Origin of the sequence: Blautia massiliensis (ex Liu et al. 2021) (genome assembly GCF_052064225.1) — a bacterium.
In the GTDB taxonomy this organism is placed as follows: Bacteria; Bacillota; Clostridia; order Lachnospirales; family Lachnospiraceae; genus Blautia_A; species Blautia_A fusiformis.
The window spans coordinates 1-115,343 of the sequence record NZ_JBQHWA010000001.1; the positions used below are offsets into that span (position 1 = coordinate 1).

Sequence of the window (115,343 nt, forward strand, 5' to 3'; positions counted from 1 at the left end):
TATCCCCCTGTATAAGGCAGGTTACCCACGCGTTACTCACCCGTCCGCCACTAGAAACAATCTAAATCTGCCGAAGCTTCAATAAAAGGTTTCCCGTTCGACTTGCATGTGTTAAGCACGCCGCCAGCGTTCATCCTGAGCCAGGATCAAACTCTCTGATAAAATGTTTGATTCATTTACTCAAGACAACCGTTTGGCTATCTCTCGTTTTTACTGCTTTTGGTTTGTTTAAACCGTTCTTTAAATGTAAAGAAATTTTCGAGAATCGTATGTGTTTCACTGTTTAGTTATCAAGGTTTGTTGCGTCTGTCTCTCAGACAGCTCGTTTATTTTATCTCATTCTCAACTGCTTGTCAAGAACTTTTTTTAATTTTTTTGAATCATTTAGTCTTCAAAAAAATTAAAGCGGAGAAGGAGGGATTTGAACCCTCGCGCCGCGTTAACGACCTACTCCCTTTCCAGGGGAGCCCCTTCGGCCAGCTTGGGTACTTCTCCAAATTGCCCTACTTATTAAGTAGTTCCGATATTTATCTCTGCCGTCCTCAGCGACAGGTGATATTATATCTCGTATCTTTTATGTTGTCAAGTACTTTTTTAACTTTTTTTAAAAAGTTTTTATTCTGTATTTGACAAACGGAGAGAGTGGGATTCGAACCCACGCGCCCTTGCGGACAAACGGTTTTCAAGACCGCCTCGTTATGACCACTTCGATATCTCTCCATATAATGTTTTTCAACATTTTTGTGCTGTTTTGTCAGCGCATGTTGTATTCTATCATCAAATATCTCCCCTGTCAATAACAAATTTGATATTTTTTTCAAAAAATTGGACATATAGCTTCAATTTCTGCTATATGTCCATATTTACCGGGATTTTCACCCTGTTCTGCTCTCTATTCTACTCTCTGTTTTCCTTCAAAAATGCCTCCGCAACCACCAGATCTTCCGGTGTTGTGATCTTGATATTACGATAAGAACCTTCTGAAAAGCGGATCTTCACCCCGGTCTCATGTTCTGCAACCATGGCATCATCTGTAATTCCGGTCATTTCCTTCTGCCGAATGCTGGTATATGCGCCATAGATCAGCGGGTACTGAAAGATCTGCGGAGTCTGGACGATCCATACACTGCTGCGATCCGGAGTTTCACTGACATTCCCATCCTCATCTGCGATCTTAACTGTATCCTTGGAAGGCATGCCTGTAACACTGGCACCTGTCTGTGCTGCTGCCATAAGTCCTCTTTCAATGATCCCATGATCAATAAATGGTCTGGCACCGTCATGGATCAGCACATACTCTGTGTCTTTACACGCACGAAGTCCTTCATAAACAGAATCGTACCGTTCTTTTCCGCCGGATACTACAGCAGAAACCTTTGTAAAACCATATTTTTCCACGATTTCTTCTTTGCACCAGAAAACATATTCCTCCCCTGTTACCAGGATCACATCCCTGATCAGCGGACTTTCCTGAAAACAGCGCAGAGAATAACAGAGCACCGGCATCCCGTCAAGCTCCATAAACTGCTTCTGTATTTTGCTGTGCATTCTCTTTCCCTGGCCTGCTGCCAGGACAATAGCTGTATTTCTGCACTCTCCCATGATCAATTACCCCGGATTCTTTTATCTTTCGCCAAGCTTCAGGTTCGGAACCGCATTCAGATCCCAGCTGTGGCGTGTTCCCCTGATATATTCATAGTAAGCTGCCACTCCGATCATCGCTGCGTTATCCGTACAGAAGATCGGTGACGGACGGTAAAATTTGTATCCACGTTCTGTACATGCTTTTTCCATAGCAGTGCGAAGTGCTCCGTTGGAAGCAACACCTCCTGCAATGGCAACCTTTTTCATGCCAAAATCAGCTGCTGCCTGCATGGTATGCTCTACCAGTACGTCAACAACCGCCTTCTGGAAGGATGCCGCGATATCTGCACGGTTTACTTCCTCACCTTTCATTTTTGCCCCGTTTAAATAATTAAGAACTGCGGACTTCACGCCGCTGAAGCTGAAATCATATGGATTTTCGCCGATTTTTGCACGTGGAAACTCGATAGCGTCCGGATTTCCTTCCTTTGCCAGCTTATCGATCTTCGGTCCTCCCGGATATCCCAGCCCAATGGCACGTGCAACCTTATCAAATGCCTCACCTGCCGCATCGTCTCTGGTTCGGCCCAGGATCTCAAACTGGCCGTAGTCATTCACAATAACAAGATGGGTGTGTCCACCGGATACAATGGCACAGAGAAACGGCGGTTCCAGATCCGGATGCTCAATATAATTGGCAGAAACATGTCCTTCTATATGATGCACGCCTACCAGTGGCAGGTTTCTTGCATAGGCAATAGCCTTGGCTTCTGCCACACCTACAAGAAGTGCACCGACAAGCCCCGGTCCATAGGTTACACCGATAGCATCAATATCATCCAGAGTGACATTTGCCTCGTCCAGCGCTTCCTGGATGACCTGGTTGATCCTTTCTATATGATTTCTGGAGGCGATCTCCGGTACAACACCTCCGTACAGTTTATGGATCTCAATCTGTGAGGAAATCACGTTTGATAAGACAGTCCTTCCATTTTTTACAACGGAAGCTGCCGTTTCATCACAGGAGCTCTCAATACCAAGAATTAATGTATCTTTCATTTTTTCAGTCCTCTTCAAAATTCAGTTCCACACTCTTCCCGTCTTTTCCCGGCCATGCCTTCGGAAAGATCTCACGTACTGTATCCATGTAATCATCCGGACGTACCAGAGAAGGGCTGTAATGGGTCAGCCACATTTCCCCCACTTCCGCTTCACGGGCAAGAGTGGCCGCTTCACGAAACGTCATGTGTTTGTAGCCTTTTGCCTTTTCGATCTTGTCATCTTCACCGTACATTCCCTCACAGATAAAAAGATCGGAACCTTTTGCATTACGTAAAATAGACTCTGTCGGTCTGGTATCTGTGGTATAGGTAAGCTTGATCCCTTTTCTTGGCGGACCAAGCACCATATCCGGTGTGTAGATCCTTCCCTCATCCTCCACAGTCTGTCCCTTCTGCAGCGGATTCCAGAATTTCAGCGGAATCTCATGTGCACTGGCACTGTCAGGAGAAAATTTTCCCTGGCGCAGGATCTCAAGGGTATATCCATAGCAGGTAACATTATGGTTCACCCGAAATGCAGTGATCCGGTAACCGTTCAGTTCCAGAACCTCCTCCGGTTTCGTGATCTCGATAAATTTAATTTCAAAGGGCAGCTCCGGTGCGATCACACGAAGTGCGCTTACCACACGTTCCAGTCCTCTTGGGCCTACCAGAGTCAGCGGTTCTGTGCGGTCTGCATTTCCCATAGTCAAAAGGAGTCCCGGAAGTCCGCTGATATGATCCCCATGATAATGGGTAAAACAGATCACATCAATAGGCTTGAAGCTCCAGCCCTTTTCTTTAATGGCCACCTGAGTGCCTTCCCCGCAATCGATCATCAGACTGCTGCCGTTATAACGGGTCATCAGTGCGGTAAGCCATCTGCGTGGCAGCGGCATCATTCCTCCGCAGCCAAGTAAACAAACATCTAACATATTTTTCCTCTTTTCCTGTTCTGTGGCAAAGTTTAGCATACTTATCCCGTACAGACAAGTACCTCTCCCGGGTAAGCCTATTCAGAAACTGCGGTGCGTGTCATAAGAACAGCATCCTCTGTGGGATCTGTATAGTATCCCTTTCGCAGGCCATCCCGCACAAATCCCTGACGTTCATAAAGCCGGATCGCAGTCTCATTTCCTGCCCGAACCTCCAGATGGATCATGGTGATCCCACGCTCTTCTGCCAGACGGATCATACTTTCCATAAGGAAATTTCCGATTCCCTCTCTCTGACGGTCTCTGCGGACAGCCACATTGGTCACATCCCCCTCATCCAGCACCGTAAGAAGACCACAATATCCCAGGATCCGGCCCTTTTCTTCCACAACAAGAAACATCCCGTTCTCTTTCATAAGAAATGTCAGAAATCCCTCTTTTGTCCAGGGGACTGAAAAAAGTTCCTCTTCGATCTCCATAACCTGATCCAGATCATCCACAAGCATTTCTCTTAAGATCATGCGTTTTCCCCTTCTGATCCTTTTTTCAGTTTCTGGGCACGCTCCCGCTCAGCCTGTGAAACACGGAGATAATCCGGTTTGTGCTCAGCCGCTGTCTCGGTTCTGCCTTCTTTATAATAAAGGACACCAAGTGCACCTACAGCACCTGCTCTCTGTCTGGAAAGATGGGCCGGTGCAAAAGAAAACGGTACAGTAAGCTTATCTGCGATGATATCTTTAAATACCGGGACTCCGTCTCCGAGGAATGTTACGGCTTCTCCCATCTCATTCAGCATGGAAAGAAGCTCCTCAATTCCCACTGCCATCTGATCCTTTACCGTCATGAGCCTGTGATCCTCGTAACGATAGATTCCCGTATAAACCTGCTTTCTTCTGGCATCCATGATCGGACAGATCAGGCCGTTTACATCATAGAGATTATAGGCCAGTGCCTCCACAGTCGGAATCCCGACCAGTGGTTTGTCAAGGGCAAGTCCAAGTCCCTTGGCTGTGGCAGAGCCAATACGGAGTCCGGTAAAAGAGCCCGGTCCCTTGGCTACCGCAATAGCGTCAATCGTCTTCAGATCCAGCTCTGTCATCTTCACGATCTCATCCAGCATGGGAAGAAGAGTCTGGGAATGTGTTTTCTTATAATTAACTGTATATTCAGCTACCAGTGTATCGTCCTCCACAACGGCTACGGATGCCACGATTCCGGAACTGTCCAGTGCCAAAACTCTCATTCTGTCTTTTCTCCTCTCTCCTCAATGGTGATCTTTCTGTATTCAAAGCCCTTCTCAAGATCTTTTTCAATGGTAACTTCGATCCTTTTTTCCGGCAGGATCTCCTCAATGAGCTCCGCCCATTCGATCAGACAGATTCCCTGCCCGAAAAAATAATCATCGTATCCGATCTCTTCCATTTCTTCCAGATCCCCGATACGATATACATCAAAATGATAAAATGGCAGACGTCCGTCTTCATATTCCTGGATAATGGTAAACGTAGGGCTGTTTACAGGTTCTGTAATTCCAAGACCTGCTGCCACTCCCTGTGTAAACACGGTTTTTCCAACTCCCAGATCGCCTGTCAGTGTGTAGATCTGTCCCGGCTTCGCATTCATTCCGATCGTCCTTCCGACCTCGAATGTTTCCTCAGGATCATGCGTTTCTATGACCATATTTTCCACCTTTTTCTTGCACAATTATTCTTTGCATATTATAATAGAGCGAACAGCGAAATACAATACTTTTTGAAAAGGAGTGCGAAAACTATGGCAAATCCTATCGTTACCATCACAATGGATAATGGCGATGTAATGAAAGCGGAATTATATCCGGAAGTTGCCCCGAACACAGTAAATAACTTCATCAGCCTTGTAAAAAAAGGCTTTTATGACGGCCTGATCTTCCACCGTGTCATCAACGGCTTTATGATCCAGGGCGGATGCCCGGACGGAACCGGTATGGGTGGCCCGGGATACAGCATCAAGGGTGAGTTCTCCCAGAACCGTTTCAAAAACGACCTGAAGCATACACCAGGTGTTCTCTCCATGGCAAGAGCCATGAATCCGAACTCTGCCGGAAGCCAGTTCTTTATCATGCACAAGGCTGCTCCGCATCTTGACGGAAGCTATGCTGCATTCGGTCAGATCATTGAGGGCATGGATGTTGTAAATGCTATCGCAGAGACAGACACGGACTACAGTGACCGTCCTCTTGACGAGCAGAAGATCAGCTCCATGACTGTTGATACCTTTGGTGTGGATTATCCGGAACCGGAGAAATGCTGACAGGAATAATTTTCTAAAATAAAAAAGCCCCGCGAAGAGCAGACTGTAACGCAGATCATCTGCCCTCTTCCCGGGGTATTTTTATACTGACATTCTCTTTTCTTTTACTTTTCGAAGGTCTTCACTTCTCCGTTTACTTTCGCAAAATACAGTTCTGCATCCTTCTCAAGTCCGGCTCTTCCGTTTGTTCCTTCTGTGATCGCCTTCTTCACCTCTTCGACCTGATCATCCGGCACAAGAAGCTTCAGGACAACCTTGTCGGTATATTCGGAATCCAGGATTGGCAAACTTCTTTCTCCTGCGATATACTGGATCTTTCCGATCCCTGTATAATCCGTCGTCACCTGAAGAGAGATCCCATGATGCTTCTCAATGACGGTACTTGCCGCCAGTCCTGCCTGGACTGCACCGGAATATGCCCGCACAAGCCCTCCTGTCCCAAGAAGGACACCTCCAAAATATCTGGTCACCACAATGGCCGCATTATAGATCCCGACTCCCAGAAGCACATCCAGCATAGGCCTTCCGGCTGTTCCGGATGGTTCTCCGTCATCACTGCAGCGGGTGGCTTCCCGGTTCATCCCTACGGAATATACATAGCAGTTATGACGTGCATCCCAGTATTTTTTTTTCATTTCTTCGATAAAGGCAAGGGCCTCTTCTTCTGTTTCCACAGGACGGACGGTTGCGATGAAACGGGATTTTTTTTCCACAAGTTCGCCTTCGCCGCCTTCGTATATGGTTTTATAATGTTCCAGCATGGTTTACGCCTCCGTTATCTATATCCAACCCTCTGTTTCAGGCAGAGTTTTCTTTATTGTATAATAATTATCTTCATTGCACAATGTATAAGATATCATGAATTGTGAAATTTTTTTTAAGGCTTTATTTGGCTTTCCATATTTGTTATAATAAAACGGATTATAAAGGAGGAATATTATGAACTACGGAAAAAGATCCACTTCCAAGAAGCGGAATGCTCTGATCTCCCGTACTTCCATGCTGGAAAAAAGAGCACATGTTTCGTTTATCCGGGTTTTATTTACAGCTCTGATCGCAGTCTGCGTCATGGTTGTCTGCCTTGGTATCGGCTCCTTCCGGGGCGTGATCGCCGGAGCACCTGACGTCAACGATGTGGATATTTCACCTCTCGGATATGCAACCTTCCTGTATGATGACCAGGGAACACAGATCCGACAGCTTTCAGCCCCTACATCCAACCGTCTTCCGGTCTCCCTGGACCAGATCCCGGTCAGTCTGCAGCATGCAGTGGTAGCCATTGAGGATGAGCGTTTTTATGAACATAACGGTATTGATGTCCGCGGTATCGCACGTGCCGCAATGAAGGCGATCACCACCGGTAACTTTTCCGAGGGTGCCAGTACCATCACACAGCAGCTTCTGAAGAATAATGTTTTCACTGACTGGACCAACGAATCCACACAGCTGGAACGTTTCACACGTAAGTTCCAGGAGCAGTACCTTGCTGTACAGATTGAAAAAAAATATGACAAAAATGTGATTCTTGAGAATTACCTGAATACCATTAACCTGGGTGCAGGTTCCTACGGTGTACAGGCCGCTTCCAAAAAATACTTTAACAAAGACGTATGGGATCTGAATCTTTCTGAATGTGCCACCCTTGCCGGCATCACGCAAAACCCTACCAAATTCAATCCGATCACCAATCCAAAAGCAAACTCCAAGAGACGGAAGGAAGTCCTGGATCACATGCTGGATCAGAATTACATCTCACAGGATGAATATAATGCAGCACTGAATGATGACGTTTATTCCCGTATCCAGGCCGCACAGCTTGAGAACACCGAAGAAGAAAGTACTGTTTACACGTATTTCGAAGATGAGGTTACCAATCAGGTCATCAGCGACCTGATGAATATTAAAGGATATACCAAGACACAGGCTACCAATCTTCTTTACAGCGGTGGTCTGAAAATCATGACAACCCTGGATTCCAACATGCAGCAGATCCTTGATGAGGAATATGCAAACCCTGATAACTATCCGGCCAATGTTCAGTATGAACTGGATTATGCACTGACTGTACAAAGCCCGGATGGAAAACAGACAAACTACAGCAAAGAAATGCTGCAGCTGTATTTCCGTGATCAGGATCCGGAATTTGATCTTCTCTTTGATTCTCCTGAAGAAGGTCAGCAGTATGTGGATCAATACAAGGCTAACATCCTGGCAGACGGAAGCACCGTAGTATCTGAGCGTGTAAACTTTGCGCCACAGCCACAGTCTTCCATGACTGTCATTGACCAGCATACCGGTTACGTAAAAGCCCTGATCGGAGGCCGTGGCGAAAAAACAGCCAGCCTGACCCTGAACCGTGCCACGGATACCACCAGACAGCCCGGTTCTACCTTTAAGATTGTATCCACCTATGCTCCGGCTCTGAATGAAAAAGGTGATACACTGGCTACTACATTTATGGATGAGCCATATGAATATCCGGACGGTTCTCCGGTTAACAACGCAACACGAAGCTACGGCGGCGAAACCACCATCCGTAAGGCAATCCAGAATTCCATCAACGTTGTGGCAGTCAAATGCCTGGAACAGGTTACTCCGGCTCTTGGTCTTAAATATCTGGATGATTTCGGATTTACTACTCTGGCACATGGAACTGAGGCAGATAAAGATGCCAACGGAAATATCTGGAGTGACGCCAACCTGGCTACTGCTCTTGGCGGTATCACCAAAGGTGTCAAGAACGTGGAACTTTGTGCTGCATATGCAGCCATTGCTAATGGCGGGAACTATATCAAACCGATCTATTATACACAGATCCTTGATCATGACGGAAATGTTCTGATCGAGAACTCCTCCGTTTCCAGATCTGTGATCAAAGACAGTACCGCTTATCTTCTTACAAGCGCCATGGAAGACGTTGTAAAAAAAGGTACCGGTACCGCCTGCCAGCTGGACAATATGACTGTAGCCGGAAAAACAGGTACTACAGAGGACTACAATGACCTGTGGTTCGTAGGCTACACACCGTACTACACCTGTGCAGTATGGTCCGGCTATGACAACAACGAAAAAATTCCGGAAGATGCCCGTAACTTCCACAAAAACCTCTGGAAAAAGGTTATGACCCGTATCCACGAGGGCCTGGAGGACAGAGATTTCGATATGCCTTCCAGTGTGGAAAAAGCCAGTGTCTGCGCAGAAACCGGTCTTCTTCCCAGATCCGGATGCCCGACTATCACAGAGTATTTTGATATCTCCAGTCTTCCCACCGAATACTGTGATCAGCATTTCTACGGCAGCAGCGATTACGATGAAGAGGACTATTATTATAACGAAGATACGGACGCCGATACCGATGCAGCAGCTGAAGCGATTCCAAGCGCAGCTCCGGACAGTACTGACAGCACCGACACTGACAATACTGACAATTCCGATGACGGTTCCGATAATACCGGTGATGATACTGACAATTCCGGAACAGACGACAACACCGGTGGTGATGACGGCAGCTATGATAACAACAATGATACCGGTGGCGATGACGGCAGCTATGATAACAACAATGATACCGGTGGCGATGACGGCAGCTATGACACCGGCGAAGATCCGGTAGAATATTATGAATGATCTCCATTATAGGTATCTTTCATAAACAACATATAAAAAAAGTGGTTTCCTGAAATATGGAAACCACTTTTTTTACTTTTAATAACTTCTTACTGTCTCACAGTTTATCAGTTCAGGCAAGTCCCACCCACCGCTTATTACTTTTCGCAATTGAAGCAGGGGACTTCCCTGGTTCGGTTAAAGTACCATCTTGGCTGCACCGTAGATTCCTGCATCATTGCCAAGTGTCGCGATCACGATAGGAGTATCCTTGCAGGATTCAAAAGCATACTCTCTGTAATATTTCCGGATACAGTCAATAAGCGGCTGTCCGGCCTTGGAAACTCCTCCGCCGATAACAATGGTCTCCGGATCTGTCACACAGCAAATAATGGCAAGAGCACCACCCAACTGCTCTCCGACCTTTTCCATGGTTGCTACAGCTACCGGATCATTCTCCTTAAATGCGTCCAGAACTGCTTTTGCTGAAATCTCTCCGGCATCTCTGAGAACACTGTTCTCACCGGAAGCTGCAAGCTCTTTTTTTGCCATGCGGACAATTCCGGTCGCAGAAGCATACTGTTCCAGACAGCCCCTGTTTCCGCAGTTGCAGGATTCTGTTTCATGATGATCCACATTGGCATGTCCGATCTCACCGCCAGCTCCGTGATGTCCGGTCACGATCTTTCCATCAACAATGATACCACCGCCTACACCTGTTCCAAGTGTGACCATGATCACATCGGAGGAGCCTGCTGCAGCACCCTTCCATGCCTCTCCCAATGCCGCTACATTGGCGTCATTTCCGGCTTCCGCATGAAGACCTGTAAGTTCTTCCATCTCTCCCACAACGTTCTTATATCCCCAGAAGAGATTTACTGCACGTGATACTTCGCCTTTGGAGTTTACCGGTCCCGGAACACCGATCCCGACGCCTTCTACATCATCTTTGGAAATGCCTTTTTCTTCGATCTTTGCTTTTACGGCTGCTGCCACATCCGGAAGGATCTGATCTCCGTTGTTCTCCTTGCGGGTCGGAATCTCCCATTTCTCAACAAGAGTGCCATCTGTGCGGAAAAGTCCGCATTTTACAGTAGTTCCACCTACATCGATTCCAAAACAATATGTTCCCATTTCTTACCCTCTCTTATTCTTCGTCATCCGAATTTTCTCTCTTTTTCGCAAGATTCGCCTGTACACGCTTATACAGAGCCTCTGCCGCATTGTATCCCATCTTCTTCTGTCTGTGGTTGACAGCCGCTGCCTCAACGATGATCGCCAGGTTACGGCCCGGACGGATCGGAAGAGAATGGCATACTACCTTGTTTCCAAGATACTCTGTATACTCCTCATGCAGTCCAAGACGATCGTATTCCTTGTCTCTGTCCCACTCCTCAAGCTTAATCACAAGATCGATGGACTGGGTATCCTTAACGCTCTCTACACCGAACAGTGTTTTTACATCGATGATACCGATACCACGAAGCTCAATAAAATGACGTGTGATATCCGGTGCAGATCCCACCAGTGTTACGTCACTGACCTTACGGATCTCAACAACATCATCACTGACAAGACGATGGCCTCTCTTGATCAGCTCCAGGGCTGCCTCGCTCTTACCAATACCGCTCTCACCTGTGATCAGGATTCCCTCGCCGTAAACATCAACCAGCACACCATGAATAGAAATACATGGTGCAAGCTGCACGCCCAGCCAGCGGATGATTTCTGCCATGAAGCTGGATGTTGTTCTTTCTGTCACGAATGTCGGAACATTATATTTAACAGCCAGATCGATCATGTCCTGAGACGGACGGGTCATGGTACTGAAAATAACACATGGGATCTTGCTGGAAATGAAACGTTCATATTTAAAACGTCTCTCCTCCTCATTAAGCTGCATCAGATACGTATACTCTACATATCCGATGATCTGAACTCGTTCATTGGCAAAATGCTCCAGATATCCGGTAAGCTGAAGCGCAGGTCTGTTGATCTCCGCAGTCTTGATCACGATGCCTGACAGGTCGATTTCCGGAGTCAGATTATTAAGCTCCAGTTCCTGTACCATCTTTGTCAACTGTACACCCTTCATACTTTTGTCTCCTTTTCGCTGAAAGTTTGCATTCTCACTGCCGTTTTGCCGTGGCGTGAGACACCTTATCTTTAATTATACACAATCACAGTTGAAACTGCAATGCAGCATCAGGATTTATGGAAAAATTCATAGACCTGACGGGCGCTTCTGGCATTCATGCTCTCTGTCTGTGCCAGTTCTTCCTCCGATGCATCCCGGATATTTTCCACAGATTTAAATTTACGCAGAAGAGCTTTCCTCCTGGTATCACCAATCCCCGGGATATCATCCAGGATAGAATGGACCTGTTCCCTGCTCCTGAGGGAACGATGGTATTCAATGGCAAACCGATGGGCTTCGTCCTGGATCCTGGTGATCAGGCGGAAGCCTTCGCCGGATGTGTCAATGGAGATCTCCACATTGTTGAAATACAGGCCTCTCGTCCGATGATGATCGTCCTTGACCATACCGCAGACCGGGATGCTTATCCCAAGCTCATTCAGCACCTTCAGAGCGATATTTACCTGCCCCCTTCCACCATCCATCAGGATCAGATCCGGAAGCCTTGCAAAGCTGTCAAATTCTCCGTTACTCTCATGAGTGAACCTTCGGGTCAGAACCTCTTCCATGCTGGCATAATCGTTGGGTCCCTGTACCCATTTGATCTTGAACTTACGGTAATCACTGCGTTTGGGACGGCCTTTTTCATAAACTACCATGGATCCCACAGACTCAAAGCCACTGATATTTGAAATATCATAGGCTTCCATGCGCACCACATTTTTCAAGCCCAGCCATTCTTCCACCTCGTGAACAGCTCCGATGGTTCGTCCTTCCTCCCGCCTGATCCGTTCTCTGTCCTTGGCAAGTACCATACGGGCATTTTCCAGGGCAAGTTCTACCAGCTTTTCCTTGGTTCCCTTCTTCGGGACCCGGATGTGTACCTTCTGCTTTCTTCTTCCTGACAACCACTCCTCGATGATATCTGCATCTTCGATCTCACTCTGGAGCATGATCTCAGATGGAATAAATGGCGTTCCCGCATAAAACTGTTTCAGAAAGCTTGAAAGGACCTGCGCCTTTGTATCGCCCTTTGCCACACGGAGATAAAAATGATCTCTGCCGATCAGCCTGCCATCCCGGATAAAAAACACCTGGACAACCGCATCCTGATCCCTGAGGTCTTCACTGTCATCCATGGCTACTGCAATGATGTCCCTGTCTTCCTGCCCGTAGCCGGTGATCTTCTGCCGTTCCCCGATCTTCCGGATACTGCTGATCAGGTCCCGGTATTCCATAGCATCTTCGTAGCGCATTTCCTCCGAAGCTTTCTGCATTTTTTCCATCAGCTCACTAATGGCGTCCTGAAAATCTCCATTCAGAAATTTGATCACCTTATTGATATTCTTCCGGTATTCTTCCTGGCTGACATATCCCTGGCAGGGTGCCTTGCACTGTTTCATATGATAGTACAGACAGGGCCGGTCCTTTCCGGTATCTCTCGGAAGACTGCGGTTGCAGGAGCGCACCTGATACAGCTTCCGCACCAGTTCGATCACGTCCTTTACTGCTCCGCCACTTGTATAGGGACCAAAATATTTTGCCTTGTCCTTTTTCATTCTCCTGGCAAAAAGCACTCTCGGGTATGGCTCATGAACTGTCACCTTAATAAACGGATAGCTCTTGTCATCTTTGAGCATGGTATTATATTTCGGACGATGTTCCTTGATAAGATTACACTCCAGCACAAGGGCTTCCAGCTCCGAATCCGTAATAATGTACTCAAATCTGGTAATATGTGTAACCATCCGTTCAATCTTGGCACCTTTATTACGACTGCTCTGGAAATACTGGCGCACACGATTCTTAAGGCTTATGGCTTTTCCCACATAGATGATCTCGTCTTTCTCGCCATGCATGATATAAACTCCCGGTTTTGCCGGAAGCTTCTTTAATTCTTCCTCGATTATGAACATACTTTATTCTCCTGTTTTACTATTACAGTAATAAGAAAACCGGGATTTCTCCCGGTTTTCTTATGATCTGTTTTATGCCTGTGATCCCGGCTTTTCTTCTGTTTCTGCATGATCGCTATCTGTTGCCTGAGCAGATTCTTCTGTTTTCTCCGGTGCCTGCATATCCTCTGTCAGTTCCTGTCCGGATATCTCCGGTCTGAACTGAACCGATTCTGTACTTTTTGCAGCCTCGTTATTTTCCGCGATCATTTCAATATCCTGTTTATTGGACACTTCTTTTTCATCCTCGGAAAGTACCAGATCATCCAGATTCTCCGGGATATCCAGGCCCTGCTGAACTGCACGGAGGATCTTCATGAACTCTTTACCTGTAATGGTTTCCTTGCGGATCAGATATTCCGCAATCTTATCCATCTCTGTTCTGTGACTTCCAAGGATCCTCTTGGCTTCCTCATAGGAATGGTGGAGAAGCTTCATCACCTCATGATCGATCTCTGTTGCGGTATCATCACCACAGTTTAAAACTGCTCTTCCGCTGAGATACTGGTTCTCCTGTGTAGCAAGTCCCATCAGTCCGAACTTCTCAGACATACCATACTGTGTGATCATGGCTCTGGCCACCTTGGTAGCCTGCTCAATATCATTGGCTGCACCTGTAGTAACTGTGTCAAAAACGATCTCCTCTGCAGCACGTCCGCCAAGATAGCCTACCAGCATAGCTTCCAGTTCTTTCTTGGTGTTGAGATATTTTTCTTCCTCAGGTACCTGCATAACGTAACCCAGTGCTCCCATGGTACGGGGTACGATGGTGATCTTCTGTACAGGCTCCGCATCCTTCTGGAGTGCATTTACCAGTGCGTGTCCGACTTCATGGTAGGATACGATCCGGCGTTCCTGTTTGCTTAAGATACGGTCCTTCTTCTCTTTTCCCACCAGAACTACTTCTACGGATTCCTCCAGGTCCTTCTGTGATACAGCTTTACGTCCCTTCTTGACTGCAAGGATCGCAGCCTCATTGATCATATTGGCAAGATCAGAGCCTACCGCACCGGAAGTTGCAAGTGCAACAGCTTCAAAATCAACGGTGTCATCCAGAAGTACGTTCTTGGCATGTACCTTCAGGATATCCACCCTTCCTTTAAGATCCGGTCTGTCAACGATCACACGTCTGTCAAAACGTCCCGGACGAAGAAGAGCCGGATCAAGAACCTCCGGTCTGTTGGTCGCAGCAAGGATCAGAAGTCCCTTGGATGTATCAAAGCCATCCATCTCCGCAAGCAGCTGGTTCAATGTCTGCTCACGCTCATCATTTCCGCCGCCATAGCGGGAATCACGGCTTTTACCAATGGCATCGATCTCATCGATAAATACGATACACGGAGCATTCTTCTTGGCTTCCTCGAAAAGGTCACGGACACGTGAGGCACCCACGCCCACAAACATCTCCACAAATTCCGAGCCGGAAAGAGAGAAGAACGGTACCTGCGCTTCGCCTGCAACAGCCTTGGCAAGTAATGTCTTACCGGTTCCCGGAGGGCCTACAAGAAGTGCGCCCTTAGGCAGCTTGGCTCCGATGGCTGTGTATTTTCCGGGGTTGTGAAGAAAATCCACAACTTCCTGGAGAGATTCCTTGGCTTCATCCTGACCTGCCACATCCTTAAAGGAAACGCCCGTTTCCTGCTGCACATATGCCTTGGCTTTGCTCTTGCCTACGCCCATGCCCATGATCCCGCCGCCTTTGTTCATGCGGCGCATGGAGAACATCAGAAGTCCGAACAAAAGCAGTGTCGGCAGAACCACGCTCAGGATCATTGCAACAAATTCACCAAAAACATCCGGCGGATCGGTCTCAAACTTGATTCCCTTTCCTTCCAGTCTCTTGGTAAGTGCTGTACTGTCTTCGGTCTTCGTGGTGTAATAGCTCATATCCTCGTACTTGGAATTCTTTTTCTTGGGTACGATCGTCAATGTACTGGACTGGATCGTTACTTCCTTAACCTGGTCCTTATCCACCATATCGATAAATTTATCATAGGAGATCTCACTGCTGTTATCCTTCAGCATATTGGTAAACAACGCGAAGCACACCAGTGTGACCAGGAGGCATATCAGAAAAGCCAGAATCGACTGATGATTTTTACCTGATCCCTGCCTGGGATCTTTGTTGTCAGGTCGCTTCCCGTCCTGATCATTATTCAGTTGATTATTCATTTTTTTCCTCCTCTTGTCATTTCTTTATTATAAAGAGAAAAACCATATAAATCAACTGCGAGATTACAAAAATACCATCGAAAAAACACCGCATTGGATGTTGCCAGTGAACGTAAAGTTGTAGTATACTGTTCCCAGTGAATTGGAAAATTAAAGAGGAGAGGAAATCAGACAAATGAAAATAGGTTTTGATAATGACAAATATCTGAAAATGCAGTCAGAACACATCCGTGAAAGAATCGGTCAGTTCGGCAACAAGCTTTATCTTGAATTCGGCGGCAAACTGTTTGACGACTACCATGCATCCCGTGTTCTTCCGGGTTTTGAACCGGACAGCAAGCTCCGCATGCTGATGCAGCTTTCTGATCAGGCGGAGATCGTTATTGTTATCAGTGCCAATGACATTGACAAGAATAAAATACGTGGCGATCTTGGGATCACCTATGACGAAGATGTACTCCGTCTTATGGATGAGTTTTCAAGCCGTGGCCTGTATGTGGGAAGCGTATGCATCACACAGTACTCCGGCCAGGAAAGTGCCGATCTCTTCAAAAAACGTCTGGAGAAACTGGGAATCCGTGTCTACAAGCTTTACCTGATCCCCGGCTATCCAAGCAACACTTCCTTTATTGTAAGTGACGAGGGTTATGGAAAGAATGATTATATTGAAACTACCAGACCTCTGGTCGTAATCACAGCACCGGGACCAGGAAGTGGAAAGATGGCAACCTGCCTTTCCCAGCTTTACCACGAATACAAACGAGGAGTAAAAGCCGGCTATGCAAAATTTGAGACCTTCCCGATCTGGAACCTTCCTCTGAAACATCCGGTAAACCTTGCCTACGAAGCTGCCACTGCTGATCTGAACGATGTCAACATGATCGACCCGTTCCATCTGGAGGCTTACGGCAAAACTACCGTCAACTACAACCGTGACGTAGAAGTTTTCCCTGTTGTACAGGCCATGTTTGAGAAGATCATGGGCAGCTGCCCTTATAAATCTCCGACAGATATGGGTGTCAACATGGCAGGTAACTGCATCGTTGACGATGAAGTATGCCAGGAGGCTTCCCGCCAGGAGATCATCCGCCGTTATTATAAGAGCATGAACGCTCTGGTTTCCGGCTCCGGCACAGAGAATGAGGTACGTAAGATCGAGCTTCTTCTCCAGCAGGCTCATGCAGAGATCACTGACCGTAAAGTTGTTCCGGCTGCCCTCGAAAAAGAAAAAGCAACCAATGGCCCTGCCGCCGCTCTGGAACTTCCTGACGGAAAGATCGTATGCGGAAAAACCTCCGATCTTCTCGGCGCATCCGCTGCTCTTCTTCTCAATGCCCTGAAAGAGCTGGCAGGAATCGATCACGAGCTTCATGTGATCTCTCCGGATGCCATCCATCCGATCCAGCAGCTGAAGACCAAATATCTTGGAAGCAAAAATCCACGTCTTCACATTGATGAGATCCTGATCGCCCTTTCCATGAGTGCCGCAACCAGCGATGCCGCACGCCTTGCCCTGGAACAGATCCCGAATCTCCGTGGATGCCAGGCTCATACTTCCGTAATGCTTTCCGATGTGGATGTGATCAGCTTCCGTAAGCTTGGTGTTGAGCTTACCTGCGAAGCCAAAAAGGAACAGAAGAAAAACTATCAGAAAGACTGATTCTCTGATAACATACCTGCTGTATAAGTAAAAAGCTATATAAGAAGCTCCGACCAGGACGATACATATATATGTCATCCCGGCCGGAGCTTTTTTATCTTATTTCTGCGTTACTGTATCCGGATACTGCTTCCCACACCTTCTCCGCCACATTGCTTGGTAACGATGATCTTATTGTCAATTCGTTCCTTCAGCTCGGAAACATGGGAAATAATCCCTACCAGGCGTCTGCCATCTGCAAGGCTGTTCAGCGCTTTTAATGCCTGCTCCAGAGACTCCTCATCCAGAGAACCGAATCCTTCATCCACAAACATGGAATCCAGCCGGATTCCCCCGGCTGAGGCCTGTATCTCATCGGAAAGTCCCAGCGCCAGGGATAACGATGCCTGGAAGGATTCCCCACCGGACAATGTCTTTACGCTTCGTTCCGTTCCGTTATAGTGATCAATGACATTCAGATCAAGACCTGCTTTTTCTTTCTGATTTTTGCTTTGTTCCTGGCGTTTCAGCTCGTACTGGCCGCTGCTCATGGTCATAAGACGGAGATTGGCTCTTCGCAGGATCCGGTCAAAATATGCCATCTGGATATAGGTTTCCAGCTCGATCTTTGCCTTTCCGTTCAGTTTTCCATTGGCTGTATCCGAAAGATTCCTGATCCATGCATATTCTTTTTCCGCTATTGTCATTTCCTCCCGGCCCTTTTGCACTTTCTGAAAAATATCCTGGTTTCCACTCTGAACGGAAAAAAGCTCTTTTCTTTTTTCTGTGAGATCTGCTTTCCTCGCAGTAGTCTGTGCATGCTGTTCTCTGATCTCCGCTTCCGGAATCTCTCCGATCTCTTTTTTCTGCGCTTCAAAAGTCTCTATAGAGGAAGCTATCCTTTCTTTTTCTGACTGAAATCTCTGCAGCGTTTCTTTCACTTTTTTGCTGTTTTCCTTCAGTTCCCCGTATTCCTGCTGCTTTTCCCAAATTTCTTTTTCCAGATCTTCTTTTCCTGCTTTCAAGGCTTCCGATTTCGTACTGTCCGCTTTACAGGACTTATCTTTTTCCGTTTCCAGACGGATCTGTCGGATCTCCTCTGCCGCATTTTGCTGCTGTTTCTGATTCTCGGATGCTTTCATACTCAGGCCGGCCTGCTCTCTGTCAAAGAAATTCTTTTTTTCCTGCAGCTCCTCTTTTTCTTTTTCAAGACGCTCCATGGCATTTTCCACTGTTTTCTTTCTTTTTGTATTTTCCTGTGCTTTCCTGATCTCTTTCTCACTTTCCGTCAGAAGATCCTCACACTGTTCCTGCGCTCTGTTTACCATGGAAGTCAGCTGTTTCCACACAGTCAGAAAATCCTCTGCCTGTCCGTTCCCGTTTTTATTTTTCTTATGGAATTCCTGAAACTCTTCCAGAAGCTCTTCTGCACTGGCTACGATCTGCCTCCAGGATGCATTGCTCTGTTCCTTTAAGCTTCCGGCTTTCAGGCTTTGATCTACAGAATCCTTCTCCATTTTATCCAGCCTGCTTTTCTCGTTATCCAGTGTTTTCTGGTCAACTGTCTGTTCTTCTGAAAGCATTCTGGGATGTGGATGGCTCAGGGAACCGCACACAGGACAGGGCATTTCATCCTTAAGCTCCCGGGCCAGAAGACCTGCCTGTGCATCCAGAAAAATGTGGAATATCTGCTGATAATATTCCCTCTGCTGCTGTGCATCTCTGTAGGCAGACTGATACTTTTTCTGCTGCTCTTTGGTTTCATCATAAAGGCCTCTGAATCTCCGGATCTCAGCAATAAGTCCATTCAGTTCTCTCTTTCTCCGCGTCTGTTTTTCTTTCTCTGTGAGCGCTTTCTGCAGGTCAAGCTCAGAATTTCCCAGCTGCTCCCGTTCCGTTTTCAGCTGCTCCATTTCTTTCTGCTGCTGTTCTTCCTGCCGGATGATCTTTTCCTTTTGCGTCTGACAGTTTTCCAGCTGTCTTTCAATTTCTCTTTGTTCTTCTTGCAGTTGCTCCAGATCCTGGTATTTCTTCAGCTTTTCCTGTTTTTCCCGGATCAGAAGGCCAAGTTCCTCACATCTCTGATCTGCATCTTTATATTTTTCTGCCTCTTCTGACGCCTTCGCAAGTTCCGAAAGAATCTTTTCAAGCTGCTCCAGAGCAAGCGCTCGTTTCTCTTCCAGGCTTCGTTTCTGTGCAGAAAGATTCAGCATGGTTTCCATTGTCCGGAGTTTCTCTTCCAATTCCTTTTCCTGTTTCTGAAGTTCCTTTTCCCGGAGTTCTCCTCTGTCAATAAACAGTTTCAGAAGCTCAAGACTCCGTTCCAGCTTTCCTTCGAATTTCGCTTTTTTAAGCCTTGAAAATTCCTCTTCTTCCATCCCTGCATCCGGCTGGAACTTCACACCATCCAGATACTGGGCGATACTCCGGCGCATCTCATCATATTCTTTATATCTGGAAATAGCCGCATCCCGGAGCTTTATCTGGAGCTGCTGGTAAAGGCCCGTATGAAAAATCTGCCGGAATATCTCCCCTCGCTGCAGAGTTCCTGCCAGCAGCAGCTTCTGAAAATCCCCCTGGGCGATCATTGCGATCTGTGTGAACTGATCGTAACTCAGTCCCAGAAGCTGTTCCACTGCCACAGTAACATCTTTTGCCTTTGTCACCGGCTGTCGGTCATCCGGATAGATCAGCTGTGCCTCAGCTTTCCTAAGAGTCTGTCCGGTGCCTCTTTTTTTCGGAGCCATATATTCCGGACTCCGGCGCACGTGATAAGTTTTCCCCTGATAGGAAAAAACAAGCTCCACAAAGGTCTCTGTGGAAGGCTCTGCATATTTGCTCCGAAACATGGCCGGATCTCTTACCTCTCCACTGGCTCTTCCATATAACGCAAAGGTGATCGCATCAAAGATCGTGGTTTTTCCCGCTCCGGTGTCACCGGTGATCAGGTAGAGACCTCCCTCTCCAAGCTTTGAAAAATCAATCTCTGTTTTGTCCGCATAGGGCCCGAAGGCACTGATGGTCAGTTTTTTCGGTCTCATTGTTTCACCTCCTGGATCTTACGGATCAGATCTTCGGAATATTTCCGCTGTTCTTCATTCATGGGCTGGTTATTCTGCAGTTCAAAAAATTCCTCAAAATATTCCAGCTCGGATTTCCTTTTCACCGTTTCTGTACCTGCGATCTCCTGGTTTTCTCTTGTGCGTCGGTTATCATATTCCAGCCTCATCAGATTCGGATAAACAGTACGGAGCTTCTGCATTACATCTACGATATCTTCTTCATCTGTCAGCGTGATCTGCACATAATCCTCTGTGTTTGTGTCCTGATAACTGGACAGTGATGTGATCTCCATGTATGTGCCTTTTAGTTTTCGCATATCCCGAAGAGGCTTCAGCGGAATCTCCCTGATCCTGAGATTTCCTTTTTCCAAAAGCTCCACAACTGTCACAGATTTCTGCTGTCCTGCCTCGGAAAAAGAATATTTCAAAGGAGTTCCGCAGTAGCGGATGTGCTCGCTTCCCACATTCTGAGGACTGTGGATATGGCCAAGTGCCACATAGTCAAAATCCCGGAACACATCTGCCTCCACCTGGTCAATACCTCCAACGGAGATCTCTTCAGAATCGCAGCGCATGGCACCGACCACAAACTGATGGGCGATCAATACATTGCGATAACGTTTATCAATCTCCATATGTGCAACTGCCGCCTGCACAGCCTCCTGGTAGGTACGGATCTCATCCACACCTTTCTCTCCTTCCAGTCCGTGCCTCACAGTTGCCGGACGCACAAATGGAAGCAGATGGATCCAAACTTCTCCATAGCTGTCCGTTAAACAGTACTTTTCTGTTTTTCCATCGTATACCGGGGACATGCAGATCCCGCTGCTGCTCATGATCTGTGAACCGAAAGCGATCCTTTCCGCACTGTCATGATTTCCGCTGATGGCATACATCGGGATCTTCCGTTTTGCAAGCCTGGTAAGAAACCGGTCAAAAAGCTGCACTGCCTCCGCCGAAGGAACCGGTCTGTCATAAAGATCACCGGCGAGAAGGATCCCATCCGGTGCTTCTTCATCAATGATCCTCAGGATTTCGTTCAAAATATATTTCTGATCTTCGATCATGGAAAACTCATTGACTCGTTTTCCTAGGTGAAGGTCTGATAAATGGATCAGTTTCATCGATCACCTCCTGCGCTCACCCAGCCTCCGAACAGTTCCGGTGCAAGATCGATCTCACAGGCATCCAGTACATCTTTTAGCTGTGAAGGATTGCTGACGCCGGTTACAGGCACAGTCTGGAATGGCTGATGGAAAAAGTATGCCAGAGACAGGGCCTGCAGGCTGTGGCCGGTTTCTTTCTGCAGCTTTAACAGCTTCTGATAGGTGAGAAGGTTTGTCTCGTTCCAGTAGGATCTTTTCATACTTTCTGAAAGACCTGTGATCTGTGTTTCCTTCTCCCGCATCCAGGATGCATCCACCTCTGCATCTGTACAGGAAAGCCCCATTTTCTGAAGTTTTGAAAAAAATCCCATTGCAGTGGAAGAAAACGGAACGGCAGCAGCGCCTGTCTCACAGTGCCACTGATATTCTTCTCTGGAAAACTCCACAAGTGTAGGATCCGGATTTGTATTTCCTCCGGGATTGATTCCTGCAAGACTCCACTGATTGGATACTGCTGTGATCCCTGAAAGATTTTGTTCTCTCAGACACTGAGCAATTTCTTTCAGCCTCTCTGTGCGGTAATTGGAAAATCCATAATAACGGATCCTGCCTTCTTTTTTCAATTCTTCCAGAATATCCACGATTTCCTCCGCCGGTTTCTCCGGATCATCTCTGTGAAGCCAGTAAAAATCCATCTCATCTTTTCCCAGTGTGCGGCAGCTCTCATCCAGATCCATGCGGATATCTTCTTTGTTCACTCTGCTGCGTCCCGGATCCTCAAAGGAATAGTGCGCGCCCTTCGTTGCCACAATAACTTTTCCCTGCATGCCACTCTCTTTCAGCCATTTTCCTATGATCTGCTCACTGCAGTTTCCATGTCCTTTTAGCCATTTGCAATAGACATTTGCCGTATCAATAAAATTTCCGCCTGCGCGTACAAATGCATTCAGAATCTCAAGGCTTTTTTCCAGGTCTGATTTATCTCCAAATCCTGCTGTTCCGAGGCAGATAGGACTGATGTTCAGATCTGTATTGTTCAGCTGTATATATTTCATCTACGTAACCTCCCGTATTCATATATATCTTTTTCTATTATAACTTTTTTCCGTAGATCCGAACAGTATATTTCCCAACTATCCATATACCACGGCACAAAAAAATCCTCCGGCACATGCATGCCGGAGGATTTGATATTCCGTTATCTTAACAATATGATTTATTTGTAAAGTGGTCCATAGTTCTTGCAAGCGCGGAAGTCTGCACCCTCTTTTTCCATACCGAATGCGTTCCAAGCTGCCGGACGATAGATATCCTTCTCAGGAACGTTGTGCATGGATACCGGGATTCTCAGCATAGAGCACATTGTAATCAGGTCTGCACCGATGTGTCCGTAGGAGATCGCACCGTGGTTAGCACCCCAGTTGTTCATTACATCGTAAGCTGTTTTGAACGGTCCCTCTTTGCCATCGCATCTTGGAGCGAACCATGTACATGGCCATGTGTAATCTGTACGTTTCCAGAGCTTGTCAGATACCTCTTCCGGAAGGGCTACTGTCCATCCCTCTGCAATCTGAAGAACCGGTCCAAGTCCTTTTACAAGGTTCAGACGGATCATAGTTGCAGGCATCTGAGCACGTGTTTCATAACGGCTGGAGTATCCGCCTCCACGGAAGTATCCGTTGTCGGCCATACACCACTCTGTATTGTCCATGATCGCTTTCTGGTCTGCCTCTGTAACATCCCACCACTGTTTCATAACTGGTGTTCCGTCAGCCTCTTTAGCCTGTCCGTTAGCATCCAGGCAAGCAGCACCGGAGTTGATCAGATGAAGGAATCCGCCAGCTTCTTTGGCAACACCCTCAAGGTCATATCCTGTAGCTTTCTTAACTGCCTCCGGGCTCCAGTATGTACGAACATCAGCGAAGATCTGAGCACGTCCTGTAAGAAGTTTCATGAACAGCATTCCAAGTCCGTTGAGAACATCGTTCTCTGTAGCAAGGATGTACGGCTCACGAGCGCCATTCCAGTCGAAGGATGTGTTCAGCATAGCCTCTGCGAAGTCACCGTTCGGATAGAAGTCTGTCCACTGTCTCTGGCCCTGGAATCCAGCTGCAAGAGCATTGTGTCCGATTGCTTCCTCGGAGAATTCCGGAGCAAGATTATCACAGCCGTTCATCAGCTCTTTGATGATAACTGCCATCTTAACAACAAACTCGAACTGCTCCTCTTTCTTCTCCGGTGAGAACTGAAGCTCTTCCGGGTTCTTGTCCCAGCCGATCTTGCAGGTCTCTTTTGCCCATTTGAGAGCTTTCTCAAACTCTTCGTGATCGTAGATACCCTCGGTCATACGACGGATGATCTCTACCTCATCAACAGACTCAACTCTCATTCCGAGATAGGACTCGATGAAATCAGAATCGATGATAGATCCGCCGATACCCATTGTTACAGAACCGATCTGCAGGTAGGATTTACCTCTCATGGATGCAGCTGCAACTGCTGCACGGCCGAATCTTAACAGTTTCTCTTTAACGTCTTCCGGAATGGATGTGTCGTCAGCTTCCTGAACGTCATGTCCGTAGATACCGAATGCCGGAAGGCCCTTCTGTGCATGTGTAGCAAGAACGGATGCCAGATATACAGCACCAGGTCTCTCTGTTCCGTTGAATCCCCATACAGCCTTGATGGTCTGTGGATCCATATCCATGGTCTCAGCTCCGTAGCACCAGCATGGTGTAACTGTAAGAGTGATATCTACACCCTCTTTACGGAATTTATCCGCACATGCAGCGCTCTCACCAACACGTCCGATGGTGGTATCAGCAATAACAACTTTTACAGGCTCACCATTTGAATATTTCAGGTTCTCCTCGAAAAGCTTTGCTGCGGATTTGGCCATGTTCATAGTCTGATCTTCCAGAGATCCTCTTACATCGAGGGCTCCTCTACGTCCGTCGATGGTTGGTCTGATACCGATAACCGGATAGCTGCCTACTAATCTGCTCTTTGCCATAGTAACAATTACCTCCTAAATTTATATTCACTATTATAACTTACTGTTTTTTCACGTTCCAACAACTCCTGTCCGAACTATGCTTTTATTATACGATTGCATCTTTTAAATTACTTGTGTTATAATAGCAAAAAACAGTACAATATTCACTTTTTCATATGAGTTCCTAAAAAATCTATAAAATTTAAGAAAGAAGGGTTGTATTTTGCACGATCTTGGAAGAAATGAGGACAGACTTCGAGGTACCTATGAATTTCCTTTTGAATTCCACCACATTGACAGCAGCCATCCACGCTATGTCATGTCCTACCACTGGCATGTAGAATGTGAAATCATGCGTGTATTACAGGGCACTCTCACCGTCACTTTAGACGAAAAAAGTTTTACAGCAAAAGCCGGAGATGTGATTTTTGTCAATAGTGGAGTTCTGCATTCCGGAATTCCTAAGGATTGTATCTATCAGTGCATTGTTTTTGATATAAACATGTTTCTGAAATTTAATTCCGTCTGCACAGAATATATGCAGAAGATCAGCCACCAGGAGCTTCTGATCTATCACCATTTCACTGAAAAGCAGCCTGATATCCAGAGATCAGTGAACTCTCTTTTTGATTCTTTCTGGCAGAGAAAGCCAGGATATGAGCTGATTGTGTTTGGACAATTTTACCACTTTTTCGGATTGGTTTTTGGTAATCATTACTACCTGGAAAGCCTGCGGAAAACCAGACGAGATTACAAGCGCATTGTCCAGCTGAAGCAGGTCGTGGAATTTATTGAAAAGAACTATGCCAGCCCTATTACCCTGCAGGAGCTTTCCGCTTCGGTTTCCATGTCTCCCAAATATTTCTGCCGGTTCTTTTCCGAGATGACGCATCAGACACCAATGGATTACCTCAACCGCCAGAGGATCGAGCAGGCCTGCTGCCAGCTGGCTACCACCGATGATTCCATCACGGAGATCGCCTACCGGAATGGCTTTAACGATCTGAGCTACTTTATCCGTACCTTCAAAAAGTACAAGGGGATCACCCCCGGCAAATATAAAAGGCGCTGAAATATTTTTCCACGTCTTAATGGCACATACCAGAGTATTACATGACAAAAAGCAGGATTTCGCACATATTGCGGATATCCTGCTTTTTGAGGAATTGGGCTGTTATATGTAAATACAGCTTTTTCGGCCTGGCGGAGAACAGTCATGCCGGAACGGATTCCCGTTTTGCAGACGGGCTATGTTCATGTCTTTATGAATACATGCTACTCTTCTGTATGAGAAAAAAAGCCGGCAGGGCAGATTTTCTGCATGAAAAAGCCGATGCAGATCGTGAAGGAGCCTGATCTCTATTCACGCAGTGACCAGCACCAGATTATGTCTTAATTGAAAGCGGATACGATCATCCACCTCACTGCTTGCTTCTGACCAACGGATATCTCACACAGTCGGTCCATCTACTCGAAGGGATTCCACTGCTGCATAGAACTCTGCTTGCGAAATGCCTGTACGCTGCACCGGAACGTGCAGCAGAAATATGATACAGTTAAAAACGATCCGGCCGCACTATAGCCGCCGGATGTTTCCTGCTTGTCTTATTCTAACAAATGCCTCTTTAAAATGCAAGAAATTTCAGAACATTTCGCTCTTCATTTTCCGACGGCAAAAGTCTCTTTCCTACAGATTTTTCACCGCGTCTATAAACCTTTTTCCGTATTTTTCGTACTTGTGCCTGCCGACTCCTGTCACATTCAGCATTTCCTCCTCGTTTCCGGGCTTCAGAATGCACATATGGATAAGGGTTTTGTCGGAAAAGACCATATAAGGGGGGATTTTTTCCTCTCTGGCAATCTCCAGGCGAAGAGCACGGAGCTTCTGAAAAAGGGGCTCATCCTGTTTTCCCAGCTCCCCGACTGCAGATTTCGGAAGTCTGCTCCGTTTCTCTTTTTTCTTCGTCTCCAGCTCTTTTGACATTTTCATTGTGAGGATATGCGCCTCCTCCAGAAGTGACCTGGAAGCGGCGGTCAGCTTCACAATCGTATATCCGTCATCCGTCAGATGAAGATATTCCTTCAGTACCAGATAATTAAAGATCTGCCGCAGCCGGTGTGCAGGAATCTTTGCACAGACTCCATATTCCGGATTTCCATCCATCTCATACTGCCGGATCTTCGCCGTAGATGCACCACGCAGAGTATCCAGAATCACGGTCACCCCATATCTCTGACCACTGCTTTCCACGCACCGGATCATTGCCCTGGCCTCCCGGCTCACATCCTGCTCTTCAAACTCGGTCTGGCAGTTCAGGCAGTTTCCGCAGTAGCTTTTTCCGTATTCCCCAAAATATTTCAGGATGTACTCACGCAGACAATCATGGGTAAAGCAGTAAAAGGTCATCTGCTTCAGCCTCTCCTGATCACGCTCCCGGACAAGGCGCCAGGCTGCCGCTTCCATTTCCTGGTTATCCTGTCCTCTCTCGATAAGATACTGATTGGTAACCACATCCTTCCCGCTGTAAAGCAGGATACATTCCGCAGGATCGCCGTCACGGCCCGCACGGCCTGCTTCCTGATAATAGCCTTCCATGTTCTTCGGCATATTATAATGAATGACATAGCGCACATCGGACTTGTCGATCCCCATTCCAAATGCATTGGTGGCTACCATCACACGACAGCGGTCATAGATAAAATCATCCTGATTGTTCCGGCGTTCCTCATCGGAAAGTCCTGCATGGTATCTGGTAGCCGTGATGCCGTCACGGATCAGCTTTCCACAGACCTCCTCCACCAGCTTTCTGGTGAGACAGTAGATGATCCCACTGTCGTCCGGATGCTCCAGTATGTAATCGTGTACTTCCTTATATTTATCTTTCGGTGTTTTCACTGCAAAATAAAGGTTTTCCCGGTCAAATCCTGTGGTTGTGCAAAAGGGGGCCTGAAGCCCCAGAAGTCTTGCAATATCCTCCCTGACCTCCTTCGTGGCTGTAGCTGTAAATGCACCGATCACCGGTCTTTTTGGAAGCTGTGCCACAAACTCTGCGATCTTCAGATAGCTTGGCCGAAAATCCTGTCCCCACTGTGATACACAATGCGACTCATCCACTGCGATCATGGAAATATCCGCACTCAGCGCAAAATCCAGAAACGCCTCTGTGGTAAGCCTCTCCGGTGCTACATAGATGATCGGATATCGTCCTGCCTTTGCGTAGCGCAAGGCTGTGAAATACTGTCCCTGTGTCAGAGAACTGTTGAGGTATGCTGCTGAGATACCGGCCTGGTTCAGGCTCCTCACCTGGTCCTTCATAAGAGAGATCAGCGGTGATATTACCAGTGTGATCCCTTTCATCATCAGTGCCGGTACCTGATAGCAGATGGATTTTCCTGCTCCGGTTGGCATTACAGCCAGAACATCTTTTCCTGCAAGAAGCGCGTCGATCACCGCTTCCTGCCCTTCTCTGAATGTATCATACCCGAAATGGGTCTTTAAAAGTTCCTGTTTCGTCATAAATCGACATGATCCTTTCTGTTACATTCCCACCGGAACTGTAACGCTTCTCTTTTTCATTGTCGAATCGCTGCTGTTTTCTGAACATTTTATTTTAACATATTTACAGATAAATTGCCAATTGATACAAAAAAATCACAAAGTACTTCCTACCTGCTTTCATGCTATAATGATATAAGAGAAAGAGTCTGTTCATACTGTCCCGTAGCAGCGGACCATGAATTCATGGAGTACCCGGTCCTCTGTTCCGTAACAGCCGGAATGCTCATAAAAAAAGGAGGGTTTGTTATGTGTAAAAGAAAAATAAAAACCATCGAAACAATTTTTTTCCTGATTCTTTTTTCCTTTATTGTACTCCTGCTTCCCCAGGATGCCCACGCCAGAGTCCGCGTCGTGACCAAAGGAACCACTTCCACCATCCGTGATACCGACGGTGTGATCGAGGATGAGTTTTCAGACATTAATTTCCCGATCAACATCAAAAATGCAAACTGTCAAAAACGGATCTATGCCGTGACAGTCCGTGTAAGCTTTTATTCACCCAAGGGAGTCATCCCAAAAAGCACCACATTTTCTATCGATGGAATCAATGTGGTTAAGCTGAGCACTTCAAATTATACACCGCTGGCATACAAGGAGACTTTTTTCACCTACGATGACAACCTGGAGGATGGCTACCTGGAATTCGATTTCGGCAATAAAGAATGTCCGGTACCGGTAGACTGTGACTATGAGGTCACCATCAAACAGGCAGTTCCGGAAATTTTTATCACCAACAACAATTATCTGAACCAGAGCATCCGAACCGGAAAAACCACTTCCATCGGAATTGAGATTTCTGATCCTTACGTAAAAACCATCAGCAAATCAAAATTCAAGGTTACTTCTTCCAACAGCTCTGTTCTCAAGGTACAGAGCATCACTCAGGATTCCAAAAAACGCAGCCGTTTCACAGTTACCCTGAAGGGCATGAAAGCCGGATCCGCAAAGATCACTTTATCCTACCCAAAGGCCACAGCCTGTAAGCTGACCGGAAAAGTAACCTCTCCTTCAAAAACCGTAGCAACCTTCCGTGCTTCCAAAACTACACTCAAGGTTGGCTCCAAGGTCAGCATGCGCTCCCTTATCAATCTAAAGGGCGGTACCAATCTGACCATCAAAAATGCAAAATCCAGCAATCCTTCTGTACTTACCATTTCCGGAAACTATCTTGTCCCAAAGAAAAAAGGGTCAGCCACAGTTACCGCAAACTTAAACGGTGTCAATCGTAAGATCACTATTACCGTATCCGCACCGGCCGCCAAACCTACCGTCAAAAATCTGAAGATCAGTGTTGCCGGTATCAAGTATGGCCCCAATGACATGAAGACCTATTATACCTTAAAATTCACCAATACTTCTGCGAAAACCATCACCACCGCAAAAGTACAGATCACCACAGGTTCCGGTATCTATGACCAGATGTACTGGACCAAGAATCTGACACTGAACCTGAAGCCCGGAAAAACCATGACAAAGACCTATTTCATCCAGAACATGGTCCAGGCACCGGAGAAAAGCGATATTTCCATTAAGTGCCTGAAGCTTAGCTGGAAATAAAACATTTCTCATTTTTCTGTTTATTTTTATCAATTGACAAATACTCGATTCCCATTTAACATAAATTTATCAGACCTGGCAGATGGCTTCTTATCCATTTGCCAGGTTTCACATCAAATAAACGAGGAATCTGAAATGGCTGAAAAAAATACTCAGGAATTACTGACAAAAAGTGATAAGACCAAATACCGTCTGGCAAAATCCATGAAAGAATGTATGCAGTCTTCTTCTGTGGAAAACATCACTGTCAAACAGATTGCAGAAAACTGCGGACTTACCAGGCAGACCTTTTATCGGAATTTTCTGGATAAATATGATCTGATCAACTGGTATTTCGATAAGCTTCTTGCAAAATCTTTTGAACACATGGGACAGGGAAAAAACGTTTACGATGCTCTGGTCAAAAAATTCACCTACATTGAGGAAGAACGTACATTTTTTTCTGTTGCTTTTCGATATGATGAACAGAATTCTCTGCGCCAGCATGATTTTAAGCTGATTCTTGACTTTTATGAGAACCTGATTTGTGAAAAAGCGGACAAACTTCCATCCCAAAATACCCACTATCTTCTGGAAATGTACTGCTACAGTTCCATCTACATGACAGTCCAGTGGGTTACGGGCAAAATTGTGTGTAAACCGGAAGGATTAGCCTCAATTCTGGTTGATGCAATGCCTGAAAAGCTCAAAAAGCTCTTCTTAGAATTGGAAATTCTCAACTAAAACATAATAATTTTTTTGGTAAATATTTCTAAAGTTACAGAAAACGTTACACTCAACCGATTCTGTAACTTTCTTTTTCGCTCTGAAATTGTTAATATAATATCAAAGATATGGCGTGTACAACGCAGAAAGGGATGTAAAGAATTATGTCAAACAGAATTAACTTAAACGGAACTTCTTATCATGGCGCAGGCGCAATTGCCGAGATCGCAAACGAAGCAAAAGCTCACGGATTTAAAAAAGCATTTGTGTGTTCCGACCCGGATCTGATCAAATTCAACGTAACAAGCAAAGTAACTGACATCCTTGATAAAAACGGCCTGGAATATGAAATTTACTCGGATATCAAAGCCAATCCTACCATCCAGAATGTACAGCATGGCGTAGAAACCTTCAAAAAATCCGGTGCTGATTATATCATCGCGATCGGTGGTGGTTCTTCCATGGATACTTCCAAGGCAATTGGAATCATCATTGCGAACCCGGAATTTGAAGATGTGAGAAGCCTCGAAGGTACTGCTCCGACCAAAAAGCCTTGTGTTCCGATCATCGCTGTTCCGACAACTGCCGGTACTGCTGCCGAAGTTACTATCAACTACGTTATCACAGATGTTGAGAAAAAACGTAAATTCGTATGTGTTGACCCACATGATATGCCGATCATCGCAGTTGTTGATCCTGATATGATGTCCTCCATGCCAAAAGGACTGACCGCTTCCACAGGTATGGATGCTCTTACTCATGCAATCGAAGGCTACACAACAAAAGCTGCCTGGGAAATGACAGATATGTTCCATCTGAAAGCAATCGAGCTAATCTCCAAATCACTTCGCGGCGCTGTTGAAAACACTAAAGAAGGCCGTGAGGGAATGGCTCTCGGACAGTATATCGCAGGTATGGGATTCTCCAATGTAGGTCTTGGTATTGCTCATTCCATGGCGCATACTCTGGGCGCTGTTTATGATACCCCGCATGGCGTTGCATGCGCTATGATGCTTCCGATCGTTATGGAATATAACCAGGAATGCACAGGAGAAAAATATCGTGAGATCGCACGTGCAATGGGTGTTAAAGATGTAGACTCCATGACACAGGAAGAATACAGAAAAGCTGCTATCGATGCAGTTAAAAAACTTTCTGTTGATGTTGGAATCCCGACAAAACTGGATGCTATCAAAGAAGAAGATCTTCAGTTCCTGGCAGAGTCCGCATATGCAGATGCATGCGCACCTGGAAACCCGAAAGATGCAAGTGTGGAAGATCTCAAAGCTCTGTTCAGAAAGATTATGTAATTGAAACGCAAATATATCATTGATATTGCTCATCTATACAGTAGGCAGGTCCCAAGGACCTGCCTACTGTATATGTTCCTATTTGCTTTTAATTTGTAACTCTGATATTTTTCCCTGCACCTTTTGCCCGAAGGATCTTTTTATAAAGACTGTTCTTCTGCTTTGGTACTTTTACCGTGCAGTTGAATTTGATTCCTTTAAATGCACTATTTCCTGTACGATTCATGGAAAGACTTTTTGTACTGATTTCCATGTTGCTCAAAGCTTTACAATTCAGAAATGCTTTCGCCCCGATCGTTGTGATATTTGCTCCCATTTTCACTGACCTTAGTCTGGCAGCTCCGGCAAATGCAGAAGTACCTATGGATGTGATCCTGTAAGTAACGCCTCCGATTTTAACTGTTGCTCCGATATTCAATGTCGTACGTGCAGTTTTGTCTGTGACTCCGTTTACACTCACTGTCCCTTTTCCATTTGTTGCTGCTCCTGTCACTTTATATTTCACTTTATTTACTGTAATTAACGCATTTTTTGCCAGTGTGATCTTAAATGTTTTTGTAACCGTTCCACTGTATTTTCCTTTGCCCTTGATTATGACCTGTGCAGTTCCAATGTTTCGATTCTTCTTATAAGTTACTGTATAATCCACATCTTTCTTCAACGCTGTATTTCCAGCTTTTACTACAGGAACCGGTGTTCTGGCACTGCCGTTATAGGAGACACTGCCCGCGCTAAGATAAACATTGGGACCGCTAAGTTTTCCACCGAGACTGTTAAACTGAATTCCTTCTGTCTTTTTTGCATACTCTTCTGCAGCTGTACTGACATATCCGTATAACTGAAATTTTTCCTTCGGGAAATATGGCACTGCTGATATATAATAAACACCCGGCCGGGTTTTGTCCGCAACTTTCGTAAGTTTCATGCCAAGTGCATGAATACCAATCCGCTTTACTCCTGACGGAACTGTGATCTTCTTTAATTTCGGACAGTCTCCAAATGCCCTCTCCGCAATTTCTGTAACTGAATCACCTATTTCCACTTTTTCCAGATTTTTACATCCTTCAAAAACCTCTGCCCCAATCTTACCACTTTTTACAGTTACCTGTTTCAGATTCGAAAGCTGTGCGTGCCACAGGCATCTTCCGTCCTCACCCAGAAATGGTACTGTCAACTTCTCAATACCACTGTCATCAATAAACAGACTGGAAAGCGTTTTTACACTGTCTGGGATTACCAGTTCTTTTAACGCTGGAGTCTCTTTAAATGCGCCTGTGCCAACGGATGTAATACCATCACTCAATATCACAGAGGAAAGATTGCTGCAGTTTGAAAAACAATACTGTGGAATAGCAATTTTTCCTGAAATTTTCGCACTTTCGAGGTCTTCGATCCCGGAGAAAGCATTACTTAAAAGTTTCAACTGACTGTCACCTTCTACAACTACGTGCTTTATGCTTCCGTTCAAATTGTCAACTTCACAGACCCCTGGTCCGACTTTAAGTGTATCCAGATTATCAAACCAGCCTTTCACTTTTCCCGCCTGAATCTCAACTGTCTTCAGATTTTTACAGTCGTCTGCCATTCCTCCATCAAATACAGTTTCCGCTCCGGTTACCGTTACTTTTTCAAGTGATGGTAAATTCCACAGGATATCACTTCCAATTTCTTTCAACTTCGGTGGAAACACTATTTCTTTCAGACTGTCACATCCGATAAAGCCGCCCTGCCCTATAGATGTCACATTATCCATTTTTATGGAAGTCAGGTTTTTGCAGTAACTAAGTACCCCTTCACTTAACGTTTCTACCTGATTCAGATCAATGTCCGAAATCCCGGTTTCCGAAAATGCCCAGGAACCAATGCTTTTAATGTTATCCGGAATCTCTATGGTTGTGAGCGAAATGCACCCTGAAAAAGTCGTCATTCCTATAGTATCGTAACTGCCATTTTCCAGCGTTACTTCTTTCAGATTTTTACAGTCTGAAAATCCATGATAGCCAAGGTCTTTAACATCCGGCCCAATATAAACTTTTTCCAGACCATCTAAGTCTCCAAACACAACTCCTGTAGGATTTCTGTAAAGGGAACCTCCATAAATCTGTATTTCTTTCAAAGAAGCATCATTACTGAACAGATTATTTCTGTATTCTCCATCTTTACACCTGAAGATTGCCTTCTGTACATCAGTATCTGCAAATGCACTTTCTTCAATAAGTTTAACATTTTCCGGGAAAACAACTTCTCCTGTGAGACTGGAACATTTCTCAAAAGCACTGCTTCCGATACTCTCCAGATTACTTCCGAATTTTATTCCCAGCAGTCTCTCGCAGTTATAAAACGCCTCCATCCCTATGGAAGTAACATTTTCCATTCCTTCTATTTCTTTCATCCTGCATCCGTTAAATGCAAATGCTTCTATGGTTCTTACATTCTTTCCAAGGATCACCTTATCTACGTAGGCATGCTCAAAAGCTGACATACCGATCGTGGTGACATCATCCGGAACAACAACTGTCCCTTTTACCATTCCGCCATAATTATAGCTTTTCAGAACTCCATCCTCAATTGTGAATTCCGCCTCATCCGAACTGTTTCCTTCTATTGCTTCTTCTGTTCCATCCACAAATCGTTTTTCCGTTTCCTGTACTGCCAGATCCGTGTCTTTCTCCACCACTTCCGGATCTTCCATCTGTAATCCTTCCTCTGCCGGTTCAAGCGCTCCTTCTTCCGTTGCCGGCACCTCTTCTGAATCCAGACTTTCTCCATCTGTAAAATCGGTTTCACTTGACATCTCCTGTTCACAGGATTCAACCGAAATATTTTCCGCAGCATATACCACGTTTTTGCAATTTCCAATATTCCCGGCTGCCAAAATCATACTCACCAATCCTGATAAAATAATTATTTTCTTCTTCATACCTCTCACTCCTCCCTTGATGAGTTCGCTATGTTTTCTGTCATTTTAATTTTATCTCACAAAAAATCAAAATACAATTGTCCTTTTTGACGTAAAAAAGACCGATTATGGATTTTCCATAACCGATCTTCTCATTTGTGAAATGCATAGATCAATATTTTATAATCTTACTTTTACAGTACATCCTTCAGTACCTGAAGTCCATACTCCGCGAGGCTGTGGTCTTCTTCGCCGGTTCCGCCACTGACGCCGAGACCACCAATGATGGTATCTCCAACCTTCAGCGGTACTCCGCCTGCAAAGATCACGATCCCGTCGCCCATCTTATCCAATCCGTAAAAAGTTCCTCCCGGCTGTGCCAGTTTGGAAAGCTCCATGGTGGACATCTTCACAGCTACAGATGTATAAGCCTTTTTCATGGCTACATCAAAGCTTACGAGAAAAGCTCCATCCATTACATGAATGGCAATGGGATTTCCATCCGGTCCGCAGATGGCGATCACAGATGGCTTGTTCCTGCGGCGGGCTTCCTCCTCGATCTTCTCGATCAGGCGTTTGGCAGAATCCAGTGTGATACGTCCCTGAATGCCCATCCGTTTCAGCACTTCCTGGATCATTGCTTCATTTATCATTGTATCTCCTCCTGTGGAGCTGCTCTGTGTTTCTGTCGGAGTTACGGTGTGCTCTGCCCTGACCGCTTCCGCAGCTACTTTTGTTGCAGGATCTTCCGGATGTTTCTCCTCAGACACTGCCGGCTCTGTCTGCACAGATGTGCCTGGCACAGAATCAACAGAAAGGCTTCTGCCCTCCTGTTCCCTGGCATCTGCATATCTGGCAAGCAGATACAGATAATCCGCCAGACGGTTCATATATTTCTTTGTTCCTGTGTCAGAACCAAACTTCACACTTACCGCTGCCAGAGCTCTCTCTGCTCTCCTTGCAACAGTACGCGCCACATCGATCTCTGCGGAAAGGCGGCAGGCTCCCGGAAGGATAAATTCCTTCGGTCTGTTAAAAAGCCCCTCCATCCGGTCGATCTCTTCCTCCAGAAGTTCGGTCTTCTCATCGTGGATCTTATATTCTCTGTTATATGGATCCGCAACCCCGGCCATGACCTTGATCAGGGTTTTCTGGATCTTCTCCAGGAAATGAAGGATGTCACCGTCATTCAGCATAGTCTTCACCAGACCGATATGGCTGGTAAGCTCATCTATGGTACCCACTAGCTGGATCCTGTCATCGGATTTGGATACGTTTTTTGTATGGACAAGGTCTGTCATGCCTTTGTCTCCACCTTTTGTATAAATGTTCATAACGGTTCATCTCCTGCTGCTCCCGGCCCGTAAAGGGGCTTGAACGGAAGCTTTTTTATGGTTCTTGCACTGTTCGCGCCAAGATTTCTGCACTGGCGGAATGTAGGTGCGATCAGTTCAAAAACATTTCTTCCTTTTGGAAGGCGCTGCATCTGCATGGCCAGACGGTTCTCCGTGATCCCGATCCCCGATCCCAGCATGGAATCTGCTGCAGCCTCATAGCTTAAAGTATCAAGATCTCCAGCCTTTTCTGTCACCTGGTACAGAACACCTTCTTCTTCGATCCCGGCGCATACCTCCCGGAGAAAATCCCGGTCCGCATGATCCGTATATATGATGATCGATGGCTTGTTTACTACCATCATTTTCTCCTTTTCCGGTGGATGCGCTGCATCCGTTTTTAAGTATAGTCGTTTCCCTGCAGGATTTCAATACTGATTTCCGCAGGAAAATATATTCTTTGTCACTGTCCCAGATAGGACATAAGCAGTCCGGTTGCCACTGCATTTCTCGGTCCTTCCGTGCCACGGATATTTCCACGTCCGCAGACGATCCGGTATTCGGAAAGAGCCTGCATCAGCATTTCCGGTATCTCAAAATCCTCTGCGGAACCACCTACCAGAACAACATTTGGTATGTTCCGGAGGTTCCTCTCCGGTGCCACTGTCTTCAGCGCACGGATCGCATTGCGTACAAAAACCTTCTTCTTGGCTTCCCGTCGTACTTCCAGGATCCGCTCCATGGGGATATCTTCCTCCACCCGAAGCATTTCTCCCGGTGCAAGCAGTACCACATGTCCATAATACCTCGGATCAATGGAATCCTCAAAAAACTGCATTGCTCCATTTTCCAGCCGCATGTGAAAAAGACTTTCGACTTTTCCCATGGGATAACGTTTGATCTGCTCTGCCTCCGCACGGCTCTTAAGGCCCAGCTCCGTCTGGATCAGCATAGTCACCAGCTCACCGGCACCAGCCTGGTGTGTGGTCCTTACGCTTCCGTCCGGCTCCAGAACCGCCGCATCCGTAGAACCGCCGCCCATGTCCAGGATCGCCAGCGGAAGTTTTGTTCCCGGCGTAGTCATGGCTCCAAGAGAAGCCATCACAGCTTCCACGCCGGCCACCACAGCCCGGACATGGAGTTCTTCTTCCAGCTTCTGTGCGATCTGCTGCATCGGCAGATGCTGTGTTTTTACCATGGCTGCAATGCCCACTGCTTTTTCCATGCAGGTCTCTCCCGCAAGAGCTCCGGATATCTCCACCGGTGCCAGTGTATCTACTGCCAGGATATCCGTGATCCGGATATCTCTTCCCTCGGCCTGTGAAACATCTGCCATACTGGATTTGATACGGTTCAGCATATTTCCCACATTGGTAGACTGCTCTCCGTCAATATCCCGGATCTCACCGGCCTCATCCAGTACCTTCATGATCTCGTCCGCACCGGAATCAATGCTGATCGTCCTCTCTTTTTCGCCGTGGAAGGTGATCGCACCTGCCGGAAGGACATTTTCCCGGACATTGCCGTTGGGCGTACGGATCACAACTGCGCTCCGCTTGCCGATCAGGCTCTTTGCGATAGGCGTTACCATCTTGGTTTCTTCCGCATTCAGTTTAAGAAGTGTGGCGATCCCATATGGGTTGGACAACATCCGGATGCTGGTTCCAGGAAGCGCCACTTCAATGGCCGCCTGTTTTCCCTCCGGGACTTTGTCAATGTGACAGACTTCGTCCACAATGGGGATCTTTCTGTCCAGACGGTTTTCCACAAGAACAGCTTCATCTGCCTGCAGGATCAGTCCCCGGATCTCCCTGATGGAAAAATACCGGTTCAGTTCCCGGGCCACTTCCTCATAGGAAAATCCTGCGGAAACAGCCACGATATACGGTTTTTCTGGAACTCCGTGTTCCAGATTTTCAAGGCGGATCAGTTCCCCCACAGCTTCCCCTGCACCGGCAGGTGTGGACGGATTATGTCCGATCATGGAGGATTCCGTGATAATGGTTTCCGTGATGGTCTCCATTGCCGTATCACCGATCACCGGCGCCGCCTCATTGAGCCGCACCAGATCCAGATCAGCAACAGATCTTCCCACTGCATCCATAGCCTCCCCAAGGGCAGCCTTGATCCCGTGGACATTGGGAAGTGTTCCCTTGGTTCCGGTGGTCATCCTGGACGCACTGGAAAGAAAACGGAATGTGCCGTTATCTTCCACTGCTCCAATACATACTTCTGTTGTGGAATTTCCAATATCTACACCAGCGATCAGTTTCAAAGAAGTATTCCCCTTTTTTCATAAACTTCAGCAGCCTCAAGGACCAGTTTTGCACAGTGAGGTGCCTGATATTTTTCAAGAAGTTCTTTTGCCATCAAAACCAGTTCTGTCTTGGTGGCACGGTTCGGACGAAGCTTGTTGTACATGTTCAGTATCACATCGTCCGGTACATTTACCAGCTCTGCAGCCCGCTCAAAATTGGCTTCCATCTGCGGATTGTCTGCCTCTGCTGCCACAGCACCCTGACGTTTCAGCATCTCTGCGGAGATCTTGATATCTTCCGCATTGAGATTGCCTTTTTTTACTTCATCCAGAGTGATCTGGGAAAGCTTCTTTCCGGTTTTGGAAGTGATGGTATCTGCTTCGTTTTTTCCTAATGGATAACTCATTTCGTGCCCTCCCATACGATGATCCCTTTTTCCGGGTCCAGCTGCTCGGTTTCTATGATATGCATCAGCGCTGCCTTTACCTGAAATTTCGCGCGGACCATAGGATCGTTGGTACACTCGATGGGTGTTACCCTCTCACCTTTTACATATTTTGCAGCATTTTTTCCGATCTTACGATAAGTATCCAGATCCATCAGAGGTGCCTGGGGAAAAAGCTCCAGGTTTGACAGAGGATACAGATCTTTCTGGTGGATCACCGTGGTTCCTTTTGACTGAAGCCCGATGCCGATACCGGAACCGGAAAGTTTTGCTGCTTCAAGCCCCATAAATCCTACATCAGAAGTATCCAGGACTTTTACGACACGGGATGTCATTCCCTCTTCTTCTATTCCTGCACAGATATTCTTAAGCACTTCGGTAAGGGGGATCCCTGTGATCGTCTCTTTGATCTCTTCACCAAAAGCAGCCCCCACACCGATCACAACTTCTTTTGGATCGGTTCCTTTCTGTGCACGCACGGCGCCTTCGTAGGAATGTTTCGGACGCATTCTCGTTTTTCCCTTCAGGGGATTTTCTGACTGGGTGACAGCATTTCCTGTCTGCATACTTTCAGGAAGCTGTCCGCCGTTGTTTTTTAAAACCTGCTCCACAACTGCTGCAGTAATGGAACGGATCAGTTGTTCATTCATCTCCATCTTTACAGCCTCCTAAAACTGATTTACATCGATCCTGTGAGGGATCGCCTTGATCTCTTCCCAGCGTTTTCCATCTACACGGTATCCGGTTCCAGGCCCCTGATAATCATTTGGCGTATTGACACCGGACATTACCTGAAATTCTTCATCCAGGATCGCCGCTGTGTGCATGTAGTCACCGATCACACGCTGTTTCAGCATATTCAGGATGCTCTGGGCAAGATCCTCAAAGCCACTTTCTGCAAGGGCTTTTACCACGTCAACACCTGTGATCCCCCGTTTCATAAAATCATCTGCAGCCATCAGATCCGATGCCACATCACGTTTCAGTGTATCCTTGCTGCCATGAGCATAGGTCACTGCTTCCACCTGTTCATCGGTGATCTCGGTAAGTCCAAGATATTTGAATACCGCCTGGACTGCTTTTCCGGCCTCACGACGTACCCGGATCACATCTTCTTCCTTAACAGGACGAAGACCGCCATCTACCTGCATATCTCTCTGCAGGACGTTGTAATCATCAAAATCTTCCGCATCGAAATTGGAACCTGCAAACATATTGTCATAGTTCGGTTCTGCAGCATATCCTGAAAAGATGAAATCCGTTCCTGGCATAAACTGAAGCATGGTCCTTGCAGTTCTTCGCATATCGGAGTTGGAAAAACTCTGGTCATTGGAGGATGCACATTCCAGTCCCAGAAGTGCGGCAACCAGATTTTCTCCCATAACTTCCCGGATTCCGGATGGAACACTGGCCGCTACACCGATACAGCTTACGGAACCATTCTGGATTCCCTGGCTTCCTGCACCCTTGGTCACATAAAGGCATCTGCATTCCAGATAGAGCATGGATTTTTTCTCACTGCTGCCCATAAGGACCTCGGAACCAGAACCGGATGTAAAACGTACCTTCAGGCCACGGGAAGCATAGGCAGAATTCAGAAATGCCTTGGAATAAGGTGTATCATCTCCGTCAACAAAAACTTTTTCTGTTCCATATACAGAAAGTGTTTCCGCATAAGTGGTCAGTCCACGGATACCCAGTTCCAGCTCGGTGGCTTCCTCAACCGCACACTGAGTCAGCACGCCCTTTCTTCCTGCCTGGGAACCGATAAGGAGCGCGATCGCATTAAACGGTGCATATCTTGCTACTCCTGTTGTTGTCTCTTCCTCACGGAAACCTCGCAGTGCCCCCTCTGCCGCATCTGCCGCGATCTGTACCGGATCATCCTTCAGATTGGTGATGTGTGCCTGGTTTCCAGGTACTTTTCTGGCACGCATCTTCTGCATGCCCATCATCATCTCGACCACGTTCAGATAATTGATCACTTCCACCATCTTCGCCGGAGTGATGCCGGAAACGATCTTTAGGATCTCTTTGCGGGGAGTCTCTATATCTACGATCTTCCGTGCGATCTCCAGAGAGGAAACCTTCATGGATTCTTCCGCACGATCGATGCGGATGGCATAATCCGCAATAAACTGATCGATGAAATCAAAATCTTCTCTGGCCTTGCCGTCCAGTTCTGTGATCACTCCGTCTTCCACTTTTACGGAAGGCTTGGGATCATATGGACTTTTCATTGCCACAAAACCCATTTCCGGCCATTCATCGATAAAGCCGTCACGATTCACTGGCCGCGCATCCAGTGCTTCTATTCTTTTTGATCTTTTCATAGTAATCTACCTTTACATATGTGCAGTCTTTCAAAAAAGGAAGAGACTAGTACCACGCTACTAGCACAAAAGGGACCGAAAAGCCGGTCCCTCCTGCATCACCCTTCGGCTTTTAAAAAGACCAAAGTTTTGTATAAATCTTAACAATATCCTCTTTCTTCGGAACACGTGGATTTGCCACTGTGCAGGCATCTGCAAGTGCCATATCTGCCATCTTGTCAACGGCTGCGAAATAAGCATCCGGTGTGATCGTCTTCATCTCTTCGATGGTAAGCGGGATATTCATCTCTTTCTGCATAAACTGAATCCAGTTTACAAGAGATCTGACACTCATAACTTCGTTATAATTGCTCAGTCCAAGAAGATGTGCAATATTGGAATATCTCTTTACTGCCGGAAGATATTCCTTCTGGCTTCTGCTGCGTTTGTTGATATTTGCATTATATTCAACAATATGCGGCAACAGCATCGCATTAGCTCTTCCGTGAGGAATATGGAAAATAGCACCCAGCTGATGAGCCATACTGTGTGTGATACCAAGTCCTGCGGCATTAAAGGAAAGTCCTGCCAGACAGGATGCTACATGCATTTTCTGTCTTGCATGCATATCATTACCATCAACATATGCACGGTAAAGATATACACCACAGATCTCAATGGATTTCTCTGCAAGTGCAGAAGTAAACTCATTGTGATTGATGCTGACATAAGACTCAATTGCATGAGTCAGAACATCCATACCTGTATCTGCTGTGATCGCAGGTGGAACACTGCGTACAAGTTCAGCATCCAGGATCGCCTCATCAGCTGTCAGGCTGTCTGAGATCAGCGGATATTTCACATGTGCCTCTGTATCATTTACAACTGCAAAAGAGGTAACCTCGGAACCTGTACCACTTGTTGTAGGAATGGCAACCAGTCCAACCTTTCCGTAATTGTTGATCTTCAGGGCAAACTCACGGATTGCCTTGGAGGAGTCGATGGCAGAGCCACCGCCTACTGCAACGATCGCTTCCGGCTGATACTGAAGGAATTTTTTGACTCCTTCGGCAATTTTTCCAACCGGAGCATCCGGAACAACATCACAGAAAATATCAAATTCTTTTCCACCTGCCTGAAGCGGTTTTGTGATCATATCGATCATTCCGCTTTTTACAACAAACGGATCTGTGACAATAAGGACTCTTTTGTATGGAATATCTTTCAGTCTTCCCAGGGCATCAGCTCCAAAATGGATGGCTGTTTTCATTTCAAATGTATTCATAGAAACTGCTCCCTCTCGTCATACCGAAACACAGTTCTCTTTTGTCTGCCTGTGTTCGGATAAAGTAAAGCGGATCTCCGCATTCCGCATACACTGCATGCTCATGAACATGATCGTTTCACGATATATGTTCAATCTATTTCGGGTAGATGCATTCGATCTTATGCCTGTTAAAATGATCCAGCCACTTTTCAGACGGTTTTTTGTCTGTGATGACCGTCTCGATATCCCGCAGCTGTCCTGCCACGGAAAAAGCAGTCTGATCAAATTTCGTGCTGTCTACCACCAGAATACGCATCTTTCCGGAATTGATCATGGCCTTTTTTGTTGTTCCAAAGGCTTCTTTGGATTCCATGATCCCCATATCCTCGTTTAATGCCTTACAGGAAAAAATAACCTTGTCCACATAGTAAGAACGGATCACTTCTTCGGTTCTGGCACCAAGGAAGGCAAGATACCCCTCCTTCATCACTCCGCCGGTGGAAATAATATTCCATCCGGATACATCAGAGAGCTCCAGAAGGATCTCCATAGAATTGGTAACAACGGTGAGACGTTCTTTTTCTTTCAGCGCCTTGGCCACAAAAACTGCCGTTGTGCTGGCATCCAGAAAAATATGATCTCCGTCATTCACCATGGAAGCAGCAATCTCCGCCATTTTCTGCTTTCCCTGTACATTCTGGTTTTTACGAATATTAAATGGTAAATCAATACCGACATCTTCGTTGATCACCGCACCGCCATAACTCTTTGTGGCAAGTCCTTCTTTTTCCAGCTTGTCCAGATCACGGCGGATAGTTTCTTCTGAGACATTGTAAAGCTGGCTTAGTTCACTTACAACAACCCTTTTCTCTTCCTGTAATTTCTCGAGAATCAGATTTCTTCTCTCTAACGCTAGCATAAGATGCCTCCTTTTCAGATGTCATTGCAGGGATATCCTTCAAAAGGATATCCCTCAGATATAAAGACAATATTAAAGGATCGTATCGATCATTCTCTTGTCCGGATGAGCGATCACTGAGGAATCCATGTACATTCCTTTTTCAGCTACCAGCTCTTTTGCTCTTTCGATAGAAGCCTCTACTGCAGAAACCTCACCGGTAAGGAGCATGTAGGATTTACCGCACATACCCTTGGCGATACGAAGCTCGATCAGATCAACGATAGCTGTCTTAGCTGCCTGATCTGCTGCCTCGATGATAGATGCTGCATCATAGGTCTCAAGAATTCCCAGGGCACTGATCTCCTCGACCTGTGTGGTTCCGTAGATTGCCGGGAAAATGGACTCATGCGGATTACCCAGTACAAAACTGTCAATGCATTTGTCCTCGTATGTTGTTACAGCTGTGTCTACAGCAGCTTTCACTGCGCTTAAATCTCCGGTGATAATTGCAATATATTTTCCCGGACATACTGTCTGCGCCTCCACGATCTCTACTTCAGATGTCTTAACCATGGCATCTGCTGCAGTGATACCAGCTGGTGTGGTTTTAAACTCAATCATTCCGATTGCTCTACTCATTTTGTGCACGTCCTTTCTAATTTCTTGCAATTACAACATGGCGGTCTGTCACTTCTGTAACCTTACCACTGATGGTTGCATGGATTCCGACACTTAATCCCTGTGCAGGCTGTGCGATCATCTGACCTTCTGTTACCATATCGCCTACATTTACGATTGCCTGTGCCGGTGCACCGATATGCTGGCTTAAGAGAACCTTTACCTTCGATACGTTTACAAGCTCTTCCTGAAGCGGTGCATCCTTGTCATATCTGGTAAGTCCCAGACGTGCCATCAGGCGCTCCTCAGGAACCTTGCGGTATTCTCTTGACTCCTGTACCGGCTTCGGCTGAACACCCTGAGGTGGTCTGATCCCGGCCTTACGAAGTCCACCTTTCATATCTGCAAGCAGTGTTCTCGGAGCCAGGCTCTGCGGACACGCATACATCTCGCAGACACCACAGGAGCTGCAGAATGCAGAATTGATATAAGGATTTACATTTCTGAAATCCTGATTGGATGCTGCCATCATGAACATTGCCGGATCGATCGGGTGTCCCAGATTATGTCTCGGGCAAAGATCGGTACATGTATGGCAGTGGCAGCAGATGGATGCTGCTCTCTTTAAATCTATGGAAGAAGTCCGCTGCTTCTTCATGACAATAACATGGTCCTTTGGAAGAACCAGGATTGCGTTCGTTGTTTTGGTAACCGGGTCGGAACCATTTCCGATACGTCCCATCATCGGGCCGCCAACGAAATATACAGGATCCTTTACAGTTGTACCGCCTGCCTGGGCAACAACCTCTTCCAGTGTACATCCCAACGGAACCTTCACTGTAACAGGATTCTCAACCTCAGCAACAACGGAAACATACTTACATGTGACCGGTTTATGTTCTTCTACCGCGCGGTATACATTGTAGAGAGTCTCTACATTAAATACGGCTACTCCCTGCTCGATCGGCAGTCCTCCTGGCCGTACCACACGTCCGGTTGCCTCATAAATAAGAACAACCTCATCACCCATAGGATAAACCTCATCAAGAAGATGGATCTTAACCCTCGGGAATTCTTCGATATGCTGATTTAAAGCATTGATCGTCTGTACATAAGATTTTTTGATTCCGATAATGGCCTGGGAAGCTCCTACCGTCTCCGCAACCATATCGAATGTTTTCATGATCTCGTATGCGTGCTTCTCCAACAACTGTCTGTGAAGTTTCAGTAATGGTTCGCACTCTGCACAGTTCATGAGAATGATTTCTGCTTTGTCTGTCAGCTTCATGTATGTAGGGAAACCTGCTCCACCTGCTCCGACAACACCATTCTCCTGCATAATTTTCTGTAATTCTTTGATATCCATGGCGTTACTCCAATCCTGCACCGTCATCTACGATTCCGACGATTGCGGCATCTACCGGTGCTGTTTCTACGCCGCAGCCAATTCTTGCTGCGCTTCCTTGTGCCACCAATACATATTCGCCGATTCCCGCACCGATGATATCGATGGCAACAATCTGGCTGTGCTCGGCTTTCATATGATGCACCGGCTCCACGATCATGAATTTATTTCCTATCAGTTTTTCACTTTTTCGTGTGGAAACAATACTTCCAACTACTTTGCCTACGATCATATGAGCCTCCGTTTTTCTCTATATCCTCTGCTGGGGATGCCGAAAACGGCATCCCCGAAGGAGGAATATTATTTGATTATGGTAACTGTATTGCCTGTGGCAATTCTTGCTGCATTTGCTTCATCTGTATCAATATGCATTTCCAGTGTAAAGCTGTCATCAACACGGATCTTAACCTGATTAAAGATCGTTCCGCGCTCATTGTCAGCTTTGACGGAAACAACATCACCATCATGTACACCCGCAGCCTGGGCATCCTTCGGAGCCATGTGGATGTGACGCATAGCCACAATACATCCCTCTTTCAGATAAATGGCGCCTTTCGGTCCGACGATGGCGATCGGTGCACTTCCTGCAAGATCACCGGACATACGTACCGGAACCTTCATTCCCAGCTTGATCGCATCTGTTGCGGAAACCTCAACCTGTGATTTACTGCGGACAGGTCCGAGGATCCTTACATTCTCGATCGCACGGAGCTTCAGTCCCACAATGGTAACTGTTTCGTTGGATGCAAACTGTCCGCCCATCAGATCCTTTTTCTTTGTGAGCTGATAGCCTTCTCCGAACAGTGCCTCCACATGCTCCTGCGTCAGGTGAATATGTCTTGCGGAAACTCCGATAGGAACAACGAAACCATTGCCCTTGTCTTCGTTTTTGTTGATCGCATCGATCACCATTTTTGTGATCATTTCAATATTATTCGTTTCCAAGAGTACACCTGCTTTCTTTCGGTTTCATGACTGAACTTAACTCAAAACACACCGGCCGGAAGCCTTAATGGCCCTCAGGCCGGTGCGTCTTGGAACTGATCAGTTAGATTATTTAAGAACCGGAAGGATTTTCTCTACGTCTGTATGAGGTCTCGGAATTACGTGTGTAGCTACAAGCTCTCCAAGTCTGGATGCTGCTGCGCTTCCGCTCTCTACTGCAGATTTAACTGCTCCTACATCTCCACGAACCATAACTGTTACAAGACCGGAACCGATCTTCTCTGTTCCTACCAGAGCAACGTTAGCTGCTTTACACATCTGGTCAGCTGCCTCGATAGCTGCTGTAAGTCCTCTTGTCTCAACCATTCCTAATGCTTCCTGTGTCATGATCATATCCTCCTTGTGGATTATAAATGCTTTATTTGTTCTGTTTACTTCTGACTATTTTGGTGCAGCAGCTTATTTTTTGCTGCTGTTTTTGCTTTCCAGTGCTTCTTCCGGATTTTCTTGCTGTCTCTTTTTCCATCGGCTTGCACTCAGCTCAACCAGTTTGACGATTTCCTCGTGGGGATTGGCAATTACCGCATAACTGGCAGGCTTCTTGATAGCCTGCTCTACTGCTGCATTGACAGCTGCTGTAACTGCTGATACATCGCCTTGTACGATCAGGGTCACCAGTCGTCCGCCCAGCTTACGCTCCCATGACGCCAGCTCAACGTCTGCCGTTTTGCACATGATGTCCAGGGCATTGATCGCCGCAACTACACCAGTGATTTCTATAAATCCATATGATTTTCCCATGAGCGAACTCCTTAACTAATTTCTATTCCTCTCAAAGCCTGAATCAGAGCTTTGGAAGGATTTTCTCTACGTCTGTATGAGGTCTCGGGATCACGTGTGTAGCTACAAGCTCTCCAAGTCTGGATGCTGCTGCGCTTCCGCTCTCTACTGCTGCTTTTACAGCGCCTACGTCTCCACGAACCATAACAGTTACAAGACCGGAACCGATCTTCTCTGTTCCTACCAGAGCAACCTCTGCTGCTTTTGTCATTGCATCTGCTGCCTCGATCGCAGCTGTGAGGCCTCTTGTCTCAACCATTCCTAATGCTTCCTGTGCCATGATTCTATCCTCCTGAATCCTATTCGTTACTTTTTTATCATATATGATTCCGTCACTTTTGTAAAGTTAAGTTACGGAATCCTCTCAATCTTTATCCAGGGCGCTGATCTTCAGCATTTTCTGTGTACCTGGTTCCGGGTTGGGGATTATGTAATGCTGTACCACACCTGTCATGCTCTCTGCGACCTTCATGCCGGCTTCTACCGCTGCTGTGACATCTGACACGCTTCCGCGGTACTTGATGCAGACAAGAAGCGGTACTGGCAGGCTGTCCGCATTCGCCGGTTTATTCTTATCGAATACCTCCAGGTGGACATTTGCAGCCTTGCACCCGGCGTCAGCTGCCACAAAGGCTGTCGCAAGTCCGAAGACCTCCAGAATTCCTACAGCTTCTGCCATGTTGCTTCTCCTTTCCCGTTAAGGTTATTTGTTAACAACCGCGATCTTAAGACCTGTCATTGCCAGGTTCTTCTCAAGTGCCTCGTTGATCTCTTCCAGCGGATACTTGTCAGTGATCAGCTCAGACATTGGAAGTCCGATTGCTTTTGCTCTCTTAAGGAAATCAAATGTTGTTGCATAATCTCTGAGGTTGTATACCCAGGAACCAACAAGGTTGATCTCTTTGGAGCAGAGGTCGAAGTGCGGGTTGATGGTTGCATCTCCACCGTTGATGAAGAATCCAAGCTCGCAGAGGCCGCCGCCGTTGCGGATGAATTTGTAGATATTGGAATGAGCATGAGGATTTCCGGTACACTGGAAAGCGAAATCTGCAAGATGTCCGCCCTGAGCCTCTTTCACAGCCTCAGCAAGTGCCTCAACACCCTTGAAGTTCATAAAGTTTACAGTTGTAGTTGCGCCCATTCTCTTGGCGAATTCAAGACGCTGCTCGTTTCCGTCTACTGCACAGATGTTGTGAACACCCATTGTATGAAGAACAGCGATACAGATCAGACCGATCGGTCCGCAGCCCTGAACAACAACTCTGCTGTTGAATTTCAGGATTCCTGTTGTTTTTGCTCTCTCTACTGCATGTACAAGTACTGCACATGGCTCGATGAGGATACGGGAATCAAGATCCAGATCACTTACATTGAAGAATGTGGAACCGAAGCTTCCGCCTCTGATGAAGATGTAATCAGCGAACCATCCGTTGAATTTAACATCATCGTCCGGAAGAAGTCCGTATACGTCAGCGCCACCTACGTTTTTCTTGTTGAGGTCGAACATTGTGATTTCCGGATCATCTTTGAAGATCATACATGTAACGATCTTATCTCCGACTTTAACCGGTTTACCGGCTGTATCAACCTTAACGTTTTTACCCATTTTTACGATCTCGCCGGTTCCCTCATGTCCGAGAACTACCGGAATAAGACCAAACGGGTCATTTTTGTACTCATGAGCATCTGTTCCGCAGACACCGCATCCCTCAACCTTAACAAGGATGTCGTCGTCACCGACTTCCGGAAGATCATACTCCTGAAGCTCAAAATGTTTCTTCTCTGTCATCATTGCCACTCTTGCTTTTTTAGGAATTGTATTTCCTGCCGGAGCAGCCGGAGCGCTTGCAGCAGCTGCTGCAGGAGCGTTTCCTGTCATGCCGGAGAGAACCTGTTTAACGATTTCTTCGATATTTACATTGTTCATATCCATGATTTATGTTCCTCCTGATCAACGAATGCAAAGGCTGTCTGTCATTACGCAGCGTCTTCTCTTTGTGAATGTGCTTGCGCTTGTAAGTCCCTCACCGGTACGGCTTGCAATGGTAAATGTACAGAAGCCTTCTCCACCAAATCCAAGTGCGGAATAGGACGGACCGTTCTTTACAAGGATCGCTGTGTCGATTGCTTTCGCATATTTTGTAATGTTATCAATATTCTTGGAATGAATATGTGCGGAATGACGGTTGCCATGCTCAAGCCATACAGCCTGCTCTACAGCGTCATCAAAATCCTTTGCTCTTACGATTCCGAGGATTGGCATCATAAGCTCTGTTGTGATAAGCGGATGCTCCTTCGGTCCCTCGAAGATAATGCAGCGGGTATTTGCCGGTGCCTGAACTCCGATCATGGAAAGAAGTGTCTTCGCATCACGTCCTACACATTTACGGTTCAGCTTGCCGCCTGCAAGTACAGTCTCAACAAGCTTATCCTGCTCTTCCTTGGATGCAAGGTAGCAGTCATTTTCTGTAAGCATGTAGTGCATTAACTCATCAACTACGGAAGATACTGCAACAACTTCCTTCTCTGCGATACATGGAAGGTTGTTATCGAATGTACATCCGTTTACGATATCCTGAGCTGCCTTACGGATATCAGCAGTAGCATCAACCAGTGCCGGCGGGTTTCCTGCTCCTGCACCGATTCCTCTCTTACCGGAGGAAAGAACTGCTGTTACAACACCAGGACCTCCTGTTGCTGCGATCAGATGGATATCTTTATGTTTCATCATAATATTGCTTGTCTCAAGAGTTGGTTTCTCAACTGTGACAGCGATATTATCCGGGCCGCCTGATTCCAGGGAAGCCTCATTTAAAAGATTGATTGCGTAAATAGAAGTTTTAACTGCTGCCGGATGTGGGTTGAATACTACTGTATTTCCACCTGCCAGCATACCCATTGTGTTGCAGAGAACTGTTTCACTCGGGTTAGTACATGGTGTGATCGCACCGATAACACCAAACGGTCCCATCTCGATCAGAGTCAGTCCTCTGTCTCCGGACCATGCAGTTGTTGTAATGTCTTCTGTTCCAGGTGTCTTGTCTGCTACCAGGTGATGCTTCAGGATCTTATCTCCTACATTACCCATACCAGTTTCCTCAACACCCATACGTGCCAGTACTTCCGCATTTTCTTTGATCTTCTTGCGGATGCAGGTGATGATCTTTTCTCTCTGGTCCATAGACATTGTCTTAACTACCAGCTGAGCCTTCTTGGCTGCTTCGATAGCATCATTCATATCCTTGAAAACGCCATGTTTTCCGGCCGGAGCATCTGCGATCTGCATTTTTGCCATAACTTCCTGTACAATTTCCTGTACCATATTCTCACTTATTGGCATGAGATGTCCTCCTTAATATTCCGTCAAAAAATTATTTCAGCCCAAGCTGAGCCATAACCTGTTTTGTGATCTGAGCAACAAGTTCTGCATCATTCTTTGCTGCGTCTGCTGCAGGAGCTGTATCTTTATCACAATCACAGTCTTTTCCAACGAAATCATACTGATATCCTGGGAACTGTTTGTAGTCCTCGCTGTGGCATGCACCGCCGCAGTTGTGGCAGTTCTTGCCGTCTTTGTTCAGGCAGAGGCTTGCCGGATGTTTTCCAGGCATACCGAATTTACGACGGATCGCATAGAGCTTCTCGATGTTCTCTTTGTCGAATTCCTTCGGTCCGCCAAGGAGCTTGGTCTGATACAGAAGCTGTGCATAGAACTCTACAGACTCCATCTTCATATATGCAGCGTTAAGGTCTGTGCTCCATGTAAGTGCTCCGTGGTTCTCAAGAAGTACTGCATCGAAGTATGGAAGGTATTTCTCAAGGTTGTCCGGAATCTCCATCGTGGAAGGTGTGCCGTACTCAGCGATCGGAACACATCCAAGAGCGATAACTGCCTCTGGCATGATCGGCTGTGTAAGCGGGATACCTGCGATCGCGAAAGATGTTGCATAGATCGGATGAGCATGTACAACAGATCCTACGTCCGGTCTCTTCTCATATACTCTCATATGCATCTTGATCTCAGATGATGGTTTGAATCCCGGGTTAGCCTGGATCACATTACCCTTGCCATCTACCTTACAGATGAACTCTGGTGTCATGAAGCCTTTGGATACACCTGTTGGTGTGCAAAGATACTCGTTCTCAGCTATTTTAACGGAGAAGTTTCCGTCGTTAGCTGCAACCATGTTACGGTTGTAGATTCTCTTACCGATGTCACAAAGCTGTTTTTTGATTTCAAACTCGTTTACCATGCTTAATTTCCTCCTTGAGCATTGGATTGCACTATTTTGTTTCTGAGAACATTTTACCCCATACCACAAAATAAGTCAAGGACAATCCGTTGTTTTGTGTTGGTTTCTTGTTGTTTTTTATGTTGTTTTTATTGTTTTTTATATTTTCTGTTTGCAAAGGATCTTTTCTCTGTAATCCTGTATCTCTCAGCCGCCGATCTGACAGTCCAGACCGCATACCGCATGCACTGCATTCTTCAGCATCAGCATATGTTCTGCTGTGGGCGGAAGGATTCCTTCCATTAAATAGGGTCTGCCAAGTCCTTCATATTTATCCTGGCCCAGTCTGTGGTACGGAAGAAGATGGATCTTGTTTACGCCCGGAAGGGATGCTGCAAATCTTGCGATTGCCTGGATCTCTTCCACAGAATCATTAAATGTGGGGATCACCGGAACGCGGATCACCAGTCTGGTTTTTCCGTAGAGCGCAACTCTTCTTGCATTCTCCAGCATCAGTCCGTTGGCCCGTCCTGTGAATTCTTTATGTTTTTCCTGATCCATATGCTTGATATCCATCAGATATACATCCAGATAGGGAAGTACCTGTTCGATCTTTTCCCATGGGGCACAGGCCATACTTTCTACCGCTGTGTTGATCCCTCTCTCCTTTGCCGCGCGAAGAAGATCTCTGGAAAAGTCCGCCTGACACATACATTCCCCTCCGGAAAGGGTGATCCCGCCTCCGGAACGATAATAATAGGCACGGTCTTTTTCCACTTCTTCGATCATCTCACGAACTGTCACGTCGCGGCCGATCACTTTATCTTCTCCCAGAACCTTCATGTTCTGGATCCGGTATTCCTGTGATTCCGGATTGCAGCACCAGCGGCAGCGAAGAACGCAGCCCTTCAGGAACACGATGGTACGGATACCCGGTCCATCGTGTACTGAATATTTCTGAATATCAAAGATCCTGCCCTTTGTATCCAAATAGTCCATTCGTTACTCCTTTAGAAGCCCTGCTCAGTACGTCTGATGATATCGTCCTGCAGAGATCTGGAAAGTGTAGTGAACAATGCGCTGTAGCCTGCAACACGTACAACCAGATATTTGTACTTCTCCGGATGCTTCTGTGCATCCAGAAGTGTTTCTCTGTCAACAACGTTAAACTGCATATGCATACCCTTCTGATCAAAGTATCCGCGGATCAGTGCTACGAATTTCTCCAGTCCTTCTCTTCCTGCAAGTGCTGACGGATGGAATTTCTGATTGAACAGTGTTCCGTTGGATACGATAAAATGATCCAGACGGGATACAGAAGTTGCCGCAGCTGTCGGTCCCTTCACATCCTTGCCGGCTGACGGGGAAACACCATCTGCTACCGGAGTATGTGCGTAACGGCCATCCGGTGTTGCACCGGTCTGTCCGCCAAGCGGAACATTTGCAGATACAGGATAAAGTCCTGCCTGATAATGTCCGCCTCTTGGGTTCATATATTTCTGAAGCGGTCTTGTGTAAGTATAAGCCACATCCCTTGCAAAGTAGTCCACATCCGGGATATCATTTCCAAACTTCGGAACCTCCTCGATCATCTTGTGGATCTCTTCGAATCTTGCCTTTTTCTCCGGAGATGGCTCTGTTCCGAGAGCTGCTGTCATAACAGCTGTTGCGGTCTGCTCATTTACGCTGATGCCATTCTCCTGAAGCTTCTGCATAACGATGGTGGTGATATCTGCTGCAGACTGTGCATCGATACCCTTGCCGTAGTTCCATGCCAGAGCCTCCTTCAGCTCTTCCATGGTCATCTTCTTTTCTTCATATACAAGCTTGCGGATCGCATACAGAGAATCTGCCATGTTTGCAATACCAAATCCCTGAGGACCTGTAAAGTTATAAACAGCTCCGCCTTCCTGAACGGATTTGCCTCGTTTCAGGCAGTCATCCACCATACAGGAAAGGAATGGAAGCGGACATCTCTCCGCATGTGCCACATCAATGGCATTATCAGCATTTACAAGCAGGGAAATGAAATATTCCATCTGTTTCTTATATGCATCATAGAACTCATCGAAGCTCTTCATCTCTGTGACATCGCCGGTCTGGACACTGATCTGTACCCCTTTGTCCATACCATTAGAGAAAACCATCTCCAGCGGACGGCACATGTTAAAGAATGCAGCGTCATGCCAGCCCTCTGTCTTACCTGCCTTCTGCGGTTCTACACAGCCGATGATGTTATATTCTCTGGCATCTGCAAGAGAAAGGCCGCGGTTCTGCAGTGCAGGAATGATAACCTCATCATTGTAATAAGCCGGAAGTCCGATTCCTGTTCTTGTAAGCTCTGCAGCCTTGATCAGGAATTCATGTGGTGATCCGTTCCATACTCTTACAGAAAGAGACGGTGCCGGAAGGTGCACATGCATAGACGCCTGGATGCACATAAAGGAGAGATCATTGGTCACATCCTCGCCATCCTTGTTCTGGCCACCTGCGATCAGGTTCTGGAAAAGGCTGTAGCCTGCAAAGCCTTCTGCAGATGCAGCATCACGGCATTTATTCAGGTCGTTTAATTTTACCCATATGCAGTCCATCAGTTCCTGGGCAAATTCTCTGGTAAGATTGCCTGCTTCCATATCACTCTTGTAATACGGATACATATACTGGTCAAAACGTCCCGGAGAAATAGAATGTCCGCTGCTTTCCATCTGGATCAGCTGCTGTACAAACCAGAAGGACTGGCACGCCTCATAGAAGTTACGGGCGCCCTTCGCCGGTACGCGTGTACAATTGGATGCGATCTGAAGGAGTTCCTGTTTTCTGGTCGGATCCTGACACTGATATGCCATCTGCTCTGCGAGCTCGGCATAGCGATGTGCATAGTCAATAACTGCCTGACAGCTCATGATAACTGCTTCCAGGAAACGGGATTTCTTTGCGTAATCACCATCTCCTACATTACACTCATCCAGTTCCTTCTGAGCTTTGGCAATGATTCCTTCATAACCGATTGCCAGAACTTCTTCATATTTAACGGTTACGTGTCCTACACCATTGTAGAAATAGTTTCCGGGTGTAAAAATATTGTGGTCAATGGCAAGAATCGCTTCCGGTGCCATATAGGAGGTTGCAAGCTCACTGGTAGTCTTGCCTTTCCAGTATTTATGTACCTCACGGAGCTCCGCCTTGGTTTCCTCCGCAATATAAAATGGATCGGCTGTTCTGGTAGCCACTGTATCCAGCTCATCTTCCAGCCACTGGAAAGAATACTCCGGAAACGTCTGACATCCTCTCGGCGCCAAAGTGCTGCTTCCGACGATCAGCTCCTCATCACGGATGATGATCGGAATGTTGTGCAGGATGTGGGCAAATGCCTTGGCTCTGCGGGTGATGATCGGCTCGTCTTCTGTTGCTTTGTAAGACTCTGTGATCAGTTTTGCTCTGGCAGATTCGATCACCGGCATCTTTGCATAAAGATTATCTACAAGATGTGTGATCCTGTCTGTTTTCGGAACATCTGCTATATGAAATTTCTCCATGATTCTCCTTTCTCATAACCGGTTGTTTCTGGTGATCTGTCTGCCTCTACGCTTCCAGAACCGCTCCTGTCCGGCTATGTGCTCATGTAGTTTTATTATACCTTACTCCTACTTCGATGTCAACGAAATCCAACATGTGTTTCTAGCTGTTTTTGTGGTTTTTATCGGTTGCGCCCTGTTGATTTTATTTGTTTTTTGTATTTTTATGTTTTTCTCTATTGACTTTGTTTTTCTGCTCTGCCATACTTGGATTTATATAGGAATTCCTTTGTTTTTCAGAAAAAATTTATGCAAAGCGGACATTCGTATTCCGCTCTGTCACATGTTCTCAAACAGTAAAAGAGGTGTATTTTTATGTATCTTTCTGATATGCATACCCACTCCATCGCCAGTGGTCACGGTACGGAATGTACCATCACCAACATGGCACGCGCAGCTGCCGAGAAAGGTCTCCGGCTTCTCGGGATCACTGATCACGGTCCCGGCACTCTGGCAGCCGGAACTTCCTCCTATTTCCGCAGCCTTACCTATTCTCCCAAAAAACATTTCGGTGTAGAATTACTCTACGGAATTGAACTGAATATCCTTGACCGCAGCGGAACGGTAGATTTAGATCAGGAATTATTATGCAAACTTGATTACGCCATTGCCAGCATGCATGCCTGGAATTACCGCTGCGGTACCAGAGCCGAAAACACAGAAGCTTTTATCAATGTAATGAAAAACCCCTGTGTAAAGATCCTCGGACATAGTGATAACACTCATTACCCGGTTAATTATGATGCGCTTGCAAGGGCTGCCAGAGAAACCGGCACGATCTTTGAGATCAACGAAGCTTCTCTTGCACCTTATGGCTATCGTGGCGACACAAGAGAAAACTGTTTCGAGATCCTTCGATGCTGCCGCAAATATGATCTGCCGCTGCTTCTTTCCAGTGACAGCCATGGTCCGGAGCATATCGGAGATTTTACCTGTGCTGCTGAGTTTGTTCATCAGGCCATGTTTCCGGAACAGCTGATCCTCAACAACCAGATTCCCAGACTCAAGGTTTTTCTCCAAACCAGAGAATGATCTTCTGTATCTTTTCCGACAGATAACAGATATTGTCCCCCCAAGCAAAACAGGCCAGTTCAAACACAGGAATATACATTTTCCTGTATCTGAACTGGCCTGTTTTTTATTTTTCCCGCTGCTTCCGTACAATTTCCGCAAGCTCGCTATATTTACCTGTAACATATCCGAAATTTTCTCTTCTGTGAGGAAGCTTGCATTCGGTGCAGTCTTTGATCCCGCTTTCCGTAAAGCGGAAATTACCACCACATTTATCTCCCAGTGCATATAAAGGACAATAGCAGAACAGACAATTGAAGTTCTCCGGATCTGCTCCTTTATGGCACGGAAAATACTCACAGTTTTTGTGGCTGAAGTAAGAGTATTCTTTGCCTTCCCAGTATGGTTTCTCCATGGCTCTTTTCTCCTCTCCTGACATAACCACACATAATTTTTTCCTATAAAAAGAGGTAGCGATGCCACCCCGGGGTAGAAATATAATCCGTTCATGAGTGCGCGGAGGGAACGAATGTATCCGGAGTAGTATCGCCTGCCATTTAATCATGTATAATTCATATGAACAGGCGCATTCCATAAAAAAATGCCTACTCTCGTAAAAAAGTAGACAACGTCCCAGGGGTGCGGAGTCCCTGAAATGGTTGTTACACTTTACACGGAAGTTTAACCTCGCCATAACAAGCAGGTTTCCTGGCTCCGGGATCATGACTCCTCTCTCCTTCTCATACATACGTACAATGGACTATGAGATTCGCTCCTCCGTTACAGTGACCGGATCGCTCAGGTTTCACACCTGATTCCCTTTTCTGTGGACTTCTGATAATCAATATATAACTGTCAGCTATCCTCAGCACTTGCTATGTTCAATATGGAATTATACTGACATCATAATAACATCCTGTTAATTATATGTCAATACTGTTTTCAATATTTATACATTTTTGAGCATATTTTGTTGCCGTTCAATCCGTTCCATGGGTTTTCAATATTTTTTCCGACGTCAAAAACAGCCCGACAAACTGCTGTCGGGCTGCTGTATTTTTATTTTCTGTTGTACGTTCTTATTATACAAGACGTCTTACAGATACAATTGTTCTGTATGTAGCATCATTGCTGATCTTGATCCCGTCCTGAGAGTTCGATGCATGAACGATCTGGCCATTACCCATGTAAATAGCCACGTGTCCGCCATAGCAGATCAAATCTCCCGGCTGTGCATCTGCGTAGGATACTTCTGTACCTGCATTCTGCTGCTCATAGGAGGTTCTCGGAAGGCTGACTCCGAAGTTCGCATAGACGCTCTGTACAAATCCGGAGCAGTCTGCACCGTTGGTAAGGCTTGTTCCACCCCATACGTAAGGATTTCCCACAAACTGTGTAGCATAATTCACAACAGAAGATCCGGAACCACTGCTGTAAGAAGAACTGTCACTGTCTGAAGATGTATCCTCTGCATTAGATGTGTCCTCTGCATTAGATGTGTCCTCTGCACTTTCTTCAGATGCGTCTGTGCTGTTATCGTAATCTGCGTCTGCATTATCCTCTGTATCCTCAGTATCCTCGGACGCATCATCATTCTCACCATTGTCTGCATCTTCATCCACATCCTCGGTGTCATCTTCTGCAGTATCCTCATCTGCATTCTCGATCACGTCGCCGTCCTCATCGTACTGTACGTCTTCGCTCTCGTCCGCCTCATCCTGCTGTGCTTCCTGCTCTGCCTGGCGTCTTGCTTCCTCTTCTGCCTCAGCCTGTGCTCTCGCTGCTGCTTCAGCCTCGGCCTGACGTCTTGCCTCTTCCTCTGCTGCAATACGCTCAGCCTCTAATCTCTGAAGCTCTGCAGTCTGCTCTGCAAGAAGGTTGGCATAATCTGTAGCCTGCTGCTGTGCGTAGGCAATCTCATTATCATAATCTGCGGATGTGGCACGCTTCTCATCCAGCTGTGCCTGCAGGTTCTGGGACTCTGCCTCATATTCCTGCTTCATTCCCTCCAGCTCTGCCTTCTCCTGTGTGTACTGTGCCTCCAGGTTTGCCACCTGCTGGATCGTATTGGAATATTTTTCAAGACTCTTACGGTCCTGCTCATAAGTCTTCTGTGTGTACTCTGCTCTTGTAAGAAGGTCAGACAGGTTCTCTGCATTCAGCATCATCTGGAACCATGCATCGTCTCCACCCTTCTCATAGAGATACTGGATACGTTTCTTCATTGCCTCATACTGTTTCTGCTTGGCATTTTTGGCCTTCTCAAGGTTGGTCTGTGTAGATGCAATGTCGGCTTCCTTATTGGAGATATCTCCCTCCAGTGTCTGGATCGAAACCATCACGTTTACAAGATTGGCATCAAGAGTTGAAATCTCGCCTTCAATCTGTGACTTCTGTGAGGAAAGCTCATCCAATCTGGAATAAGTCGCATTCAGCTGTTCGTTGGTCGCATCCATCTCCTGCTGAAGTGCTGCCTCATCTTCTCTTGTTGCGCTTACGCTGACTACCTGTGCTCCGCTGATGATGAGCGCCAGTGTCAGACATAATATCCTTTTCTTCATGACTGTTCACCCTCGCAATCTGATTCTAATTTAATACAGCGGATCTGACCATCCGCTTCGTTGGTTTTCTTTGTAATACTTTTGCAATATCTTGTTTCAATCTTTTTATATATTAACACAGTGTTATTTAGATTGCAAGGATTTTCTATTAATTAGTTTAAAACTTTGTAACATTTATTAATGATTTTGACATTAAAAAAGGAGAACCCGGGTTATCTCAGGTTCTCCTCTCACGTTTCTTATTGCTATTTGTTACATATAAATTTCTTTCATTTCTTCCAGCATATCCTGATCAGAAAAGATCTGCAAGGATCTGATTGGCTGTCTTGTTCAGATATCCGTTGGGATCGGAAAGAGTGCTTCTGTTCCATCTGAAGTATGCACCGTTTCGGATATAGTTACCACTGGATTCATGATAATCATATTTGCTGACTCCAGGATACTTGGACATGTAAGTTTCTGCCAGCTTGATCGCCTGGCTTCCGTAAGTTCCGCTTGGTGTCGGTGTTCCGGAAATCTGTACGCCGGCATTCGGTGTACAGTGGAGGATCACAACACTCTTATCGGAACACTGTCCGAGAACGATCCAGGTATGTCCGCTGTTGTATCCGATATCTCCCGGATAAAGCTTCCAGTTTGAGCTTGCCAGCTGAGACTGGGAAACAACGGTACCCATTCCCTTGCCGGAATACAAAGATCCAAGATTTCCGGAAACATCCGTGTACATAGGTCCACCGGATCTGCTCTGCATGATCTGATATACAGACCATCCTACAAAGCCGGAGCAGTCAAGGCCCTTCTGTTCTGTAGCTTCACTGAGATCCATATAATCTCTGTAATTATAGGAGCTGGAATTGCTGTCATACCACTGTTTCCATTTTGGACTGATGCCCTTTCTGGTCGCATCTGACCAGTTGTGGCCGCCGCCCCATACGTAAAGAGTCTTTCCTACCGGAAGTAATGCATTGGCAAGGAAATTCTTGATAGTCTTGGAGCTTGTCACTGTAGTAGTGCTTGGGTTTGTATCCAGGACACCATTGCTGCCAAATGTATACTTCTTGCCATCGATCGTCTTCGTTCCCGTAGCCATGACACCGGTTGACGGATCGAAATAATATTTATATCCTTTTTTGGAATTTGTGACCCAACCGGTAGCCATCACGCCGCTCTTGCTGTAAAAATAATAGGTATCGCTGCCGATCTTCTTGAAGCCCTTATACATAGCTCCCGTGTTTGGATCAAAATAACGCTTCTGCTGTTTCTTATTCGTTGCCCAGCCCTTTGCCATAAAGCATTTGCTGGTAAAATATCTGGTCACATTCTGCTTGTCTGTAAGGAATACGCTTCTTGCAGCAGCACCACTGCCGCTGTAGAAATAATATTTCTTATTACTGATCGTGGCCCATTTCGTTGTCATATATCCGCTGGTGGGATTAAAATAGCGGGTATTGTTCTTGCTGTCTGTAAGCCAGCCTGTTGCCATATAGCCCTTGGCACCGTTGACATTATAAAAATATCGTTTGCCCTTGGAATCCTTAGCCCAGCCCTTCATCTGCACGCCTGTGGATTTATTAAAAAAATATTTCTTTCCGTTCAGTGTAAGCCAGCCTTTTACCTTCTGGCCATTCTGATAATAATAGGACTTTCCGTTTTCTGTTTTAAAGCCGTTTTTGGTCGCAGCCTGTACATCTGTTGCCGTTGTATGTACAGTTGCTCCGGCTGCAAAGAACATCAGAACAAAAAAAAGTCCCCAGAGCTTCCATTTTCTGCTTAATTTTCGCATACATACCTTCCTTTGATAGATAGATCATTGATATTTACTATTTCTTAAGTCCGGCTGATCGTAAACGTTACAATTTTGTTACAATTTTACGTCCATATTATATAACATTCTTTACGGTCCGTCAACTCTTTCCTTTTCTTTCAGAAAAAACATCATCCAGGTATTACCAATGTTGATTTTATGCAGAAAAAAGCCCCGAAACATCAGAAATATTCACCGATGCTCCGGGGATATGATCCTTTATGCAGTTTTGCTCCTGTCTGTTACAGATCTGTTACAGATCCTTACAGAAATTTTTTGCGAAGCTCTGCTCCGTCAAGGGCACTTAAATATGCAGGTGCAACATCAAATACGGTCTTGCAGCCCTTCTGTCCTTCCTGGTTCATGCGGTATGCAGCTCTTGCATAGGCAACGATCACAGAAGATGTGAACTCAGGATTGGAATCCAGCTTCAGGCTGTACTCGATCACATGGCTGTTCTCATTGTTCCAGCCTGTTTTTCCGCTGCGGATCACAAAACCGCCGTGTGGGATACCGCTGTGGTCTCGATTCAGCTCTTCCTGGGAAATGAAATGTACCGTTGTATCATACTCGTCAAAGTAGTTCGGCATGGTCTTGATCTCTTCCTCGATGCGTGCAAGATCAGCACCCTCCTCAGCAACTACGAAGCACTCTCTTGTATGTTTCTGGCGTGTGGTAAGCTCCGGATTTTCTCCGTTTCTTACTGCCTCAAGTGCAGCTTCTACCGGAATGGTGTACTGCTTTGCATCCTTTACGCCTTTGATGCGGCGGACTGCATCAGAATGTCCCTGGCTGACACCCTTGCCCCAGAATGTGTAGTCGTTTCCATTTGTAAGAATCGCATTTGCATACATACGGTTCAGAGAAAACATTCCTGGATCCCAGCCTACGGAAATGATTCCTACATGTCCACTCTCTGCTGCTGCCTTGTCAACATTTGCAAAATGCTCCGGGATTTTCTTATGTGTATCAAAGCTGTCCACAACATTGAAATATTTTACATACTCCGGTGTCTGAACAGGAAGATCTGTAGCACTTCCTCCACAGATGATCAGGACATCGATCTCATCCTTCAGCTTCTCCGCATCTTTTACAGAATAAACCTTTGCGGTCTCTGTAAGGATCTTTACAGTCTCCGGATCACGTCTGGTAAATACTGCAACCAGCTCTGTATCCGGATTATGCTTGATGGCGCACTCCACGCCGCGTCCCAGGTTTCCGTAACCTAAAATACCAATTCTTATACTCATAACGATTTCCTCCTCTTTTTCTCTGCAGTATGACATTTTCCGGACAGCATTGTGAATTTCTGTCAGAAAAATCCCTCTGCGATCTATATCGCAAAACGGATCTGCAGGATCCGCCTTACAAACATATGGATATGCTGCCTTATGATATCCCCGATCTCAGTTTCAGGACATCGATGACAGACCTTTTTCCTGCATCAGCAGCAGAAAAAGCCGCCCGGCCAGCACATGAAACAGGCCATGGTCCTGCAGCAGGCATCACACATATCCCCTTCTGCAGTCGGCATTCCCCCAAAGGGATCCTGCCGCTGCTGATACCAGCCGCCACCGCCTTCCATTCTCTGGAGCAGCATACGGTACTGCATATTATCCGGTTCCTGACGGACTGCTTCACGGATCTGATCCAGAGCTGTTACATTATTTCCCATTCCCATATTTGCCATAGCAGCCAGGTAATACCATTCTCCATTTTTCTGACCAAGAGAATCCAGTACATTCATAGCTTCCTGAAAATGACCGCTCTGCACATAATTGGCGGCCGCCCTTCTGCGCATACTTTCCTCATCCTGATAGGCACTGGAACCGGCATTTCCGTAATTTCCAAAACCACCGTAATTTCCGTAACCGCCATAGCCATTCCGGGAACTGCTTCCGTACTCACGCTCTTTCATGATCTGCTCGTAAGCCTGCTGCACTTCTTTGAATTTTTCTTCGGCCTGATCCTTATTCGGATTATTGATATTGGCATCCGGGTGATACTTTCGGCTCAGCTTCCGGTATGCCTTTTTTATTTCATCATCAGATGCGTTTCTGGGAACTCCCAGCACGCTGTATGGATCTAACATTTTTTCTCTTTCTCCCGTTCTTCCCTGCGCTTCTGTCCGATCGCCGCAAAACGGCACCAGACGCCGGAATATAAAATATTTCGAAGGATATCTCCGTATCGGAGGATCGGCAGCTTTTCAAATTCTCTGCAGCATTCTGCAAGCATCATCATAAGAAGCCGACGTACCTCTTCCTCGAACCCTTCTATCTTATATTTTTCAAGGAAAGGATTGTAATTTCCGTTTTCTGCATCTTTTTCCACATCGTCATAAGCATCCAGGATGTAGATAAATTTTCCGAGATAAAATCCCAGACGGCGCAGGGACGATTCCCAGACATCCTTACGGAAAGCCAGAATCTCTTCCATGATACGTCCGGAACACCCGGCTACACGGTCCACATCGGTTTCCCCCTGTTTTTCCAGGGAAGAAAGCTCCTCCAGCGCGTTTCGGATCCTTTCGATCTTCTCCGGATAAGCGGACATATGCATATTTCCGCAATTCTTCAGAATTCCTGCATATGCATAGCGCAGTGGTTTGTGTTCATCCTGCCAGTCATCCATACATTTGTAATAGGTAAGGATCACATTCATATCCGCACAGTACTCAGTTACTGTATTTTTGCGCACTGGCTGGGGCTTCAGCGGATGGACCACACACCTGGAGGTTCCCTTCTTCGTTGGCGGCTCATAAAGGCCGCTTAAAAGAAGGACCACAAATGTCATATCATAAGTCAGTGAGATCTGTCCCGGTATCCCGTATCTCTCCCGCAATTCTCTGCAAAGACCGCAGTAAAAAGAACGGTACACATCAAAATCCTTGAATTTTATTTCCGGTTTATTAACGGTCACATATCCGAACATGTCAGCTCCTTTTTACGAATTTTGTGTGGCATTTCGGACATTCGATCTCAATCTTGCCCTTTCCCTTTGGAATACGTATCTTCTGTCCGCAGCCCGGACAGCTGTAGATGTGATGGGTCTTTCTCTGCTTCATCAGATCCTTTTCTTTATTAAAGCGAAAACGGAACTTTGACGTCATCTGAAGGAATTTCTGATTTTCGGCATAACGCTGCTGGATATTTCTGGAAAAAATACGTATATATGCATATACGATCGCTGCGACCCCGAGAATGTCAAGGGTGCTGCCGACAGTTCTGCTGAATATATTGGCAAACATTGCCAGAATGATCAGAACCAGTGCGACTCCCATGGTGAACCTGGAAAGATCATCCACTCCATAACGTCCCTGCATAAATTTATTGAATTTGTCTCTCATATGATCTGCATCTCCTTTTCACTGCCAGACGGCACTGCCCAAAAATTTCCGTAAAAAATCCGGATGGCAGTTCCTAACGGTCATTGCATACCTGGAAAATGTAGAATTTCAGATAATAGGACTCATCTGCTGACCAGAGGATCGGATGATCCGGTGCCTGTGTACGGTACTCTACCTGGCGCAGTCTCTTATGGACATTCTTCGCTGCCTGACCGATGGTCTGTGTAAACAGCTCATACGTCATAAAATGAGAGCAGGAACAGGTTGCGAGAAATCCGCCGTCCTTTACAAGACGCATTGCACGGAGATTGATCTCACGGTATCCCTTGATGGCATTTTTTACAGAGCTTCTGGATTTCGTAAATGCCGGAGGATCCAGTACCACAACATCAAATTTCTCTCCCTTCTCCTCAAGCTCGGGAAGAAGCTCAAAAACATCCTCACAGAGGAATTTCACTGTTCCGTCCAGGCCGTTCAGACTGGCGTTTCGTCTTGCCTGCAGGACTGCAGTTTCCGACGCATCCACACCGAGAACACTCTGTGCCCCTGCAATTCCCGCATTCAGGGCAAAAGAGCCGGTATGTGTAAAGCAGTCCAGAACCTTCGCCCCCTTGCAGAGCTTCTGGATAGCAAGACGGTTATATTTCTGATCCAGGAAAAATCCGGTCTTCTGCCCGTCCCTGATATCTACTTCATATTTCACACCGTTCTCTTCAATCTGAACAAGTGTCGGAAATTCTTCTCCGATAAATCCCTTGGTAAGTTCCATTCCTTCCTGGCGACGTACCTTTGCATCACTCCGCTCATAGACTCCACGGATCCGGATCCCATCCTCAGCAAGAACTTCCTTCAGTGCATCTATGATCGTTTCTTTAAGACGGTCGATTCCCAGTGCAAGAGACTGTACAACAAGCACATCTGAAAACTTATCCACAACAAGACCCGGAAGAAAGTCTGCTTCTCCGAAGATCACACGGCAGCTTCCGGTATCTACTACCTTCTTACGATACTCCCATGCGTCGCGGACACGTTGTTTCAAAAATTCCGGACTGATCTCTGTACGCTCATCTCTGGTAAGCATACGGACTGTGATCTTGGAATTGGTGTTGATAAATCCTCTTCCCATCGGATATCCGTCAAAGTCCCGGACCAGAACGATATCTCCGTTCACAAAACTTCCCATGATGCTTGCGATCTCATTGTCATATACCCAGAGGCCTCCTGATTTCAGGAATCTGCCTTCGCCTTTTTTTAATGTTACTACTGCCAGGCTCATAAATTCTACCTTTTCCCTTTCTCGTTTCCCTGTCACGGTTTGCGATGTATGAGTCCACAAAACCGATTTACGGTCAATTTTATCACAGAAAAATCCATTTTTCCAGTGCTTACACAAATCCTTGTCGTAAATCACAAAATTTTCATGATATCTTTCCGGCACGACAAAAAATACCGCAGCAGAGGTTGTTTTCTCTGCTGCGGTATTTTTTATCTCTTTTTCTGTAAATCTTTTATTCTGCTGCGGATTCCTCAGAAGAGTCCGTGTTCTCGCCGTAAAGACCTGCCAGATATTTCATGGTTTCTTTATAAAGTGTCTGCTTATCTTCCTGGGGAACATCTGCAAGAATAGCTGCTGTCACGTCTGTGGCCTCTGTGTCCTCCTGGGAACTGTCAATACTGAACAGCTTCTTCAGCTTCTGATCCATCATATTCAGCTCTGTACTCTGATATTTTTCTGTACCATCTGCCTCATAAGATTCTGTACCATCCTTCAGGATATCATAATAATCCTTCTCAACAGTTTCTGCCACACTCTTCGCTGTCTGCTCATCCAGTGTTACCGTTGCCACTGCCTCTGTATCCTCCGTTGCAGCGAGAAGGGAATCTGCATCTCCCTCATACTCGCCTTTTACAAAGAGGACAAATTTGTCATAATTGTTCTTTGCTTCTTCGCTGAGCACAGAAGTATCGTTTTCTGCACTGTCTGCCTGGTCTGAGCCCTCTGTACTTTCTGAAGATTCTGTATCTTCTGTTGCCTCCGGGATTCCGGTCTCATCGGATGCAGCCTCGTCAGAAGCACTTTCATCTGTGCTGCTCTCATCAGATGCACTATCCTCTGTGCTGTTCTCGTCAGAAGCACTTTCGTCTGTACTGCTCTCGTCGGATGCACTTTCGTCTGTACTACTCTCGTCGGAGGTACTTTCGTCCGAGCTTTCCTCATTGCTATAGGTTCCGTCGTCGGTAGCATCCGGGATTCCGGTCTCATTGCTTGTATCCTGAGAATCTGCTCCTGTTTCTTCCTCAAGACCCGGATCCTCTGTGGAGCTCTGGATCACATCGTCACCAAGAATGCTGTCATTTACATTGTTGACGATATCATCAGAAGAATCTGCATCCACATCTACGGTTTCATCACTGCTCTCGCCATCCAGCGTATCATCAGAGGAAGAGGTCTGGCCTGTGGTATTGGCATCTACCTGCTCCAGTGTTTCCTTCACATCATCATAATTGTAATCCTGCTGTGAGATCTGCTCCAGAAGAGACACGATCCTGTCAATATCATCCTGGCTTACGGAAATATTGTTCTGCTCAGCCACATTGATGACAATATTCTGGATCTCATCTGCATTCTGTACTCCGTTCTGGATCACATCCATCTTGGACTGGTTTACAACTGTTGTCGCCTCATTTTTACCAACCTTATCTGCAAGCTCACCGGTGGTTACGATCTCCTGGTTGGCAAGCTTCGTCTTGGTCTCATCCAGCTTCTCTCCACTGGCCTTCTCATATGCCATCTGGATACCGGTAAGTGCACCTGTTCCAGATACTTCCATCGGGCAGGCAGCAACTACTTCACAGTTCTTCACACCGGATGTGGAAAGTGTCGTTGCGATCATATTACCTGTCACCCAGTTCAGATTTGCTGTGCGGACCTTGATCCCGCCGGACTGTGTAGGCTTCACATAGGCACAGCTCAAAGTTCTGGAACCGATCTGGGACTGTGGTGCGATATTATCCAGGTGTTTATGCTCATCCTCATTTGTAATGGTCATCACCTGCACCTGATCGGAACTTACATTAAAATATTTCATCATTGTCTGCTTCTGGGCATCCGTAAGATCTGCTCCAAGTGTTACTACCTTCGATGCATCTGCAAATACGGGATTTACACTTCCTGCCACAAGGCATGCACTGCAGAGCAGAGCTGCGATCATGTTTCTTTTTTTCATTGATCTTCCCTCCATATATTTTTTTCGGATCGATTGTATCTGCTTAACTTTTGCGGTGTAAAGCGGACATTCCTCTTCGTTACTTACATCTCCACGAATGCGAGCGCTTCACGATCTGTCGTTCTTGTCATATTATAACACAGCTGCTGAAATATTTGTAATTTATATTATATAAAAAACGCTGCCGGAAATTATATCACTCATTTCTGACAGCGTTTTATTGCTTTTCTCATTTTCCCAGAGAACTTATCTGATCTGGTTTAATTTTCCGGTTTCTTTTGCTTTTTTCAACAATTCCCTGTTTTTTTCATTCATGATACCAAAATCCTTCAGCGGACAGTACACTTTTTCACATTTTCCCATGAACTCCAGTGCTTCTTCAAAGGCAGACTCCGAAATGCATTCAAAAGGCTTCTCCGTGATCACTTTTGCAGCCAGTTCTTTTGCCACCTGATAATCTGCATCATTGGTATGGAGAACTCCGGTCACAAAAGGAATCCCCTGTCGCTGCAGCTTCCGATATACCGGAATTCCACTTCCATTTCCTCCGATCACAAACACCTCCGGTTTTCCGGCCGGAGGTTCCATTTCCACGCAGCCGAATTCTGCATTATAGCTTCCACGGGTGATGCCATAAAGCTTCCGAATATAATCGGAAGTAAAGATTTCCTCCGGTGCACCATATTTCTCAATGTGATCTCCATGAACACAGATCACCTGGTCAGAAATCTTCTGGGCAAGATCCAGCTCATGAAGGGACATGATCACCGTCATCTGTTTTTCCAATACCATCTTCTTCAAAATGGCAAGAAGCTCCAGCTTATGCCGGATATCCAGGAAGGAGGTCGGTTCATCCAGGATAATGATCTCCGGTTCCTGGCAGATGGCGCGTGCCAGAAGGATACGCTGTCTCTGTCCGTCACTGATGGCTGTAAAATCCCGATCCTTCAGATCCCAGGCGTGAACCATCTCCATGGCACTTTTAACTTTTTCCTTGTCCTCTGCGGAAAGGATCCCGAGAGTTCCGGTATAGGGATATCGTCCGGTGGATACCACATCCTCACAGGTCATAAGCTCCGGTCGCATGCGCTCGGTAAGTACTACAGCCAGTTTTTTTGACACTTCCCTGTTGGTCATCCGGCTCATCTGTTCCTGTTCCAGATATACCGTTCCGCTGATCAGGGAAAGCTGTCTTGTGATACTCTTCAAAATAGTAGATTTTCCGGCACCGTTGGGACCGATCAGTGTCAGTATCTCTCCTTTATTCAGCTGAATATTGATCTCTTTGATCAGCGGTTTTCCATCATAGCCTACGGTCAGCTGATCTGTATAAAAAAAATATGATTTCATCGTTTATATCCTCTGCTGTCTGCGAATCATGATATAGATAACTACCGGTGCTCCGAAAACTGCTGTCACAGAACTGATGCTCAGCTCCGTCGGTGCAAATACAGTTCTTGCGATCAGGTCACAGAACAGGCAGAACACTGCACCGCCCAGAAAACAGGCCGGGATCACAAGCAGGGGTTTTGCAGTCTTCAGGAGACTTTTTGCAATATGAGGCACAGCGATCCCCACGAAGGAGATCGGCCCTGCAAAAGCGGTCACACAGGCAGAAAGAATACTGGAAAGCAGGATCAGAAGTATCCGGAAAGCCTTGATATTAACTCCCATATTCTGCGCGTAAGTCTCCCCCAGCTGATAGGCGCTGATCGGTTTTGACATAAAAAATACGATCACCATAGTAAGAAGTACCACAACAGCCATAGTCTGCACATTTCCCCAGGTCATACCGGAAAAGCTACCCAGTGACCAGTTGTGAAGATTGACTATGTTGGAATCATCTGCAAAGGTCACCACAAAGTCTGTGATGGCCGAACAGATATAGCCGATCATAACACCACTGATGACCAGCATGGACATGTTGTGGACTTTTTTTGCCACAAGGAGCACAAAGCCCATGGAGATCATTGAGCCTGCAAAAGCAGCCAGGATCATGGCACCGGAACCGATGGACACCGATCTGCTTAAAAAAAAGATCATCAGAAGCGCCACGATCAGCTTGGCACCGGAAGAGATCCCCAGTACAAAGGGTCCCGCGATAGGGTTGTTAAAAAAGGTCTGCAGCAAAAATCCGGAAACAGAAAGTGCTCCGCCAAGGATGATCACTGCCAGTATCCTGGGAAGACGGATCTCCCAGACGATATTATAAGAAGTTTCATCTCCCTGATGCCGGAATATGATATTCAGGATTTCCCTCACAGAGAGGTGGATACTTCCGGAATTTACATTCCATATAAATAAAAAGATCAAAAGTACCGCAAGGATCACAAAAGAGATCCCGTATCGGACTGCGCGTTTTCTGTCATTCATTTTTTCTGGTACACTCCTCTTCTGTTTTGTTATCCTGTCCTTTCGTTTCCTGCTCACAGGTGGAAACCGGCAAAGGAGTTAAAGCGAACACTGGAATTTATTTCAGTTTATGCATATAGGTCAGCTCATCCAGAGAATCATCGTCTGTAGTCAGCATGGTGTGGATATCCTCGATCATGGTTCCAAGTCCGGTAGTTTCCTGGAAGAGATTTTTGCCTGTGCACCAGACATTTCCGTTCTTCACTGCCTTGAAATCTGCAAGAAGCTTACTTTTGGAAAGAAGCTCATCAATGGTCTTAAGTTCCCCGTCAATCGTACTGTTATAGATGATATAGTCTGCATCCTTCGCCTTGGCATAAAACTCTTCCATCTGCATATTCATGGTGGAAAGAGCATTGTCATTTACTCCCGTATCCTCCGGAACATAATTTCCCCCTGCAAGAGAGATCATTTCTGAAACATAGTCGCCGCTTTTTCTTATATTTACCGCACCTACGGAGTTGATATAAAAGAACGCCACGGTCTTATCTGTTTTATCTGCTGTGAGAACCTTATCCAGCTTGTCCGTCTGCTCTTTGAAAACCTTTTCTGCTACATCTTCTTTTCCCAGAAGAACTGCGTAAAGCTTCATCCACTCGGTCCTTCCAAGAGGATGACTCTCATAGCTGGAACGCTCTACCATTACAGGAATCCCGAACTGCTCCAGTTTCTCCTGTACCTCCGGATTGTGATGGATCATGGTGGATTCAATGGCAAGGTCACAGCCCTCGTTCAGGATCAGCTCGTAATCCGGAGCACTGTACTTGCCGGCATAGATCATCTTTTTCTGTTCCATGGCGTCCTTTGCTTCCTGGATATACCATCCGTCTTCCTTGGTTCCGGAAAGCTTGATGCTGTCAATCCCGTCGATAGCGCGGAAAAGATCCATGGCCGAGGTTGCTACCAGATAGATATTGTTTATGGGCTGCTGCAGAACCGCAATGTCAGGATCCAGCCCCTCCGGTGCTTTCCTGCCTTCGGGAACTACAAGAAACTGTCCTTCCTGATCAATGGTGAGCAGCGCATAGCCATCGTTGTAGTAATCCACATTAAATTCCTTTGCGTAGGAAAGCTCCATACTGTGGTCAAAGGTAAGGCCTGGAATATCCGCAGGCTTATGTTCTGTCTCTGCTGCCTGCACTGCAAAAGCACACCCCAGGATCAGGGTCAGCGTCAGAAATATGTATGAAATTATTTTTTTCATTTTTCTTCCTTTTTCATGCTTGAAGAATCAAAATTCAGGGTATACTCAATCTCGTGAGGAGTACTCATGGCTACAGTATCTGCAGTCACTTCCATTTCTGCGTCAAAGACTGTGACCGGGATCTCAAATGTGGAGTTTCCGTCTTTGTTCACCGGCTCATATTTTTCGCCGTCCACGATCATGTAATCATAATTCGGACTGCTCCAGATGATGGTTGCCGTAGCTTCTTTGTCCTTGATCTCTACTTTAGCTGGAGATTCTACAGATGCTCTTCCTGATCCGCCTGTAAGGGTTACATCCGTCTCATAGGTTCCGTCCTCCAGCTTCAGCTCTTCCGGTTTTTTCCCTTCGGATTTTTTGTCGTCAGAGGTTTTTACAGGATTCTTTACGCTGACTTTATGGTCGTACCATTTGCCTTTTTCTCCCAGGATCGCCACGTTAAATTCCTCACCAATGGCCGGTACCGGGATATCAAATCCGTAAACCTCCTCTGTATAACCATCGCTGTACTTCACTGTATCTGTGGTCGGTTCAATGATCTCTGCTCCGTCCTTCTGGGCATCCTCGGCAGTTCCCGCAAACAGGTTAACGATCTTCTTGGAAACCAGACTTACGTGGATGGTCATTTTACCATCTTTGACCGTGAGCTCTCCTTTTTTGTCATTGGCCTCATTTACATGAAACATGCTGCTGTCTGTATCAAACTCTGCTGTATAAACGCCATCTTCCAGGGTATCTGCTTTGGCTGCATCTGTATCCTTTTCTTCGGAAGCTTCTGCTTCCTCACCGGACTCTGTTTTTGTTTCATCTGTTTTTGCCATCGCAGGCACAGAGCCCAGCACCAGGACTGATGCACTTGCCATTGCAAAAATTAAGTTTACATAGCGTTTTTTCATGATAATCTTCTCCCTTCCATAGATACAGCAATCTGCCCGGAAAACAGTCTTCCTGATCTTTCCGGGCAGTTACATTGATTTCTTATAGGTATCTGAACTCACTCAGATATTTTTATATTTATTATTCTGCGGACTCCTCAGCAGAATCAGCCTCTGTATCTGTATCTGCTGCTGCATCAGAATCTGCGGACTCCTCAGTGCTTCCCAGAGAATCGATGGCTGCCTTTGTATGCTCTACATAAAGCTTCTCAACTGCTTCGATCCTTCCAAGACCCTCGATCTGGCAGTCAACCTTATCGAAGTTTCCGGATGCTACAAACTGGCTCTTCCAGGAATCCTCATCATCACCGGCCATATCGTTATTTGCATGGTCTCCGGCAACAACCATCAGCGGACGAAGAACAACGTTCTTGTATCCTGCTTCTTTTACCTTCTCGATAACCTTGTCGCAGGCTGTATCTTCCGGCTCACCCTCTACAGTACCGATGAATGCGTTCTTGAATCCAAGGTTTTCCATCTGTGTCTGCATCTGATCATATGTAATGTTAGCTGTATGGGATGTTCCATGTCCCATGAATACGAATGCTGTGCCAGCCTCAGCTGCTGCATCCATGCTGTCAAAGCCGGCCTCTTTGCAAGCCTCATCTGTGATCGCCTGAGCAACGGCTTTCTTGTCATCATTGATCACAGTTGCATCGTCTCCAACCTCACCGAGCATTGGCTCTGCGATAGCTACAGACTCGAATTTATCTTTATAGCCATTGATTGCATCTGTCATCTCATCGTACTCAGCACCATGCATCAGATGGGTAGGCTGTACAACCAGATTCTTAACACCATTCTCTACTGCACGGTCAAGAGCCTGCTGCATATTATCGATCACTTCATCATCTCTTGCCTCTACATGGTTGATGATGATCTGTGCTGTAAATGCTCTTCTTACAGACCAGTCCGGATAAGCTTCTGCAAGAGCATCCTCGATTCCCTTGACATCCTCTGCACGGCTGTCATTGAAGGAAGTACCAAAGCTTACAACAAGAAGCTCATTCTCACCGATCTCATCCTGGTTACGCGGATCGTCCTTGGAAGCATCTCCTGTGTCACGTCCGAAATAATCCGGATCTGCATTCTCACCCTCTACCAGCTCTTTCTGAGCATCTGTCAGAGCATCCCATGCTTCTTTGGCTGCCTTGCAGTCCTCATCTGTTGTGTCGTTTCTTTCCTGTACATAGATCTTGTCGATCAGAGCTGCTACATTATCTGCTGCTTCCTGATCTGCATCAGAAGCCTCTGTGGTATCAGCTGCCTCAGCGTTCTCTTCTGTAGCAGAATCCTCTGCTGCCATTGCTGTTGTAGCCGCACCCATAGAGCATGTCATGGAAACTGCGAGCATCAGAGCTAACATTGTTTTTCTTTTCATTTCTCATTGTCCTCTTTTCATGTATTTCCAGAATACTGATATGCACAAAAAACAGCAGCTCTCTGCGGCTGCCTGCTCACACATGATTCTCTGCGCAATACAAATACATAAAAAGAAGTTCTGTATTGTTATGGAGAATACCGATTCGTAAACCGCGAATCCCTGGATCTCACAATAAGGCAGTTCTCCTGACTTGGTTCCACGCTGCTTTCCCTTCCCGGTCTCCCAGTGGTTATAAAAGCAGCTCCCCTTTCACAGTGACGGTATCGTTCCGGATTCTCACCGGATTCTCTTTTGCACATCCGACTGGATGCAACCTTATCATTATAACATTTGCACATATTTTCTTTTATCTGGTTATTTAACTTTTACCACAAACTCACAAATTTGTCAAGATTGATGTCAGACGATTCACGGTTTTCTGTGATCTTCGCTCGCAAAAAACACCTCGCGAAATATTACCAGTGAACAGTAACCGGTTTTCTCCCTGCATCTGTCAGTTATTATCAGAATACTTTCTCCAATCTTCATGCACATCCTGCATAAAAAACAGCCCCTTTCTGTCATCACCCTGATATCAGAAAAGGACTGTCTTACACCGGATATTCGCAATCCGCTTTGCTACTTGCTCATAACAGATAACCTGCTTTGCAGTTTATCTAGTCAAGCGGATATTCGCAATCCGCTTTGCTACTTGCTCATAACAGATAAACTGCTTTGCAGTTTATCTGTTAAAATACTCCTGCTCCAGGTATCTGGCTACATAGATTCCGCTGGCAGATGCATGGGAAAGAGAGTGTGTCACACCGCTGCAGTCTCCGATAACAAAGAGACCCTTGTGGCAGGTTTCCAGATTTTCGTCGATCTCAACCTCCATGTTGTAGAATTTAACCTCCACGCCATAAAGCAGAGTATCGTCATCCGCGGTTCCCGGTGCGATCTTGTCCAGGGCATAGATCATCTCGATGATGCCATCCAGGATACGTTTCGGCATAACAAGGCTTAAATCTCCTGGTGTCGCAGAAAGTGTAGGTGTTACGAAACTTTCCTCAATACGGGCTTTTGTGCTTCGTCTTCCGCGGATCAGATCTCCAAACCGCTGTACCATAACACCACCGCCAAGCATATTGGAAAGTCTTGCAATGCTCTCACCGTATCCGTTGCTGTCATGGAACGGCTCTGAGAAATGCTTGGATACCAGAAGGGCAAAGTTTGTATTGTTGGTATGCTTTGCCGGATCTTCGTAGCTGTGACCGTTTACTGTGATGATACCGTTGGTATTTTCATTCACGACAACACCTCGCGGGTTCATGCAGAAGGTACGGACCATATCCTCAAACTTCTCAGTTCTGTAAACGATCTTGCTCTCATAAAGCTCATCTGTCAGACGGCTGAAAACCTCTGCCGGAAGCTCCACACGGACTCCGATGTCCACACGGTTGGAAAGAGTCGGGATCTTAAGCTCTGTACATACCGTCTCCATCCATTTACTTCCGCTTCGTCCTGCGGAGATGATACAGTAAGTTCCCTCGTAACGCTCATCTCCTACAAAAACTGCATAACCGTCTTCAGTTTTTTCTACTTTGTCAACAGATGCGTCAAAATAGAAGTCCACATGGTCTTTCATTTTTTCATAGAGGTTCTGAAGCACCACATAGTTGATATCTGTTCCCAGATGACGGACTGATGCATCCAAAAGATGCAGGCCGTTCTGAAGGCAGATCTTACGGATCTCGCTGTTTGTGGTAGAATAAAGCCTGGTTCCTTCACCGCCATGCATCAGGTTCAGTTTATCTACATATTCCATCAGCTCTGTGGCTGTATCCTTGCCGATATGCTGGTACAGAGTTCCGCCAAACTGATTGGTGATATTATATTTTCCGTCGGAGAAAGCGCCTGCACCGCCAAATCCCTTCATGATCGCACAGGTTTTGCAGTGGATACAGGATTTTACTTTCTTTCCGTCGATGGGACATTTTCTTTTTTCCAGAGGATGACCGGCTTCAAAAACCGCGATCTTTTTCTCCGGATCATTATTCATCAGTTCATAGGCCGCAAAGATTCCACCGGGACCTGCTCCTACGATCAGTACATCATATTTCATAAATAAAAACTCCTTATCTTGTATTGCACATTTTCAGTACTTTGTTTTTGCACAAACCCTGTCTATTCTACAATAAACGTGTTCAAAAGTCACCGTTTTTTTTCGGTTTTGGAAAAAAATCCTCAATCCTTCCGGAACCTTCCGATCTTAAGCTTTTTTCCATCTGTTTCCACGGTAATAGCACCGTTTTTCATGGTGTATTCCACCTGACTTCCGGCCTCTTTAAGCCGCTCTACGGTTTCCGGTGACGGATGTCCGTAGGTGTTGGTGAGCGAACAGGAAATGATCGCCACTTCCGGCTTTATTTTCTCAAGAAATGCTTCTGTGGTAGAATAACGGGAACCGTGATGTCCCACCTTCAGACAGTCAACATCCTCAAGCCCCCCGGCTGCCAGAAGCTTTTTCTCCGTATCTGCACCGATATCTCCGGTAAAAAGCATCTGAAAATCTCCAAAAGACAACTCCATCACCATAGCTTCCTCATTCACATCTTTTCCTGTGGCATTTTTCTCCGGCCACAGAACAGAAAAAGATACTTTGCCGCAAGGCAATTCATCCCCTTTTCCTGCTGTCACGACCTTAACTCCGGCTGTTTTTGCTGCCTCTGCAAGCTCCCTCCATGCATCTGGTCTTTCCGCCCAGGCAGGCAGGATCAGATATCCGGCCCGGATGGTTGTAAGACCTTTTCCCATATATTCCAGAAGCTCCTTCACACCGTTGATGTGATCCTGATCTGTATGGGAAATAAAAATCCCATCCAGCCAGGAAATCCCCTGACTTTTCAATGCCGGCAAAAGGCAGTATCTTCCAAGCTCCGACTGGCTGCTGCTTCCTCCGTCGATCAAAAAATGGTGATCCTCCGGGGTCTCCACAAGAATACCGTCACCCTGTCCTACATCCAAGCAGATCACCTTCAGACTTCCTGCTGGATGATATCCCAGTATCAGGATTCCGACTGCCAGAAAAATACCGGCTGTTATCCGGATAGCATATAGCTTCCAACAACCTGCTTCCGCCCGCTCCTCTGCTAGCTCCGTTTCCTCACAGACTGCTTTTTTCTTCCGGAGCTGTTCTTTTATATACTGCCCCATAAACAGAACTGTGATCAAAAAGCCATAATATACCAGGATCTGCCATATTTCCGGCTCTCCTCCGATCCAGGTACTCCATCCTGATCTTCCTGCCAGACTGCAGAGATATTCATAAAAAAGCAGCAGTACCCTTGCCGGCAGGATTACCAGTTTTGCCGCAGGAATACTGAGAATTCCCAGCAGCAGCGCCGCCATTCCTCCAGTCAGCACTACCCCCACACTTGGAAGCACCAACAGATTCAGGATAAATCCGGCAATAGAGACTTCTCCGAAAAACTTCAGCATCACCGGCAGAGTCACAAGCTGAAGAGCTATAGGACTTACCAGTGCCTTTGTCCATTTTTTCTCCGCTCCTGCAAGGGCACAGATCTTTTCCGCAGCGAGCCCCATTCCCAGAACACAGCCAAAGGACAGAAGAAATCCGCTGTCCAGGAGATAGGCCGGAGATTCCACAAGGATCATCATGGCAGTTACGGAAAGAGCACTCATCATATCATAGATCCGTCCGGTGATCCTGGCTCCCATGGCGATCAGAAACATAGTTACTGCACGCATGGTGGAAACACTCCCTCCGGTCATGATCCCATACTGCAGCATCACTCCCAGAGAAAAAATCCCGGCAGGCCAGATTCCCAGTCCCATCTTCTTTAGAAGGTTGTAAAGCCCCATTCCCAGAATACTGATATGAAGTCCGCTGATGGCAAGGATATGTATGATTCCGGCCAGCTGATAGCGCATCTGTGTTTCCGGATCCAGTTCCTGTTTGTCTCCAAGCGTCATGGCACAAAAAACAGGTGCATCTTTTCCTGCTGCTTCCTTCAGGATCTGTCTGCAGCTTTCTTTTATCTCCAAAAGGAGCTGCCTGTAGCCGGAATACACTGCTGTTTTCTTTTGGAGCACAGCGTTCTTCATAAAATAATAAATATGACGACAGGCATAAAAGTGTTGGCTGTCAAATCCCCCCGGATTCGCAGGACCTTCCACTCTTTTCAGCGTTCCCTTGACCAGGATCCGCATTCCCGGTTTCAGATCTTCTTCTTTTTTGAGAAATATTCTTACATTTTCAATTGGAAATTTTTTTGACTGATGGATAAGATATGTTTTTTTCAGATAAACAGACTGGGAAAATTCTGTGTTTTCATACTGTTCCACCTCCCCGCAGATCATGGAACCAGGGTGCGCTTCGATCTGCTCCTGCACATTTAACGGAAGGGGATTCCCCCTGATCAGAGGAATCCCCATAAGCTCCAGTGCGCCAAGACTCAGCACCATAAGAAAACACAAAAGACACATCGGCCTTTTCGCCATAAATGTTCTCCCGTTTTCTGATATTTTGAAATGTTTTATTTTTTCTATTCTTTTTTAGCCTTTGTGTGTGCCAGCAGGCTGTCGTTCCATTCATAGAACTTATAAAGCTGCATATTCTGGCCAAAGGTCACTTCCTTGTTTCCTTCGATGGAAATCTCAACTTTGTCCACATCCGTTGCCGCGATCAGCGTATTTACCACCGAATACACGGCAATCTGTTCCGAAACATCCAGCGCATAATCCTGAAATACGGAATTATAATCCACATAGCAGATTCCGTTTGCTCTCGTCAGGGAAAGTACATCTGAATTCTCCGGTATTGTAGGATAATGTCCTTTTTCCAGCGGACCTCTTGCAAGCTGCTCCAGAACCACCGTAGCTTTCGGAAGATTTCGTCTGTAGCGGACACTTCTCTGTTCCGCTACCAGTTTATCTCCGTTTTTATTTGTGAAATACAAAGTAAAGGTGTCATAGCTGTACACATCCCCATCGGACCCGGAAAACTCCACAAAGGTGTCGTTGTTCATGGCTCCCACTTCTTCACCCCTGGTATCTGTCAGCGGCTTTTTACCCACATAGATCTCCACAGAATCCACTCCTGGAACCTGTAAAAAGATCTTCACTATACCTGCCCGCACCAGAAGTTCTCTGGTACGTGACATTTTATCATAGGCCTCATTGAATTCTACGTTCAGGACTCCATCCTGTATGGAATAAGAAGAAATCTTTACCCCATCCGGAAAAAGTGAGATTCCGTCTTCCCGGGTCTCACGGTTATTCAGACTCTCGGAAAAATTGCGCAGCATCACTTCTGTTGTTTCCTTCTCCGGAGTATATTTTTCTTCTTTCAGTCTCGTTTCATCGCTGTTGATATAATAAAATCTATACTGCTGTTCTTCGTTTTTATTTCTTCCCGACAAACCTATGAAAGCAACCAGACCAAAAAGGATGCAGGCAGCGGCCACACAGATGATCAAAATCGTTTTTTTCATGCTGTACCTCCTAGGACGGGATATAGGACAGCGGGATCTTCACGGTAAATGTGGTTCCCTCGCCCTCTTTGCTGGATACCTTGATGATCCCATGATGCATGGCTATAGAACTTCTTGTAATAGCAAGTCCAAGACCGGTTCCGCCGATCTCTCTGGAATGGGATTTATCCACACGATAAAAACGCTCAAAGATCCGTTCAATGGAATCTTCCGGTATTCCCAGGCCGGAATCTGCAACCGTCACATAGAAATCCTTATGATCCGCATCCAGTGTTACGCGGACCCATCCCTCATCTACATTGTATTTGATACCATTTTCGACCAGGTTACTGATGGCAAGGGTAAATTTCACCTCATCCACATCTGCGGTTACCGGTCGGAACGAATCCAGGATCAGGTCAATCCTTCTCTGATCTGCAATAGGACGGAGACGCTTCAGGATATTCTCCAGCAGCTCATTGATATTCATATTGCTGATATTCATATCTGCTGCTTTTTTGTCCATTTTTACCAGGGAGAGCAGATCGGTGATGATCTTGTTCTCTCTGTCAATCTCTTCTGTGATATCAGAAAGAAATTCCTGATACAGTTCCTCCGGAACCCCCTGCTGTCCTACCAGCGAATCCGCCAGAACCTTCATTGAAGTCATAGGTGTCTTCAGCTCATGAGACACATTGGATACAAACTCCTGTCTGGATTCATCCAACGTCTTCATTCTGGAAAGCATCTTGTTAAATGCATCTGTGATCAAAGCTGTCTCTGTATAATCCGGTACCGAGATCTCCTCATTCTGATATCCGTCTGTAAGGTCCTCGATTGCTTTCGTTACCCTGGCAAATGGCTTCACCAGGATCGTGGAAAGAATATACCCCAGAAAAATGGCCAGCACTACAATGATACCGATGATCAGAATCCCTTTCTGCTCCAGTTCATGGATGGTTGCTGTCACCTCACTGGAAGATGCCATGATCATCATGGCACCCTGCACCTGTTTTACATCCGGACTTTTTACCGGAACTGCCAGGATCAGCTTCTGGCTGTCAGAATCATATTGGTAGGCATCTTCTCCTTTAAAACAGTTCAATACTTTCTGGGAAACCAGAGTCCTGCCCTCATCCACGCCATAGGTATCCTTGATGATCCTGAAATCCCTGTCTACAATGAGAATCCTGCCACCATAGCTGTTGGACAGTAATTCCAGCTTGCTGTTCACTGTCTGAGAGCTGGTGTCATTCAGATAATTCTCCTTGATCAGCAGGTCGCACATGATGTCACAGATGTTCTCCATGCTCTGCACACGGTTGGCAATGGCACGATCTTCATAGTTGGCAATGACCATTTCCGTTACGATGACACTCGGTACGATTCCCAGTATGATCAGGATGATCAGAATACGAAAGCGGAGACTTTTGAAAAATTTGCCGTTCTTTTTGAACTTCACAGGTTATGCCTGGAAATAGTAGCCCACACCCCATTTGGTGTGTACATATTTCGGCTCACTGGGATTGGCCTCGATCTTTTCTCTCAGGCGGCGGATATGTACATCTACGGTACGGACATCTCCCGGATATTCATAGCCCCATACGATATTCAGAAGATTTTCTCTGCTGTATACCTTGTTCGGATTGAATACCAGCAGCTCCAGCACATCAAATTCCTTGGCTGTGAGGTTGATCTCCTTTCCGGAGATAAATACGCGGCGTCCCTCGCAGTCCAGCTTCAGTTCTCCGACTTCCACAGTCTTGGCCTTCTCCTGCTTGTCCTGTTTGCTGCCTGCACGGCGGATGATCGCCTTGATGCGGGCTTTGACTTCCAGGATATTGAAAGGCTTGGTGACATAATCATCAGCTCCGTATTCCAGACCCAGGATCTTATCCATATCTTCTCCTTTTGCTGTAAGCATGATGATCGGAACATTGGAAAATTCACGGATCTGCTGGCATACCTCAAGACCGTCCATTTTTGGAAGCATCAGGTCAAGAAGAATGATATCGTACTCTCCTGCTTTTGCTTTTTCCAGTGCTTCCTCTCCGTCATAGGCACAGTCCACTTCCATTCCGTCCTGCTCCAGACTGAAGCGAAGTCCCTTGACAATCAGTTTCTCATCATCTACTACCAATACTTTCCTGCTCATTTAGCGCTCCTTACTTTATTGCTATTTTATCCTTTATCTTCTCATAGGTTCCTTCTTTGATGCCTGGTACATTCATGATATCCTCTGCTGAAGCAAAGGGACCGTTCTCTTCCCTGTAAGCGATGATCGCCAGGGCCTTGGACTCCCCTACACCTGTAAGAGTAGTAAGCTGGGATACATCAGCGGTGTTCAGATCGATCTTCTGCTCTGTGGAAGATGCAGTCTCAGCTTCACCGGAATCCTCTCCGGCGGATTTCTGTCCGCTCGCCGTTTCGGTACTGTTTTCTGCTGTGACTTCCGCTCCATCCTGGGTAGCTGCGATCCGCTGGCTGTCCACCTCCGCCTGGGTAGGCACATAAACCTGCTGTCCATCGGAAAGTCCCTTAGCACGGTTGAGATAGCTTGCCGCAGCTTCCGGAAGATATCCTCCGGCCTGCTCGATAGCCTGAAAAACACGGCTGCCATATGGAAGCTCATAGACTCCCGGGCTGGTCACTGCTCCACATATATCTACATAAATGGTCTGAGGGGTGTCTGAGATCTCCGGCAGCTGTTTTTCAACCTCCGGAGCCGGTTCCTCCGCAGACTCATTCTGTTTCTTCTGTGATATATCTGCCGCAGTCCCTGCGGATGCCTTCCCGGATACTTCACTTTCCGTATCCTTCGGTTCTTCCTGCTCTGCATCCATTCCGGATGCTTCCGTACTTTCTTCCTGCACCAGTTCTTTCTCCAGAAATTCTGTTCCGTCATCCTTACAGCCTGTCAGCCCTGCCAGGATCTGTAACAAAAATATGGAAAAAACAAGCCGAACACTTCTGATATGTGATCTTATTTTCATAGGTAGGCGGTTCACTCCTTTCCGCCGATGTGGCGACAGGTGCCCCGTTACTCATGCAAAACCATACCTTATTTTAACGAAGTATTACAAATATTACAATACTTTTATTTCTATTTCCATTTGAAAATAACCACACCTGCAATACAGATCAGCATTCCCAACAGCTTTCTCCACTGAAAATCTGCTCTTTCCACACCGAAAATCCCCAGCAATTCTATAAGATAAGCCACCGCAAGCTGAGAAATGACAATAAGCATAACCGCCCGCGCAGGCCCCAGACTTCCCATACTCCGGATCACTGTGATAGTGATAAATGCACCGATCACTCCTCCGAGTAAATTATATTTAGCCTCTACCTGCCACAGCATGCCGATACTTTCTCTGCCTGTGAAAAACCATGCTGCCACACAGACCAGAAATGCAGAAAACTGTACCCAGCCGGTTGAAACCCACAGACTGGTCTGTTTTGTTACATTTGTGTTAAATACCCCTTGAATACTCATCAGTGCACCTGAGATCAGTGCTGACAAAAATCCCCACATAAAAATCCCTCCATATATACTCCATTTCCGGTATTACTGCCGGAAAAAGGCGCTGCATATTTCTGCAACGCCTTTACGGTTTCTTATAGTTTATGTTGTTTTTCTGAAATTATTCCGGAAAATATTTTCTGAGATATATCCTTCCGGAAAACGCAATATGCGGCATCTCATAAAAAATGGCTGTTTTCGGACAGATCGGACGATAGAGCGGGTCTGCCACAATGATCCTGGCTGTTTTCAGCTTTTCTTCCATGGCTTCCTCGCCACAGATGGCTTCATCTCCCTTGCGCAAAAGTCCCTCTGTGATCTCCAGCGGACAGAGCAGCTGAACCTTTTTTCCGTATTTCTGCTCTATGACTGCTGCCAGGGAGCCCATGGTAACCGGTTCTCCGATGATGGTAATGTCCGGTACGGAAAAAAATACCTCATCTTTGTCGGGCATTTCCCTGCTTTCTCCTGAAGGATCAGATACTGCTGACAGACTGTTCCTTCCCTGAAAATAGATTACCTGCTCCGGAGTTACTTTCCACAGTTCCTCCTGTTTCCCTAAGATCTGCCCTCCGCTTTCCTCTGCGGAGTCATCCTTCTTATTTACCCACTCTCCACAGGATCTATCCGCGATCCGCTCAAGTGCATCTGAAATCTGCCCCTCATAGCCTTCCACAGGAGTCCCCACGAGAAATGGCGTACCGAATTTTTCTTTCAACACATTGGCCGCCGGGATTCCCACAGAGGATACCACAAGGTTTACCGCTGCTTCACCGGCACAGGACAAAGCTTCCAGCGTATCCCCCATAGCCCAGGTGGAAAGTATCTCCCAGCCATAGTTTTTCAGACGTTTTTTCATAGCATCTACTGCAGACTGCGGGCCAAGATCAAGGGGTGTTGCTCCAAGAAGATTTAATTTTCTGCTTCTCTTCTCTGTAGATCTTTCCGCAGATCCCGTCGGTACTTCTGAACACCTTCCTGTTTTCTCTGCTGCTCCTGTGAAATGTCCTGCGATTTCCGCCAGTGCCAGCCCTGCTCCGTATACATAGTCGTGCATGCCGCTGGTCGGAACCGAAAATACCGGAATTTCGGTCCTTGCTGTAAGTGCACGGGCCAGTCCCTGAAAATCTGTTCCGTTCATAAAGGGGATCGGTGAACTTGCAAGTGCAATAAATTTCGGTTTCAGCTCCTTTGCCGCCTCTTCGATATCCTGAAGAAATTTCTCATCATTTCCCATAATGGCATCGATATCCGTAAGACCTGAGATAAAGATCAGACTGTCCTGGTCGTACCACCGGATCTCATCATGGGTATTATAGGTAGAATTACAGCCGGAGGGATCATGCATCACTGTCATTCCTCCAAGCTCATACAACGCGGAGCAGACACCAGACACGTCTGCCGTGTAGATTGGTATGATCCGATATGCCTGTCTCATATGCAGCTTTCGCACCCCCATCCCTTTCGAACGATCAGATCCTCCGGAGCTTTTTCCTCATTAAATGCCTCCAGCATCAGCTGTGCAGTACGTCTGATCCCGTCAAAGCCCCAAAGCCCGCCACCCTGTACCATATTGACAAAATTCCGGCTTCCGGTAAACCAGGCTGCTTTTTGTCCGACGGCAAGGATTTTTCCGGAATGCTGCCGTGACCGCACTCTCATCTCCGGGCGGACAGTCGAAATCAACATGAGTTCCGGGTAATTCTCCTTCAGCCAGAAAAATACTTCTTTTTCTTCCGGGCTGATACTGTCCAGAAAAACGGACTGTACCTGAAATCCATGCGTAAGGAGAAGCTTTGCAAGTCCCAGAGGTCTTGGATGAAAAAGATAATCCACAGCTACGGGAGTGTCACCGATGATCTGGTGTGCATGGAAAAGAGCTTCCTCGCATTTTCGGATCTCCGTTTCGATATCCAGACCATTTTTACCGCCACTTTGCTGCTCCAGCAGCTCCAGCAAATACTTTTCCTGCGTCTCTATCTCCTCATAGTCAAAGCTTCCGGGCAGGTATAAAAACGGCCTTCCAAGTCTCTCCGCCTGCTGCTGTACTCCGAATTTTCCTGCCGGATAGCAGTTAAGGATCAGGCTTCCCTCTCCCAGGCTCTGATAATCCTCCCAGGTCTTACAGGCCGGTGCTTCCCGGAGACGGATTCCGTTCTTTTTCAGGATCCGGCAGATATCTGCACTCTCATCCAGCACAAAATCACTGCCCAGGACTGTAACACATTCCGGATCAGCTTTCCTCTCCGGTACTGCATCATACATGGCACGGCGCAGCTTCTGATCCGGAGTCGTACCTGTTTTCTGCATGACAGGATCCATAAAGCATCGCATAAAAAAAATCTCCGGAAATCTTTCTTCCAGTTCTCCGTAGATGCGTTCCAGATCACTTCCCAGAAAATGATGAAGACACACGGTAAAAAGCAGGACTGCCTTTGGCTTCTCATCCAGCCGGTTCAGAATGTCCGTCACTCCTTCAATGGTCACATCCTCCAGATTTCCGCCCAGAAGATCCTTTTCCTCCACGATCACAAAGGAAAAACGGTCTGCCGCATTCATCTCTGCGGCAGTCAGCACAACGCCACGCATGCAGTTATCCGCACAGACGTAGATCTGCCTTGCTTCCGGAACCAGCATTCCCGTATGTACAATATTCCAGTTTCCATGGACTGGTGAATTAAATTCCAGCCCCGACTGAAAGGGAACCGGAAAAGAGGCTTCCTTTATAAATATTTCTGTTTTTCCCGAAAGCTCTCTGTTACCAACTCTTTTTAACATGAGCCTTCCTCCCTGCATGCATTCAGGATCTGCTCGGCCAGTGTCCGGTACTCCTCTGCCATCTCACAATCCGGATAAGCTTCCAGAAGAGTTTTTCCTCGATTCTCTGCTTCCAGGACCAGTTCACTTCTGGAAAGCGTTCCCACTACCCGCGTATGAAAATCCTCTGCCAGCTCCCGGACTTTTTCTTCCTCTCCCGGCACGTTCCGCCGGTTCAGGATCACGCCGCCAAGGGATGCATATCCTCTGTTTCTGAAATTATCCACTGCCATGGCAATATTTGCCCCTGCATGGATGGCCATGTTTTCTCCGGAAGTGATGATAAATACCTTATCTGCATACCCCTTTCGCATGGGCATGGAAAATCCACCGCAGACAACATCTCCCAGTACGTCATAAAAAACAATGTCCGGTTTATAGGTCTCATAGGCTCCATTTTCCTTAAGCTTCTCAAGAGCAGTAATGATACCTCTTCCCGCACATCCAAGCCCCGGTGCAGGACCGCCGGCTTCCACACAGACTACACCCCCATATCCGATCTGCACCATATCCGTAAGCTTCAGCTCCTGGCGTTTCTCGTTATACAGCTCCAGCACAGTGGGAACCTTTTTTCCATGCCTGAGAAGGATTGTGGAATCTGCCTTGGGATCACAGCCGATCTGCATCACCTTCATTCCTTTTTCCGCAAGGGCTACTGCCACATTGGAAACCGTAGTAGATTTTCCGATGCCGCCCTTTCCGTATACCGCAACTTTTATCATTTTCTGTCCTCCGCTTTTGTGATCACATTAGAATATGCCGTTTTGGCGGAAACTCCACTGAGGTGGCCGATCTTTCCGGATAAGGAGCTGATCACATCCTGTGGTGCATCAATGGCAATACTGATGATATTGATGCCTTTTTCCCGGTAAGGGATCCCCATTCTCCCGATAATATATTTTCCCGCTTCATGAAGAAAACGGTTGATATCATCGATCACGTCATTGTTTTCCACAATGATCGAGATCAATGCCACTCTTGTCTCCATAAGATCTGACTCTCCTTTCCGATATTATCAGCAGATCCTCGGCAGAAGCTCTCCTCCCGGCTGCGGAAGAAGTGCCTGCGTTCCGATCTCCGTAGTCATGACAACCTTTCCCGGCTGGTCTTCCGTAACTTCACCGATAATGGCTGCGTCCCTGGAATAAGGACATTTACGCAGTGCTTCCACGATCCTTCCTGCCTCTTCCTTTGGCGCCATGATCACCATTCGTCCCTCACATGCCAGATAAAGCGGCTCCAGGCCAAGCATGCCGCAGACCCCCTTTACCTCCGGAGCTACCGGAACAGCTGCTGCATCCAGGCGGATCCCTACGTTACTCTGTCCTGCGATCTCGTAAAGAACCGTTCCGACACCACCTCTTGTGGCATCACGGATCACATGAATGTTATGGGTGGCATCCAGTACCTCTTTTACAGCTCCCCACAGCGGTGCGCAGTCACTTGTCACATCTGCGTCAATGCCGAAATCCTCTCTTGCCAGAAGAATGGTGCATCCATGTCTTCCCACATCACCGGTTACAATAATGGCATCTCCCGGTTTTGCCAGCTCACCGCCTACCTGAACGCCCTCCTGGATCTCACCCATTCCGGTTGTTGTGATAAACACACCGTCAACCTGACCTTTTCCTGCCACCTTAGTATCTCCGGAAACAATACGCACTCCGGCTTCTTTTGCTGTTTTTTCCATGGCTGCGGCAATCTCCTCCAGCTTCTCCATGGGAAAACCCTCCTCAATGACAAAAGCGCAGGTAAGATACATCGGTTTTGCTCCCATACAGGCAAGGTCATTAACGGTTCCGCAGATGGAAAGCTTGCCGATATTTCCCCCCGGAAAAAATGCCGGAGAAACAATAAATCCATCGGTGGATACTGCCATTTTTCCTGCAGGCGGAACCAGCACGGCCGCATCATCGGCTGTGAGATCCGGGTTTGCAAAATGCGTTTTGAATACTTCATCGATCAGTTCTGAGGTCTGACGGCCTCCGGCACCGTGTGCCATGGTCACTGTTTTATTTTCCATAATATTATCTTCTTTCTATGCTGGGTCAAAGGAATTTCATATCGGTTTCATCCTGTCAGATCTTCCGGATACGATCCTTCGTTTGTACTATATGTAATGTATCATATTTCGCAGTCCATTAAAGCGGACATCAGTTTCCGTACATAAAATATGCGGAACATGCTCCTTCATTGGATACCATACAGGCACCTACCGGATGCTGCGGGGTACAGACCTTTCCGAATACCTTACAATCTGATGGCCTGCATTTTCCCTGAAGCACATCCCCACAGCGACAGGCCGGATTTGGCCTGCCCTGAATCGGCGGCACTGCATATTTTTTTCTGGCATCAAAGGCTTCCCACTCCTTCCGGAGCACCAGCCCGGACCCCGGGATCACACCCAGACCGCGCCATTCAGAATCGCAGGGCTCCATCAGTTCATCGATCAGCTTCTGTGCCTCCGGGCTTCCCTCACTTTTTACCACACGGGGATAGCAATTCACAAAGAACGGTTTTCCTTCCTGAAAACGTACCAGTGCAACAGCCAGTGCCGTAAGCAGCTCCTTCGCTGTAAAGCCTGCCACCACACCACTGATGCCTTCCTCTGCCAGATGCTCGCAGAGCGCAGTTCCTGTGATCGCATTGACATGTCCGGGATAAAGGAACACATCCGCACTGCCCTTTAATGCCTGATAAGCCTGGGGCATGGTCTTGTTTGCCACAAGGAGCGAATAATTGGAAAGTCCGTCCTCTCCGGCCTTTTTCACGGAAAGACAGCCGGCAGGCGTGGTGGTCTCAAAGCCAACGGAAAGAAATACCACCTGCTCTTTTGGATGCTCTTTCGCATATTTTTCTGCATCTGCCGGTGAATAGACGATCCGTATCCTGGCGCCTTCTGCCCTGGCATCTGCAAGGCTTTTCTTTGTTCCCGGTACGCGGACAAGATCACCGAATGTGCAGATCGTCACCTGTTTTTCCAGAGCAAGATAAACGGCCTCGTCAATAAACCCTACCGGTGTTACACAGACCGGACATCCCGGTCCTGAGATCAGCTCCACCTGAGACGGCAGAAGCCTGCGGATCCCCAGACGGAAGATCTCGTGGGTGTGTGTTCCGCAGACCTCCATGATCCGCACCGGCGGTCCCTGATATCCTTCTATGATCTCTCTTGCTGTTTTTTTCCTCTCTTCCATCACAGCAGTTCCTCCATCAGCTGGTCTGTCTCTTCCTCGTCATCATCGGTGATCTTTGCAATGGCAACACCAGCATGCACCATCACATAATCCCCCGGCTCCAGGTCTCCCAGGAGCTGGGCGGAAACCTCTCTCTTTGCGCCGCCTGCATCCACCACTGCTGTTCCGTCACTGATCTTTACTACTTTTGCTGATAATCCTACACACATATTTGTGCCTCCCATCCTGCATTTCTGCTGTATGCTCCATGCATTATCATAAAACATTTTTGATCCGTATCTGCATGATCTCATCTATATTTATCTGTATCGCTGCACATAAGCCATCCCATACACCGCCTGGCCCAGTGCGATTCCTCCGTCATTCGGCGGGATCAGGCTGTGCTTCAGAACTTTAAACCCCAGTTCCGTAAGACCGTCATCTACCAGCTCCAGAAGCAGCCGGTTCTGAAAGACACCGCCACTTAATGCCACTTTCCGGATTCCGGTCTGCCGCTCTGCTTCCTCACAGGCTGCAAGGATCTCATCTGCCAGTGCCCGGTGAAATCCATAAGCCAGCTTCCCGGGATCCTCTCCTGCAAGCCTTGCCCGGACCAGATATGCAACGATTTCACCTGTATTTAAAATAAATTTTCGTTCATCTTCAGACGCTTCTGAGATGTCTGTGCTTTCCGGAATGTCTTCCTTTTCTGACATCCGTATCTTCAGATTTTCTTCCGGATTTTTCTTCTGCATCTCCCGCTGCTTTCTCCAGGCCTCCGCCGCAAATTCCAGTGCTGTGGACGCTTCTCCCTCAAAGGTAGACGCTCTCCGGATCCCCAGGATCGCACTGACTCCGTCAAAAAGTCTTCCTGCACTGGTGGAAGTCACGGCATTGATCTTCCGCTGTGCCATAGTCACCAGTACCTTTGCTTCCTGATCTGTGCAAAGTCCCAGTTTACGGACAGTTTCCAGGGTTTTTTCCAAATTTCCCGTATTCTGCCAGATCAGGGAAACGGCGACCCGCCAGCCTTCTTTTGCGGAAATATCTCCGCCAACCTGGACAAAGGGTTCTATACTTCCAAGCCTTGTAAATCCCTGACAGTCTGCAACCAGGAACTCTCCGCCCCAGATGGTTCCATCGGTTCCATAGCCTGTTCCGTCAAAGGAAACCCCTATCACCTTTTCTTCGCAGTCATTTTCTGCCATGCAGGATAAAATGTGTGCATAATGATGCTGCACCCTCAGAACCGGAAGCCCTAGCTCCTCTGCCACCACTGTGGAATTATATTTAGGGTGAAGATCACAGACCACTACCTTCGGCTGCACCTCCAGAAGTGTTTCCAGCCGCCCGATCGTTTCCTTCAGGGCTTTTACCGTTCGAAGATCCTCCAGATCTCCCACATAAGGGGAAGGATAAAAACGGTTATCCGCACCAATACAGAAGGTGTTCTTAAGTTCTCCACCTGCTGCGATCACCTGGCCCTTCCAGGGTGTGGAGACCATAAACGGCAGCGGCGCATACCCGCGGGAACGGCGGATCATATAGGGTTCACCCTTATAGAAATCCATCACCGAATCGTCGGCCCGGATACGTATCTTCCTGTTGTGGGAAAGAATGCAGTCACAGAGATGGGAAAGCTCCTCTGCCGCCTCCTCATCATCTCTGCAGATCGGCGCCCCGGAAGTATTTCCGCTGGTCATTACCAGAAGCCCGGGCATCCGGATCCCATCATCGTAATGAAAAAGAAGCAGCTGAACCGGTGCATAGGGAAGCATGACACCCACCTTGGGATTCCCGGGTGCAATACTCTCACAAAGCCCCGTTTCTCCCGGCAGCTTATCCAACAGCAGGATCGGCTTCTGATGACCGGTAAGGATCTTCTCCTGTTCCTCGCTGACCTTACAGATCTTCTTCACAGCTTCCATATCCTGTGCCATCACTGCAAAAGGCTTCACCGGACGCCGTTTCCGCTGCCGCAGCCGCTGTACAGCCTCCTCACTGGTAGCATCACAGCAAAGGTGAAAACCACCGATCCCTTTGATGGCCACGATCCCGCCGGAAGCAATGATCTTCCTTGTATAAGTGATGGCCTCCCGTCCCCGTTCCTCTCTTCCCGCCAGGTATACCTCCGGGCCGCAGTCATTACAGCACACCGGCTGGGCATCATAGCGTCTGGTATCCGGGTTATGGTACTCATCTGCACAGGAGGGACACATGGGAAATTCCTTCATACTGGTCCGTTCACGGTCATAAGGAAGCGAATCCAGGATCGTCAGTCTCGGACCGCAGCAGGTACAGTTGATAAAAGGATGCAGATACCGCCTGTTTTCCGGATCAAACATCTCCGCCTTACATTCATCGCAGATCGCGATATCCGGGGAGACAAAGATCTCCCCCTTTGTCTTCTCACTTTCGATGATATCAAACTGTGTAAATTTCTCCGGCTCCTCCACCGGTTCTTCGAGAAGCTTCAGGATAGCTGCACGCTTCGGTGGCTTATTCCCGATATCTGCGATAAAGGCATCCACATCCTGCTGCTTACCCTGAGCAAAAATCTCCACATAGGGTCCTTTATTGGACACACTGCCACGGATTCCTCTTGCCATAGCATGACGGCTCACCGTAGGGCGAAATCCCACTCCCTGTACGATCCCATAAACACGGATCATTTTCGTAATTTCCCGCTCCATATGTTTCTCCATTCCCTGCAGCTGTTTCCACTGATCCGGCTGCAGCATGCATGTAACTTTATGTCCTGCCATTATGGTCTACCTGCATTTTCCGGATACTGCAAAATGCACTGTATCCACAAACACTCCTGAAAAAGCCTTTGTCATCCGCTTCATACATGGATCTGCAAAGATCACGTCATATCCGCCCTTCTCTGCCAGTTCCATGTAATCTTCCTCATCCCTTAATGACACATCGCCCTCCTCCAGGAGATCTTTTTCCATGGAAAACCAGCTTGCCACGGTGATCTCTCCGTCCGCACCACGTTTCCGTAGCTCCTCTCTTATGGAACCGGCCATCACCTGCTGCTGCACGATGAGAATCTTTTTTCCTGTATAATCCATATCAGGAACCAGCTCTTCCGCCAGAGGATATCCCACCTCATAAGGTGTTCCGAAGGTTTTCTCCAGATATCTGGCACATTCCAGTGCCGCAGGAGAAACCACGATATTTTTTTCCACAGAGGAGGCTTTTTTTACCTCATCAAGTCCGTCTCCCATTCCGTAGCAGACCGCTCTCTGTCCTCTGGCACGGAATTTTTCACGGATCTTGTCTGCTGCTTTCAGGTCACTGACATCCTGAGGTGTCATTCCGAGAACTCCTGTCTTACCAGCCTCCGCAGGCAGCTTTTCCCGGGCAAAGGCTTTAAAAAGCTCCAGATAAGCCTTCCGCTCTCCCGCATCATAAAGCTCCATTCCGTTGGTATTTACTGCAAGCACCGGAAGATCTGTTTTCTTCTCGCACATCCGCCGCAGTGCCTGATGATCCGTTCCGATCACAGCCGGTACCGGTGTTCCGATAATGGCTGCAAAGCCTGCCTCCACCTTTTCTGCTGCATCCACAAGCTTAGCAACCAGGCGGTCATCCCGTCCCAGGATGGCATCCATATCCCGAAGTCCTGCACTGAATACCGCACTTTTCTGTTCAAACCATCTTGGTTCATCAAAGCCGCAGACATTTCCCGCACATCCTCCTGCATCACAGATCACGATGATCCCGCCAAGCTCATACAGCACTGACACGGCTCCGGACTGATCCGGTGCAAAGGGTGTCAGATATTTCCGAAGTCCTCTCATACCTTTCCTCCCTTCTGCAAAACTTTCTCTGTCAGTGTCTCAAACAGCCTGCGTACCCCTGCATAGCCATAGGGCTGCCGGTCCTGATTCCACACGGCATTTGGCTGATCCCGGTGATAATATCCTGCATCCTTTCCTATAGTAAGGTTCACTCCGCTCCCGGACGGATCGTAATACAGCATGGTGGGTTCCATATTGGAAAAAACCTTTGTATCCGGACTCAATTCCGCAAGATGCCGTATGTATACAAAATTCTCGGCTGTGATGGTTCCGTAGATCTCCGGCACCCGGAAACCATACCGCACCAGGGCAAGGGCCAGCTCAAAGGGATCTCCGTTCATGCACTCCCCTACAGCAAAAGACGCATCCGGACAGATCTCCCGGAATTGCTCCACAGCCTCTTCTGCTGCTTTTTTATACACTTCCTGATCAAAAGAGACTCCAAGAACCTGTCCCAAGGCACGATACTGATTTTCGATCTTATCTGTCTGGTAGAGCCTCCGAAGCTCAATAAAAGGAATCTTCAGCCGGTCATGAAAATCCTCCGCTGCAAACCTTGCTTCCGGATGAAGCACCAGATTAAAATTGGCCTGTGACATGGTCTGATATTCTTCATAATCCTTACATCTTGAGATCTCATGGATGGTCTTTACGCCTGCCTGCTGCAGCAGCTCATACATCTCGCAGTCATCAACCAGCGGCGAAAAAAATCCCAGAAGATTGACCACATTTCCTTTTTTCTTCTGTGGCTCAAGGAGGGAGTATAAGGACTGGCGCACATGGACCATAGGCGGCTTTCTGCCCTCACGTGTCAGTGCGTACATGTAACAGGGGCGCACCGGAATATCCACCTTTTCCTCTGCCTTCCGGCAGACACGTTCCATATCCGTTCCCAGAAGTGCATCCACACAGGTGATACAGATCATCACCACAGACGGCTTCTTCTCACAGCAGTCGCAGATCTCTTTTACCGCTTTCGGGATCTTTTTCAGGTGACGGCCTGTAACAATATCCGTCTCGTCCATCATCAGATAAAAAAATCGATCATTGTACTCCGGCATGGAGCTGATAAGAGAAGTATTTCTTCCGCAGCATCCCGGTGCCACGATCAGCATAATGGAATCCGGCACTGCAAGCCCGGCCCGCTTTACGCCAAAGCCCTCCGCTCCCGGAGAGTTAAATGCCAGAGTTGCTGGAGAGCTGTAGATCAGATGCTTCCCGGAGATCATCTGCGGAGGGATCGTTTCCAGCCCGCCCCGGGCCAGTTCTTCTGCAGTTGCAAAATATGCTTTCTTTTTCATATATCCTCCTTCTCCGTTTCTTCACTTTCCAACAGCTTCCTGGCCAGTGCAAAAAATTTCTCACTGATCTCAGAATTCTCATCTCCCTCGATCACCGTTTTGCCCTGATCCTCCCATCGGATGATCTCGTCACTTCTCGGGATCTCACCCACGACCGGGATATTATTTTTTTCTGCAAAAGCATTTACTTTTTCTGTTTCATTCTCCACATTCCTGTGATTCAGCACGATCCCGAAGATTCTCGCATAGCTTCGATCCTCAAAATTCCGCACAGCACTGGAAATATTATTGGCTGCATAGAGTGCCATTTTCTCTCCGGATGTGACAATGAGTACTTTTTCCGCATAGCCCTCCCGGATCGGTGCCGCAAAACCGCCGCATACTACATCTCCAAGAACATCGTAAAGCACTACATCCGGCTTCCAGGTCTCAAAAAGCTTCAGATCCTCCAGAAGCTGAAAGGTTGCGATGATACCTCTGCCTGCACAGCCAAGTCCCGGCGTGGGGCCGCCGGTCTCAATGCAGAGAACTCCACCAAAACCCTCCTTTGAAATATCCTCCAGCTTTTCCGGCTCCTCATCCTCTTCCCGCATATAATTCATTACCGGCCGCAGAGGTTCTCCCCCAAGAAGATTGATGGTGGAATCCGCCTTGGGATCACAACCGATCTGGATCACTCTCTTCCCCATGGCTGCAAAAGCCGCCGCCAGGTTGGACGTCACTGTAGACTTTCCGATACCGCCCTTTCCGTATACTGCTACCTTCAGCATAAAATCCTCCCTAATTCATTCTGTCCGCTCCCGCAGGTATTTTTCATAAAAAAGCTCTTTCACGCACAAGGTGAAAGAGTCCCGTATTCCGCTCACAAAACAAAGTCAAGCGGATATTCGCGATCCGCATTTGCTGCTTGTTCATAACCGAATAACTGCTTCGCAGCTGATTCGGTTAAGCTGTGCCGGATGAGCAACGATTCCTGCTCGGATATTCCTTGCCGTCAAAGTCTGTTTCCTGCTGTATTTTGTTTTAATGCCTCATCCGGATAGAAAGAAAATATTTCGTTCCGTCTGAATTTTTCTATTTTTATTATACAATGGTGTACATTAGTGAGTCAATTGCAACTCTGACTTTTTATACAAAAAAAGACCCCCAGGCGAAATATTTTTAAGCATTTCGCCGAGAAGTCTCTTCTCTGATCTGCCGGCTCAGAAGCCGCGGCAAAGTTATTCTTATGATAAAGCTTTACTGGATAGAAACTACGTGATATCCTCTGTCTTCCACTACCTTCTTAAGTTCTTCGTTGGAGATCTCTCTGTCGTAGGAAACCACTGCCTCACCTTTTTTCAGGCTTACTTTTGCTGCCGCACCGTCAATGCGGTTGATCGCTCTTGTGACGCTGGCCACACAGTTCTCACAGTGCATGCCTGTGATCTTCATGGTTTTCTCACCCAGCTTGGTTCCATCCAGCTTCTTCTTCGGGATCTCCGGCTTGCTGCCGCCTCCGCAGCAGGCGCCTTCGCCCTTCAGATGTTTATATGCGCCTTTTCCGGCAAACAGCATAATGATGATAACAACGATGACAACAATTGCATTTGCCATGATTTCTTTCCCTCCTGGTTACTTATGCATTCCACTACAGCCGGAGCAGCCGGAGCAATGACCGGAGCAGCTGCCGCCACAGCCACCTGTACGTGTGTTACCGGCACAGCCGACACAGCTGAGCCCCTGTTTCTTTCTTGAATAGAGATAACTGATCACAAATACGCCATATGCGATCACCAGTGCCAGTACAATAATATCCGCTATCATACTCATATCTGTCACCCTTTCTTTCGCTGTACAGCCTGTGAACTGCTGCCAGCCTCTGATGAATACTTTTGTAAAAAAACTTCCATATTTCTTCAGGCTTATTATAGCACAGAAGACCAGGTATTTACATCCCCGGTCTCCTGCATTTCTTATCATTTCAGCTGTTCTTACAGCATCATTTCAAAGCTATCATATGTACCGGATCGTTACTGTATGACCGGTTTTCAATTACTCTGCTGCCTGTACAGATCTCTTTGTAACATCGTTCTGGTTCTTGTACGGATCTGGTCTGAACAGAAGGAAGAGCAGGATCGCTGCAAGGATCAGCGCTACGATCGTTCCAATTCCGAAGGAACCGGCACCTGTGACAACAAGACCGATCTGGTATACACAAAGTGTTACAACATAAGCAAAAATGTTCTGGAAGAGAATTGCAAACCAGAACCATTTTCTGGACTGCATCTCATGTGCCATTGTAGAAATAGCTGCAAGGCACGGAGAGTCAAGCAGGTTGAACAGCAGGAAAGAAAATGCTGCTACTGCTGTCGGGAACCATGCTTTGATCGCTGCACCAACGATCATGGTATCCTCTGCATCATCACCAGCTACGTTTGCAAGAACACCCATTGTACTTACGATGGACTCTTTTGCGGAGAATCCGGAGATGGAGGCTGCAACCGGCTGCCATTTGCCAAATCCAAGAGGAGCAAAGATCGGAGCAAGGATACCGCCAAGGATAGCCATGATACTGTCGTTGCTGTCCTCAACAAATCCGATTCCGCTTCCTGTATTTCCGATGCTGGAAAGGATCCACATGATAACGGTTGCAAGGAAAAGAATGGTACCGGCTTTGATGATGAAGCCTTTCAGTCTCTCCCAAACATGAAGCAGAACTGTCTTTACAGACGGAATGTGATACTGTGGAAGCTCCATTACGAACGGAGCAGGTTTGCCGGAGAACGGTTTTGTTTTCTTCAGGATGATCGCAGATACAAGAACTGCTACAATACCGATAAAGTACATCAGTGGTGTGATAAAACCAGCAGCTACGTAGTCACCGGTTGCATAAGCAGTCATGATACCGCCCATAAGAGCGATAACAGGAAGCTTGGCACCACATGGAATAAATGTTGCTGTCATGATCGTCAGACGACGGTCATTATCTGCCTCGATCGTTTTGGAAGCCATGATTCCAGGGATTCCACAGCCGGAGGAGATAAGAAGCGGGATAAAGCTCTTTCCGGAAAGTCCGAAATGACGGAATACACGGTCCATGACGAATGCGATACGAACCATGTAACCGCAGTCCTCAAGGATGGAAAGGAACAGGAACAGGATCGCCATCTGCGGAACGAATCCAAGCACTGCACCAAGACCACCGATGATACCATCTGATACAAGGCTTACCAGCCAGTCAGCAACACCGGCATTGCCGAGTCCATCCGTTACAACACCCTGGATGGTTCCCACAAAGCTGTCGTTTGTCCAGTCTGTTACCATGGTACCAACTGTTGTTACCGATACATAATAAACGATAAACATGGTAAGGATAAAGATCGGAAGACCGAGAATACGGTTTGTTACGATACGGTCGATCTTATCGGAAACTGTCATCTTATTTCCGCTTCTCTTAACGTTTGCAGAAACAACCTTCTGGATGTACTGATATCTTCCATCCGTTACGATACTCTCTGTATCATCATCCTCTGCCTTCTCAAGGCCAGAAGCAATCTCCTCGATCCTGGACTGTGCAGAAGCCGGAAGGTTCAGACCTTCTTTTACCTTGCTGTCTCTCTCAAGAAGCTTTACTGCATACCATCTCTTGTTCTCCTCAGCGATGTTTGCAGGAACAAATCCCTCGATCTCATTTACAGCTTTTTCTACTGCTTTCGGAAATTCCATCTGCTTAGATGGTACTCTGTGCTGGTTCGCACATTTGATTGCCTCATCAACAACCTCTTTAAGGCCTTTTCCTTTAAGAGCAGAGGTCTCAACGATCGGGCATCCAAGCGCGGAGCTTAAGCCTTTTACATTGATATGGATGTTGTTCTTTTTCAGAAGATCCACCATATTAAGAGCGATAACAACCGGGATACCGATCTCAAGAAGCTGGGTTGCAAGATACAGGTTTCTCTCGATGTTTGTTGCATCCACAAGATCGATGATCACATCCGGTTTCTCTTTCAGAAGGTAATCACGGCTGACAACCTCCTCAAGTGTATACGGGGAAAGTGAATAGATACCCGGAAGGTCTGTTACCGTTACATCCTTCTGGTTTTTCAGCTTGCCCTCTTTTTTCTCTACAGTAACACCTGGCCAGTTACCAACGTACTGGTTTGCGCCTGTAAGAGCATTGAACATTGTAGTCTTACCACAGTTCGGGTTTCCGGCAAGAGCTATTGTTACAGACATTTTGCATCCTCCTTTTTTCAGGTCAGAGCCTGACGCTCTGTCATTTTTCGAAGCGTATTTACTTTACTTCCACACATGCTGCGTCATGCTTACGCAGGGAAAGCTCATAACCTCTGATGGTGATCTCAACCGGATCTCCAAGAGGAGCTACCTTTCGGATATAAACCTCGCTGCCTTTTGTGATTCCCATATCCATGATACGGCGCTTGTAAGCCGGGTCGCCGGTGATCTTGGAAACAACTACTGTAGAACCTACTGCTGCATCACGTAAAGTCATTTCTCTTTTCCTCCCTGTTCATATTCCAATTCCTAATCTATCCTCAACTGCGCCTTTCCGCAGTTTGGGGCAAATCCACTACCGGTCACTGCCGCACAGTCCGGTCACACCATAATGTGTCTGGCCATTTCCTTATTGACTGCTACTCTGGAATCCTTGACATTTACGATCAGATTGCCGTCAAACTGAGAAATAACTGTCACTTCCGCATTCTCAACAAAACCAAGGCCTGCAAGAAATCTTCTTGTATCCTCCGCTCCGGAAATACGCTTGATCGTGCCAGTATCACCTGACTGTAAAAATAAAATCGGCTGCATGGAATCCCTCCGTTTCTTTCTATTAATTAACTCAGTCTAATTAGTCAGTCCTAACTCATAGGTTAGTTTATACTAAGTTTTTTCGAATGTCAATCCCCTAAATGAAAAAAGTTAATCAAGATTAAGTTTTTATAAACAAAATATAAAAAAAGTTCCTGCATTCTGAGGTATTTCTGTCTGGCAGAATGTTACCTCAGAATGCAGGAACTCTGTTCTGATTCTTTTTCTGTTTGCAGCCTGTTAAGCTAAAAACCCCTTCCGGAACTTTTTCTTTCTTCCGTGCTGCTCATATTTTTATCTCTTAGTGGATCTGATCATCCAAAAGCTTCAGGATCAGATTCTCCGTTTCATTGATTCCGTAGCTTGCACTGTTGATACAAAGATCGTAGTTATCCGGCTTGCCCCACTGAGCTCCGCCGTAAAAATTGTAATACCGTTTGTGCTGGCTGTCCATCTTCTTCAGGAAACGGACTGCCTGCTTCATATTCATCTTCCGTACATCCATAACATGCTGCACACGGATAGCAAAAGGAGCTGTGATAAACAGACTGATATGCGGAATGTGATTGTTCTTGAGGATCGCATCCGCACACCTTCCCATAATGATGCAGTCCTCTTTTGAGGCCAGATCGCAGATCAGGTCACTCATGTTAAAGAATACCGCATCCTGTTTCGAAAGACCATGGTAACGGTTGAATTCCCGGAACCAGCCCTTGGGATCAAATTTATGCTTCTTCTCATATTTATTGAAATCCGCAAAATATTCCGCATCGTTGACCGCGCCCTTTTCCGCCTCAAGACGCCTTAATACCTGATCAAAGATCTCCACATCATAATAGTTGATCCGAAGCTTGTCTGCCAGTCCGAAACCGATATCATTGCCGGCACTTCCCTGTGTACGGCTGATACAGATGACCAGATGGTCATGCTCAGAGATTTTTTCCCTGCGCTTGATCATATGATTCAGTGCCACACGTTCCTTATCCATGATATCCGTAGCAACAAAAGTCTCCGGCAGCGTCAGGATCTCCTGAAAGATCTCATCATATTTCTTCATGAGACGGCTTTTTTCTTCTTTATCCTTGATGGTCCTGGCCATGTTGCTGATCAGTGCCATCTCGCTTCGAAGAAGATGTCCGTCCGGTTTGGTATACATCAGAGCACTTAAGTTCCGGATAGTGCCTTCTCTGTCACCGGTGAAGGTACGTCCAAGGGAAGATCCTACGCTTTCATAAACCTCGCCATCCAGTTCATAAAGTCTGGTGGCAAGTTCTCTGCATTTCTCTCGAATGTTATTATCCTGCATATTGATCCTCCTCCCTTATAAAAAGAATACCAGCATATCGATGATGAACATCGGTACCAGGAAACAAATGGACCATGCCATATATCCGAAGAAGGACGGCATGTTGATACCATTTTCGTCAGAAAGTGTCTTGACCATAAAGTTCGGAGCATTGCCGATATATGTATTGGCGCCCATAAATACAGCACCGCAGGAAATCGCAGAAAGAAGCTTTACAGGAACCGTTCCCAGCGTTGTTGCGATTCCGTTTGTAAATCCGAGAGTTCCCGCTGTTGTCAGAAATACCAAATAGGTCGGTGTATTATCCAGGAAGCTGGACAAAGCTCCGGTCGCCCAGAACATCTGGTATGGCTCGGTGATACCGAGATTCGGTCCTACTGCTTTCAGAAGCATCAGGGCCGGCTGCATGGTGATAAAAATACCGATGAAAAGTACTGCAACCTCCTTGATCGCACCCCAGGTAAAATGGTTCCGCACACGGATCCTTTTATCTGTTGTTTTAAAGGACAGAAATGCAGCTGCCAGGATCAGGACGATCTCAATGATCGACGGGAGGCTCAAAGTAACCTCACCGAAAATATGAAGGCCCTTTACATTTCCGGCCGCATCCTGGAATGCAGGCATACCGGGAAGCATTCCGCTTAAGATAACACCCACAACGATCATCACAAGGAAGATGATATTATGAAGACCCTCGATCTTAAACTCGGTACCCGGTTTGCTGATATCCGGTTTACGTCCCTCTGCGATATCCTTCTTGTAAGAGCGCATATCCAGATGATAGAACACAAACAGAAGGATCACCATATTAAAGATCAGTACCGGAAAAAGATGAAGGCTCCAGAAAAACGGAACTCCTCGCATGAAGCCCATCAGAAGCGGCGGATCACCGATCGGTGTCAGGCAGCCACCCATGTTGGATACCATAAAGATGAAAAAGATCATGATATGACCCTTTCTCTTTCTCCAGGAATTCATTTTGATCACCGGACGGACCATCAGCATGCTGGCTCCGGTAGTTCCGATACAGCTGGAAAGCAGGGTTCCCAGTGCAAGAAGTCCTACATTTACTCTTGGCGAACCCGCAAAATCACCCTCAACTGTAATGTTACCGGATACACAGAACAGTCCGAATAACAGGATGATAAATGTAAGATAGTCATTGATCACGCACTCAAGTACTGTTTCCGCAGTTTTTCCGGCACCGTAAACAACTGCAAACGGAATGATCATAAGAACGATCCAGAATGCAACCACAACGGGCTGATGTGACTCCCACCACTCACCCTTTACCAGCGGCATCACTGCAACACACAGAAGAAGGCCCGCAAAAGGAATACAAAGCCACACCGGCACACCAGATCCTGTCCCACCGTTTCCGGCTGCCCATACACCCACAGGACATGCCAGAAATACTGTCAGGAAAGTACACATGACGGTTAATAATTTTTTCAAAATTCTCACCCCTCACATAAATTTTTTACCAGTGAAATTATAACATATGGCATTCTAAAATCAACTGTGTAGATGTGCAATTTATACTCAAACCCGCTCTCTTCTTTGTGCATTTTGTCGGTGTATCATAGCAGTTTTTGTTTGTTTTCAAAAACACGACCAGATTTTCGGATACTGTTTTCTATATCTGTTATATAATTTATATACATTGTCTCTCTGACAAAAAAGCAGCCGTATTCTGTATCGGCACACTGCCCATTCCGGAAAATACTGCTGCTTTTATAGCTGTTATTTTTTTATTATTCCATACACTCGTCAAGGATCTCTGCCATCTTGTCGATATCCTCTTTTGTGATCACAAGAGGAGGAACAAGGCGGAGAACATCACTTCCTGCTGAGATCACCAGAAGACCCTTTGCAAGAGCTTTTTTCACCACATCTCCTACCGGACGTCCCTTGATCACGATACCCTGCATGAAGCCTTTGCCTCTTCTTGTTTCTGCACAGTCATGCTTTGCAACCAGTTCATCCAGCTTCTCCTCAAAATACGGAGTAAGTCCCTGCACATGGGAAAGGATCTGATCTTTTTCAAAAATGTCAAATACCTTGCTGACTGCTGCACATACGAAGGGATTTCCACCGTAAGTGGTTCCGTGGTCGCCTGGCTTCAGGGAGGCTGCAGCTGCTTTTTTGTTCAGCACAAAAGCACCTACCGGAACACCACAGCCAAGTGCTTTGGCACAGGTCATGATATCCGGCTGTACTCCATATGCCTGCCATGCAAAATAATGTCCGGTACGTCCCATACCGCACTGGATCTCGTCCAGGATCAGGATGATATCCTTCTCATCACAAAGCTTACGTAAGCCTTCCAGGAACTCTTTTGTAGCCGGATAAATACCTCCTTCTCCCTGTACGGTCTCGGTGATGATGGCACAGGTCTTATCTGTGATCTGAGCCTTTACACTCTCAAGATCATTGAAATCCGCAAATTTCACCCCACCCATCAGAGGCTCAAAGGGCTCTCTGTAATGTGCATTGCCTGTCACGGAAAGAGCGCCGATGCTGCGGCCGTGGAAGGAATGGTTCATGGCAATGATCTCATGGTCTGCATGGCCATCTCTTTCGTAGGCATATTTCTTGGCAGCTTTCAGAGCACCCTCAATGGCCTCTGTACCACTGTTTGTGAAGAAAGCCTTTTCCATATGGCTTGCCTGTACAAGTCTGGCTCCTGCATCAATGATCGGCTCATTGTAGTACAGGTTGGAAATATGCATCAGCTTGTCGATCTGGGATTTCAATGCTTCGTCATAGCCCGGATAATGATATCCCAGGGCATTTACAGCGATACCGGCCGCAAAATCCAGATACTCCTTTCCTTCGGAATCATAGAGGTAACAGCCATCGCCTTTTTCAAAAACTACCGGAAAACGGTTATATGTATGAAGAATACTGGCTTCAGATTCTTCCATCTGTTCATTCATGCTCATTGTAATATTTCTCCCCATCATCTTTTAAAATTGCAGTACCAATACCTTTGTTTGTAAAGATCTCAAGCAGTAAGCTGTGCGGGATCCTTCCATCCAGGATATGGACTCTGTTTACACCATGCTCGATAGCGTCGATACAGTTTTTCAGCTTCGGGATCATACCGCCGCCCACAGTACCATCTGAGATCAGATTCTCAGCCTCATCTACACGAAGCTCGGAGATCAGAGTGGAGGGATCATCTGCATCCCTGTAAACGCCCTCAATATCGGACAGGAAGGCAAGCTTCTCTGCCTCAACTGCCTCTGCAATGGCGCAGGCTGCATCGTCCGCATTGATATTGTAGGAATCAAAATTTTCGTCAAAGCCGATCGGGAATACGATCGGAAGGAAATCTCTTTCCAGAAGGTCATGAAGGATCTTCGGATTAACCTTTGTAACTTCACCTACGTAGCCGATGTCTTCGCCTTTGGAAAGCTTCTTTTTGCACTGGAGAAGACCGCCGTCCTTACCGCTGACACCTACAGCCTGTACGCCGAGAGATTCTACCAGAGTAACAAGCTCCTTGTTTACTTTTGCAAGAACCATCTCTGCGATCTCCATAGTGTCTTTGTCCGTTACACGGAGACCGTTTACAAAATGCGGCTCCATGCCGACTTTACCGACCCAGCGACTGATTTCCTTGCCGCCGCCGTGAACAATGATCGGTTTGAAACCGACTAATTTCAGAAGGACTGCGTCCTTGATGACGTTACGCTTTAATTCTTCATCAAGCATGGCGCTTCCGCCGTATTTGATGACTACGATCTTGCGGTTGAACCGCTGGATGTATGGCAGGGCTTCTATGAGAACCTCTGCTTTGTCAAGATATTTCTGATTTACCATGTGGGTGTCTCCTTTTTTGAAAAATGATATGGATTGAAAAAGGTTTTGTTGTTGTATGTTGGAGGGATTTCTTTTTTATTATAATTTTGTCTCAGCTGACAGCTGTGGAATTTGCGAGGAGGGGAGGCACTCGGAGTTCCGAAGGCCGTTTCCCCTCCTCGCGCTCCTCCCCTCCGGCCACGGGAAACGGGCTGTTGCCCGCGTTGCGGGCAAAGCGCCTGCTGCGGACAGGCTGCTGTAGGCAGCCGCTTCCGACGCGCTTTCGCCGAAGGCGAATAGCTCGTCAGTCTGCCTTCGGCAACTGACGTTTAACCCGACATAACTTCCGGGCTCCCGCTCCGAAGTTCCTCACTTTCGTCACTCAGTTTTCGTCGACTGAAGTTCAACACGCCTCAACTTCCAGGTTCCCGCACTGCGGGTTCTCACGTTCGTCACTCAGTCTTCGTCGACTGAATTTCTACATGCCACAGCCAGGCGTGCCCAACGGAGGGGGTTCTTAGGGGGAGCGTGCGGGCTTCGCAACTTTGAGCTCGCTCCCCCTAAAGGTTTTCTCAGCTTACAAACTGAAACAAAACTACAACTAAAATCCACCATAAAAAACATTCTACAAAGCTCTTACATCAAGAACGATAATCCGCATTGATCTTTATGTAATCATAGGTGAGGTCGCATCCCCACGCAGTTGCGGATGCATCTCCCATCTTCATATCTGCGATGGCTGTCACTGCCTCTTCTGAGAGGATCTTAGTAGCTTCCTCTTCACTGTAACCTGTAGAAACTCCATTTTCGATGATCTTGATCTTTCCTGCTTTGCTCTCAAAGTAGAGATCTACCTTTTCCGGATCGAACTGGACGCCGGAGTAGCCGAGGGCGCAGAGGATTCTTCCCCAGTTTGCGTCGTGGCCGTAGATGGCTGCCTTTGTTAAGGAAGAGGTTACTACGGATTTACTTAAGGTTACGGCTTCTGCCTTGGTGGCTGCGCCGATGACCTTGACCTCGAAGAGTGCAGTTGCGCCTTCTCCGTCACCTGCGATCTTTTTGGCGAGGGTTGTGTTTACGTAGTTAAGAGCTTTTTTGAACTCTTCATAATCTGCGTTTTTCTCTGTGATCTTCGGATTACCGGCCTGGCCGTTTGCAAGGAGGAGGACAGTGTCGTTTGTGGAGGTATCTCCGTCAACGGATACCATGTTGTAGGTGTCCTTGATATCCTCGCTGAGTGCTTCCTGAAGAAGTTCCTTTGAGATATCCACATCACTGGTGATAAATCCAAGCATCGTGCACATGTTGGGGTGGATCATTCCGGAGCCCTTGCACATACCGCCTACCGTTACAGTTTTTCCACCAATCTCGATCTCTACCGCTGCCTCTTTCTTCTCGGTGTCTGTTGTCATGATGGCTTTTGCTGCCTCAAGGCCTGCCTCGCGGCTTCCCGCAAGCTTCGGTGCCATGGCTTTTACTCCGTTTGCGATACGGTCGATGGGAAGCTGCATTCCGATGACACCGGTGGATGCTACCAGTACGCTGTCTTCCGGGATCCCAAGGCTTTCGGATGCTGCCTTGGCTGTTTCCCTGCAATAGCCGAATCCTTCCTCGCCGGTACATGCGTTGGCGATTCCGCTGTTGCAGATCACAGCTCTTGCACCCGGGTGATTATATACAATGTCCTGATCCCATCTTACAGGAGCTGCTTTTACCACATTGGTCGTGAAGGTTCCTGCAGCCACACAGGGAACCTCACTGAATACCATGGCCATATCGGTACGGCCTTTATATTTGATCTCTGCTGCAGTTGACGCTGCCTTAAAACCTTTTGCGGCTGTAACGCCGCCGTCGATGATCTTCATATTATATATCTCCTCTCAATGGTGATGCCAGACCGAATATCGCCGTTCATTCGTTTAAAGTCCTTCGGCATCCCCCATATTTTATTTGTGATCTGCCTGTTTTACGGGCACATCGGGATCTGTTTCAGTCCTTCGTTCTCGTCAAATCCAAACATCAGGTTCATGTTCTGAACAGCCTGTCCTGCTGCACCCTTTACCAGGTTGTCGATAGCGCCCATCATGATGACTCTCTTTGTTCTCGGATCGATCTTGAAATTCACGTCCACAAAATTGCTGCCTTCTACATTTCTTGTCTGCGGGCATACATCCTTGTTCAGGACACGTACAAAGAACTCGTCTTTATAATATTTGTCATAGGCTGCTTTTACTTCCTCATAGGTAACATCCTTGGTCAGGGAGGCATATGCTGTTACCAGGATTCCACGGTTCATCGGAACAAGATGCGGGGTAAAGTTGATCATCACTTCCTGTCCGCATGCATATCCAAGCTGATCCTCGATCTCCGGTGTATGTCTGTGTGTGGCAACACCATAAGCTTTGATGCTCTCGTTTACCTCACAGTAGAGATTCGGAACCTTGGCTCCTCTTCCTGCTCCGGAGGTTCCGGACTTGGCATCAATGATAATGGTATTCGGATCAATGAGGCCTTCCTTTAACAGCGGATAAATAGACAGTGTGGAGCATGTCGGATAGCATCCCGGGTTGGCGATCAGCCTTGCATTCTTAATATCCTCACGGTTGATCTCGCAGAGACCATAAACAGCTTCCTCGATAAACTGCGGAGCCTTATGCTCGATCCCGTACCACTTCTCATATTTTTTCACATCTTTAATACGGAAATCTGCGCTTAAGTCGATCACCTTACATTTGGAAAGGATTTCTTCATTAATAAGGGATGCACAAAGGCCCTGTGGTGTTGCGGTAAAGATCACATCCACCTCATCTGCAAGTGCAGCCATGTTGTCATCCATACATTTGGCATCCACCAGCCTGAAAAAATTCTGATAAATATCTGCATACTGCTGATCTATGTAGCTTCGGGAGCCGAACCATTTGATCTCAACGTCCTTGTGTCCAAGAAGAAGTCTTACGATCTCATTTCCTGCGTATCCTGTCGCACCGATAATTCCTGCTTTAATCATCTTTCACATTCCTCCTCTGCCGTTTTCCTACGGCTTAATACACCCTGCAGAAGCGCTTGTTATTCTTATTTATTTATGCCTCTTTTTTATGTCTTCTGATATCTGAACCTTCTGCCCAGGTCAGACGGACATCTTAAGCCTGTCTGTACTGCCAGCTCATATGTCCGCCTTGTCAATGGATAGATTATACATCTTCTCTGCATATTATGCAATAGTCATTTTCTTTGATTTTTCACGGTCTTTTCTGTTTTTCCTGTATTTTCTTATAATATCGCCTACTTTTCGATGCATTTTTATGCAAAATTTTTTTCATATTTTTCAAATTATCTCTTGCATATTTATAAAATCTGGTGTATATTAAGCCATGTCGACAGGACAGCCGAAAATTTTGTTTTGTTGTACATGAATATTTATTCACTCTGGTAAAGTTATAAAACAGCATAATTTTTTTCCAGATAACGTAAAAAAATTCACCGTCCCGGAAATGTCCGGAGCGATACAAAATCAAAAAAATCCCAGGAGGAGATATATTATGAAAGAAAAAGTTGTTTTAGCGTATTCCGGTGGTCTTGATACCACAGCCCTGATCCCGTGGCTGAAAGAAACCTTTGATTATGACGTTGTCTGCTGCTGTGTAAACTGCGGACAGGGAAACGAGCTGGACGGTCTTGAAGAGAGAGCAAAAATGTCCGGTGCTTCCAAATTATATATCGAGGATATCGTCGATGAGTTCTGCGATGATTTCATCATGCCGTGTGTAGAGGCTGGTGCTGTATACGAGCATTCCTATCTTCTCGGAACTTCCATGGCTCGTCCGGTCATTGCCAAGAAGCTGGTTGAGATCGCACGTAAAGAGGGTGCCGTTGCTATCTGCCACGGTGCTACCGGTAAAGGAAATGACCAGATCCGTTTCGAGCTTGGCATCAAGGCTCTCGCTCCGGACATCAAAATCATTGCTCCATGGCGTATGACCGATCTGTGGACCATGCAGTCCCGTGAAGATGAGATCGAGTTCTGTAAGGCTCATGGCATCACTCTTCCATTTGATGCAAGCCACAGCTACAGCCGTGACAGAAACCTCTGGCACATCAGCCATGAGGGACTTGAGCTTGAGGATCCATCCCAGGCTCCGAACTATGATGACATGCTTGTATTAAGTGTAACACCTGAGAAGGCTCCGGATAAAGAAACTGAGATCACCATGACATTCGAGCAGGGTGTTCCGAAAACACTCAACGGAAAAGCAATGAAGGTTTCCGAGATCATCACAGAGCTGAACAAGCTTGGCGGTGAGAACGGCATCGGTATCGTTGATATTGTTGAGAACCGTGTTGTTGGTATGAAATCCCGTGGCGTTTATGAAACTCCTGGCGGAACGATCCTGATGGCAGCACATGACCAGCTTGAGGAGCTGATCCTTGACCGTGAGACAATGGAAGCCAAGAAAAAGCTTGGCAGCCAGTTTGCACAGGTTGTTTACGAAGGAAAATGGTACACACCTCTCCGTGAGGCTATCCAGGCATTTGTTGAGTCCACTCAGAAATATGTTACCGGTGAGGTTAAATTCAAGCTTTACAAAGGAAACATCATCAAGAATGGTACAACCTCTCCGTACAGCCTTTACAATGAGTCTCTTGCTTCCTTCACAACCGGTGATATGTATGATCATCATGATGCAGACGGATTCATCACTCTGTTTGGTCTGCCGCTGAAGGTTCGTGCCATGAAGCTTGCAGAAGTTAAGAATAACCAGAATCAGAACTAATTTTGTTGGACATTGTTCCGACAGATCATAAGAATGCCCCGGGAAGCTATATAAGTTCCCCGGGGTCTTTTGTTATATACTGCTTTGATCATATAATACCTAATAAACGAAAGGATTTTTTATCATGAACTCACAGAAAATGCCTCTGAAAAATTCTCTCTGCCTGCTTCTGGCCGCAACGATCTGGGGAATCGCCTTTGTTGCCCAGAGTGTGGGCATGGAATATGTCGGCCCCTTCACCTTCAACGGCGTCCGTTCCCTGATCGGCGCCGCTGTCCTGGTTCCGGTGCTCTTTATCCTGAACCGTTCCGGAAATAAATCCTCTGCTGCCACAGACTCCGCAATACCGGAATCCTCATCAGCACCTTCAGAAAAAGCTGTATCCCCCACGCCATATAACAGCCGTGACCTGTGGCTGGGCGGCATTGCCTGCGGATTTGCTCTTTTTGCTGCCAGCAGCTTCCAGCAGTTTGGTATCCAGTACACAACAGTAGGAAAAGCCGGCTTCATCACCGCCTGTTACATTGTCATCGTCCCGATCATCGGAATTTTCCTGAAAAAGAAATGCAGTCCCTTTATATGGGCAGCCGTTGTCATGGCTCTGATCGGGCTTTATCTTCTCTGTATCACAGACGGATTTTCCATTGGCCTCGGAGATATTCTGGTGCTGGTATGTGCTTTTCTCTTTTCCCTGCACATTCTGGTGATTGACTATTTTTCCCCGAAGGCAGACGGTGTAAAGCTTTCCTGTATCCAGTTTCTGGTCTGCGGGATCCTGTCCATGATCCCGGCACTTATTCTGGAACATCCGCAGATTTCTTCCATTCTTACTGCCTGGCTGCCGATCCTGTATGCCGGTGTGATGTCCTGCGGTGTTGCCTACACCCTGCAGGTCGTAGGCCAGAAAAATGTGAATCCCACCGTTGCTTCTCTGATCCTTTCTCTTGAATCCTGCATCTCCGTGCTTGCAGGCTGGGTGCTCCTGGATCAGAAGCTTTCCATAAAAGAGCTCCTTGGATGTGTCATCATGTTTGCAGCCATCATCCTGGCCCAGCTGCCGGAAAAAGAAAAAAATAATAAATAAAAAACAGGCAGCCGGTTTGGTATTTTACCTTCCGGCTGCCTGTCTGCATGTTTCTTATTCTGCTGCTTCTTCCTTCTTAATAAAGTTATTATAATGTGCCTTGATCTTCTCAAAGCTCTCCTGGCTGATGTCGTGCTCCATCTTGCAGGCATCCTCCATTGCGATCTCTGCCGGAACCCCAAGTCCCTCCAGCATCCTGGCAAGAACAATGTGACGCTCATAAATCTGATTGGCGATCTCTGCCCCCTTCTCCAGAAGTGTCACGGTACCGTAACGGTCCATGGCAATATAACCATCCTCACGAAGAAGCTTCATTGCGTGACTGACGCTTGGCTTGGAAACACCAAGTCTGGTCGCAATATCAATAGAACGGACTCCTCCGCCTTTTTTGGATAAAACCAGAATTGACTCAAGATAATCCTCCGCTGACTGTCTGATTTCCATATAAAATCCTCCCTGCAAAAATTTAACTCTATATAGACCCTCTAAAGGGATCTGAATCCCATTCCTTCCCTGTTCTACAGGCGAATATTAACTTTTAATATACCGCTTAAAGGATGTTGTGTCAAGCATTTCGCACATGTTTATCTTGACATTAAAAATAATTTCCCCGATAATAGTAGCTGAACAATATATCTGTTCTATAGCAGCCCGGAATCCTTTCCAGTAGTGCTGTCTTTTGAACAGTAAAGAAAGGAGATTTTTTATGCTCAAAACCCTTCTGGCCCAGGTCAGGGAGTTTAAAAAGGCATCGTTTCTCACGCCTTTTTTCATGATCCTGGAAGTTCTCTTTGAGACTCTGATCCCCCTGGCCATGGCTTCCATCATTGATAAGGGTGTGGAAGCCGGAAATATCGGCCATATCTATCGGATGGGTGCAGTTATGGTAGCTCTTGCCCTGTGCGGACTCTGGTCCGGCGTCATGGGAGGAAAATACGGAGCACTGGCCTCCACAGGCTTTGCCAGAAACCTCCGAAAAGCCATGTACACCAACATCCAGACCTTTTCTTTTTCCAACATCGACAAATACAGCACTGCCGGCCTGATCACCCGTCTTACCACTGATGTGACCAACCTGCAGAACGCCTATCAGATGATCCTTCGTATGTGTACCCGTGCACCGGCCAGTCTGATCTGTGCCATGGTCATGGCATTTCTTATCAATGCAAAGCTTGCAAGCATCTACCTTGTCGCTGTTATCTTCCTGGGAGGCTGTCTGATCTTTATCATGAGAAAAGCAACGGTATATTTTCAGGCCGTATTCCGTAAATATGACGACCTGAACGCAAGTGTCCAGGAAAACATCGGCGCTGTACGCGTTGTCAAGGCCTATGTCCGCGAAGACTACGAGATCAGCAAATTCCAGAAAGCCTGCAACAAAGTATACGAAATGTTCTTAAGTGCTGAGAAGATCGTTGTCATGAACATGCCCCTGATGCAGTTTACCGTTTATGCCTGTATCCTGGGGATCAGCTGGCTCGGCGCCAAAATGATCGTAGGCAGCTCCCTTACTACCGGTGAGCTTATGAGCCTTCTCACCTACTGCATGAACATTCTCATGAGCCTTATGATGCTTTCCATGGTTTTTGTTATGGTGACAATGAGTATTGCCAGCGCAGAGCGTGTTACGGAAGTCATCAATGATACTGCTGACATCACAGATCCGGAGGATCCGGTAACAGATGTCCCAGACGGAAGTATCGTCTTCGATCATGTAAATTTCAGCTATAAGAAAGACAGTCAGGAACCCGTTCTGAAGGATATCAATCTCTCGATCCGCTCCGGCGAGACCATAGGGATCATCGGCGGTACCGGAAGTGCAAAATCCAGCCTTGTCAACCTGATCAGCCGTCTTTATGACGTAACGGATGGTTCTGTTTCCGTAGGAGGCATTGATGTCCGTAAATACCATCTGGAATCTCTCAGAAATCAGGTTTCCGTTGTTCTTCAGAAGAATGTACTCTTCTCAGGAACCATTCTGGAAAACCTCCGATGGGGTGACAAAAATGCCACTGAGGAGGAATGCCGCCGCGCATGCCAGCTTGCCTGTGCCGATGATTTCATCGAAAAAATGCCTGACAAATACAATACCTTCATTGAACAGGGCGGCTCCAATGTTTCCGGAGGCCAGAAGCAGCGTCTCTGTATTGCCCGCGCTCTTCTGAAGAAGCCGAAGATACTGATCCTGGATGACTCCACCAGTGCAGTAGATACTGCCACAGATGCAAGGATCCGCCGTGCCTTTGCAGAGGAGATCCCGGATACCACCAAGCTGATCATCGCACAGCGTGTTTCCAGCATCCAGAACGCGGACCGGATCATCGTTATGGATAACGGTGAGATCAACGGTTTTGGTACCCACGAGGAGCTTCTTAAGACCAACGCCATTTATCAGGAAGTATTTCATTCACAGACCGGCGGCGCCGGTGATTTTGACGAGGGAGGTGAGCCGGCTTGAAAAAACAGAACATGAAAGGCCCGGGCGGTCCTGGCCCAAGGGGTATGGGAACACCGGAGCAGCCGGGAAAGCTTCTGGGACGCCTTGCCCGTTATATCTTTAAAAACTACAGTATCCATATCGTGATCGTGGTGATCTGCATTTTTATCAGTGTTCTTGCCAATGTACAGGGAACCATGTTCATGAAAACCCTGATCGACCAGTATATCACACCGCTTCTCTCAGCAGATACACCGGATTTCGGGCCTCTGGCTGCAGCCATCGCACGTGTGGCATGCTTTTATGCCATTGGTGTTATTGCCACCTATACTTATAACCGTATCATGATCAATGTTTCCCAGGGAACCTTACGTAACCTCCGAAACGATATGTTTGCAACGATGGAAACGCTTCCCATCAAATATTTTGACACTCACGCACACGGCGATATCATGTCCATCTACACCAACGACATTGATACCCTGCGCCAGATGATCAGCCAGAGCTTTCCGCAGCTGCTTTCCAGTGTGATCACCATCGTCAGTGTTCTTGTAAGTATGCTGATCCTGAATGTTCCGCTTACTGTAGTTACCCTGCTTATGGTTGCCATTATGATGACTGCCAGCCGGAAGCTTGCAGGCTTAAGCGGAAAATATTTCCTGGAGCAGCAGACCAACCTTGGTATTGTCAATGGTTATATCGAAGAGATGATGGAGGGTCAGAAGGTTGTCAAGGTCTTCTGCCACGAGGACGAAAGCATCCGGAAATTCGATGAACTGAACGACCAGCTTTTCACCAGCGCAGACAATGCAAACCGATTTGCCAACATCCTGATGCCTGTGGTCGCACAGCTTGGAAATGTCAGCTATGTGATCTGCGCCATGGTGGGCGGTATCCTTGCTATCAACGGCATCGGCAGCTTCACACTTGGCGGGCTTGCCAGCTTCCTGACCTTCAATAAGAGCTTCAACATGCCTATCAACCAGGTCAGCCAGCAGTTCAACAGTATTGTTATGGCTCTTGCAGGTGCAAAACGTATCTTTGATCTTCTGGATGAAAAACCGGAAGTGGATGAAGGCTACGTTACTCTCGTCAATGCAAAAGAGGAAAACGGTGTTCTTACCGAATCCGACAAACGTACCGGCCGCTGGGCATGGAAGCATTTCCACAAAGCTGAGGGTACCACTGATTATATCGAGCTGAAGGGTGATATGGTCCTGGAGGATGTAGACTTTGGTTATAATTCCAACAAGATCGTTCTCCATGACATCAACATGTATGCACAGCCAGGCCAGAAGATCGCTTTTGTAGGCTCTACCGGCGCCGGAAAAACCACCATCACCAATCTTCTGAACCGTTTTTACGACATTCAGAAGGGTAAGATCCGTTATGACGGCATCAACATCACCAAGATCAAAAAAGATGATCTCAGACGCTCCATGGGCATCGTTCTTCAGGATACCAACCTGTTCACAGCAACCGTTATGGAAAATATCCGCTACGGAAAGCTGGATGCCACAGATGAGGAGGTTATCGCAGCAGCAAAGCTTGCCAACGCCGACGGTTTCATCCGCAGGCTTCCGCAGGGTTATAATACCCTTCTCCGCGGAAACGGTGCAAACTTAAGTCAGGGCCAGCGACAGCTTCTCTCCATTGCCCGTGCAGCCGTTGCAGACCCACCCGTCCTGATCCTGGACGAGGCCACCAGCTCCATTGATACCCGTACCGAAAAGCTTGTACAGGATGGTATGGATAAGCTGATGGAAGGCAGGACGACCTTTGTGATCGCCCACAGACTTTCCACAGTACGCAACAGTGACTGCATCATGGTCCTGGAGCAGGGACACATCATCGAGCGTGGTTCCCACGAGGAGCTGCTTGCACAGAAGGGCCGGTATTATCAGCTGTATAACGGCTGATCCAGGCTCACAGCTATTTTCGATCTAAAATATTCAATACCAAAAACATGCAGGGTGTATCTTTTCTGATAGTCCTGCATGTTTTTTTATGCTATAATCTTTGATTGAAATCTATTTTTCCGGAAAGGAGTCTCCGTATTTTTATATATGAAACAAACTGAAGAATATTACTACGGCAGAATGCCGAAAGATAAACAAAACGTGTACCGTGCAGTGCTTCACGGGCTTATGGAGCTTTCCGACGAGTTCCTGATCCCGCAGGTACCAACCACCGATGGAAACTGGCTCTATGATGTATTTTTCCAGCTTCGTCTGGATCACCCGGAGATTTTCTGGGCTGTGGGGTTTAAATACCGTTATTACAAGGACTCGCCAAATCTGATACTGATTCCTGAATATATCTTCGACAAAAATAAAATCCGGGAGCATCAGAAAGCCCTGGGAGCCCGCGTAGACAAGCTTGTGCGCACCGCCATGAAGTTTTCCGAGTGGGATAAGGAAAAATATGTCCATGACTTCATCTGTGAAAATATCCGCTACGACAAGCTGAAAAAGCCATATTCCCACGAGATCATCGGGCCTCTGGGCCATGGTGTCGGTGTCTGCGAGGGAATCGCCAAATCCGTAAAGGTCCTCTGTGATGCCCTTGGTGTATGGTGTATTATCGCCATCTGCGAGAACAATCCGGAAAAAGGGATCAAATACCGTCATACCTGGAACATCGTCCGGATCAACGGACAGTACTATCATCTGGATGCCACCTTCGATAATACTCTGGGCAAAAACGAAGACGGCTCAACCAGTATCCGTTACGATTATTTTAATCTGGATGACAAAAACATCTTCCGTGACCATGAACCACTGATTGCTCCGGCACCCCCCTGCCCGGATGGAAACCACTTTTATTACCGCGAGAAAAAGCTGTCCTTCACCAAATTGGAAGACGTATACAAACGTGCCCTCCAGGCCGCAAAAAAAGGCCGCGAATTCACCTTCCACTGGCGAGGCGGATATCTCACCCGCGAAGTCCTCGCAGACCTTGTAGATCAGATCCAAGCCGCAGGAAAGACACGGGACAAAAAAGCCATCATCACACTCAACTGGCCTCAGGCTGTACTGCGATTTCATTTTGCGGAACAGCAGGCGGAAGGGAAGGTGTTTATTGAGGAAGTAAATGAAGGGGAGAAACTGTAACGTCATTTAAAAAATTCGATAGAGTCAAAATGCCACATATCATTATGCATATGTGGCATTTTTCTGTGAATATAATTCTAAAAATTAAAAGACTTTCCATAAATCAGATTTATAGAAAGCCTCTTGATCACTGCGGATAACAGGACTTGAACCTGCACGGTTGCCCACTGGTACCTAAAACCAGCGCGTCTGCCAATTCCGCCATATCCGCATATTCAATTATATTTTCATCCTGTCTGATGATAAAAAAATAACGGAAAGCAAATGCTTTCCGCTAATGAGGCATCGGGGATTCGAACCCCGGACAACTTGATTAAAAGTCAAGTGCTCTACCGACTGAGCTAATACCCCATAAAAAAGGACTGGGCTAGCTGGATTCGAACCAGCGAATGCAGCAGTCAAAGTGCTGTGCCTTACCGCTTGGCGATAGCCCAATGGGCGAAGGGTGGATACAGGGATTCGAACCCTGGGCCTCCAGAGCCACAATCTGGCGCGCTAACCAACTGCGCTATACCCACCACAACGTGCCTGAAGGGATTCGAACCCCCGACCCACGGCTTAGAAGGCCGTTGCTCTATCCAGCTGAGCTACAGACACATGCTCTCTTCTCAGAGAAGCGGGTGATGGGAATCGAACCCACGTATCCAGCTTGGAAGGCTGGTGTTCTACCATTGAACTACACCCGCATGCTTGCGGTAATAAGTTTACAGCAGTCGGGGTGACAGGATTCGAACCTGCGGCCTCCTGGTCCCAAACCAGGCGCTCTAGCCAAACTGAGCCACACCCCGATGTACCATTTACTTATGGTTTTTATTAAGTTGTTGTCGTCTTCGTTTGTGTTTCGTTTTTGTTTCCTGCCTGACGACAAGTGATATTATATTATAGCAATCTACAAATGTCAACACCTTTTTTGAATTTTTTTAAAAAAACTTTTTTTCACGTTTTTTCCGCCTATTTAAAGGTTTTCTTGTCATTTGCGACTGGCTTATGGTATCATGAAACCATAATTAAAGTCAAGAAAAAAAGCAAATAATAAGGAGATGTTTTTACATGGATATAAAATTATTTCAGCAGAAGCTTAATGACATCTGTGCCATCGCTGAGGAAAACAATAAGCAGCTCTCCCAGCAGCAGATCCGTGACCATTTCGATGAATCGGATCTGAGCACTTCACAGCTTGTAAAGATCCTTCAGTATCTCAAATTAAAAGGGATCACCATCGAAGGCGCCGATGAAGGCACCGGTGCTGCCAGAGCAGATGCTGTTTCATCCGAATCCAGCGACAAAGAAGAGCTTCCGGGTACCCGTGCTGCTCTTACTGCCGAGGAACAGGCTTATCTCAG

96 protein-coding genes, 9 tRNA genes, 1 rRNA gene and 2 riboswitches (1 of these 108 running past the window's edge) are annotated in these 115,343 nt (G+C 46.8%); of the genes, 14 read left to right on the forward strand and 92 right to left on the reverse strand.

Going from position 1 to position 115,343, the window contains the following annotated elements; genetic code table 11:
• From ACTNDQ_RS00005 to tsaE, 9 genes are all read right to left on the reverse strand, one after another.
• A 16S ribosomal RNA gene (locus tag ACTNDQ_RS00005) occupies positions 1–162 on the reverse strand; the annotation flags it as partial.
• Between the two features lie 244 nt (positions 163–406).
• Positions 407–495 (reverse strand) — tRNA-Ser (locus tag ACTNDQ_RS00010).
• 139 nt (positions 496–634) lie between these two features.
• A tRNA-Ser gene (locus ACTNDQ_RS00015) sits at positions 635–720 on the reverse strand.
• A gap of 177 nt (positions 721–897) precedes the next feature.
• On the reverse strand, positions 898–1,602 hold the full coding sequence (gene ispD / locus ACTNDQ_RS00020) for a 2-C-methyl-D-erythritol 4-phosphate cytidylyltransferase (protein ID WP_015525917.1): 705 nt from the start codon (positions 1,600–1,602) through the stop codon (positions 898–900).
• Positions 1,603–1,623: 21 nt separating this feature from the next.
• Positions 1,624–2,643, reverse strand: a complete 1,020-nt coding sequence (gene tsaD / locus ACTNDQ_RS00025; protein WP_441063138.1) for a tRNA (adenosine(37)-N6)-threonylcarbamoyltransferase complex transferase subunit TsaD — start codon at positions 2,641–2,643, stop codon at positions 1,624–1,626.
• Between the two features lie 4 nt (positions 2,644–2,647).
• On the reverse strand, positions 2,648–3,559 hold the full coding sequence (locus ACTNDQ_RS00030) for a ribonuclease Z (RefSeq protein WP_279201226.1): 912 nt from the start codon (positions 3,557–3,559) through the stop codon (positions 2,648–2,650).
• Positions 3,560–3,636: 77 nt separating this feature from the next.
• Entirely contained in the window at positions 3,637–4,080 is a 444-nt protein-coding gene (gene rimI / locus ACTNDQ_RS00035) for a ribosomal protein S18-alanine N-acetyltransferase (RefSeq protein WP_015525920.1), read from the reverse strand.
• A complete protein-coding gene (gene tsaB / locus ACTNDQ_RS00040) occupies positions 4,077–4,802 on the reverse strand; it encodes a tRNA (adenosine(37)-N6)-threonylcarbamoyltransferase complex dimerization subunit type 1 TsaB (protein WP_015525921.1) in 726 nt (241 codons plus the stop codon). Before tsaB ends, rimI begins: the two co-directional genes overlap by 4 nt.
• The gene (gene tsaE / locus ACTNDQ_RS00045; RefSeq protein ID WP_015525922.1) at positions 4,799–5,239 is read right to left on the reverse strand and encodes a tRNA (adenosine(37)-N6)-threonylcarbamoyltransferase complex ATPase subunit type 1 TsaE; all 441 of its coding nucleotides are present in this window, start codon (positions 5,237–5,239) and stop codon (positions 4,799–4,801) included. The genes tsaB and tsaE overlap by 4 nt, the downstream gene beginning before the upstream one ends.
• 93 nt (positions 5,240–5,332) lie before the next feature.
• Between tsaE and ACTNDQ_RS00050 the strand changes: the two genes are divergently transcribed.
• Positions 5,333–5,851, forward strand: coding sequence for a peptidylprolyl isomerase (locus ACTNDQ_RS00050; protein WP_021651510.1), 519 nt, complete (start codon positions 5,333–5,335; stop codon positions 5,849–5,851).
• A gap of 104 nt (positions 5,852–5,955) precedes the next feature.
• Here ACTNDQ_RS00050 and ACTNDQ_RS00055 read toward each other — a convergent pair whose 3' ends face one another.
• On the reverse strand, positions 5,956–6,612 hold the full coding sequence (locus ACTNDQ_RS00055) for a YigZ family protein (protein ID WP_279201225.1): 657 nt from the start codon (positions 6,610–6,612) through the stop codon (positions 5,956–5,958).
• A gap of 178 nt (positions 6,613–6,790) precedes the next feature.
• Here ACTNDQ_RS00055 and ACTNDQ_RS00060 point away from each other — a divergent pair, with 178 nt between their 5' ends.
• Positions 6,791–9,478 carry a transglycosylase domain-containing protein gene (locus tag ACTNDQ_RS00060; RefSeq protein ID WP_288787685.1) on the forward strand — a complete coding sequence of 896 codons (2,688 nt, stop codon included), beginning with the start codon at positions 6,791–6,793 and terminating at the stop codon, positions 9,476–9,478.
• A gap of 177 nt (positions 9,479–9,655) precedes the next feature.
• Here the strand turns inward: ACTNDQ_RS00060 and ACTNDQ_RS00065 are convergent, their stop codons facing one another.
• The 4 genes from ACTNDQ_RS00065 to ftsH form a co-directional block, all read right to left on the reverse strand.
• The gene (locus tag ACTNDQ_RS00065; protein ID WP_279201222.1) at positions 9,656–10,591 is read right to left on the reverse strand and encodes an ROK family glucokinase; all 936 of its coding nucleotides are present in this window, start codon (positions 10,589–10,591) and stop codon (positions 9,656–9,658) included.
• Positions 10,592–10,604: 13 nt separating this feature from the next.
• Positions 10,605–11,552, reverse strand: coding sequence for an HPr(Ser) kinase/phosphatase (gene hprK, locus ACTNDQ_RS00070; protein WP_148448385.1), 948 nt, complete (start codon positions 11,550–11,552; stop codon positions 10,605–10,607).
• 110 nt (positions 11,553–11,662) lie between these two features.
• Positions 11,663–13,510 (reverse strand): excinuclease ABC subunit UvrC, encoded by a 1,848-nt coding sequence (gene uvrC / locus ACTNDQ_RS00075; RefSeq protein ID WP_320810497.1) that lies wholly within the window; start codon positions 13,508–13,510, stop codon positions 11,663–11,665.
• A 72-nt stretch (positions 13,511–13,582) separates the two neighbouring features.
• Complete coding sequence (gene ftsH / locus ACTNDQ_RS00080; RefSeq protein WP_278795383.1) at positions 13,583–15,721, reverse strand: ATP-dependent zinc metalloprotease FtsH; 2,139 nt, start codon at positions 15,719–15,721, stop codon at positions 13,583–13,585.
• Positions 15,722–15,896: 175 nt separating this feature from the next.
• On the opposite strand from ftsH, the gene ACTNDQ_RS00085 reads away from it, so the two are divergent.
• On the forward strand, positions 15,897–17,381 hold the full coding sequence (locus ACTNDQ_RS00085; RefSeq protein WP_129976053.1) for a DUF1846 domain-containing protein: 1,485 nt from the start codon (positions 15,897–15,899) through the stop codon (positions 17,379–17,381).
• 110 nt (positions 17,382–17,491) lie between these two features.
• On the opposite strand, the gene ACTNDQ_RS00090 is transcribed toward ACTNDQ_RS00085, so the two are convergent.
• The 4 genes from ACTNDQ_RS00090 to ACTNDQ_RS00105 form a co-directional block, all read right to left on the reverse strand.
• Positions 17,492–20,401, reverse strand: coding sequence for an AAA family ATPase (locus tag ACTNDQ_RS00090; RefSeq protein ID WP_441063142.1), 2,910 nt, complete (start codon positions 20,399–20,401; stop codon positions 17,492–17,494).
• Positions 20,398–21,546 carry an exonuclease SbcCD subunit D gene (locus ACTNDQ_RS00095; RefSeq protein ID WP_441063143.1) on the reverse strand — a complete coding sequence of 383 codons (1,149 nt, stop codon included), beginning with the start codon at positions 21,544–21,546 and terminating at the stop codon, positions 20,398–20,400. Before ACTNDQ_RS00095 ends, ACTNDQ_RS00090 begins: the two co-directional genes overlap by 4 nt.
• The gene (locus ACTNDQ_RS00100; RefSeq protein ID WP_441063144.1) at positions 21,543–22,583 is read right to left on the reverse strand and encodes an aldo/keto reductase; all 1,041 of its coding nucleotides are present in this window, start codon (positions 22,581–22,583) and stop codon (positions 21,543–21,545) included. Before ACTNDQ_RS00100 ends, ACTNDQ_RS00095 begins: the two co-directional genes overlap by 4 nt.
• 161 nt (positions 22,584–22,744) lie before the next feature.
• Positions 22,745–24,541, reverse strand: a complete 1,797-nt coding sequence (locus ACTNDQ_RS00105; protein ID WP_015525941.1) for an L-fucose isomerase — start codon at positions 24,539–24,541, stop codon at positions 22,745–22,747.
• Positions 24,542–24,746: 205 nt separating this feature from the next.
• Here ACTNDQ_RS00105 and ACTNDQ_RS00110 point away from each other — a divergent pair, with 205 nt between their 5' ends.
• On the forward strand, positions 24,747–25,595 hold the full coding sequence (locus ACTNDQ_RS00110) for an AraC family transcriptional regulator (RefSeq protein ID WP_441063145.1): 849 nt from the start codon (positions 24,747–24,749) through the stop codon (positions 25,593–25,595).
• A 615-nt stretch (positions 25,596–26,210) separates the two neighbouring features.
• On the opposite strand, the gene recQ is transcribed toward ACTNDQ_RS00110, so the two are convergent.
• Complete coding sequence (gene recQ / locus ACTNDQ_RS00115; RefSeq protein WP_441063147.1) at positions 26,211–28,040, reverse strand: DNA helicase RecQ; 1,830 nt, start codon at positions 28,038–28,040, stop codon at positions 26,211–26,213.
• A 288-nt stretch (positions 28,041–28,328) separates the two neighbouring features.
• On the opposite strand from recQ, the gene ACTNDQ_RS00120 reads away from it, so the two are divergent.
• From ACTNDQ_RS00120 to fucO, 3 genes are all read left to right on the forward strand, one after another.
• A complete protein-coding gene (locus ACTNDQ_RS00120; protein ID WP_278795376.1) occupies positions 28,329–29,639 on the forward strand; it encodes a hypothetical protein in 1,311 nt (436 codons plus the stop codon).
• Positions 29,640–29,774: 135 nt separating this feature from the next.
• Positions 29,775–30,362 carry a TetR/AcrR family transcriptional regulator C-terminal domain-containing protein gene (locus ACTNDQ_RS00125; RefSeq protein WP_278795375.1) on the forward strand — a complete coding sequence of 196 codons (588 nt, stop codon included), beginning with the start codon at positions 29,775–29,777 and terminating at the stop codon, positions 30,360–30,362.
• A gap of 146 nt (positions 30,363–30,508) precedes the next feature.
• Entirely contained in the window at positions 30,509–31,654 is a 1,146-nt protein-coding gene (gene fucO / locus ACTNDQ_RS00130) for a lactaldehyde reductase (RefSeq protein ID WP_278795374.1), read from the forward strand.
• A gap of 88 nt (positions 31,655–31,742) precedes the next feature.
• Here the strand turns inward: fucO and ACTNDQ_RS00135 are convergent, their stop codons facing one another.
• From ACTNDQ_RS00135 to ACTNDQ_RS00240, 22 genes are all read right to left on the reverse strand, one after another.
• Complete coding sequence (locus ACTNDQ_RS00135) at positions 31,743–34,574, reverse strand: leucine-rich repeat domain-containing protein (RefSeq protein ID WP_278795373.1); 2,832 nt, start codon at positions 34,572–34,574, stop codon at positions 31,743–31,745.
• 173 nt (positions 34,575–34,747) lie between these two features.
• Positions 34,748–35,887 (reverse strand): cob(I)yrinic acid a,c-diamide adenosyltransferase, encoded by a 1,140-nt coding sequence (locus ACTNDQ_RS00140; RefSeq protein ID WP_278795372.1) that lies wholly within the window; start codon positions 35,885–35,887, stop codon positions 34,748–34,750.
• On the reverse strand, positions 35,884–36,252 hold the full coding sequence (locus ACTNDQ_RS00145; protein WP_278795371.1) for a glycerol dehydratase reactivase beta/small subunit family protein: 369 nt from the start codon (positions 36,250–36,252) through the stop codon (positions 35,884–35,886). The genes ACTNDQ_RS00140 and ACTNDQ_RS00145 overlap by 4 nt, the downstream gene beginning before the upstream one ends.
• 98 nt (positions 36,253–36,350) lie before the next feature.
• Entirely contained in the window at positions 36,351–38,162 is a 1,812-nt protein-coding gene (locus tag ACTNDQ_RS00150; RefSeq protein WP_278795370.1) for a diol dehydratase reactivase subunit alpha, read from the reverse strand.
• Complete coding sequence (locus ACTNDQ_RS00155) at positions 38,159–38,551, reverse strand: diol dehydratase small subunit (RefSeq protein ID WP_278795369.1); 393 nt, start codon at positions 38,549–38,551, stop codon at positions 38,159–38,161. Before ACTNDQ_RS00155 ends, ACTNDQ_RS00150 begins: the two co-directional genes overlap by 4 nt.
• Positions 38,548–39,246 carry a propanediol/glycerol family dehydratase medium subunit gene (locus ACTNDQ_RS00160; protein WP_278795368.1) on the reverse strand — a complete coding sequence of 233 codons (699 nt, stop codon included), beginning with the start codon at positions 39,244–39,246 and terminating at the stop codon, positions 38,548–38,550. Before ACTNDQ_RS00160 ends, ACTNDQ_RS00155 begins: the two co-directional genes overlap by 4 nt.
• Positions 39,247–39,258: 12 nt before the next feature.
• The gene (locus tag ACTNDQ_RS00165; RefSeq protein WP_278795367.1) at positions 39,259–40,923 is read right to left on the reverse strand and encodes a propanediol/glycerol family dehydratase large subunit; all 1,665 of its coding nucleotides are present in this window, start codon (positions 40,921–40,923) and stop codon (positions 39,259–39,261) included.
• Between the two features lie 112 nt (positions 40,924–41,035).
• Positions 41,036–42,187 carry a 1-propanol dehydrogenase PduQ gene (locus ACTNDQ_RS00170; RefSeq protein ID WP_278795366.1) on the reverse strand — a complete coding sequence of 384 codons (1,152 nt, stop codon included), beginning with the start codon at positions 42,185–42,187 and terminating at the stop codon, positions 41,036–41,038.
• A 136-nt stretch (positions 42,188–42,323) separates the two neighbouring features.
• Complete coding sequence (locus tag ACTNDQ_RS00175; protein WP_278795365.1) at positions 42,324–43,088, reverse strand: DeoR/GlpR family DNA-binding transcription regulator; 765 nt, start codon at positions 43,086–43,088, stop codon at positions 42,324–42,326.
• A 72-nt stretch (positions 43,089–43,160) separates the two neighbouring features.
• Positions 43,161–43,709: a BMC domain-containing protein gene (locus tag ACTNDQ_RS00180; RefSeq protein ID WP_015525948.1), complete on the reverse strand. Its 549-nt coding sequence runs from the start codon at positions 43,707–43,709 to the stop codon at positions 43,161–43,163.
• A gap of 16 nt (positions 43,710–43,725) precedes the next feature.
• Entirely contained in the window at positions 43,726–45,054 is a 1,329-nt protein-coding gene (locus ACTNDQ_RS00185) for a 4Fe-4S dicluster domain-containing protein (RefSeq protein ID WP_044961538.1), read from the reverse strand.
• A gap of 4 nt (positions 45,055–45,058) precedes the next feature.
• Positions 45,059–45,325: a EutN/CcmL family microcompartment protein gene (locus ACTNDQ_RS00190; RefSeq protein WP_015525950.1), complete on the reverse strand. Its 267-nt coding sequence runs from the start codon at positions 45,323–45,325 to the stop codon at positions 45,059–45,061.
• A gap of 68 nt (positions 45,326–45,393) precedes the next feature.
• A complete protein-coding gene (locus tag ACTNDQ_RS00195; protein ID WP_373152625.1) occupies positions 45,394–46,005 on the reverse strand; it encodes a phosphate propanoyltransferase in 612 nt (203 codons plus the stop codon).
• Positions 46,006–46,146: 141 nt separating this feature from the next.
• Positions 46,147–46,425, reverse strand: coding sequence for a BMC domain-containing protein (locus ACTNDQ_RS00200; protein WP_005427721.1), 279 nt, complete (start codon positions 46,423–46,425; stop codon positions 46,147–46,149).
• A 72-nt stretch (positions 46,426–46,497) separates the two neighbouring features.
• Positions 46,498–46,839, reverse strand: coding sequence for a BMC domain-containing protein (locus tag ACTNDQ_RS00205; protein ID WP_118368606.1), 342 nt, complete (start codon positions 46,837–46,839; stop codon positions 46,498–46,500).
• Positions 46,840–46,882: 43 nt separating this feature from the next.
• Complete coding sequence (gene pduA, locus ACTNDQ_RS00210; protein WP_015525952.1) at positions 46,883–47,158, reverse strand: propanediol utilization microcompartment protein PduA; 276 nt, start codon at positions 47,156–47,158, stop codon at positions 46,883–46,885.
• A gap of 84 nt (positions 47,159–47,242) precedes the next feature.
• Entirely contained in the window at positions 47,243–47,557 is a 315-nt protein-coding gene (locus tag ACTNDQ_RS00215) for a BMC domain-containing protein (RefSeq protein WP_015525953.1), read from the reverse strand.
• A 24-nt stretch (positions 47,558–47,581) separates the two neighbouring features.
• On the reverse strand, positions 47,582–48,811 hold the full coding sequence (locus tag ACTNDQ_RS00220; RefSeq protein WP_278795364.1) for a zinc-binding dehydrogenase: 1,230 nt from the start codon (positions 48,809–48,811) through the stop codon (positions 47,582–47,584).
• A gap of 18 nt (positions 48,812–48,829) precedes the next feature.
• Entirely contained in the window at positions 48,830–50,218 is a 1,389-nt protein-coding gene (locus tag ACTNDQ_RS00225; protein WP_021651547.1) for an aldehyde dehydrogenase family protein, read from the reverse strand.
• Between the two features lie 31 nt (positions 50,219–50,249).
• On the reverse strand, positions 50,250–51,131 hold the full coding sequence (locus ACTNDQ_RS00230; protein ID WP_320810410.1) for a class II aldolase/adducin family protein: 882 nt from the start codon (positions 51,129–51,131) through the stop codon (positions 50,250–50,252).
• Between the two features lie 186 nt (positions 51,132–51,317).
• Entirely contained in the window at positions 51,318–52,109 is a 792-nt protein-coding gene (locus ACTNDQ_RS00235) for a glycyl-radical enzyme activating protein (protein ID WP_441063156.1), read from the reverse strand.
• An 11-nt stretch (positions 52,110–52,120) separates the two neighbouring features.
• Complete coding sequence (locus ACTNDQ_RS00240; RefSeq protein ID WP_279201150.1) at positions 52,121–54,646, reverse strand: glycyl radical protein; 2,526 nt, start codon at positions 54,644–54,646, stop codon at positions 52,121–52,123.
• A gap of 354 nt (positions 54,647–55,000) precedes the next feature.
• Here ACTNDQ_RS00240 and ACTNDQ_RS00245 point away from each other — a divergent pair, with 354 nt between their 5' ends.
• Positions 55,001–55,717, forward strand: coding sequence for a phosphatase (locus ACTNDQ_RS00245; protein WP_021651550.1), 717 nt, complete (start codon positions 55,001–55,003; stop codon positions 55,715–55,717).
• A 106-nt stretch (positions 55,718–55,823) separates the two neighbouring features.
• Here ACTNDQ_RS00245 and ACTNDQ_RS00250 read toward each other — a convergent pair whose 3' ends face one another.
• From ACTNDQ_RS00250 to argC, 43 genes are all read right to left on the reverse strand, one after another.
• Positions 55,824–56,111: a cysteine-rich small domain-containing protein gene (locus ACTNDQ_RS00250; RefSeq protein ID WP_173723397.1), complete on the reverse strand. Its 288-nt coding sequence runs from the start codon at positions 56,109–56,111 to the stop codon at positions 55,824–55,826.
• Between the two features lie 266 nt (positions 56,112–56,377).
• A riboswitch (cobalamin riboswitch) is annotated at positions 56,378–56,547 on the reverse strand.
• 231 nt (positions 56,548–56,778) lie between these two features.
• Positions 56,779–58,257 (reverse strand): C40 family peptidase, encoded by a 1,479-nt coding sequence (locus tag ACTNDQ_RS00255; RefSeq protein WP_441063160.1) that lies wholly within the window; start codon positions 58,255–58,257, stop codon positions 56,779–56,781.
• A 292-nt stretch (positions 58,258–58,549) separates the two neighbouring features.
• Positions 58,550–60,040: an N-acetylmuramoyl-L-alanine amidase family protein gene (locus ACTNDQ_RS00260; RefSeq protein WP_441063162.1), complete on the reverse strand. Its 1,491-nt coding sequence runs from the start codon at positions 60,038–60,040 to the stop codon at positions 58,550–58,552.
• A 284-nt stretch (positions 60,041–60,324) separates the two neighbouring features.
• On the reverse strand, positions 60,325–61,311 hold the full coding sequence (locus tag ACTNDQ_RS00265; protein WP_044961542.1) for a diaminopimelate dehydrogenase: 987 nt from the start codon (positions 61,309–61,311) through the stop codon (positions 60,325–60,327).
• Positions 61,312–61,505: 194 nt separating this feature from the next.
• Positions 61,506–62,153: a J domain-containing protein gene (locus tag ACTNDQ_RS00270; RefSeq protein WP_173776127.1), complete on the reverse strand. Its 648-nt coding sequence runs from the start codon at positions 62,151–62,153 to the stop codon at positions 61,506–61,508.
• Complete coding sequence (locus tag ACTNDQ_RS00275) at positions 62,147–62,995, reverse strand: DUF5685 family protein (protein WP_320810411.1); 849 nt, start codon at positions 62,993–62,995, stop codon at positions 62,147–62,149. The genes ACTNDQ_RS00270 and ACTNDQ_RS00275 overlap by 7 nt, the downstream gene beginning before the upstream one ends.
• Position 62,996: 1 nt before the next feature.
• On the reverse strand, positions 62,997–63,410 hold the full coding sequence (locus ACTNDQ_RS00280; protein ID WP_015525969.1) for a hypothetical protein: 414 nt from the start codon (positions 63,408–63,410) through the stop codon (positions 62,997–62,999).
• 73 nt (positions 63,411–63,483) lie between these two features.
• Positions 63,484–64,686 (reverse strand): class I SAM-dependent rRNA methyltransferase, encoded by a 1,203-nt coding sequence (locus ACTNDQ_RS00285; protein ID WP_015525970.1) that lies wholly within the window; start codon positions 64,684–64,686, stop codon positions 63,484–63,486.
• Between the two features lie 232 nt (positions 64,687–64,918).
• The gene (locus ACTNDQ_RS00290) at positions 64,919–66,637 is read right to left on the reverse strand and encodes a DUF1002 domain-containing protein (RefSeq protein ID WP_441063166.1); all 1,719 of its coding nucleotides are present in this window, start codon (positions 66,635–66,637) and stop codon (positions 64,919–64,921) included.
• 246 nt (positions 66,638–66,883) lie between these two features.
• Positions 66,884–67,987 carry an ABC transporter ATP-binding protein gene (locus tag ACTNDQ_RS00295; protein WP_059086806.1) on the reverse strand — a complete coding sequence of 368 codons (1,104 nt, stop codon included), beginning with the start codon at positions 67,985–67,987 and terminating at the stop codon, positions 66,884–66,886.
• 3 nt (positions 67,988–67,990) lie between these two features.
• Positions 67,991–69,010: a FecCD family ABC transporter permease gene (locus ACTNDQ_RS00300; RefSeq protein ID WP_278795356.1), complete on the reverse strand. Its 1,020-nt coding sequence runs from the start codon at positions 69,008–69,010 to the stop codon at positions 67,991–67,993.
• A gap of 97 nt (positions 69,011–69,107) precedes the next feature.
• Entirely contained in the window at positions 69,108–70,253 is a 1,146-nt protein-coding gene (locus ACTNDQ_RS00305; RefSeq protein ID WP_278795355.1) for an ABC transporter substrate-binding protein, read from the reverse strand.
• A complete protein-coding gene (locus tag ACTNDQ_RS00310) occupies positions 70,250–71,149 on the reverse strand; it encodes a hypothetical protein (RefSeq protein WP_441063169.1) in 900 nt (299 codons plus the stop codon). The genes ACTNDQ_RS00305 and ACTNDQ_RS00310 overlap by 4 nt, the downstream gene beginning before the upstream one ends.
• Before the next feature lie 121 nt (positions 71,150–71,270).
• Positions 71,271–72,569 carry a sirohydrochlorin cobaltochelatase gene (locus ACTNDQ_RS00315; protein ID WP_441063171.1) on the reverse strand — a complete coding sequence of 433 codons (1,299 nt, stop codon included), beginning with the start codon at positions 72,567–72,569 and terminating at the stop codon, positions 71,271–71,273.
• A gap of 161 nt (positions 72,570–72,730) precedes the next feature.
• Positions 72,731–72,905: riboswitch (cobalamin riboswitch) on the reverse strand.
• A gap of 388 nt (positions 72,906–73,293) precedes the next feature.
• Positions 73,294–74,673, reverse strand: coding sequence for an NAD(P)/FAD-dependent oxidoreductase (locus ACTNDQ_RS00320; protein WP_278795352.1), 1,380 nt, complete (start codon positions 74,671–74,673; stop codon positions 73,294–73,296).
• Positions 74,674–74,795: 122 nt separating this feature from the next.
• A complete protein-coding gene (locus ACTNDQ_RS00325; RefSeq protein WP_278795351.1) occupies positions 74,796–77,072 on the reverse strand; it encodes a DNA internalization-related competence protein ComEC/Rec2 in 2,277 nt (758 codons plus the stop codon).
• 44 nt (positions 77,073–77,116) lie between these two features.
• A complete protein-coding gene (locus ACTNDQ_RS00330; protein ID WP_278795350.1) occupies positions 77,117–78,064 on the reverse strand; it encodes a GerMN domain-containing protein in 948 nt (315 codons plus the stop codon).
• A 10-nt stretch (positions 78,065–78,074) separates the two neighbouring features.
• Complete coding sequence (locus ACTNDQ_RS00335) at positions 78,075–79,505, reverse strand: sensor histidine kinase (protein ID WP_022426407.1); 1,431 nt, start codon at positions 79,503–79,505, stop codon at positions 78,075–78,077.
• 3 nt (positions 79,506–79,508) lie between these two features.
• Positions 79,509–80,198 carry a response regulator transcription factor gene (locus ACTNDQ_RS00340; RefSeq protein WP_015525979.1) on the reverse strand — a complete coding sequence of 230 codons (690 nt, stop codon included), beginning with the start codon at positions 80,196–80,198 and terminating at the stop codon, positions 79,509–79,511.
• A gap of 10 nt (positions 80,199–80,208) precedes the next feature.
• A complete protein-coding gene (locus tag ACTNDQ_RS00345) occupies positions 80,209–81,036 on the reverse strand; it encodes a helix-hairpin-helix domain-containing protein (protein ID WP_441063175.1) in 828 nt (275 codons plus the stop codon).
• 110 nt (positions 81,037–81,146) lie between these two features.
• Positions 81,147–81,578: a DMT family transporter gene (locus ACTNDQ_RS00350; protein ID WP_021651570.1), complete on the reverse strand. Its 432-nt coding sequence runs from the start codon at positions 81,576–81,578 to the stop codon at positions 81,147–81,149.
• A 109-nt stretch (positions 81,579–81,687) separates the two neighbouring features.
• Entirely contained in the window at positions 81,688–83,004 is a 1,317-nt protein-coding gene (locus tag ACTNDQ_RS00355) for a nitrogenase component 1 (protein WP_278795347.1), read from the reverse strand.
• Positions 83,001–84,344: a nitrogenase component 1 gene (locus ACTNDQ_RS00360; protein ID WP_441063178.1), complete on the reverse strand. Its 1,344-nt coding sequence runs from the start codon at positions 84,342–84,344 to the stop codon at positions 83,001–83,003. Before ACTNDQ_RS00360 ends, ACTNDQ_RS00355 begins: the two co-directional genes overlap by 4 nt.
• On the reverse strand, positions 84,338–85,105 hold the full coding sequence (locus ACTNDQ_RS00365) for a nitrogenase iron protein NifH (RefSeq protein WP_144092247.1): 768 nt from the start codon (positions 85,103–85,105) through the stop codon (positions 84,338–84,340). Before ACTNDQ_RS00365 ends, ACTNDQ_RS00360 begins: the two co-directional genes overlap by 7 nt.
• Positions 85,102–85,371 carry a TM1266 family iron-only hydrogenase system putative regulator gene (locus tag ACTNDQ_RS00370; RefSeq protein ID WP_021651574.1) on the reverse strand — a complete coding sequence of 90 codons (270 nt, stop codon included), beginning with the start codon at positions 85,369–85,371 and terminating at the stop codon, positions 85,102–85,104. The genes ACTNDQ_RS00365 and ACTNDQ_RS00370 overlap by 4 nt, the downstream gene beginning before the upstream one ends.
• 27 nt (positions 85,372–85,398) lie before the next feature.
• The gene (hypE, locus tag ACTNDQ_RS00375; RefSeq protein WP_270391050.1) at positions 85,399–86,406 is read right to left on the reverse strand and encodes a hydrogenase expression/formation protein HypE; all 1,008 of its coding nucleotides are present in this window, start codon (positions 86,404–86,406) and stop codon (positions 85,399–85,401) included.
• 130 nt (positions 86,407–86,536) lie between these two features.
• On the reverse strand, positions 86,537–87,580 hold the full coding sequence (hypD, locus tag ACTNDQ_RS00380) for a hydrogenase formation protein HypD (protein WP_278603512.1): 1,044 nt from the start codon (positions 87,578–87,580) through the stop codon (positions 86,537–86,539).
• Positions 87,580–87,789 carry a HypC/HybG/HupF family hydrogenase formation chaperone gene (locus ACTNDQ_RS00385; protein ID WP_022426401.1) on the reverse strand — a complete coding sequence of 70 codons (210 nt, stop codon included), beginning with the start codon at positions 87,787–87,789 and terminating at the stop codon, positions 87,580–87,582. Before ACTNDQ_RS00385 ends, hypD begins: the two co-directional genes overlap by 1 nt.
• A gap of 90 nt (positions 87,790–87,879) precedes the next feature.
• Positions 87,880–90,252 (reverse strand): carbamoyltransferase HypF, encoded by a 2,373-nt coding sequence (hypF, locus tag ACTNDQ_RS00390; protein ID WP_441063219.1) that lies wholly within the window; start codon positions 90,250–90,252, stop codon positions 87,880–87,882.
• 78 nt (positions 90,253–90,330) lie between these two features.
• The gene (locus ACTNDQ_RS00395) at positions 90,331–91,368 is read right to left on the reverse strand and encodes a nitrogenase component 1 (RefSeq protein ID WP_278795344.1); all 1,038 of its coding nucleotides are present in this window, start codon (positions 91,366–91,368) and stop codon (positions 90,331–90,333) included.
• The gene (locus ACTNDQ_RS00400) at positions 91,365–92,669 is read right to left on the reverse strand and encodes a nitrogenase component 1 (protein WP_441063183.1); all 1,305 of its coding nucleotides are present in this window, start codon (positions 92,667–92,669) and stop codon (positions 91,365–91,367) included. Before ACTNDQ_RS00400 ends, ACTNDQ_RS00395 begins: the two co-directional genes overlap by 4 nt.
• The gene (locus ACTNDQ_RS00405; RefSeq protein WP_118368617.1) at positions 92,666–93,439 is read right to left on the reverse strand and encodes a nucleotide-binding protein; all 774 of its coding nucleotides are present in this window, start codon (positions 93,437–93,439) and stop codon (positions 92,666–92,668) included. Before ACTNDQ_RS00405 ends, ACTNDQ_RS00400 begins: the two co-directional genes overlap by 4 nt.
• Before the next feature lie 469 nt (positions 93,440–93,908).
• Complete coding sequence (locus tag ACTNDQ_RS00410; protein WP_021651583.1) at positions 93,909–94,265, reverse strand: heavy-metal-associated domain-containing protein; 357 nt, start codon at positions 94,263–94,265, stop codon at positions 93,909–93,911.
• 18 nt (positions 94,266–94,283) lie between these two features.
• Positions 94,284–94,631, reverse strand: a complete 348-nt coding sequence (locus ACTNDQ_RS00415; protein WP_244094837.1) for a FeoB-associated Cys-rich membrane protein — start codon at positions 94,629–94,631, stop codon at positions 94,284–94,286.
• Between the two features lie 72 nt (positions 94,632–94,703).
• Positions 94,704–96,887 (reverse strand): ferrous iron transport protein B, encoded by a 2,184-nt coding sequence (feoB, locus tag ACTNDQ_RS00420; protein WP_278795342.1) that lies wholly within the window; start codon positions 96,885–96,887, stop codon positions 94,704–94,706.
• Positions 96,888–96,945: 58 nt separating this feature from the next.
• Positions 96,946–97,164: a FeoA family protein gene (locus tag ACTNDQ_RS00425; protein ID WP_015525998.1), complete on the reverse strand. Its 219-nt coding sequence runs from the start codon at positions 97,162–97,164 to the stop codon at positions 96,946–96,948.
• Positions 97,165–97,268: 104 nt separating this feature from the next.
• Complete coding sequence (locus tag ACTNDQ_RS00430; protein WP_015525999.1) at positions 97,269–97,481, reverse strand: FeoA family protein; 213 nt, start codon at positions 97,479–97,481, stop codon at positions 97,269–97,271.
• Between the two features lie 301 nt (positions 97,482–97,782).
• A complete protein-coding gene (locus tag ACTNDQ_RS00435; protein ID WP_441063188.1) occupies positions 97,783–98,787 on the reverse strand; it encodes an AAA family ATPase in 1,005 nt (334 codons plus the stop codon).
• A 15-nt stretch (positions 98,788–98,802) separates the two neighbouring features.
• Positions 98,803–100,242 (reverse strand): sodium:proton antiporter, encoded by a 1,440-nt coding sequence (locus ACTNDQ_RS00440; protein WP_279201104.1) that lies wholly within the window; start codon positions 100,240–100,242, stop codon positions 98,803–98,805.
• A gap of 299 nt (positions 100,243–100,541) precedes the next feature.
• Positions 100,542–101,732 (reverse strand): aspartate aminotransferase family protein, encoded by a 1,191-nt coding sequence (locus tag ACTNDQ_RS00445; protein WP_015526003.1) that lies wholly within the window; start codon positions 101,730–101,732, stop codon positions 100,542–100,544.
• Entirely contained in the window at positions 101,719–102,615 is an 897-nt protein-coding gene (gene argB, locus ACTNDQ_RS00450; RefSeq protein WP_022426393.1) for an acetylglutamate kinase, read from the reverse strand. The genes ACTNDQ_RS00445 and argB overlap by 14 nt, the downstream gene beginning before the upstream one ends.
• Positions 102,616–103,235: 620 nt before the next feature.
• Positions 103,236–104,459 carry a bifunctional glutamate N-acetyltransferase/amino-acid acetyltransferase ArgJ gene (argJ, locus tag ACTNDQ_RS00455; RefSeq protein ID WP_022426392.1) on the reverse strand — a complete coding sequence of 408 codons (1,224 nt, stop codon included), beginning with the start codon at positions 104,457–104,459 and terminating at the stop codon, positions 103,236–103,238.
• A 101-nt stretch (positions 104,460–104,560) separates the two neighbouring features.
• On the reverse strand, positions 104,561–105,601 hold the full coding sequence (gene argC, locus ACTNDQ_RS00460) for an N-acetyl-gamma-glutamyl-phosphate reductase (protein ID WP_015526006.1): 1,041 nt from the start codon (positions 105,599–105,601) through the stop codon (positions 104,561–104,563).
• Positions 105,602–106,133: 532 nt separating this feature from the next.
• On the opposite strand from argC, the gene ACTNDQ_RS00465 reads away from it, so the two are divergent.
• Positions 106,134–107,366, forward strand: a complete 1,233-nt coding sequence (locus tag ACTNDQ_RS00465) for an argininosuccinate synthase (protein WP_015526007.1) — start codon at positions 106,134–106,136, stop codon at positions 107,364–107,366.
• A 139-nt stretch (positions 107,367–107,505) separates the two neighbouring features.
• Positions 107,506–108,450 carry a DMT family transporter gene (locus ACTNDQ_RS00470; protein ID WP_441063221.1) on the forward strand — a complete coding sequence of 315 codons (945 nt, stop codon included), beginning with the start codon at positions 107,506–107,508 and terminating at the stop codon, positions 108,448–108,450.
• Positions 108,451–108,504: 54 nt separating this feature from the next.
• Here the strand turns inward: ACTNDQ_RS00470 and ACTNDQ_RS00475 are convergent, their stop codons facing one another.
• Positions 108,505–108,894 (reverse strand): metal-dependent transcriptional regulator, encoded by a 390-nt coding sequence (locus ACTNDQ_RS00475; RefSeq protein ID WP_015526009.1) that lies wholly within the window; start codon positions 108,892–108,894, stop codon positions 108,505–108,507.
• Positions 108,895–109,156: 262 nt separating this feature from the next.
• Between ACTNDQ_RS00475 and ACTNDQ_RS00480 the strand changes: the two genes are divergently transcribed.
• The 3 genes from ACTNDQ_RS00480 (at position 109,157) to ACTNDQ_RS00490 (ending at position 114,000) form a co-directional block, all read left to right on the forward strand.
• The gene (locus tag ACTNDQ_RS00480; protein ID WP_118368619.1) at positions 109,157–110,908 is read left to right on the forward strand and encodes an ABC transporter ATP-binding protein; all 1,752 of its coding nucleotides are present in this window, start codon (positions 109,157–109,159) and stop codon (positions 110,906–110,908) included.
• A gap of 11 nt (positions 110,909–110,919) precedes the next feature.
• Complete coding sequence (locus ACTNDQ_RS00485) at positions 110,920–112,806, forward strand: ABC transporter ATP-binding protein (protein WP_278795391.1); 1,887 nt, start codon at positions 110,920–110,922, stop codon at positions 112,804–112,806.
• 180 nt (positions 112,807–112,986) lie between these two features.
• Positions 112,987–114,000, forward strand: coding sequence for a transglutaminase domain-containing protein (locus ACTNDQ_RS00490; protein ID WP_441063193.1), 1,014 nt, complete (start codon positions 112,987–112,989; stop codon positions 113,998–114,000).
• 131 nt (positions 114,001–114,131) lie between these two features.
• Here ACTNDQ_RS00490 and ACTNDQ_RS00495 read toward each other — a convergent pair.
• The 7 genes from ACTNDQ_RS00495 to ACTNDQ_RS00525 form a co-directional block, all read right to left on the reverse strand.
• A tRNA-Leu gene (locus ACTNDQ_RS00495) sits at positions 114,132–114,211 on the reverse strand.
• Positions 114,212–114,278: 67 nt separating this feature from the next.
• Positions 114,279–114,351, reverse strand: a tRNA-Lys gene (locus tag ACTNDQ_RS00500).
• Between the two features lie 11 nt (positions 114,352–114,362).
• Positions 114,363–114,434 (reverse strand) — tRNA-Gln (locus ACTNDQ_RS00505).
• A 10-nt stretch (positions 114,435–114,444) separates the two neighbouring features.
• A tRNA-His gene (locus tag ACTNDQ_RS00510) sits at positions 114,445–114,518 on the reverse strand.
• A 5-nt stretch (positions 114,519–114,523) separates the two neighbouring features.
• Positions 114,524–114,597, reverse strand: a tRNA-Arg gene (locus ACTNDQ_RS00515).
• Between the two features lie 18 nt (positions 114,598–114,615).
• Positions 114,616–114,686 (reverse strand) — tRNA-Gly (locus ACTNDQ_RS00520).
• Positions 114,687–114,713: 27 nt separating this feature from the next.
• A tRNA-Pro gene (locus ACTNDQ_RS00525) sits at positions 114,714–114,788 on the reverse strand.
• A gap of 262 nt (positions 114,789–115,050) precedes the next feature.
• Here ACTNDQ_RS00525 and ACTNDQ_RS00530 point away from each other — a divergent pair.
• On the forward strand, positions 115,051–115,343 hold the 5' portion of the coding sequence (locus ACTNDQ_RS00530) for a hypothetical protein (protein WP_144096145.1). Its footprint extends 481 nt past the window's final position; 293 of the gene's 774 nt are visible here — the first part of the coding sequence; its start codon is at positions 115,051–115,053; its stop codon lies beyond the right edge, outside the window.

What these genes read in the sequence shown, in the direction of transcription:
- ispD (WP_015525917.1), bottom strand. Translation starts at nt 1,602, where the DNA reads ATGGGAGAGTGCAGAAATACAGCTATTGTCCTGGCAGCAGGCCAGGGA.
- tsaD (WP_441063138.1), bottom strand. Translation starts at nt 2,643, where the DNA reads ATGAAAGATACATTAATTCTTGGTATTGAGAGCTCCTGTGATGAAACG.
- ACTNDQ_RS00030 (WP_279201226.1), bottom strand. Translation starts at nt 3,559, where the DNA reads ATGTTAGATGTTTGTTTACTTGGCTGCGGAGGAATGATGCCGCTGCCA.
- rimI (WP_015525920.1), bottom strand. Translation starts at nt 4,080, where the DNA reads ATGATCTTAAGAGAAATGCTTGTGGATGATCTGGATCAGGTTATGGAG.
- tsaB (WP_015525921.1), bottom strand. Translation starts at nt 4,802, where the DNA reads ATGAGAGTTTTGGCACTGGACAGTTCCGGAATCGTGGCATCCGTAGCC.
- tsaE (WP_015525922.1), bottom strand. Translation starts at nt 5,239, where the DNA reads ATGGTCATAGAAACGCATGATCCTGAGGAAACATTCGAGGTCGGAAGG.
- ACTNDQ_RS00050 (WP_021651510.1), top strand. Translation starts at nt 5,333, where the DNA reads ATGGCAAATCCTATCGTTACCATCACAATGGATAATGGCGATGTAATG.
- ACTNDQ_RS00055 (WP_279201225.1), bottom strand. Translation starts at nt 6,612, where the DNA reads ATGCTGGAACATTATAAAACCATATACGAAGGCGGCGAAGGCGAACTT.
- ACTNDQ_RS00060 (WP_288787685.1), top strand. Translation starts at nt 6,791, where the DNA reads ATGAACTACGGAAAAAGATCCACTTCCAAGAAGCGGAATGCTCTGATC.
- ACTNDQ_RS00065 (WP_279201222.1), bottom strand. Translation starts at nt 10,591, where the DNA reads ATGGGAACATATTGTTTTGGAATCGATGTAGGTGGAACTACTGTAAAA.
- hprK (WP_148448385.1), bottom strand. Translation starts at nt 11,552, where the DNA reads ATGAAGGGTGTACAGTTGACAAAGATGGTACAGGAACTGGAGCTTAAT.
- uvrC (WP_320810497.1), bottom strand. Translation starts at nt 13,510, where the DNA reads ATGTTCATAATCGAGGAAGAATTAAAGAAGCTTCCGGCAAAACCGGGA.
- ftsH (WP_278795383.1), bottom strand. Translation starts at nt 15,721, where the DNA reads ATGAATAATCAACTGAATAATGATCAGGACGGGAAGCGACCTGACAAC.
- ACTNDQ_RS00085 (WP_129976053.1), top strand. Translation starts at nt 15,897, where the DNA reads ATGAAAATAGGTTTTGATAATGACAAATATCTGAAAATGCAGTCAGAA.
- ACTNDQ_RS00090 (WP_441063142.1), bottom strand. Translation starts at nt 20,401, where the DNA reads ATGAGACCGAAAAAACTGACCATCAGTGCCTTCGGGCCCTATGCGGAC.
- ACTNDQ_RS00095 (WP_441063143.1), bottom strand. Translation starts at nt 21,546, where the DNA reads ATGAAACTGATCCATTTATCAGACCTTCACCTAGGAAAACGAGTCAAT.
- ACTNDQ_RS00100 (WP_441063144.1), bottom strand. Translation starts at nt 22,583, where the DNA reads ATGAAATATATACAGCTGAACAATACAGATCTGAACATCAGTCCTATC.
- ACTNDQ_RS00105 (WP_015525941.1), bottom strand. Translation starts at nt 24,541, where the DNA reads ATGGCAAAGAGCAGATTAGTAGGCAGCTATCCGGTTATCGGTATCAGA.
- recQ (WP_441063147.1), bottom strand. Translation starts at nt 28,040, where the DNA reads ATGACGAAACAGGAACTTTTAAAGACCCATTTCGGGTATGATACATTC.
- ACTNDQ_RS00120 (WP_278795376.1), top strand. Translation starts at nt 28,329, where the DNA reads ATGTGTAAAAGAAAAATAAAAACCATCGAAACAATTTTTTTCCTGATT.
- ACTNDQ_RS00125 (WP_278795375.1), top strand. Translation starts at nt 29,775, where the DNA reads ATGGCTGAAAAAAATACTCAGGAATTACTGACAAAAAGTGATAAGACC.
- fucO (WP_278795374.1), top strand. Translation starts at nt 30,509, where the DNA reads ATGTCAAACAGAATTAACTTAAACGGAACTTCTTATCATGGCGCAGGC.
- ACTNDQ_RS00135 (WP_278795373.1), bottom strand. Translation starts at nt 34,574, where the DNA reads ATGAAGAAGAAAATAATTATTTTATCAGGATTGGTGAGTATGATTTTG.
- ACTNDQ_RS00140 (WP_278795372.1), bottom strand. Translation starts at nt 35,887, where the DNA reads ATGAACATTTATACAAAAGGTGGAGACAAAGGCATGACAGACCTTGTC.
- ACTNDQ_RS00145 (WP_278795371.1), bottom strand. Translation starts at nt 36,252, where the DNA reads ATGATGGTAGTAAACAAGCCATCGATCATCATATATACGGATCATGCG.
- ACTNDQ_RS00155 (WP_278795369.1), bottom strand. Translation starts at nt 38,551, where the DNA reads ATGAGTTATCCATTAGGAAAAAACGAAGCAGATACCATCACTTCCAAA.
- ACTNDQ_RS00160 (WP_278795368.1), bottom strand. Translation starts at nt 39,246, where the DNA reads ATGGAGATGAATGAACAACTGATCCGTTCCATTACTGCAGCAGTTGTG.
- ACTNDQ_RS00165 (WP_278795367.1), bottom strand. Translation starts at nt 40,923, where the DNA reads ATGAAAAGATCAAAAAGAATAGAAGCACTGGATGCGCGGCCAGTGAAT.
- ACTNDQ_RS00170 (WP_278795366.1), bottom strand. Translation starts at nt 42,187, where the DNA reads ATGAATACATTTGAAATGAAAACAGCCATCCATTTTGGAGCTGATGCC.
- ACTNDQ_RS00175 (WP_278795365.1), bottom strand. Translation starts at nt 43,088, where the DNA reads ATGCTAGCGTTAGAGAGAAGAAATCTGATTCTCGAGAAATTACAGGAA.
- ACTNDQ_RS00180 (WP_015525948.1), bottom strand. Translation starts at nt 43,709, where the DNA reads ATGAGTAGAGCAATCGGAATGATTGAGTTTAAAACCACACCAGCTGGT.
- ACTNDQ_RS00185 (WP_044961538.1), bottom strand. Translation starts at nt 45,054, where the DNA reads ATGGATATCAAAGAATTACAGAAAATTATGCAGGAGAATGGTGTTGTC.
- ACTNDQ_RS00190 (WP_015525950.1), bottom strand. Translation starts at nt 45,325, where the DNA reads ATGATCGTAGGCAAAGTAGTTGGAAGTATTGTTTCCACACGAAAAAGT.
- ACTNDQ_RS00195 (WP_373152625.1), bottom strand. Translation starts at nt 46,005, where the DNA reads ATGGTGATCGATGCGATCAACAAAAACGAAGACAAGGGCAATGGTTTC.
- ACTNDQ_RS00200 (WP_005427721.1), bottom strand. Translation starts at nt 46,425, where the DNA reads ATGACACAGGAAGCATTAGGAATGGTTGAGACAAGAGGACTTACAGCA.
- ACTNDQ_RS00205 (WP_118368606.1), bottom strand. Translation starts at nt 46,839, where the DNA reads ATGGGAAAATCATATGGATTTATAGAAATCACTGGTGTAGTTGCGGCG.
- pduA (WP_015525952.1), bottom strand. Translation starts at nt 47,158, where the DNA reads ATGGCACAGGAAGCATTAGGAATGGTTGAGACAAGAGGCCTCACAGCT.
- ACTNDQ_RS00215 (WP_015525953.1), bottom strand. Translation starts at nt 47,557, where the DNA reads ATGGCAGAAGCTGTAGGAATTCTGGAGGTCTTCGGACTTGCGACAGCC.
- ACTNDQ_RS00220 (WP_278795364.1), bottom strand. Translation starts at nt 48,811, where the DNA reads ATGGATATGAACAATGTAAATATCGAAGAAATCGTTAAACAGGTTCTC.
- ACTNDQ_RS00225 (WP_021651547.1), bottom strand. Translation starts at nt 50,218, where the DNA reads ATGCCAATAAGTGAGAATATGGTACAGGAAATTGTACAGGAAGTTATG.
- ACTNDQ_RS00230 (WP_320810410.1), bottom strand. Translation starts at nt 51,131, where the DNA reads ATGGTAAACGAGTTTGAAATCAAAAAACAGCTTTGTGACATCGGTAAG.
- ACTNDQ_RS00235 (WP_441063156.1), bottom strand. Translation starts at nt 52,109, where the DNA reads ATGGACTATTTGGATACAAAGGGCAGGATCTTTGATATTCAGAAATAT.
- ACTNDQ_RS00240 (WP_279201150.1), bottom strand. Translation starts at nt 54,646, where the DNA reads ATGGAGAAATTTCATATAGCAGATGTTCCGAAAACAGACAGGATCACA.
- ACTNDQ_RS00245 (WP_021651550.1), top strand. Translation starts at nt 55,001, where the DNA reads ATGTATCTTTCTGATATGCATACCCACTCCATCGCCAGTGGTCACGGT.
- ACTNDQ_RS00250 (WP_173723397.1), bottom strand. Translation starts at nt 56,111, where the DNA reads ATGGAGAAACCATACTGGGAAGGCAAAGAATACTCTTACTTCAGCCAC.
- ACTNDQ_RS00255 (WP_441063160.1), bottom strand. Translation starts at nt 58,257, where the DNA reads ATGAAGAAAAGGATATTATGTCTGACACTGGCGCTCATCATCAGCGGA.
- ACTNDQ_RS00260 (WP_441063162.1), bottom strand. Translation starts at nt 60,040, where the DNA reads ATGCGAAAATTAAGCAGAAAATGGAAGCTCTGGGGACTTTTTTTTGTT.
- ACTNDQ_RS00265 (WP_044961542.1), bottom strand. Translation starts at nt 61,311, where the DNA reads ATGAGTATAAGAATTGGTATTTTAGGTTACGGAAACCTGGGACGCGGC.
- ACTNDQ_RS00270 (WP_173776127.1), bottom strand. Translation starts at nt 62,153, where the DNA reads ATGTTAGATCCATACAGCGTGCTGGGAGTTCCCAGAAACGCATCTGAT.
- ACTNDQ_RS00275 (WP_320810411.1), bottom strand. Translation starts at nt 62,995, where the DNA reads ATGTTCGGATATGTGACCGTTAATAAACCGGAAATAAAATTCAAGGAT.
- ACTNDQ_RS00280 (WP_015525969.1), bottom strand. Translation starts at nt 63,410, where the DNA reads ATGAGAGACAAATTCAATAAATTTATGCAGGGACGTTATGGAGTGGAT.
- ACTNDQ_RS00285 (WP_015525970.1), bottom strand. Translation starts at nt 64,686, where the DNA reads ATGAGCCTGGCAGTAGTAACATTAAAAAAAGGCGAAGGCAGATTCCTG.
- ACTNDQ_RS00290 (WP_441063166.1), bottom strand. Translation starts at nt 66,637, where the DNA reads ATGAAAAAAAGAAACATGATCGCAGCTCTGCTCTGCAGTGCATGCCTT.
- ACTNDQ_RS00295 (WP_059086806.1), bottom strand. Translation starts at nt 67,987, where the DNA reads ATGAAATCATATTTTTTTTATACAGATCAGCTGACCGTAGGCTATGAT.
- ACTNDQ_RS00300 (WP_278795356.1), bottom strand. Translation starts at nt 69,010, where the DNA reads ATGAATGACAGAAAACGCGCAGTCCGATACGGGATCTCTTTTGTGATC.
- ACTNDQ_RS00305 (WP_278795355.1), bottom strand. Translation starts at nt 70,253, where the DNA reads ATGAAAAAAATAATTTCATACATATTTCTGACGCTGACCCTGATCCTG.
- ACTNDQ_RS00310 (WP_441063169.1), bottom strand. Translation starts at nt 71,149, where the DNA reads ATGAAAAAACGCTATGTAAACTTAATTTTTGCAATGGCAAGTGCATCA.
- ACTNDQ_RS00315 (WP_441063171.1), bottom strand. Translation starts at nt 72,569, where the DNA reads ATGAAAAGAAAAACAATGTTAGCTCTGATGCTCGCAGTTTCCATGACA.
- ACTNDQ_RS00320 (WP_278795352.1), bottom strand. Translation starts at nt 74,673, where the DNA reads ATGAAATATGATGTACTGATCGTAGGAGCAGGTCCCGGTGGAATCTTT.
- ACTNDQ_RS00325 (WP_278795351.1), bottom strand. Translation starts at nt 77,072, where the DNA reads ATGGCGAAAAGGCCGATGTGTCTTTTGTGTTTTCTTATGGTGCTGAGT.
- ACTNDQ_RS00330 (WP_278795350.1), bottom strand. Translation starts at nt 78,064, where the DNA reads ATGAAAAAAACGATTTTGATCATCTGTGTGGCCGCTGCCTGCATCCTT.
- ACTNDQ_RS00340 (WP_015525979.1), bottom strand. Translation starts at nt 80,198, where the DNA reads ATGAGCAGGAAAGTATTGGTAGTAGATGATGAGAAACTGATTGTCAAG.
- ACTNDQ_RS00345 (WP_441063175.1), bottom strand. Translation starts at nt 81,036, where the DNA reads ATGAAAATAAGATCACATATCAGAAGTGTTCGGCTTGTTTTTTCCATA.
- ACTNDQ_RS00350 (WP_021651570.1), bottom strand. Translation starts at nt 81,578, where the DNA reads ATGTGGGGATTTTTGTCAGCACTGATCTCAGGTGCACTGATGAGTATT.
- ACTNDQ_RS00355 (WP_278795347.1), bottom strand. Translation starts at nt 83,004, where the DNA reads ATGAGACAGGCATATCGGATCATACCAATCTACACGGCAGACGTGTCT.
- ACTNDQ_RS00360 (WP_441063178.1), bottom strand. Translation starts at nt 84,344, where the DNA reads ATGTTAAAAAGAGTTGGTAACAGAGAGCTTTCGGGAAAAACAGAAATA.
- ACTNDQ_RS00365 (WP_144092247.1), bottom strand. Translation starts at nt 85,105, where the DNA reads ATGATAAAAGTTGCGGTATACGGAAAGGGCGGCATCGGAAAATCTACT.
- ACTNDQ_RS00370 (WP_021651574.1), bottom strand. Translation starts at nt 85,371, where the DNA reads ATGGAGACAAGAGTGGCATTGATCTCGATCATTGTGGAAAACAATGAC.
- hypE (WP_270391050.1), bottom strand. Translation starts at nt 86,406, where the DNA reads ATGGAAAATAAAACAGTGACCATGGCACACGGTGCCGGAGGCCGTCAG.
- hypD (WP_278603512.1), bottom strand. Translation starts at nt 87,580, where the DNA reads ATGGAAGAGAGGAAAAAAACAGCAAGAGAGATCATAGAAGGATATCAG.
- ACTNDQ_RS00385 (WP_022426401.1), bottom strand. Translation starts at nt 87,789, where the DNA reads ATGTGTGTAGGATTATCAGCAAAAGTAGTAAAGATCAGTGACGGAACA.
- hypF (WP_441063219.1), bottom strand. Translation starts at nt 90,252, where the DNA reads ATGGAGCGGGAAATTACGAAAATGATCCGTGTTTATGGGATCGTACAG.
- ACTNDQ_RS00395 (WP_278795344.1), bottom strand. Translation starts at nt 91,368, where the DNA reads ATGAGAGGACTTCGGAAATATCTGACACCCTTTGCACCGGATCAGTCC.
- ACTNDQ_RS00400 (WP_441063183.1), bottom strand. Translation starts at nt 92,669, where the DNA reads ATGAAAAAGAAAGCATATTTTGCAACTGCAGAAGAACTGGCCCGGGGC.
- ACTNDQ_RS00405 (WP_118368617.1), bottom strand. Translation starts at nt 93,439, where the DNA reads ATGCTGAAGGTAGCAGTATACGGAAAGGGCGGTATCGGAAAGTCTACA.
- ACTNDQ_RS00410 (WP_021651583.1), bottom strand. Translation starts at nt 94,265, where the DNA reads ATGGCAAATGCAATTGTTGTCATCGTTGTTATCATCATTATGCTGTTT.
- ACTNDQ_RS00415 (WP_244094837.1), bottom strand. Translation starts at nt 94,631, where the DNA reads ATGATAAGAAATGCAGGAGACCGGGGATGTAAATACCTGGTCTTCTGT.
- feoB (WP_278795342.1), bottom strand. Translation starts at nt 96,887, where the DNA reads ATGTCTGTAACAATAGCTCTTGCCGGAAACCCGAACTGTGGTAAGACT.
- ACTNDQ_RS00425 (WP_015525998.1), bottom strand. Translation starts at nt 97,164, where the DNA reads ATGACTTTACGTGATGCAGCAGTAGGTTCTACAGTAGTTGTTTCCAAG.
- ACTNDQ_RS00430 (WP_015525999.1), bottom strand. Translation starts at nt 97,481, where the DNA reads ATGCAGCCGATTTTATTTTTACAGTCAGGTGATACTGGCACGATCAAG.
- ACTNDQ_RS00435 (WP_441063188.1), bottom strand. Translation starts at nt 98,787, where the DNA reads ATGCAGGATAATAACATTCGAGAGAAATGCAGAGAACTTGCCACCAGA.
- ACTNDQ_RS00445 (WP_015526003.1), bottom strand. Translation starts at nt 101,732, where the DNA reads ATGAGCATGAATGAACAGATGGAAGAATCTGAAGCCAGTATTCTTCAT.
- argB (WP_022426393.1), bottom strand. Translation starts at nt 102,615, where the DNA reads ATGGTAAATCAGAAATATCTTGACAAAGCAGAGGTTCTCATAGAAGCC.
- argJ (WP_022426392.1), bottom strand. Translation starts at nt 104,459, where the DNA reads ATGAAGATCATCGACGGCGGCGTTACAGCCGCAAAAGGTTTTAAGGCA.
- argC (WP_015526006.1), bottom strand. Translation starts at nt 105,601, where the DNA reads ATGATTAAAGCAGGAATTATCGGTGCGACAGGATACGCAGGAAATGAG.
- ACTNDQ_RS00465 (WP_015526007.1), top strand. Translation starts at nt 106,134, where the DNA reads ATGAAAGAAAAAGTTGTTTTAGCGTATTCCGGTGGTCTTGATACCACA.
- ACTNDQ_RS00470 (WP_441063221.1), top strand. Translation starts at nt 107,506, where the DNA reads ATGCCTCTGAAAAATTCTCTCTGCCTGCTTCTGGCCGCAACGATCTGG.
- ACTNDQ_RS00475 (WP_015526009.1), bottom strand. Translation starts at nt 108,894, where the DNA reads ATGGAAATCAGACAGTCAGCGGAGGATTATCTTGAGTCAATTCTGGTT.
- ACTNDQ_RS00480 (WP_118368619.1), top strand. Translation starts at nt 109,157, where the DNA reads ATGCTCAAAACCCTTCTGGCCCAGGTCAGGGAGTTTAAAAAGGCATCG.
- ACTNDQ_RS00485 (WP_278795391.1), top strand. Translation starts at nt 110,920, where the DNA reads ATGAAAGGCCCGGGCGGTCCTGGCCCAAGGGGTATGGGAACACCGGAG.
- ACTNDQ_RS00490 (WP_441063193.1), top strand. Translation starts at nt 112,987, where the DNA reads ATGCCGAAAGATAAACAAAACGTGTACCGTGCAGTGCTTCACGGGCTT.